Annotated in this window: 100 protein-coding genes and 1 pseudogene (1 of these 101 running past the window's edge); 59 read left to right on the top strand and 42 right to left on the bottom strand. The window is 69.0% G+C overall.

Features of this window, described 5'->3' with window-relative positions; translation table 11 throughout:
* Together E4V01_RS13110 and E4V01_RS26685 are read left to right on the top strand one after the other, a co-directional pair.
* Positions 1-421, top strand: partial view of an alpha/beta fold hydrolase gene (locus E4V01_RS13110; protein WP_245517548.1) — the end only. Its footprint begins 497 nt before the window's first position; the window shows 421 of its 918 coding nt (coding positions 498-918); its start codon lies beyond the left edge, outside the window; it ends in the stop codon at positions 419-421.
* A 254-nt stretch (positions 422-675) separates the two neighbouring features.
* Positions 676-1,109, top strand: a pseudogene (locus E4V01_RS26685) (addiction module antidote protein); the annotation flags it as partial.
* Here the strand turns inward: E4V01_RS26685 and guaA are convergent.
* Positions 1,072-2,637, bottom strand: coding sequence for a glutamine-hydrolyzing GMP synthase (gene guaA, locus E4V01_RS13120; protein WP_060770335.1), 1,566 nt, complete (start codon positions 2,635-2,637; stop codon positions 1,072-1,074). The pseudogene E4V01_RS26685 and the gene guaA sit on opposite strands and share 38 nt — an antisense overlap.
* 169 nt (positions 2,638-2,806) lie before the next feature.
* Here guaA and E4V01_RS13125 point away from each other — a divergent pair, with 169 nt between their 5' ends.
* Positions 2,807-3,034, top strand: a complete 228-nt coding sequence (locus E4V01_RS13125) for a hypothetical protein (protein ID WP_060770336.1) — start codon at positions 2,807-2,809, stop codon at positions 3,032-3,034.
* 184 nt (positions 3,035-3,218) lie between these two features.
* Here E4V01_RS13125 and E4V01_RS13130 read toward each other — a convergent pair whose 3' ends face one another.
* From E4V01_RS13130 to E4V01_RS13140, 3 genes are all read right to left on the bottom strand, one after another.
* Entirely contained in the window at positions 3,219-3,830 is a 612-nt protein-coding gene (locus tag E4V01_RS13130) for a phosphatase PAP2 family protein (RefSeq protein WP_060770337.1), read from the bottom strand.
* A 99-nt stretch (positions 3,831-3,929) separates the two neighbouring features.
* Positions 3,930-4,958, bottom strand: a complete 1,029-nt coding sequence (locus E4V01_RS13135) for an alpha/beta hydrolase (RefSeq protein ID WP_135298640.1) — start codon at positions 4,956-4,958, stop codon at positions 3,930-3,932.
* 135 nt (positions 4,959-5,093) lie between these two features.
* A complete protein-coding gene (locus tag E4V01_RS13140) occupies positions 5,094-6,443 on the bottom strand; it encodes an RsmB/NOP family class I SAM-dependent RNA methyltransferase (protein ID WP_135298706.1) in 1,350 nt (449 codons plus the stop codon).
* 95 nt (positions 6,444-6,538) lie between these two features.
* On the opposite strand from E4V01_RS13140, the gene E4V01_RS13145 reads away from it, so the two are divergent.
* On the top strand, positions 6,539-6,727 hold the full coding sequence (locus E4V01_RS13145) for a hypothetical protein (protein WP_012254268.1): 189 nt from the start codon (positions 6,539-6,541) through the stop codon (positions 6,725-6,727).
* 22 nt (positions 6,728-6,749) lie between these two features.
* Here E4V01_RS13145 and panE read toward each other — a convergent pair whose 3' ends face one another.
* On the bottom strand, positions 6,750-7,688 hold the full coding sequence (gene panE, locus E4V01_RS13150; protein WP_135298641.1) for a 2-dehydropantoate 2-reductase: 939 nt from the start codon (positions 7,686-7,688) through the stop codon (positions 6,750-6,752).
* Between the two features lie 206 nt (positions 7,689-7,894).
* On the opposite strand from panE, the gene E4V01_RS13155 reads away from it, so the two are divergent.
* Both E4V01_RS13155 and E4V01_RS13160 read left to right on the top strand, forming a co-directional pair.
* The gene (locus E4V01_RS13155) at positions 7,895-8,776 is read left to right on the top strand and encodes a hypothetical protein (protein ID WP_135298642.1); all 882 of its coding nucleotides are present in this window, start codon (positions 7,895-7,897) and stop codon (positions 8,774-8,776) included.
* Between the two features lie 218 nt (positions 8,777-8,994).
* Positions 8,995-9,840, top strand: coding sequence for a hypothetical protein (locus E4V01_RS13160; RefSeq protein ID WP_135298643.1), 846 nt, complete (start codon positions 8,995-8,997; stop codon positions 9,838-9,840).
* A 528-nt stretch (positions 9,841-10,368) separates the two neighbouring features.
* Here the strand turns inward: E4V01_RS13160 and guaB are convergent.
* The gene (gene guaB / locus E4V01_RS13165) at positions 10,369-11,859 is read right to left on the bottom strand and encodes an IMP dehydrogenase (RefSeq protein WP_135298644.1); all 1,491 of its coding nucleotides are present in this window, start codon (positions 11,857-11,859) and stop codon (positions 10,369-10,371) included.
* Positions 11,860-12,122: 263 nt separating this feature from the next.
* Here guaB and E4V01_RS13170 point away from each other — a divergent pair, with 263 nt between their 5' ends.
* The 3 genes from E4V01_RS13170 to murC all read left to right on the top strand — a co-directional run bounded on the left by E4V01_RS13170 (position 12,123) and on the right by murC (position 15,943).
* On the top strand, positions 12,123-13,289 hold the full coding sequence (locus E4V01_RS13170) for an FtsW/RodA/SpoVE family cell cycle protein (protein WP_060770344.1): 1,167 nt from the start codon (positions 12,123-12,125) through the stop codon (positions 13,287-13,289).
* Positions 13,286-14,395 (top strand): undecaprenyldiphospho-muramoylpentapeptide beta-N-acetylglucosaminyltransferase, encoded by a 1,110-nt coding sequence (murG, locus tag E4V01_RS13175; RefSeq protein WP_060770345.1) that lies wholly within the window; start codon positions 13,286-13,288, stop codon positions 14,393-14,395. Before E4V01_RS13170 ends, murG begins: the two co-directional genes overlap by 4 nt.
* A 141-nt stretch (positions 14,396-14,536) precedes the next feature.
* The gene (murC, locus tag E4V01_RS13180; protein WP_060770346.1) at positions 14,537-15,943 is read left to right on the top strand and encodes a UDP-N-acetylmuramate--L-alanine ligase; all 1,407 of its coding nucleotides are present in this window, start codon (positions 14,537-14,539) and stop codon (positions 15,941-15,943) included.
* Positions 15,944-15,959: 16 nt separating this feature from the next.
* On the opposite strand, the gene E4V01_RS13185 is transcribed toward murC, so the two are convergent.
* The gene (locus tag E4V01_RS13185) at positions 15,960-16,331 is read right to left on the bottom strand and encodes a helix-turn-helix transcriptional regulator (RefSeq protein WP_135298645.1); all 372 of its coding nucleotides are present in this window, start codon (positions 16,329-16,331) and stop codon (positions 15,960-15,962) included.
* 10 nt (positions 16,332-16,341) lie between these two features.
* Positions 16,342-16,587 carry a type II toxin-antitoxin system RelE/ParE family toxin gene (locus tag E4V01_RS13190; protein ID WP_245517550.1) on the bottom strand — a complete coding sequence of 82 codons (246 nt, stop codon included), beginning with the start codon at positions 16,585-16,587 and terminating at the stop codon, positions 16,342-16,344.
* A 56-nt stretch (positions 16,588-16,643) separates the two neighbouring features.
* Between E4V01_RS13190 and murB the strand changes: the two genes are divergently transcribed.
* The 8 genes from murB (at position 16,644) to E4V01_RS13230 (ending at position 25,398) form a co-directional block, all read left to right on the top strand.
* Positions 16,644-17,573: a UDP-N-acetylmuramate dehydrogenase gene (gene murB, locus E4V01_RS13195; protein ID WP_135298647.1), complete on the top strand. Its 930-nt coding sequence runs from the start codon at positions 16,644-16,646 to the stop codon at positions 17,571-17,573.
* A gap of 37 nt (positions 17,574-17,610) precedes the next feature.
* On the top strand, positions 17,611-17,808 hold the full coding sequence (locus E4V01_RS13200; RefSeq protein ID WP_135298648.1) for a hypothetical protein: 198 nt from the start codon (positions 17,611-17,613) through the stop codon (positions 17,806-17,808).
* 60 nt (positions 17,809-17,868) lie between these two features.
* Positions 17,869-18,792 (top strand): D-alanine--D-alanine ligase, encoded by a 924-nt coding sequence (locus E4V01_RS13205; RefSeq protein WP_135298649.1) that lies wholly within the window; start codon positions 17,869-17,871, stop codon positions 18,790-18,792.
* Positions 18,759-19,697 (top strand): cell division protein FtsQ/DivIB, encoded by a 939-nt coding sequence (locus E4V01_RS13210; protein ID WP_135298650.1) that lies wholly within the window; start codon positions 18,759-18,761, stop codon positions 19,695-19,697. The genes E4V01_RS13205 and E4V01_RS13210 overlap by 34 nt, the downstream gene beginning before the upstream one ends.
* Before the next feature lie 62 nt (positions 19,698-19,759).
* Positions 19,760-21,082, top strand: a complete 1,323-nt coding sequence (gene ftsA / locus E4V01_RS13215) for a cell division protein FtsA (protein ID WP_003602496.1) — start codon at positions 19,760-19,762, stop codon at positions 21,080-21,082.
* A 205-nt stretch (positions 21,083-21,287) separates the two neighbouring features.
* Positions 21,288-23,045 (top strand): cell division protein FtsZ, encoded by a 1,758-nt coding sequence (gene ftsZ, locus E4V01_RS13220; protein WP_135298651.1) that lies wholly within the window; start codon positions 21,288-21,290, stop codon positions 23,043-23,045.
* Between the two features lie 364 nt (positions 23,046-23,409).
* Complete coding sequence (gene lpxC, locus E4V01_RS13225; RefSeq protein WP_060770353.1) at positions 23,410-24,357, top strand: UDP-3-O-acyl-N-acetylglucosamine deacetylase; 948 nt, start codon at positions 23,410-23,412, stop codon at positions 24,355-24,357.
* 165 nt (positions 24,358-24,522) lie between these two features.
* A complete protein-coding gene (locus E4V01_RS13230) occupies positions 24,523-25,398 on the top strand; it encodes an outer membrane protein assembly factor BamD (protein ID WP_135298652.1) in 876 nt (291 codons plus the stop codon).
* Positions 25,399-25,587: 189 nt separating this feature from the next.
* On the opposite strand, the gene E4V01_RS13235 is transcribed toward E4V01_RS13230, so the two are convergent.
* A complete protein-coding gene (locus tag E4V01_RS13235; protein ID WP_135298653.1) occupies positions 25,588-26,574 on the bottom strand; it encodes a glycosyltransferase family 2 protein in 987 nt (328 codons plus the stop codon).
* Between the two features lie 165 nt (positions 26,575-26,739).
* Here E4V01_RS13235 and recN point away from each other — a divergent pair, with 165 nt between their 5' ends.
* Positions 26,740-28,440, top strand: a complete 1,701-nt coding sequence (gene recN / locus E4V01_RS13240; protein WP_135298654.1) for a DNA repair protein RecN — start codon at positions 26,740-26,742, stop codon at positions 28,438-28,440.
* A 56-nt stretch (positions 28,441-28,496) separates the two neighbouring features.
* Here recN and E4V01_RS13245 read toward each other — a convergent pair whose 3' ends face one another.
* The 4 genes from E4V01_RS13245 to E4V01_RS13260 all read right to left on the bottom strand — a co-directional run bounded on the left by E4V01_RS13245 (position 28,497) and on the right by E4V01_RS13260 (position 32,811).
* The gene (locus tag E4V01_RS13245; RefSeq protein WP_012254285.1) at positions 28,497-28,790 is read right to left on the bottom strand and encodes an RNA polymerase sigma factor region1.1 domain-containing protein; all 294 of its coding nucleotides are present in this window, start codon (positions 28,788-28,790) and stop codon (positions 28,497-28,499) included.
* A gap of 83 nt (positions 28,791-28,873) precedes the next feature.
* Entirely contained in the window at positions 28,874-29,140 is a 267-nt protein-coding gene (locus E4V01_RS13250; RefSeq protein ID WP_135298655.1) for a YiaA/YiaB family inner membrane protein, read from the bottom strand.
* A 179-nt stretch (positions 29,141-29,319) separates the two neighbouring features.
* Entirely contained in the window at positions 29,320-31,635 is a 2,316-nt protein-coding gene (locus E4V01_RS13255) for an FdhF/YdeP family oxidoreductase (protein ID WP_135298656.1), read from the bottom strand.
* A 102-nt stretch (positions 31,636-31,737) separates the two neighbouring features.
* Positions 31,738-32,811 carry a hypothetical protein gene (locus E4V01_RS13260; RefSeq protein WP_135298657.1) on the bottom strand — a complete coding sequence of 358 codons (1,074 nt, stop codon included), beginning with the start codon at positions 32,809-32,811 and terminating at the stop codon, positions 31,738-31,740.
* 334 nt (positions 32,812-33,145) lie between these two features.
* Between E4V01_RS13260 and dnaK the strand changes: the two genes are divergently transcribed.
* The 5 genes from dnaK to E4V01_RS13285 all read left to right on the top strand — a co-directional run bounded on the left by dnaK (position 33,146) and on the right by E4V01_RS13285 (position 38,205).
* A complete protein-coding gene (gene dnaK, locus E4V01_RS13265) occupies positions 33,146-35,065 on the top strand; it encodes a molecular chaperone DnaK (protein ID WP_060770361.1) in 1,920 nt (639 codons plus the stop codon).
* A 184-nt stretch (positions 35,066-35,249) separates the two neighbouring features.
* The gene (locus E4V01_RS13270) at positions 35,250-35,639 is read left to right on the top strand and encodes a hypothetical protein (RefSeq protein WP_135298658.1); all 390 of its coding nucleotides are present in this window, start codon (positions 35,250-35,252) and stop codon (positions 35,637-35,639) included.
* Position 35,640: 1 nt separating this feature from the next.
* On the top strand, positions 35,641-36,798 hold the full coding sequence (dnaJ, locus tag E4V01_RS13275; protein WP_060770362.1) for a molecular chaperone DnaJ: 1,158 nt from the start codon (positions 35,641-35,643) through the stop codon (positions 36,796-36,798).
* Between the two features lie 158 nt (positions 36,799-36,956).
* Complete coding sequence (locus E4V01_RS13280) at positions 36,957-37,613, top strand: class I SAM-dependent methyltransferase (protein WP_003603953.1); 657 nt, start codon at positions 36,957-36,959, stop codon at positions 37,611-37,613.
* Positions 37,614-37,878: 265 nt separating this feature from the next.
* Entirely contained in the window at positions 37,879-38,205 is a 327-nt protein-coding gene (locus E4V01_RS13285; RefSeq protein WP_060770363.1) for a hypothetical protein, read from the top strand.
* Positions 38,206-38,236: 31 nt separating this feature from the next.
* Here the strand turns inward: E4V01_RS13285 and deoA are convergent, their stop codons facing one another.
* The 4 genes from deoA to cdd are packed head-to-tail and all read right to left on the bottom strand — an operon-like array spanning position 38,237 to position 41,530.
* A complete protein-coding gene (gene deoA / locus E4V01_RS13290) occupies positions 38,237-39,547 on the bottom strand; it encodes a thymidine phosphorylase (RefSeq protein ID WP_135298659.1) in 1,311 nt (436 codons plus the stop codon).
* Positions 39,544-40,305 (bottom strand): deoxyribose-phosphate aldolase, encoded by a 762-nt coding sequence (deoC, locus tag E4V01_RS13295; protein WP_135298660.1) that lies wholly within the window; start codon positions 40,303-40,305, stop codon positions 39,544-39,546. Before deoC ends, deoA begins: the two co-directional genes overlap by 4 nt.
* A gap of 9 nt (positions 40,306-40,314) precedes the next feature.
* Positions 40,315-41,127, bottom strand: coding sequence for a purine-nucleoside phosphorylase (locus E4V01_RS13300; protein ID WP_135298661.1), 813 nt, complete (start codon positions 41,125-41,127; stop codon positions 40,315-40,317).
* The gene (cdd, locus tag E4V01_RS13305; protein ID WP_135298662.1) at positions 41,117-41,530 is read right to left on the bottom strand and encodes a cytidine deaminase; all 414 of its coding nucleotides are present in this window, start codon (positions 41,528-41,530) and stop codon (positions 41,117-41,119) included. The genes E4V01_RS13300 and cdd overlap by 11 nt, the downstream gene beginning before the upstream one ends.
* Positions 41,531-41,674: 144 nt before the next feature.
* Between cdd and E4V01_RS13310 the strand changes: the two genes are divergently transcribed.
* Together E4V01_RS13310 and E4V01_RS13315 are read left to right on the top strand one after the other, a co-directional pair.
* Positions 41,675-41,899 carry a DUF2093 domain-containing protein gene (locus tag E4V01_RS13310; RefSeq protein WP_060770368.1) on the top strand — a complete coding sequence of 75 codons (225 nt, stop codon included), beginning with the start codon at positions 41,675-41,677 and terminating at the stop codon, positions 41,897-41,899.
* Positions 41,896-42,321 carry a hypothetical protein gene (locus E4V01_RS13315; RefSeq protein WP_135298663.1) on the top strand — a complete coding sequence of 142 codons (426 nt, stop codon included), beginning with the start codon at positions 41,896-41,898 and terminating at the stop codon, positions 42,319-42,321. The genes E4V01_RS13310 and E4V01_RS13315 overlap by 4 nt, the downstream gene beginning before the upstream one ends.
* A 61-nt stretch (positions 42,322-42,382) precedes the next feature.
* Here E4V01_RS13315 and lpxK read toward each other — a convergent pair whose 3' ends face one another.
* From lpxK to E4V01_RS13330, 3 genes are read right to left on the bottom strand one after another with little or no spacing between them, the layout of a single operon-like run.
* Positions 42,383-43,369 carry a tetraacyldisaccharide 4'-kinase gene (lpxK, locus tag E4V01_RS13320; protein WP_135298664.1) on the bottom strand — a complete coding sequence of 329 codons (987 nt, stop codon included), beginning with the start codon at positions 43,367-43,369 and terminating at the stop codon, positions 42,383-42,385.
* 7 nt (positions 43,370-43,376) lie between these two features.
* Positions 43,377-44,681: a 3-deoxy-D-manno-octulosonic acid transferase gene (locus E4V01_RS13325; protein WP_060770371.1), complete on the bottom strand. Its 1,305-nt coding sequence runs from the start codon at positions 44,679-44,681 to the stop codon at positions 43,377-43,379.
* On the bottom strand, positions 44,678-45,427 hold the full coding sequence (locus E4V01_RS13330; protein WP_060770372.1) for a lysophospholipid acyltransferase family protein: 750 nt from the start codon (positions 45,425-45,427) through the stop codon (positions 44,678-44,680). The genes E4V01_RS13325 and E4V01_RS13330 overlap by 4 nt, the downstream gene beginning before the upstream one ends.
* Before the next feature lie 265 nt (positions 45,428-45,692).
* Between E4V01_RS13330 and E4V01_RS13335 the strand changes: the two genes are divergently transcribed.
* Positions 45,693-46,640: a metallophosphoesterase gene (locus E4V01_RS13335; RefSeq protein ID WP_135298665.1), complete on the top strand. Its 948-nt coding sequence runs from the start codon at positions 45,693-45,695 to the stop codon at positions 46,638-46,640.
* Between the two features lie 16 nt (positions 46,641-46,656).
* Here the strand turns inward: E4V01_RS13335 and E4V01_RS13340 are convergent, their stop codons facing one another.
* A complete protein-coding gene (locus E4V01_RS13340) occupies positions 46,657-47,133 on the bottom strand; it encodes a response regulator (protein ID WP_060770374.1) in 477 nt (158 codons plus the stop codon).
* Positions 47,134-47,515: 382 nt separating this feature from the next.
* Between E4V01_RS13340 and E4V01_RS26630 the strand changes: the two genes are divergently transcribed.
* Positions 47,516-48,337: a cold-shock protein gene (locus E4V01_RS26630; RefSeq protein ID WP_135298666.1), complete on the top strand. Its 822-nt coding sequence runs from the start codon at positions 47,516-47,518 to the stop codon at positions 48,335-48,337.
* 127 nt (positions 48,338-48,464) lie between these two features.
* Positions 48,465-48,707, top strand: coding sequence for a hypothetical protein (locus tag E4V01_RS13350; RefSeq protein ID WP_135298667.1), 243 nt, complete (start codon positions 48,465-48,467; stop codon positions 48,705-48,707).
* A 62-nt stretch (positions 48,708-48,769) separates the two neighbouring features.
* Here E4V01_RS13350 and E4V01_RS13355 read toward each other — a convergent pair whose 3' ends face one another.
* Positions 48,770-50,179, bottom strand: coding sequence for a M17 family metallopeptidase (locus E4V01_RS13355; protein ID WP_135298668.1), 1,410 nt, complete (start codon positions 50,177-50,179; stop codon positions 48,770-48,772).
* 97 nt (positions 50,180-50,276) lie between these two features.
* Here E4V01_RS13355 and E4V01_RS13360 point away from each other — a divergent pair, with 97 nt between their 5' ends.
* The 4 genes from E4V01_RS13360 (at position 50,277) to E4V01_RS13375 (ending at position 54,512) form a co-directional block, all read left to right on the top strand.
* Entirely contained in the window at positions 50,277-51,125 is an 849-nt protein-coding gene (locus E4V01_RS13360) for a tetratricopeptide repeat protein (RefSeq protein ID WP_060770377.1), read from the top strand.
* Between the two features lie 185 nt (positions 51,126-51,310).
* Complete coding sequence (gene rpmB / locus E4V01_RS13365; protein ID WP_060770378.1) at positions 51,311-51,616, top strand: 50S ribosomal protein L28; 306 nt, start codon at positions 51,311-51,313, stop codon at positions 51,614-51,616.
* 109 nt (positions 51,617-51,725) lie between these two features.
* Complete coding sequence (locus E4V01_RS13370; protein ID WP_135298669.1) at positions 51,726-52,655, top strand: AEC family transporter; 930 nt, start codon at positions 51,726-51,728, stop codon at positions 52,653-52,655.
* Positions 52,656-52,808: 153 nt separating this feature from the next.
* The gene (locus tag E4V01_RS13375) at positions 52,809-54,512 is read left to right on the top strand and encodes a lysine--tRNA ligase (RefSeq protein WP_135298670.1); all 1,704 of its coding nucleotides are present in this window, start codon (positions 52,809-52,811) and stop codon (positions 54,510-54,512) included.
* A gap of 146 nt (positions 54,513-54,658) precedes the next feature.
* Here the strand turns inward: E4V01_RS13375 and E4V01_RS13380 are convergent, their stop codons facing one another.
* Positions 54,659-55,153 carry a DUF2809 domain-containing protein gene (locus E4V01_RS13380; protein WP_135298671.1) on the bottom strand — a complete coding sequence of 165 codons (495 nt, stop codon included), beginning with the start codon at positions 55,151-55,153 and terminating at the stop codon, positions 54,659-54,661.
* A gap of 76 nt (positions 55,154-55,229) precedes the next feature.
* Between E4V01_RS13380 and prfB the strand changes: the two genes are divergently transcribed.
* Positions 55,230-56,358 (top strand): peptide chain release factor 2 gene (prfB, locus tag E4V01_RS13385; protein ID WP_135298672.1). Its coding sequence is split into 2 segments (ribosomal slippage): positions 55,230-55,298 and positions 55,300-56,358, totalling 1,128 coding nucleotides; the frame shifts between segments, so codons are not numbered across the junction.
* A gap of 41 nt (positions 56,359-56,399) precedes the next feature.
* Here the strand turns inward: prfB and E4V01_RS13390 are convergent.
* Positions 56,400-57,575 (bottom strand): M23 family metallopeptidase, encoded by a 1,176-nt coding sequence (locus E4V01_RS13390; protein WP_135298673.1) that lies wholly within the window; start codon positions 57,573-57,575, stop codon positions 56,400-56,402.
* A 174-nt stretch (positions 57,576-57,749) separates the two neighbouring features.
* A complete protein-coding gene (locus E4V01_RS13395) occupies positions 57,750-58,217 on the bottom strand; it encodes a peroxiredoxin (RefSeq protein WP_135298674.1) in 468 nt (155 codons plus the stop codon).
* A 150-nt stretch (positions 58,218-58,367) separates the two neighbouring features.
* Between E4V01_RS13395 and E4V01_RS13400 the strand changes: the two genes are divergently transcribed.
* Positions 58,368-61,799, top strand: a complete 3,432-nt coding sequence (locus tag E4V01_RS13400; protein ID WP_135298675.1) for an AsmA-like C-terminal region-containing protein — start codon at positions 58,368-58,370, stop codon at positions 61,797-61,799.
* Positions 61,800-62,363: 564 nt separating this feature from the next.
* The gene (locus tag E4V01_RS13405; protein WP_135298676.1) at positions 62,364-63,440 is read left to right on the top strand and encodes a fatty acid desaturase; all 1,077 of its coding nucleotides are present in this window, start codon (positions 62,364-62,366) and stop codon (positions 63,438-63,440) included.
* 60 nt (positions 63,441-63,500) lie between these two features.
* On the opposite strand, the gene tyrS is transcribed toward E4V01_RS13405, so the two are convergent.
* Positions 63,501-64,772, bottom strand: a complete 1,272-nt coding sequence (tyrS, locus tag E4V01_RS13410) for a tyrosine--tRNA ligase (RefSeq protein WP_135298677.1) — start codon at positions 64,770-64,772, stop codon at positions 63,501-63,503.
* Between the two features lie 141 nt (positions 64,773-64,913).
* Between tyrS and E4V01_RS13415 the strand changes: the two genes are divergently transcribed.
* The 5 genes from E4V01_RS13415 (at position 64,914) to E4V01_RS13435 (ending at position 69,985) form a co-directional block, all read left to right on the top strand.
* Positions 64,914-66,047, top strand: coding sequence for an anhydro-N-acetylmuramic acid kinase (locus E4V01_RS13415; protein ID WP_135298678.1), 1,134 nt, complete (start codon positions 64,914-64,916; stop codon positions 66,045-66,047).
* On the top strand, positions 66,044-66,637 hold the full coding sequence (locus E4V01_RS13420; protein ID WP_135298679.1) for a DUF3578 domain-containing protein: 594 nt from the start codon (positions 66,044-66,046) through the stop codon (positions 66,635-66,637). Before E4V01_RS13415 ends, E4V01_RS13420 begins: the two co-directional genes overlap by 4 nt.
* A 65-nt stretch (positions 66,638-66,702) precedes the next feature.
* Entirely contained in the window at positions 66,703-67,824 is a 1,122-nt protein-coding gene (gene aroC / locus E4V01_RS13425) for a chorismate synthase (protein WP_135298680.1), read from the top strand.
* Positions 67,825-68,576: 752 nt separating this feature from the next.
* The gene (gene ribB, locus E4V01_RS13430; protein ID WP_135298681.1) at positions 68,577-69,653 is read left to right on the top strand and encodes a 3,4-dihydroxy-2-butanone-4-phosphate synthase; all 1,077 of its coding nucleotides are present in this window, start codon (positions 68,577-68,579) and stop codon (positions 69,651-69,653) included.
* Positions 69,654-69,751: 98 nt separating this feature from the next.
* Entirely contained in the window at positions 69,752-69,985 is a 234-nt protein-coding gene (locus E4V01_RS13435) for a hypothetical protein (protein WP_135298682.1), read from the top strand.
* A gap of 23 nt (positions 69,986-70,008) precedes the next feature.
* On the opposite strand, the gene E4V01_RS13440 is transcribed toward E4V01_RS13435, so the two are convergent.
* The gene (locus tag E4V01_RS13440) at positions 70,009-70,938 is read right to left on the bottom strand and encodes a histone deacetylase family protein (protein WP_135298707.1); all 930 of its coding nucleotides are present in this window, start codon (positions 70,936-70,938) and stop codon (positions 70,009-70,011) included.
* A 455-nt stretch (positions 70,939-71,393) separates the two neighbouring features.
* Between E4V01_RS13440 and E4V01_RS13445 the strand changes: the two genes are divergently transcribed.
* The 7 genes from E4V01_RS13445 to E4V01_RS13480 all read left to right on the top strand — a co-directional run bounded on the left by E4V01_RS13445 (position 71,394) and on the right by E4V01_RS13480 (position 76,988).
* Entirely contained in the window at positions 71,394-71,876 is a 483-nt protein-coding gene (locus E4V01_RS13445; protein WP_371688521.1) for a L,D-transpeptidase, read from the top strand.
* 172 nt (positions 71,877-72,048) lie between these two features.
* Positions 72,049-72,507 carry a hypothetical protein gene (locus E4V01_RS13450; RefSeq protein WP_135298683.1) on the top strand — a complete coding sequence of 153 codons (459 nt, stop codon included), beginning with the start codon at positions 72,049-72,051 and terminating at the stop codon, positions 72,505-72,507.
* Positions 72,508-72,734: 227 nt separating this feature from the next.
* Positions 72,735-74,738, top strand: a complete 2,004-nt coding sequence (locus E4V01_RS13455; protein WP_135298684.1) for an acetyl/propionyl/methylcrotonyl-CoA carboxylase subunit alpha — start codon at positions 72,735-72,737, stop codon at positions 74,736-74,738.
* Positions 74,739-74,928: 190 nt separating this feature from the next.
* On the top strand, positions 74,929-75,360 hold the full coding sequence (locus E4V01_RS13460; RefSeq protein ID WP_003599285.1) for a gamma-glutamylcyclotransferase family protein: 432 nt from the start codon (positions 74,929-74,931) through the stop codon (positions 75,358-75,360).
* Between the two features lie 275 nt (positions 75,361-75,635).
* Entirely contained in the window at positions 75,636-75,920 is a 285-nt protein-coding gene (locus E4V01_RS13470) for an acylphosphatase (protein WP_135298685.1), read from the top strand.
* A 101-nt stretch (positions 75,921-76,021) separates the two neighbouring features.
* Positions 76,022-76,735, top strand: a complete 714-nt coding sequence (locus tag E4V01_RS13475) for a DUF599 domain-containing protein (protein ID WP_060770394.1) — start codon at positions 76,022-76,024, stop codon at positions 76,733-76,735.
* On the top strand, positions 76,725-76,988 hold the full coding sequence (locus E4V01_RS13480; RefSeq protein ID WP_083530858.1) for a DUF3253 domain-containing protein: 264 nt from the start codon (positions 76,725-76,727) through the stop codon (positions 76,986-76,988). Before E4V01_RS13475 ends, E4V01_RS13480 begins: the two co-directional genes overlap by 11 nt.
* Before the next feature lie 7 nt (positions 76,989-76,995).
* Here the strand turns inward: E4V01_RS13480 and E4V01_RS13485 are convergent, their stop codons facing one another.
* From E4V01_RS13485 to epmA, 4 genes are all read right to left on the bottom strand, one after another.
* Positions 76,996-77,793 carry a YdcF family protein gene (locus E4V01_RS13485; protein ID WP_060770396.1) on the bottom strand — a complete coding sequence of 266 codons (798 nt, stop codon included), beginning with the start codon at positions 77,791-77,793 and terminating at the stop codon, positions 76,996-76,998.
* Positions 77,794-77,856: 63 nt separating this feature from the next.
* A complete protein-coding gene (locus tag E4V01_RS13490) occupies positions 77,857-78,480 on the bottom strand; it encodes a glutathione S-transferase family protein (RefSeq protein WP_135298686.1) in 624 nt (207 codons plus the stop codon).
* Entirely contained in the window at positions 78,477-79,538 is a 1,062-nt protein-coding gene (locus tag E4V01_RS13495; RefSeq protein ID WP_135298687.1) for a lysine-2,3-aminomutase-like protein, read from the bottom strand. Before E4V01_RS13495 ends, E4V01_RS13490 begins: the two co-directional genes overlap by 4 nt.
* Positions 79,535-80,593, bottom strand: a complete 1,059-nt coding sequence (epmA, locus tag E4V01_RS13500; protein WP_135298688.1) for an EF-P lysine aminoacylase EpmA — start codon at positions 80,591-80,593, stop codon at positions 79,535-79,537. The genes E4V01_RS13495 and epmA overlap by 4 nt, the downstream gene beginning before the upstream one ends.
* Positions 80,594-80,716: 123 nt before the next feature.
* On the opposite strand from epmA, the gene efp reads away from it, so the two are divergent.
* The gene (gene efp, locus E4V01_RS13505) at positions 80,717-81,283 is read left to right on the top strand and encodes an elongation factor P (RefSeq protein WP_003599274.1); all 567 of its coding nucleotides are present in this window, start codon (positions 80,717-80,719) and stop codon (positions 81,281-81,283) included.
* A gap of 174 nt (positions 81,284-81,457) precedes the next feature.
* Here efp and E4V01_RS13510 read toward each other — a convergent pair whose 3' ends face one another.
* Positions 81,458-82,444 carry a heparan-alpha-glucosaminide N-acetyltransferase gene (locus E4V01_RS13510; RefSeq protein ID WP_135298689.1) on the bottom strand — a complete coding sequence of 329 codons (987 nt, stop codon included), beginning with the start codon at positions 82,442-82,444 and terminating at the stop codon, positions 81,458-81,460.
* A gap of 422 nt (positions 82,445-82,866) precedes the next feature.
* Here E4V01_RS13510 and E4V01_RS13515 point away from each other — a divergent pair, with 422 nt between their 5' ends.
* From E4V01_RS13515 to E4V01_RS13540, 6 genes are read left to right on the top strand one after another with little or no spacing between them, the layout of a single operon-like run.
* Positions 82,867-83,412, top strand: a complete 546-nt coding sequence (locus tag E4V01_RS13515; RefSeq protein ID WP_193763202.1) for a cold-shock protein — start codon at positions 82,867-82,869, stop codon at positions 83,410-83,412.
* Positions 83,409-83,918, top strand: a complete 510-nt coding sequence (locus tag E4V01_RS13520; RefSeq protein WP_135298690.1) for a DUF192 domain-containing protein — start codon at positions 83,409-83,411, stop codon at positions 83,916-83,918. Before E4V01_RS13515 ends, E4V01_RS13520 begins: the two co-directional genes overlap by 4 nt.
* A 2-nt stretch (positions 83,919-83,920) precedes the next feature.
* The gene (locus tag E4V01_RS13525; RefSeq protein WP_135298691.1) at positions 83,921-85,672 is read left to right on the top strand and encodes a magnesium chelatase subunit D; all 1,752 of its coding nucleotides are present in this window, start codon (positions 83,921-83,923) and stop codon (positions 85,670-85,672) included.
* A gap of 14 nt (positions 85,673-85,686) precedes the next feature.
* A complete protein-coding gene (gene bchO, locus E4V01_RS13530; protein WP_135298708.1) occupies positions 85,687-86,598 on the top strand; it encodes an alpha/beta fold hydrolase BchO in 912 nt (303 codons plus the stop codon).
* A gap of 44 nt (positions 86,599-86,642) precedes the next feature.
* Positions 86,643-88,169, top strand: coding sequence for a phytoene desaturase (locus E4V01_RS13535; protein WP_135298692.1), 1,527 nt, complete (start codon positions 86,643-86,645; stop codon positions 88,167-88,169).
* Positions 88,150-89,211 carry a phytoene/squalene synthase family protein gene (locus tag E4V01_RS13540; protein WP_135298693.1) on the top strand — a complete coding sequence of 354 codons (1,062 nt, stop codon included), beginning with the start codon at positions 88,150-88,152 and terminating at the stop codon, positions 89,209-89,211. The genes E4V01_RS13535 and E4V01_RS13540 overlap by 20 nt, the downstream gene beginning before the upstream one ends.
* Before the next feature lie 76 nt (positions 89,212-89,287).
* Here E4V01_RS13540 and ureG read toward each other — a convergent pair whose 3' ends face one another.
* The 5 genes from ureG to E4V01_RS13565 all read right to left on the bottom strand — a co-directional run bounded on the left by ureG (position 89,288) and on the right by E4V01_RS13565 (position 93,766).
* The gene (gene ureG, locus E4V01_RS13545; RefSeq protein WP_135298694.1) at positions 89,288-89,902 is read right to left on the bottom strand and encodes an urease accessory protein UreG; all 615 of its coding nucleotides are present in this window, start codon (positions 89,900-89,902) and stop codon (positions 89,288-89,290) included.
* 16 nt (positions 89,903-89,918) lie between these two features.
* Positions 89,919-90,653 (bottom strand): urease accessory protein UreF, encoded by a 735-nt coding sequence (locus tag E4V01_RS13550; protein WP_135298695.1) that lies wholly within the window; start codon positions 90,651-90,653, stop codon positions 89,919-89,921.
* Positions 90,586-91,077: an urease accessory protein UreE gene (locus tag E4V01_RS13555; protein ID WP_135298696.1), complete on the bottom strand. Its 492-nt coding sequence runs from the start codon at positions 91,075-91,077 to the stop codon at positions 90,586-90,588. The genes E4V01_RS13550 and E4V01_RS13555 overlap by 68 nt, the downstream gene beginning before the upstream one ends.
* Before the next feature lie 3 nt (positions 91,078-91,080).
* Positions 91,081-92,793, bottom strand: coding sequence for an urease subunit alpha (gene ureC / locus E4V01_RS13560; RefSeq protein WP_135298697.1), 1,713 nt, complete (start codon positions 92,791-92,793; stop codon positions 91,081-91,083).
* Between the two features lie 73 nt (positions 92,794-92,866).
* A complete protein-coding gene (locus E4V01_RS13565; protein WP_135298698.1) occupies positions 92,867-93,766 on the bottom strand; it encodes a DUF1003 domain-containing protein in 900 nt (299 codons plus the stop codon).
* Between the two features lie 451 nt (positions 93,767-94,217).
* On the opposite strand from E4V01_RS13565, the gene E4V01_RS13570 reads away from it, so the two are divergent.
* Complete coding sequence (locus E4V01_RS13570; protein WP_135298699.1) at positions 94,218-95,351, top strand: RNA ligase; 1,134 nt, start codon at positions 94,218-94,220, stop codon at positions 95,349-95,351.
* 144 nt (positions 95,352-95,495) lie between these two features.
* Here E4V01_RS13570 and E4V01_RS13575 read toward each other — a convergent pair whose 3' ends face one another.
* Both E4V01_RS13575 and E4V01_RS13580 read right to left on the bottom strand, forming a co-directional pair.
* Positions 95,496-96,116 carry an urease subunit gamma gene (locus tag E4V01_RS13575; protein ID WP_083530860.1) on the bottom strand — a complete coding sequence of 207 codons (621 nt, stop codon included), beginning with the start codon at positions 96,114-96,116 and terminating at the stop codon, positions 95,496-95,498.
* A 94-nt stretch (positions 96,117-96,210) separates the two neighbouring features.
* The gene (locus E4V01_RS13580; RefSeq protein WP_135298709.1) at positions 96,211-97,140 is read right to left on the bottom strand and encodes an urease accessory protein UreD; all 930 of its coding nucleotides are present in this window, start codon (positions 97,138-97,140) and stop codon (positions 96,211-96,213) included.
* Between the two features lie 209 nt (positions 97,141-97,349).
* On the opposite strand from E4V01_RS13580, the gene E4V01_RS13585 reads away from it, so the two are divergent.
* Positions 97,350-97,868 carry a flavin reductase gene (locus tag E4V01_RS13585; protein WP_135298700.1) on the top strand — a complete coding sequence of 173 codons (519 nt, stop codon included), beginning with the start codon at positions 97,350-97,352 and terminating at the stop codon, positions 97,866-97,868.
* A 171-nt stretch (positions 97,869-98,039) separates the two neighbouring features.
* Here the strand turns inward: E4V01_RS13585 and E4V01_RS13590 are convergent, their stop codons facing one another.
* Positions 98,040-98,288, bottom strand: coding sequence for a hypothetical protein (locus tag E4V01_RS13590; RefSeq protein ID WP_135298701.1), 249 nt, complete (start codon positions 98,286-98,288; stop codon positions 98,040-98,042).
* 311 nt (positions 98,289-98,599) lie between these two features.
* On the opposite strand from E4V01_RS13590, the gene E4V01_RS13595 reads away from it, so the two are divergent.
* The gene (locus E4V01_RS13595; RefSeq protein WP_245517554.1) at positions 98,600-98,917 is read left to right on the top strand and encodes a hydroxyisourate hydrolase; all 318 of its coding nucleotides are present in this window, start codon (positions 98,600-98,602) and stop codon (positions 98,915-98,917) included.
* Here E4V01_RS13595 and E4V01_RS13600 read toward each other — a convergent pair.
* A complete protein-coding gene (locus tag E4V01_RS13600; protein ID WP_135298702.1) occupies positions 98,902-100,278 on the bottom strand; it encodes an 8-oxoguanine deaminase in 1,377 nt (458 codons plus the stop codon). The two genes, E4V01_RS13595 and E4V01_RS13600, sit on opposite strands and share 16 nt — an antisense overlap.
* A 275-nt stretch (positions 100,279-100,553) precedes the next feature.
* Between E4V01_RS13600 and E4V01_RS13605 the strand changes: the two genes are divergently transcribed.
* Positions 100,554-101,174, top strand: coding sequence for a hypothetical protein (locus E4V01_RS13605; RefSeq protein ID WP_135298703.1), 621 nt, complete (start codon positions 100,554-100,556; stop codon positions 101,172-101,174).
* Between the two features lie 75 nt (positions 101,175-101,249).
* On the opposite strand, the gene E4V01_RS13610 is transcribed toward E4V01_RS13605, so the two are convergent.
* The gene (locus tag E4V01_RS13610) at positions 101,250-101,483 is read right to left on the bottom strand and encodes a hypothetical protein (RefSeq protein WP_003600212.1); all 234 of its coding nucleotides are present in this window, start codon (positions 101,481-101,483) and stop codon (positions 101,250-101,252) included.
* A gap of 530 nt (positions 101,484-102,013) precedes the next feature.
* Here E4V01_RS13610 and E4V01_RS13615 point away from each other — a divergent pair.
* Positions 102,014-103,027: an NAD-dependent epimerase/dehydratase family protein gene (locus E4V01_RS13615; protein ID WP_135298704.1), complete on the top strand. Its 1,014-nt coding sequence runs from the start codon at positions 102,014-102,016 to the stop codon at positions 103,025-103,027.
* Positions 103,028-103,257 lie beyond the last annotated feature (230 nt).

Here is a 103,257-nt window from a genome sequence, read left to right on the forward strand (position 1 = left end):
CTGGCACTACGGCTTCCACATGGCGCCCGGCATTCCGGAGATACTGACGAAGGGCCACGAGCGGGACTACATCGCGTCCCAAATCAAAGCCTGGTCGCACCGCAAGGACGCCGTGTCCGAGGAGGCCATCTCCGAATTCGCCTCGCATTACGCGAAGCCGGGCGGGATGACTGCGGGGTTCAACTACTATCGCACCTTGAAGGCCGACGCTGAGCTGGTGGCTTCGTTGAAGGATCGCCGGCTCGTCATGCCTGTGATGACCATCGGCGGGCGCCAGAGCGTCGGCAACAAGCTCGCTGATGCCGTTGCGCCGCGATGCGACCGACATGTGGGCGTCATCGTCGAGAATTGCGGCCACTTCGTCGCGGAAGAAGCCGAGAGCGAGTTCTGCGACCATCTGGTCCGGTTCTTGGCGGCGTAGGCGCCGCAATCGGACCTCCCGATAGTCTGTGTCGGGCTGCGAGCGGGCTGGGCGGCAGCGTCCGCTTCGATGCCTTGCGGCTCGGAAGCAGACCATCTGCAAACCACCCATCCCGGTCACAGGTGACAGTCAGCCGGGTTGCCCGTGAGCGGACATTCCCAGGGTCCGAGAAGGGTCGGGAGCAGTCCCCCTCATGACCGAGCTGATTGGGTTCTGACCCTATGACGATGGGCCTCTAAACGCAGCCTTACGACAACGCCGAGCCCCTGAAGACGCCCGACCACATCGCGGCCTATCTCGATGCCGTGCTGGAAGACAACGATCCGGCGCTGCTCGCCCACGCGCTCGGTGAGCTCGCGCGCGCGGAATCACACAGATCGCTCAGGACGTCGGCCGGTCGCGAGACCAACTCTATCGAACCCTGTCCGATGAAGAGAACCCGCAACTGGACACGCTCACGGGTGTGATGAAGTCGCTAAAGCATTGTCCCGAAAGGTGGTTGCCGGCTTTCGGAAAAAAGATGATGCGAAAACAAGAGCCTGGAGCCTCGTCCTGGATCCGATATCCAGGACGATGCTTTAGGATCGCGCCTCAGCGTGCATCCGATCGAGGTGGAACGGTCGGCCTGAGCAAGGGCGCCACGAACTCCCTCACTCCCACTCGATCGTGCCGGGCGGCTTCGAGGTGATGTCGTAGGTCACCCGGTTGATGCCCTTCACCTCGTTGATGATCCGCGTCGCGACGCGGCCGAGGAAGGCCATGTCGAAGGGGTAGAAGTCGGCGGTCATGCCATCGACCGAGGTGACGGCGCGTAGCGCGCAAACGTGGTCGTAGGTGCGCCCGTCGCCCATCACGCCGACGGTCTTGACCGGCAGGATCACCGCGAAGGCCTGCCAGATGGTGTCGTAGAGGCCGGCCTGCCGGATCTCGTCGAGATAGATTGCGTCGGCCTTGCGCAGGGCTTCCAGCTTCTCGCGGGTGATGACACCGGGGCAGCGGATGGCGAGGCCGGGGCCGGGGAAGGGATGGCGGCCGACGAACGCCTCGGGCAGGCCGAGTTCCTTGCCCAGCAGGCGAACCTCGTCCTTGAACAGCTCGCGCAGCGGCTCCACGAGCCGCATGTTCATCCGCTCGGGCAGGCCGCCGACATTGTGGTGGCTCTTGATCGTCACGGACGGACCGCCGGAGAACGAGACGCTCTCGATCACGTCCGGGTAGAGCGTGCCCTGCGCGAGGAAGGCGGCGCCGCCGATCTTCTTGGCTTCGGCCTCGAACACGTCGATGAAGAGCCGGCCGATGGTCTTGCGCTTTACCTCGGGGTCGTCGACGCCTTCGAGCGCACCGATGAACAGATCCTGCGCCTGAACGTGGACGAGCGGGATGTTGTAGTGGTCGCGGAACAGGCGGACCACCTCGTCGCCCTCGCCGAGGCGCATCAGGCCGTGATCGACGAAGACGCAGGTGAGCTGGTCGCCGATCGCCTCGTGGATCAGCACCGCCGCGACCGAGGAATCGACGCCGCCGGAGAGGCCGCAGATCACCTTTTCCTTGCCGACCTGCTCGCGGATCTTGGCGATCGCCTCCTCGCGGTAGGTGCCCATGGTCCAGTCGCCGGAGCAGCCGGCGATGTCGCGCACGAAATTGCGGATCAGCAGGGCGCCGTGCGGCGTGTGGTGCACTTCCGGGTGGAATTGGACGGCGTAGTAGTGGCGCCCCTCGTCCGCCACCGCGGCGAAGGGCGCGTTGCGCGACATCGCGATGGTGGCAAAGCCATCCGGCAGCTTCGTCACCCGGTCGCCGTGGCTCATCCAGACCGGGTATTTCTCGCCCGCGTGCCAGACTCCCCGAAACAGCGGCGAGTCCGAGACGATCTCGACCTCGGCGCGGCCGAACTCGGCATGGTGGCCGCCCTCGACCTCGCCGCCGAGCTGGGCCGCCATGGTCTGCTGGCCATAGCAGATGCCGAAGACCGGCACGCCGGATTCAAAGATCTTTTGGGGGGCGCGCGGCGACAGGTCCGTCGTCACCGATTCCGGGCCTCCGGAGAGGATCACGCCTTTGGGCCGGTGCGCGTCGAAGGCGGCCTCGGCCTTCGTGAACGGCACGATCTCGCAATAGACGCCCTCCTCGCGCACGCGGCGGGCGATGAGCTGCGTCACCTGGGAGCCGAAATCGACGATCAGGATCTTGTCGTGGTGGGAGGTATCGATGGTCATGCTGCCTCGGGCCTTCTGCGATACCGGTTAGACGAGGCCTCGGAACGGCGCAACGCGCCTGGGGTCAGGAGGCACATGCGCGAGCGCTGACGTCGCCGCCGTTAATCTTACGTTCACGGTTTCGGGGCGAAACGGCACGCCCCTCGAAACGGACAGGAGCCATCCGACCATGAGAGCTGCCCTCTTCGGAATCGCCGTCACGATCGCAGGTTTCGGCGCCGCCGCGCCGGCCCAGGCCCTTCCCCTTTCCGGCGCCGCTCCGCTGACGGACGGATTGTTCCAGCAAGCTCAGTACAGCCGCCGCGTCGTCCGCGGTCCGCGCTGCCGGACCGTCGTCACCAAGCGTCGTGGCCGGTTCGGCCGGGTGGTCGTCACCCGCGAGCGCCGCTGCTTCTGATCACGACGCCACACCGAGAACGATGAGCGGCCCCCGGAGACGGGGGCCGTTTTCATTTTGAGTACCGCCATCGCGCGGAGACGATGTCCGGGCATCGTCCGCATCGGATGCGAAGCTGCGGTCTCGAGCCTTCAGCCCGGTCGCCGCTGCGGAACTGGCTTTGCCTCGACAAGCCGTGGTCCCTTCAGCCGTCTCGCCGGGCCTCATCCGTGAAGGGGCGGTGGCTGACGGCTTCGGCTGCGACACCGATCACGGCACCGGCCAGGACATCGACGGGAAAATGCGCGCCGCGTACGATCTGGATGGCCGCGATGGCGGCCGCGGCGCCATAGGCCGGGGCTGCGGCGTTGGGATAGGCGCGCGCTACCGATCGAGCCACGGCAACACTCAGGGCTGCGTGCCCCGAGGGGAAGGATTGCCAGGGGCCGATGCCGGTCCCAGGCCGACCGCGCGCGTAGTGCCCCTCGTCCATGAACACGTTGGGACGGGTGCGGTGGACCGTCCGCTTGATCGTCGTCTTCACGAGGCTGGCCACAAGGCCGGCCGTGAGCATGTTGCGTCCCGCATGAGCGAGTCGGCGGTCACGGGCGACCATGCCGAGGGCCAGGGCCGTCGTCGACAACGCGAAGAGAGCCTGCCAACTGCCGATTTCGCTGGCCGATCCCATGGCCTGGATCGCCGGACGATCCTTCGCCCGCGCGAGCGAGAGACCGGATGCGACGTCGACCGCCTCGATCCCGACGGCCAATTGCGTGGCGCGGGCGCGGATCGAATGTCTCGGTGTCTTCGCAAGCATGGCCCTAAACGCCCGGGATCGGCAATGGTTCGCGGCACGTGACGCGCCCGCGAGCCGTCGCCGATGGGTGTCGGCGTGGGAGCGATCGTAAGCCGAGCGTTACGACTTCAGCAGGCCGTGGCCGCGCATCCAGGCCATGAACAGGGCAGGCCATGCCGCCGCGGGACTGCCCGGCACACCGAGCCCGAAGCCGTGCCCCCCGCGCTCGAACAGATGCATCTCGGCGGGCACCTTCGCCGCCCGCAGCGCCGCGTACATCAGAAGCGGATGGTCGGTCACCGCGATCCGGTCGTCGGAGGCCTGGACCATGAAGACCGGCGGTGTGCGCTCGTTGACCTGCACCTCCACCGAGTAGGCCCGCCGCCGCGCATCGGGCGGGTCGTCGCCGACGAGCACCCGGCGGCTCGACATGGTTCGGTCGAACGGCGCCCGCATGGTGACGATCGGGTAGATCAGCCCGGCGAAGGAGGGGCGGGCGCTGAGGCCGTCCGCCTCGTCGGTGTCATCGTAGAGATCCTGCTCGGCATCGGTCGCGGTCACGCCCATCAGGTGGCCGCCGGCGGAGAAGCCGAGCACGCCGATCCGGTCGGGATCGAGGCCGTATTCCTCCGCCCGCCAGCGCACGAGGCGCATGGCCCGCTGCGCGTCCTGCCGTGGCGCATCGGGGCCGTCGCGCCATTCCTCACTCGGCAGACGGTAGACCAGCACGAAGGCGGTGATGCCGGCGCGTGCCAGCCATTGCCCGACCGGCAGTCCCTCGTTGCCGATATCGATGCGCAGATAGCCGCCGCCCGCCGCGATCAGGATGCCGGCGCCGTTCGGGCGCTGGGGGCGGATCACGAGAAGACAGGGCCGCACCACGCCGGTGATGACGCCGGTCAGGGTCTCGTCGAATCGGTATTCCGAGCGGAACGGCCCTCCGCCGCCCGGCGGAAGGTCCGGCCACAGATCAATGATTTCGAGGTCGGAGCCGGGCGCGGATTTCGGCAGGGGCTGGACGACGTCGCCGGTCTGCGGACGCACCGGAAGACGCACGGCCGGCGGTACCTCCGCCCCCTGCGCCCGCGCCTCGGCCGCGGTCAACACCGCCGCCGTCCCCGCGAGCAGGGCTCGCCGGTGCAACGTCATGGTCTCGGCCTCGCCGTCATCGAAACCCCCGCCGCGGCAATGCGCAGGAATCTCGTCCGTGGCGGCTGCCCCGGCCTGTCCCCCGCGCGGTTCCGGTGAACAACGGGATCAGCGCGCAACCGATCCGGCCTCGGATCAGCTTTTGCGTGTCATGGTCGCGACATAGAAACCGTCGGTGCCGGTGAGGGCAGGGCTCATCTGGATGCCGCGGGCCGTCTTACGGACCTTCTCGGCGAGACCGGGAACGGGCGCGAGATCGGTCGCCACGGGCCGGACCGCCCTGCTGCGCTGGAGCAATCCGTCGACGGCGGCGTCGTTCTCCTCGGGCAGGAGCGAGCAGGTGACGTAGACGAGGGTTCCACCGGGACGCAGCAGACGGGCCGCCCGGTCGAGCACCTCGGCCTGCTCGGCGAGCCGGCCGGCAAGGCTGCCCGGCCGCAGGCGCCACTTGGCATCGGGGTTGCGGCGCCACGTGCCGGTGCCGGTGCAGGGCGCATCGACCAGAACCCGATCGACCGTGCCGTCGAGATCGGCCATCACGTCGGCGCGCGCCTTGCCGGTGCGCGGCGTGCGCACCTCGACCTGCGCACCCGAGCGGCGCAGGCGCTCGTGGATCGGGGCGAGCCGGCGCGGGTCGGCATCGGTGGCAATGATGTGGGCGGCGTTGCCGGTGATCGCAGCGAGCGCCAGCGACTTGCCGCCGCCGCCCGCGCAGAGATCGACGATGGTCTCGCCCGGCTTCGCCCCGGCGAGCAGGCTCGCGATCTGCGAGCCCTCGTCCTGAATCTCGAACCCGCCCTCCAGAAACAGCGGATCGACATGAAGCGCCGGGCCGCGCCCGTCCTCGCCGAGCGGGATGCGCAGTCCGAGGGCCGAGAGCGGCGTCGTCTCGGGCGAGAGGTCGGCCAAAGCCGCGAGGGCCTCTTCGCGGCTCTGGTTCAGGGTGTTGACGCGGATATCGAGCGGCGCCCGGCGGCCGAGCGCCCGCAGCTCGGGCAGCAGCGCCTCGCCGAGCAGCGCAGCCAGCGACGGCAGCACGAAGGCCGGCGCATCGCCCGCGACGTCCGGCGGCGCGTCGGCGAGGCTTCCCTCCGCCAGCCGCTTGCGCTCGTCCTCGGTGAGGGGCGGGGGGGCGAAGCGTGCGCCGTCGAACAGCGAGGCGATGCTGGGCTCGGCCAGACCGCGCTGAAGGCGCAGCATGCCGATCACGATGGCCCGGCCGGTCTCCGCGCCCATGACCCAGGCGGCGGAGGCCCGGCGCCGCAGCCCGTCATAGACGAGACTCGCGATGGCCGCGCGGTCGCCGGAGCCGGCGTAGCGGTGGGCGAGCCCCCAATCCTTGAGGGCGTCGGCGGCCGGGCGGCGACGCGCGGCGATGTCGTCGAGGATCTCGATGGCGGCGGAGAGGCGGGCGGAGGGGGTCAGGATCGGCTCCGGAAACGTTTCGTTAAACTTGCCGTCGTGCGGCCACGCTTGGACCCACAGCCCGACACGATAAGGCCGAGCTTCCGGCACTTTGGGCGTTCAGAACGGCACGATGGCCCTGTCCGTCAAGGACAAGTGAGAAAAGGACCCCTCGGATGCCGTCCGTAAGCCTGAGTTTGAAGCCTTTGGTGTGCGCGAGTCTGCTCGCGCTCACGCTCGCCGCCTGCTCCACCGCACCGGCCGCGCCCAGCCTCGATCCGGTGCCGCCGCCCGCCCGCCGGCCCGACGCCAAGACGCAACTCGAATACGGCAGCCCGCCCCCGCCGCCGCCCGGCCGGTACTGAGGAACGGCGCAAGCGGCGCCGATCAGGCCGCCTCGCGGGCGCGCCGGTGCTCGTAGGCCTTGAGGTGCGTCAGCACCCGGTCGAGCACCGGCGTCTCTACGCCCTTGGACCGGCCGCGCGCGATCAGGTCGCCGATGATGTGGTCGGCCTCGATGCGGGCGCCGCCCTCGATGTCGCGCAGCATCGAGGCGGTCATCGCCGAGCCCTCCGCCGTCAGCATCTTGCGGGCACCGGCAAAGACCTTCTCGCGGGCGGCGTTCCCGTTGGCGCCGGCCACCGCCTGGCACTCGTCGTGCAGCGCCTCGATGAAGGCCCGGCCGCCGGGCGCCGCGAGGATGTCGCCGAGCGCCGAGCGCATCAGCGTCGTCGATCCCGCGAGCGTCGCGAGGAAGACCCACTTCTCCCACATCTCCAGCAGGATCTTGTCGCTGGCACGCGGCTGGAACCGAACGCCTTCCATCTGCGCCTCGATGCGTTCGATCCGCTCGGAGCGCGTCCCGTCACGCTCGCCGTAGGTGAGCGTGTGCAGATCGGTCATCTGCCGGATCTCGCCGTCACCCGTCAGCGTCGCGACGATGGAGCAGCTTCCCCCCAGCACCCGGTCGGCGCCGAACGCCTGATCCAGCACGTCGAGATGGCGCAGGCCGTTGAGGATCGGAAGCGCCGCCGTCCTGGCGCCGACGGCCGGCGCCACATCCGCGACCACCGAGTCGAGGTCGTAGGCCTTGGCGGAGAGGAGGACGAGATCGAACGGTCCGGCCCCGGCGAGCGCGTCGGCCGTCACGGTCTTCGGCGCCTCGATGCGGATGTCGCCGACCGGGCTACGGACCGAGAGGCCCCGCGCCGCCAGCTTCTCGGCACGCGCCGGGCGCACCAGAAACGTCACGTCCCGCCCGGCCTCCACGAGCCGCGCCCCGAAATAGCCGCCCGTCGCGCCGGCTCCGACCACGAGAATCCGCATCGTCCTGCCTTTCCTGTTGCGTCCTCACATACGCCGAAGCCTCGCCGCCCGCACCCCGCCGGAGACGGGATGCGGCTGGTGATTTTCGAGACGGCGACGCGCCGCGCGCCACGATGGAATTGTAACGGTCCAACGGCTAAGCCTAGGTCCACCAGACGGCCCCTGCATTCCGCACCGGCGATTGCTGGCTTCCGCGGATTTCCCCCATGCGCCCCCTGCCGACCCTCGCCGCTCTGGCGGCCGGACTACTTCCCGCCCTTGTCGCCCAGCCCGTCTCGGCCGCTGAACGTCAGCCTTTCGAAGTCGTGAAGGGCTGGGAAGTCGAGCGGACAGTCGGTGATACCAGCGCCAATCCTTGCATCATGACCCATGCCTACGAGGACAAGGACGACAACAACGCTGCCAATGCCGTCGTCTTCGCCCTTCAGGGCTTCTCGGCCGCGCTTGTACTGGTCTATCAGGGCTGGGACTTCGACAAGGAGCAGGTGGTCAAGGTACCCCTCTTCCTCGACAAGAAGCCGATCAAGGTGAAGACGAGCTGGATCGGCGACGGGAAGACCTTGCGCACCCAGTTGCCGGACAGCGTCGTTCCCGATCTCCTCGCGGCCAAGACCGTGATCCTGCGCTTCGAGGACAGCGACGCGGATTTCCGGATCCCGGATTTCGCGGCGGGCTACGAGTCCCTGCGGCGCTGCGATGCCACGCCGGCCAAGTCCGCCGCGGTTGCCGCGCCGGCTGCCCCCGTCGAACCTCCTGCGCCGTCGCAGCAGCGAATCGCGGCCTACGTGATCGGGCTGTCGGTGCAGCGCGTGCTGAAGGAGTGCGACATCCCCACCACCGGCAAGCAGCGCGCCGGCGTGGAAGCCAGGATGGCCGCGCTCCAGCCGGAGATGGCACCGATCGAAGCGCAGGTGCGCAGCGAATTGAAGCGCAACGGCGAGTCCTGCCCGGCGGCTGACAGGCAGGCGGACTTCCAGGAGATCTTGCGGAAGTTCGTCGAGCTGAGCCCCGAAGACTTGGTCGCCGCCCTAGAGAAGCAGCCTGCTCCGGAAAAGAGCCCGAACGCCCCCGCCGATCCGAAGCTGTGAGGCCCCGCGACCGCGAATACGGGGCGGGGCTCAGAATGAGGGAGGGCCGATCCCGCTTCTCGGGAGAGGCTCTTCTTCGCTCCTACCCATAAAACGCTGTGAGGGACGCCCGCTTCGAGGCTGGTTGCGCCGACGGGCTGCGGCTAGGCTTACTCGGCCGGCTGGCCATCCTGCATTCCGCGGGCGGCGAGGGCCGGCCGTCCCCGCGGAGATGTCGCGTGCGCCTCTCACCCGTCACGGCAGCGATGCTGGCGACGCTCCTCGGCGGCCCGCTTGCCGCCGCGGACCGTGCGCCGGTCGAGACCGGGCGCGGATGGACGGTGGAGCGCCGTGGCGGCGAAACCAGCTCCCCCAGCTGCCGGACGACCCACACCGAGACGAATGCGCAGGGCGAACTCGCCGGCCTCGTGATCGTCGCGATCGATCGCGGCGGGCTCACGCTCGCGGTCGCCGACCGGAACTGGGATTTCGCGGCGGGCGAGAGGTTCAGCGTGCCGCTTCTGCTCGACGGGAAGCCCGCCGGCGCGACGCTGATCTGGACCGGCGATGGCCAGATCCTGCGCACGGCGCTTCCGGAGACGATCGTACCGGCCCTCTTGGAGGCGCGGGCGCTGTCCCTGCGTTTCGCGGATGGTGACAGGGCGCTCGCGGCTCCCGATCTCGCGGCCGCTGTCGCCGCCCTGCGACGCTGCGCCGCGACCCCGCCGAACGGGCCAACGATTGCGGCCGAAGCGCCGCTGCCGCCTCGGGCACGAATGGCCACCTATACGGTGGGACTCGCCCTGCAGATCGTGCTGCGGTCCTGCGGCGTGACGGCCACCGATGTGCAGCGCGCCGCCGTCGATGCGAAGATGTCCGCGCTCCAGCCCGAAATGGCGCCCTACGAGGCGGCGATGCGGGCGCAGGTCACGAAGTCCCGCGGCTTCGCCTGCCCCACCGCTGACAAGGATGCGGAGTTTCAGGAGGCGCTGCGCCGGTTCATCACTTTGAGTCCGGACGAGTTCGCGACTGTGATCGACCAGCAGGCCGAGGCCGCACCGGCCACCTCGGCCGTGAAACCGTAGCGTGTTATCGAAGCGACTTCGCGCGGTTTGATCTACATCATTGAGCGGGCAGATCCAGTCGTGAGAGGCTTCGGTTGCACCGGCCGAAATCGCCGCTCGAGTTCCGGAGCGTCGGCGGACCATCGCGGCCCGATGCATTCCTCCCAAGACTTTCTCTCCGCGGCCACCCCAGGCCTGCGGAGACTTTTTGCAGCCAGCGGGACTTTCGCGACCGAAATTGATATTTATTAAAATGCCAAACCGTGGATTGATCTACGTTTGCCGTCTCGCGGAGACCGACCATGGGGCGCATTCGTCCTCCGGACCCGACGGCAGCGCAGGACCGCGCCGTCGCAGCCACGCTCTGCGTGCTGGTTCTGCTGCAATGTCTGACGCTGATCGCGAGCCTGCTCTGGCTCTGAGTGTCTCTCGCAAACCGCCCGATACGCCGCCGTGCCCGGAACGGAGGCGATCGGTGAGCGGGAGTTTCATGAGGCACTCCGAATCCGGCGCCGCGCGATTCCCGAACGGAACCGCGCAGCCCCGTCATCAGCGGCTGGGATAGTTCGGGCTCTCGCGGGTGATCGTCACGTCGTGGACGTGGCTCTCGCGCAGACCGGCATTGGTGATGCGTACGAACTGCGCCCGCTCCTGGAAGTCCGGCACCGTCGGGGCGCCGACATAGCCCATCGCCGCGCGCAGCCCCCCGGCGAGCTGGTGCAGCACCGCCGCGACCGGGCCCTTGTAGGGCACCTGCCCCTCGATTCCCTCGGGCACGAGCTTGTGGGTATCGTTGACCTCAGCCTGAAAGTAGCGGTCGGCCGAGCCGCGCGCCATCGCGCCGACCGAGCCCATGCCGCGGTAGCTCTTGTAGGAGCGGCCCTGGTAGAGGAACACCTCGCCCGGTGCCTCGTCGGTGCCCGCGAGCAGCGAGCCGAGCATCGCCACCGAGGCACCGGCCGCGATCGCCTTGGCGAGATCGCCCGAGAACTTGATGCCGCCGTCGGCGATCACCGGCACGTCGGCGCCATGCGCCGCCTCGACCGCTTCCATGAGCGCTGTGAGCTGGGGCACGCCGACGCCGGCGACGATGCGGGTGGTGCAGATCGAGCCCGGTCCGATGCCGACCTTGATCGCGTCGGCACCTGCATCGATCAGGGCGCGGGCACCCTCGGCGGTGGCGACGTTTCCGGCGATGATCTGCACGGCGTTGGAGAGCTGCTTCACCCGGGCGACGCTGTCGAGCACCTTGCGGGAATGGCCGTGGGCGGTGTCGACCACGACCACGTCGCAGCCCGCATCGATCAGGCGCTCGGCCCGCTCGAAGCCGGCATCGCCCGTGGTGGTCGCCGCCGCGACCCGCAGCCGCCCCTGCTCGTCCTTGACGGCGTTGGGATAGGTAACCTGCTTCTCGATGTCCTTGACGGTGATGAGGCCGATGCAACGGTAGTGGTCATCGACCACGAGCAGCTTCTCGATGCGGAATTGGTGCAGCAGCCGCTTGGCCTCGTCCTGCGTCACGCCCTCGCGCACGGTGATGAGCCGGTCGCGGGTCATGAGCTCGGCCACGGGCTGACCGGCATTGGTCGCGAAGCGCACGTCGCGGTTGGTCAGGATGCCGACGAGCTTGCCGCGCGAGCCGTTGGGGCCGCGCTCGACCACCGGGATACCGGAGATCCGGTTCCTCTTCATCACCTCGAAGGCGTCGGCGAGGGTCTCGTCGGGGTGGATGGTGATCGGGTTGAGCACCATGCCGGACTCGTACTTCTTGACGAGGCGGACCTGCTCGGCCTGCTCGGCCGGCTCGAGATTGCGGTGGATGACGCCGAGACCGCCGTTCTGGGCCATGGCGATGGCCATCGGCGCCTCGGTGACGGTGTCCATCGCCGAGGCGATGATCGGCATGTTGAGCCGGATCGTGCGGGTGAGGCGGCTGGCGATATCGACCTCGCCCGGCATAACCGACGAGGCGGCGGGGCGCAGCAGCACGTCGTCGAAGGTCAGGCCCTCGATGATCGAGTCAGCGCTGATACGGGCCATGGAAACCAACTCCGGAGACGAGTGTTGCGCCGGGCCGGAAGGTCGCGGCCAGCGGGATCGGGTTGGCAGGGGCCAGTATCATGGGCGCCCGGCGCACGCAAAGCCGGCGCGTCCATTCGCGGTGCATGGCTGACCGGCAATCGGCAACGCCCGGCACGTCTCGTGGCGAACGGCAACACACCGTTAACCCTTACGTTCCAACATCCGGGCTCGCCGTCCGCGTCTCTTCGCGGGACCGGCCGGCTGGAGACGAGCCCCTCGCCATGATGTCGCGCGCCGAACGCAGCCCCCTCGCGGATTGGTGGTGGACGGTCGATCGCGGCCTTCTGGCCGGCCTCGGCTGCCTGATGGTGGCCGGTCTCGTCTTCCTGATGGGTGGCGGACCGCCGGTGGCCGAACGCATCGGCCTGCCGACCTTCTACTTCCTCAACCGGCAGGCGATGTATCTCGCCCCCACCATCCTGCTCATCATCGCCGTGTCGTTCCTGTCGGTGCGCCACATCCGGCGCTTCGCCCTGGTGACGTGGCTGCTCGGCGTGGTGCTCTGCATCCTCGCCGGCAAGTTCGGCCCCGAGATCAAGGGCGCACATCGCTGGATCCAGTTCGGCTCCTTCGGCCTCCAGCCCTCGGAATTCGTGAAGCCCGCCTTCGTGGTCGTCACCGCCTGGGCCTTCTCGGAGGGTGCCAACCGCCGCGACATGCCCGGCGTCATCTTCGCGTTCATGCTGCTGCCGATGACCATCGTGCCGCTGATCCTCCAGCCGGATTTCGGCCAGACTATGTTGATCACGATGGTGTGGTGCACCCTGTTCTTCGTCGCCGGGCTGCACTGGTTCTGGGTGGCGGGTCTCGGATTTGCCGGCATCGTCGGTGTCTTCACCGCCTACACCTTCCTCCACCACGTCCGCGAGCGCATCAACCGTTTCATGGATCCTGAATCGGGCGACAGCTTCCAAGAGGTCTGGTCGCGCGAATCGTTCAATTCCGGCGGCTGGTTCGGCACCGGCCCCGGTGAGGGCGTGGCCAAGCGCCATCTGCCCGACGCGCATACCGATTTCATCTTCTCGGTGACCGGCGAGGAATTCGGCGTGCTGGTCTGCCTGGGCCTCGTGGCACTCTTCGCCTACATCGTCATCCGCGGGCTGAAGCTCGCGCGCCGCACCGACGATACCTTCACGAGGCTCGCCATCACCGGTCTGACGACGCTCTTCGGCCTGCAGGCCTGCATCAACATGGCGGTGAACACGCAGCTCATGCCGGCCAAGGGCATGACTCTGCCGTTCGTCTCCTACGGCGGCTCCTCGCTGATCTCGCTGGCGCTCGGCATGGGCTTCCTCGTGGCGCTCACGCGCAAGCGCCCCCGCACCACGGCCGTCAACCAGCGCCCGCCCGGCACCATGCCCTCGGCCGTTCCGGGACTGATGCAGTGACCGTCTTCACCCCCCTGGTTCTCGTCTGCGCGGGTGGCACCGGCGGTCACCTGTTCCCGGCCCAGAGCCTCGCCTACGCCCTGAAGGATCGCGGGATTCGCGTCGCGCTCGCCACCGATGCCCGCGTCGATTCGATCGCGGGCGATTTCCCGGCGGAAGAGATCGTCACCATCGCCTCGGCGACACCTTCGGGCCGCTCGGTGCTGCGCCGGGCCGGCGCCGTCGTCACGCTCGGCCGAGGCTTCGGCCAGGCCGCCCGCGCCGTGCGGCGGCTCAACCCGGCGGCGGTCGTCGGCTTTGGCGGCTACCCCACCGTGCCGCCGATGCTGGCGGCGCAGCTTCTGCGGGTCCCGACCATCCTGCACGAGCAGAACGCGGTGATGGGCCGGGCCAACGGCTTCCTCGCCAAGGGCGCGCGCGTCATCGCCACCGGCTTCAAGGAGGTGCGCGGCGTCCCCGAGAAGGCGACCGCGCGCCGCGTCCATACCGGCAACCCGATCCGCCCGGCGGTGCTCGCCGTGGCCGAGACGCCCTATCCGTCCCTCGATGCGAACGCGCCGCTCCGGCTCCTCGTGTTCGGCGGCAGCCAGGGGGCCCGCGTGATGAGCGAGGTGGTGCCGGCAGCGATTGAAAAGCTGCCGCAAGACCTTCGCGCCCGCCTCCACCTCGTGCAGCAGGCGCGGCCCGAGGATCTGACCGCGACGCAGAACCGCTACCTCGCTATGGGGCTCGGCGGGATCGAGGCGGCCCCCTTCTTCAAGGATCTGCCCGGCCGCATGGCGAGCGCCCATCTCGTGGTGGCGCGCTCCGGCGCCTCGACGGTCTCCGAACTCGCCGCCATCGGCCGGCCCGCCATCCTCGTGCCGCTGCCCGGAGCGCTGGATCAGGATCAGGCGGCCAACGCCGCGACGCTGGCCCAGATCGGCGCCGCGCTCTCGATTCCGCAGAGCGCCTTCACTCCCGATCGGCTCGCCGCCGAGCTGGTGGACCTGTTCGAAGCGCCGCGGAAATTGACCCAGGCCGCCGCTGCGGCCAAAACCGCCCGCATCCTCGACGCGGCCGACCGCCTCGCCGCGCTCGTCGCCGAGACGGCGGCCGCGACCTGAAATCTGCGGCAAGCCCGAACGGCTTGCCGCGTCCGGCCGACGGCCGCCCCGCACGCGCGGAGTTCGACGATCCGTGATCGTCGGATTCCGGAACGAGACGGCTGGGGCTCGTCAGTGCCCCGGACTCAAAAGGTTTTCGATATGAAGCTGCCCGAAAAGCTCGGCCCCATCCACTTCATCGGCATCGGCGGCATCGGCATGTCCGGCATCGCCGAGGTCATGGCCAATCTCGGCTATACGGTGCAGGGCTCGGACGCGAACGACAACGCCAATGTTCGGCGGCTGGCCGAGAACGGCATCCGCACCTTCGTCGGCCACCGGGCCGAGAACGTCGAGAACGCGGCCCTCGTCGTGGTCTCCACCGCGATCCGCCGCGACAACCCGGAGCTGATCGAAGCCCGCGAGCGCCGTCTGCCGGTGGTGCGCCGCGCCGAGATGCTGGCCGAGCTGATGCGCTTCAAGTCCTGCGTCGCGGTGGCCGGCACCCACGGCAAGACCACCACGACCTCGCTCGTCGCCACCCTGCTCGACGCCGGCAACCTCGACCCCACCGTCATCAACGGCGGCATCATCAACGCCTACGGCACCAATGCCCGCATGGGTGCCGGCGACTGGATGGTGGTCGAGGCCGACGAATCCGACGGCACTTTCCTCAAGCTGCCGGCGGATGTCGCCATCGTCACCAACATCGACCCCGAGCATCTCGACCATTTCGGCTCGTTCGAGGCGATCAAAGACGCCTTCCGGCGCTTCATCGACAACATCCCGTTCTACGGCTTTGCCGTGATGTGCATCGATCACCCGATCGTGCAGGATCTGGTCGGCCACATCGAGGACCGGCGCATCATCACCTACGGCGAGAACCCGCAGGCCGACGTGCGCCTCATCGACATCGACCTGAAGGGCGGCCAGAGCCGCTTCCGGGTGATGATCCGCGACCGCCGCCCCGGCTTCCGCATGGAGATCGAGGATCTCGTCCTGCCGATGCCCGGCCGCCACAACGCGCTCAACGCCACGGCAGCGCTGGCGGTGGCCCACGAACTCGGCGTGCCGTCGGACGCGATCCGCAAGGCGCTGGCCGGCTTCGGCGGCGTCAAGCGCCGCTTCACCCGCACGGGCGAGTGGAACGGCGCGACCATCTTCGACGATTACGGCCACCACCCGGTGGAGATCCAGGCCGTGCTGCGCGCGGCCCGCGCCTCGACCGACGGCCGGGTCATCGCCATCGTGCAGCCTCACCGCTACACCCGGCTTCAGTCGCTGTTCGAGGATTTCTGCACCTGCTTCAACGACGCCGACACGGTGATCGTCGCCCCGGTCTACGCGGCGGGCGAGGCACCGATCGAGGGTATCGACCGCGATTCGCTGATTGCCGGCCTGAAGGCCCGCGGCCACCGCGACGCGGTCGCCCTGGAGCGCCCGGAGGATCTGGCCCGCCTGGTGTCCGGCCGCGCCGGCTCGAACGACTACGTCGTGTGCCTGGGCGCCGGCACGATCACCCAATGGGCCTACGCGCTGCCGGGAGAGCTGGCGGCTTTGCAGGGATGACGCGGGTACGCCCGCCTCACGCGCCGGCCGCCTCGGGTGCCAGATCCTCGACATCGACGTCGAGGGCGCGCGCGAGCCGCTGGTAGAGGGCGGGCTCGGCCGTGACTCCACCCCGCTCGATCGCAGCCAGCAGGCTCGGCTCGACCGCGCAAAGTTGCGCGAGCACGTCGGCAGCAACGCCGCGCCGGCCCCGCCAGAAGGCAAGGGGGCTCGGCGCCCGGCGCAAGGCAGCCAAGTCGTCCTCGTCAGCCGCCAGCCGGCGCTCGGAAGCGTCGAGCGTACGCGTATCGAGCATGTCCTCAGCCAACTCCCTCAGCCGCTCGAACTCGGCCTCGGGCAGGATGACGATCGCCTCGCCGGAGGGCGTGCGGGTCCGCACGATGGTCATGGTGCCTCTCCTACCCGTAGATCGAGCCCCTGGGACCGACCTCGTGGACAATGATCCGATCCGCTTCGATGGTGAAGAGCACCCTCCAATCCCCGACCCACAGGCGGTATCGGTCGTCGCCACCCTTGAGGGCTTTGACGTTGTTGGAGAGTGCGGACGGATCGTCGGCGAGTTGACGAAGTTTGCCGCGAATCCATTCCTCGGTATTCCGCGGCATCCGACTCAAGGCGCGAGCGGCGGCGCGGGTGAAAACCAAGCTCCGTCCCACCGCGGTCCTCCGCCAGAATCGACAGATACGAGCGACAGGTTAGCATGACCGCGCACTCCCTCATCGACGCGATCCGCGCCGCCGCGCCCGAACTTCGCGGCCGCCTCCTCGAAAACCAGTCGCTCGCCGACCTGACGTGGTTCCGCGTCGGCGGGCCGGCGCAGGTGCTGTTCAGCCCGGCGGACGAGGAGGATCTGTCCGCCTTCCTCACCGCCCTCGATCCGTCCGTGCCGGTGACGGTGATCGGGCTTGGCTCGAACCTGATCGTGCGCGACGGCGGCATTCCCGGCGTGACGATCCGGCTCGGCGGCAAGGCTTTCGGCTCGGTCGAGATCGACGGCGAGACGATCCGCTCCGGCACGGCCGTGCCCGACATGCGGCTCGCCAAGGCGGCGGCGGAAGCCAGCCTCGACGGGCTCGCCTTCTTCCGCGGCATCCCCGGCTCCGTCGGCGGCGCGCTTCGGATGAATGCCGGGGCGCATGGCGGCGAGACCACCGACGTGCTGGTGGAGGTCCGCGGCATCGACCGAACCGGGGAGGTCCGCCGCTTCACCCATGCCGAGATGGGGTTCCGCTATCGCCACTCCTCGGCACCGGACGACGTGATCTTCACGGGCGCGACCTTCCGCGGCCGCCCCGGCAACCGCGAAGAGATCGAAGCGGAGATGGAGCGGGTGACTGCCGCCCGCGAGGCCGCCCAGCCGATCCGCGAGCGCACCGGCGGCTCGACCTTCAAGAATCCGGAGGGCGGCAAGGCCTGGCAGCTCATCGACGCCGCCGGCTGCCGCGGGCTGATCCGGGGCGGAGCCCAGGTCTCGGAGATGCACTGCAACTTCCTGATCAACCGCGGCGGCGCCACCGCCGCCGACATCGAGGGGCTCGGCGAGGAGGTACGCCGCCGGGTGCGCGAACATTCGGGCTTCGAGCTGCACTGGGAGATCAAGCGCATCGGCGTCGCGGCTTCGCTCGCCTGACGGACAGCCCGCGTCGAGACCGGAGGACGCATCGCTCATGGCTTCGATCGACCCCATAGCATTGACCGAGCATCTCGGCAGGCTCGTCGATGACATCGCCGTCGAGGCCGACACCGCTCGGACGGGTGGCGACATCCTGCGCCTGCGCGACCGGCTCAAGCGCGAGTGGGACGGCGTCACCATCGAGGATGGCATCGCGTTGCGCGGCAGCCGGCTCCTCGGTGAGGAGGCCTGATTGTCTCGCCAACACATCGTGCGCCCGTTGCGCTCAACCAGCCCTGAAAGGCTCTAGCCGATGTCCAAGCACGTCGCCGTCCTGATGGGCGGCTGGTCTTCCGAGCGGGAAATCTCGCTTCGCTCCGGCAATGCCTGCGCCGGGGCGCTGGAAGGGGAGGGGTATCGCGTCACCCGCGTCGATGTCGGGCCCGACATCGCCACGGTGCTGACCGAGCTGCGGCCCGACGCGGCGCTCAACGCACTGCACGGCCCGGCCGGCGAGGACGGCACGATTCAGGGCCTCCTGGAGATCCTGAAGATCCCCTACACCCATTCCGGCGTGCTGGCCTCGGCGCTCGCCATGCACAAGGAGCGTGCCAAAACGGTCATGCGCGCGGCCGGTGTGAGCGTCCCGGAGGGCCGGGTCGTTAACCGTCATGATGCGGCGAAGTCACACCCGTTAACCCCTCCCTATGTCGTGAAGCCGATCGCCGAGGGCTCCTCCATGGGGGTCATCATCGTGCGCGAGGAGCGCTCGCACCCGCCCCAGATCCTGGCCTCCGACGAATGGGTCTACGGCGAGGAAGTCCTTGCGGAGACTTACGTTGCCGGCCGCGAGCTGACCTGCGCGGTGCTGGGCGACCGGGCCCTCGGAGTCACCGAGATCAAGCCCGTTTCGGGGGAGTGGTACGACTTCGATGCGAAGTACGCCGGAGGGGGGTCGATCCACGTCCTCCCCGCCGATCTTAAACTAAATATTTACCAGCGTGTCCAAGAGTTGGCGTTAACGGCGCATCAAGCACTGGGATGTCGTGGCGTCAGCCGTGCCGACCTTCGTTACGACGACACGCCGGGTGGAACCGGCGCTCTCGTCGTCCTCGAGGTCAACACGCAGCCAGGGATGACCCAGACGAGCCTTGTGCCGGAGATCGCGGCCCACGCAGGCCAGAGTTTCGGTGAACTCGTCCGATGGATGGTGGAGGACGCTTCTCTCAACCGCTGAACGCAGCCGGTAACCCCGGCAGCGGCGGGATCCTTGCGGGCTTACGGCTCCCGAAGATCCTCAGGCGGTTCTCGTCGGCGCGTCGGCTCCGGCCGGCGGTCCCGATCGAGGCACGCGTGCCGCGGCTCGCGGGCACGGCGCTGGTCGCCGGGCTTGCCGGCACCGTCGCGCTGACCGGCTTCGTCATGAGCGGACGCTACGATAGCTTCGTCGCCGAGAACGGCCGGCCGCTCGACATCCTCGCGCGGATCGCCGGCTTCGGCGTCGAACGGGTGACCATCACCGGTCTGTCGCGGATGTACGAGCGCGAGGTGCTGAGCACCGCCGGCATCGACTGGCGCTCCTCCGTTCCGTTCCTCGACGTCGATGGCGTGCGCGATCGTCTGCTCGCCGAGAAGCTGATCGCCAGCGCCTCCGTGCGGAAGCTCTACCCCAACGAGATCGTCATCAATCAGGTCGAGCGCGAGCCCGCCGCGCTCTGGCAGCAGAACGGCGAGATCCAGGTGATCGCCGCCGACGGCAAGGTGATCGATGACCTGCGCGACGAGCGTTACGTCAACCTGCCGCTCGTCGTCGGCGCGGGCGCCAACGAGCGCCTCAAGGAATATCTCGCGCTGATCGAGGCGGCCGGTCCGCTCGGATCGCGCATCCGCGCCGGCACCTACGTCTCCGGCCGGCGCTGGACGCTCAAGCTCGACGGCGTCGACATCCGCCTGCCCGAGGCCGACCCCGCCGACGCGCTCGCCCGGTTGGTGCGGCTCGAGCGGGAGAGCAAGATTCTGGAGAAGGACATCATCGCGGTGGACCTGCGCATGGCCGACCGCGTCGTGGTGCGCCTGACCGAGGAGGCTGCGGCCGCCCGGGCGGAGAGCCGCAAGAAGCCGAAGAAGGGGACCGCGACATGAGCGCGTTCCGCCCCGCCGCACTCTCCTCCGTGCCCTGTCGCGTATCCGCCGAGTAGCGTCCGATGCAGACCCATCACGGCCTCACGCCGCGCCTGAAACCGCTTTCCGCCCGTCGGAGCGCGACGATGTCGGTGCTCGACATCGGCACCAGCAAGGTCGTCTGCCTCATCGCCGAGCTGCAGCCGGCCGAGGCAATGTCGACGCTGCGCGGGCGCACCCATCTCGCCCGCATCATCGGCATCGGCCACCAGCGCTCGCTCGGGCTCAAGGGCGGCGCCATCGTCGATCTGGAGGCCGCCGAGGGCGCGATCCGTCAGGCGGTCCACGCCGCCGAGCGGATGGCCAAGGCCGAAGTCCAGTCGGTCATCGTCAACATTTCCGGCGGGCGCATCGCCTCGCAGCATTTCGAGGCGCGGGTGAACGTCCGCTCCGGCACCGTCACCGGCTCCGACGTCGAGCGGGTGCTGGAGACCGCGAGCGCCCACGGCGTCAGCCCCGGCCGGGCGGTGCTGCATGCCCTGCCGACCGGCTACGCGCTGGATGGGCAGGGCGCGGTGATCGACCCGTCCGGCATGATCGGCAACGCACTCGGCGTCGATCTTCACGTCGTCACCGCCGAAGCGGCCGCCGCGCGCAACCTGATGCTGGCGGTCGAGCACTGCCATCTCGGCGTCGATGCGGTGATCGCCACGCCCTACGCCGCCGGCCTCTCGGCGCTCGTGGACGACGAGGCCGAACTCGGCTGCGCCGTCGTGGATATGGGCGGCGGCACCACCAGCGTCGGCGTCTTCATGGGCGGCCACCTCGTCCATTGCGACGCCGTCGCGGTCGGCGGCCACCACGTCACCATGGATATCGCCCGCGGGCTCTCGACCCGCGTCTCCGTCGCCGAGCGGCTGAAGACCCTCTACGGCTCGGCCATCGCCACGGCCTCCGACGAGCGGGACATGATCGCCGTGCATGGCGTCGGCGAGGACGAGGGCGAGGCGCCCGGCCACGTGCCGCGCTCCCAGCTCGTGCGCATCGTCAAGCCGCGGGTCGAGGAGGTGCTCGAACTGGTGCGCGACCGCCTGCGCAACGCGGGCTTCGGCGCCCAGGCCGGTCGCCGGGTGGTGCTCACGGGCGGCGCGAGCCAGCTCGTCGGCATGCCGGAGACGGCCCGCCGCATCCTTCAGGGACAGGTCCGGATCGGGCGCCCGCTCGGTATCCGCGGCCTGCCGGAAGCCGCCAAGGGGCCCGCCTTCTCGGCCTCGGTCGGCCTGCTGGTCTACCCGCAGGTGGCGCATGCGGAGCATTTCGAGCCGCGGGGGCAGGGCGCCTTCGCCGGCACGGGAACGGACGGCTACTTCTCGCGGGTCGGTCGCTGGATCCGGGAAAGTTTCTAGGGCGATGTCGCGCGACGGGTTTCCGGTTCGCGTGAAGACATCGCGATAAAACAACGACTTGGAGGCGTCCCCGACCCCACCGGACGGGGAACGGCTCCAACAGAACGACCCCGCGCCGCCGCGAGGCCAGCGCGGGACAAGCAAGACAGGGCAGGCGTCACAAGGCGTCGTTCAGGCAATCGAAAGTCACGAAGGGTTCGACCACATGGCCATCTCTCTTCAGGCTCCGGACATCCGGGAACTCAAGCCCCGCATCACGGTGTTCGGCGTCGGCGGCGCGGGCGGTAACGCCGTCAACAACATGATCGAGTCGGGGCTGCTCGGCTGCGAGTTCGTCGTGGCCAACACCGACGCCCAGGCACTCACCTCCTCGAAGGCCGAGCGCGTGATCCAGATGGGCATCGGCGTGACGCAGGGCCTCGGCGCCGGCTCGCACCCCGAGGTCGGCTCGGCCGCCGCCGAGGAGGTGATCGACGAGATCCGCGATCAGCTCTCGGGCGCGCACATGGCCTTCATCACCGCCGGCATGGGCGGCGGCACCGGCACCGGCGCGGCCCCGGTCATCGCCCGCGCGGCGCGTGACATGGGCATCCTGACGGTCGGCGTCGTGACCAAGCCGTTCCAGTTCGAGGGCATGCGCCGGATGCGCACGGCCGAGGCCGGCATCCAGGAGCTTCAGGCGGCGGTCGATACCCTGATCGTCATCCCGAACCAGAACCTGTTCCGGGTCGCCAACGAGAAGACCACCTTCGCCGACGCCTTCGCCATGGCCGACCAAGTGCTCTACTCGGGTGTCGCCTGCATCACCGACCTCATGGTCAAGGAAGGCCTGATCAACCTCGACTTCGCCGACGTGCGCGCGATCATGCGCGGCATGGGCAAGGCGATGATGGGCACCGGCGAGGCCTCCGGCGAGAACCGCGCCAACCGCGCGGCGGAAGCGGCGATCGCCAACCCGCTCCTCGACGACGTGTCGATGAAGGGTGCCCGCGGCCTGCTGATCTCGATCACCGGCGGCTCCGACCTCACCCTCTACGAACTCGACGAAGCCGCCACCCGCATCCGCGAGGAGGTCGATTCCGACGCCAACATCATCCTCGGCGCCACCTTCGACGAGAGCCTCGACGGCATCATCCGCGTCTCGGTGGTCGCCACCGGCATCGAGCCGGCGCTGATCTCGGCCGATTCCCCGAACAACCCGGAAATCGCCCAGACCGAGCAGCGCATCGCCGAGGTCGCCGAGCGTCTGCGCTCCGAGGCCCGCGCCCGCGCCTCCGCCGCCCTGAGCCCCGCCTCGACGCATCAGCCGGCACAGCAGAGCGGCCATCAGCCGTCCCACCGCCCCGGCCCCGAGCCGCTGCTCGCCCCGAACGCGGGCCCGCGGGCCATGCTGTCGGAGCCGGTGGCTCCGGAGCCGATGCGCGCCGAACCCGCCCCGGCGATGCACCACCATGATGTCGTGCTGACCCAGGCGCCGGCCCGCGCCGCCGTCCCGGCCTACGAGCCGCCGGCCCCCGCCCAGGTCCAGGAGCCCGCTCAGGCCGCGAACGGCCCCTACGTGCCGCCGCGTCCGCAGCTCGCCCGCCCGCCGCGGATGCCGCAGATCTCGGACCTGCCGCCCCACACCCAGGCGCAGATCCTCAAGAGCCGCGGCGAGGAGCCCCAGCCGGAGCCGAACCAGGATTCCAAGCGCATGACCCTGCTGCGCCGGCTCGCCACGGTCGGTTTCGGCGGTCGCCGCGAGGAGGCCGAGGCTGCTCCGGTGCCGGCGCCCCGCGCCGCCGCTCCGGCTCCGGTCGCCGCGCCCCGCGTCGAGCCGGCCCTGCGGGCGCCCGCGCCCCAGGCGCCGCAGTACCGCCCCGCTCAAGGCAATCTGGACGCGCAGGGCCGTGCCCTGCCGCCGCGGATGATGGAAGACGACCAGCTCGAAATCCCGGCCTTCCTTCGCCGCCAAGCGAACTGAAACGCGACCTGAAACAACGATTGCCTGTGGATCGATGGGGGCAACGCGGCCTCCATCGACCCTCATCGGGGTAATTCGGCCACAGACCCGGAACCGCAAGGTTCCGGGTTTAGCTACTTGTTAAGACACTGATCAGAAAATGCTTTTCAAAGATCGTGGCGAAACCGTGGCTGTAACAGATCGTAAGAATCCGTGATTTGGCCGGCCCGATTGCCACAGCTATACACGCTTCCGGAACGACAGAAGGCGCGGCCGGTCGATCGACTGCCAGCGCTCGCAGGGGCTTCAAGCAGCGGACGGACTTTCTCATACCGCCCCCCCCGAAACGGGGTGCGCGGGAAGGATCCTGGCCGAGGGCTAAGGTATGCGGACGAACCAACAGACAACACTCAAAACGTCCGTGACGCTGACCGGAATCGGAGTCCACTCCGGCAACCCGGCGGAGATCACGCTCCACCCCGCCAAAGCCAACCACGGTATCGCCTTCCTCCGGACGGGCACGACCACCGGCAACGACCGGATCATCAAGGCCCACTTCGCCTGCGTCTCCGCCACCGAGCTGTGCACCGTCATCGGTGACGTCGAGACCGGTGCCGTCGCCACCATCGAGCATCTGATGTCGGCCCTCTACGGGCTCGGTGTCGACAACGCTCTGGTCGAGATCGATGGTCCCGAGATGCCGATCCTCGACGGCAGCGCCCGCCTCTTCGTCCAAGCCATCGACAGCGTCGGCCTCGCCGTCTGCGGTGCGCCGCGCCGCTGGATCAAGGTGCTCCAGCCCGTCCGCATCGAGGCCGGCCGCGCCTTCGCCGAACTCCGCCCGATCGACCGCGGCTTCCGCCTCGACGTGGAGATCGACTTCGAATCCCCGGTGATCGGCCGCTCGCGCAAGGCGATGGACCTGACCCCAGCCGCCTACCGCCGCGAGATCGCCCCCGCCCGCACCTTCGGCATGATGAAGGACGTGGAGCGCTACTGGAAAGCGGGCTTCGCGCTCGGCGCCTCCCTCGATAACACGGTCGCCGTCGGCGAGACCGCCGTCGTCAACCCGGAGGGCCTGCGCTTCTCGGACGAGTTCGTCCGTCACAAGTTCCTCGATGCGGTCGGCGACCTCGCGCTGGCCGGCCTGCCGCTCCAGGGCGCCTACCGCTCCTATTGCGGCGGCCACCGCATGAATGTCGGCATCCTCGAAGCCCTGTTCGCCGACCGCGCGAACTATGCCATCGTCGAGGGCCAGGGCACCCGCCGCGAGACCGCCCGCGCCGAATTCGGTGCCGGCCTGGGGCTCGCCGCCTTCGCCGCCGAGCTGTAACCCGGACGCAACATCGGCCCTCGATCCACGTCGCAGGCGGAATACCTTAAAGGTTCCCTACGCCCTGCCGTTTTGACGCCCGAATCGACCGCCAACCGTAAAAGCCTGCGCGTAGGCCGCGCGCCGCCCCTGAAGCGGCCGGGCCTGACAGGGAAATTGACCGCGATGCCTGTGACCTTCCCGACCCGTGGCGCGATGGCGGCCGTGCTCCTCAGCCTGGGCATCGGGCTCGGCGGCTGCGATGCCCTCGATCCGACCAACCTCTTCGCCGAAAAGTACAAGCCCGAGGCGATCCCGGATACGCCCGCGGACAAGCTCTACAGCGAGGGCTTGGCGAAGATGGAAGACAGGGATTACGAGAACGCCGCCAAGCAGTTCGATCAGCTCGACAAGCAGTACACCTATTCCGACTGGTCGCGGAAAGGGCTGCTGATGACGGCCTACGCGAACTATGAGGGCGCGAAGTACGACGACGCCATCAACGCCTCGAAGCGTTACCTCCAGCGCCACCCGGCGAGCAAGGATGCGGCCTACGCCCAGTACCTGATGGCGATGTCGCAATATAAGCAGATCCCGGACGTGACCCGCGATCAGGAGCGCTCCGAGCGCGCCCTCATCGCCCTCCAGGAACTGGTGCAGAAGTACCCGACCTCCGAATACGCCGCCGACGCCAAGGCCAAGATCCAGATCACCCGCGACCAGCTCGCCGGCAAGGAGATGGAAGTCGGCCGCTTCTATCTCGAGAAGCGCGCCTTCCCGGCGGCGATCAACCGCTTCCGCGACGTGGTCAGCAAGTACCAGACGACCCGCCACGCCGAAGAGGCGCTGGAGCGTCTGGTCGAGGCCTACATGGCGCTCGGCCTCACCGGCGAGGCGCAGACCGCGGCGGCCGTGCTCGGCCACAACTTCCCCGACAGCCCCTGGTACCAGGATGCCTACAAGCTCCTGCAGACCGGCGGCCTGGAGCCGCGCGAGGAGAAGTCCTCCTGGCTCAGCAAGATCTATCGCGGCGTGATCGGCAAGACGGCGGCTGCGGAGTAGGGCCTCCTCACAGCGCTTGCGCGACGACGCGGAGTTGACCGCGAACCGTCCGGAGATGGTGCACCGCAGGTCGCTTGGCAGACGCTCGCGATGGCGGCGTCGGACGAACCTCAGCGTCGGAGACGGAGCCCGCCCCATCACGCCGGACGGATCGGGCTTGGCCTCGGCCTTGAGCCGGGCGAGCACGCTTCAGATGAGCCGGTTGATCCGCCTCTCGATTCGCTCGGAATAGGCCCTTGCCACGGGCAGAGCGTCGGTGAGTTCGCCGTAGCGGCTGCACACCTCCGAGAGGAATCCGACGAGCGCTCGGACCGACTGCATCTCCGGATCGTTCGGGGGCGTGTAGCGAAGGGAGCCGCCGCGGTAATCCATCGGGTCGTAGATGGCGCTTCGGTCCTCGTTCTTTCTCTCGAGGAACCCGTCGGACCTCAGCAGCGTCTCAGGATGGTCTCTGAGAAGCTCGAACGGTCCGCGGTAATGGGCCGAGAAGCCCCGATCCTGACAGGCCTGCCCGGCGGTGAGAATCTTCGCCCACCCTCTCACGAATTTGGTGACGTACTGCGCCGCGTTGCGCTCGGAGAAATGTGCGATCCAGAGCCGCCGCTCGACGACCACCCTGCCGCGGCTGCCCTCCGGCAGAAGCACGTCGTGCTGTCCCTCCAGCACGAGGCCCTTCTCCTTCGCCAACCGCCAGCTCGCGATAATCTTGCCGTCGCTGGCGATCTCCGTGCGATGGGTGATGCGGCGCGGGACGAGGTTTTCTCCTGCATCATCCCGGGTCGTGCAATTGTAGTGAGCCCAGGGAATCCGGACAGCGACGACGTTCCCGCCGGCGTTTTCCAGCTCTTGGAGGTAGTGCCGAAGGCCGCCCGGCAGCTGGCGCTCGTCATAGAACTCATCGCTGTCGAGACAGGCCACCCAATCCGCGTCGTGCCGGTCAACTGCCTCGTTGTAGAGCCAGTTGTTCATGTCCCGCTCGGAGAAGCAGATCGACGGCGACTGGTAGACCGTGAGCGGAAGCCCCTCTTCGGCGAGTTTTCGGATGATCTCGATGGTTCCGTCCCGGCTGCCATTGTCGAGAATGATGTGATGATCGACGAAGGCCGCCGCGTGCCGAATGAACGCCTCGATGACATCGACCTCATCGAGCACTCGGCTCACCGCGACCACACGCATGCAATGGCTCTCCAGACGCCTCCAGCCGGATGAACGAAGCGGCCTGCTCGGAGCCGTCGCGCGGCGGATCGCCGGTCACGGGTCCCGCAGCACTTTCCGGATGAAGTCGTCTCCGCTTACGGCTAAACCCGCGCACAATCCAATAAGGGGCTCTGGCGCCGCTTCATGCTCGTCCAGCTCGCGATCCGCGACATCGTTCTGATCGACAAGCTCGAATTGACCTTCTCCGGGGGGCTCACCGTTCTCACGGGCGAGACCGGTGCGGGCAAGTCGATCCTGCTCGACGCGTTCGCCCTGGCGCTCGGCGGGCGCGGCGACGGCGGCCTCGTGCGGCAGGGCGAGGCGCAGGGCGGCGTCACCGCCGTGTTCGACGTGGCCCTCGACCACCCCGCCCGCGCCGTCGCGGCGGCGGCCGAGATCGATACCGACGGCGACCTGATCCTGCGCCGCACGCAATTCGCCGACGGGCGCACCCGCGCCTTCGTCAACGACCAGCCGGTCGGCGTGCAGACCATGCGGGCGATCGGTACGGCCCTCGTCGAGATCCACGGTCAGCACGACGACCGGGCGCTGGCCGACCCCACCACCCACCGCAGCATCCTCGACGCGTTCGGCGGGCTTCAGGGCCCGCTCGCGCTGGTGGCATCGGCCGCCAAACGCGTGCGCGCCGCCCGCTCGACGCTCGCGGAGCAGCGCGAACGCGTCGAGGCCGCGCAGAAGGAAGCCGATTTTCTCCGCCACGCGGTGGAGGAACTGGGCCTCCTCGATCCGCAGGCGGGCGAGGAGGCCCAGCTCGCCGAGCGCCGCACGCTGATGCAGCAGGGCGAGAAGGTCGCCCGCGAGTTGAACGAAGCGCTCGACCTCGTCGGCGGCTCCGGCTCGCTCGTGCCGCACCTCTCCTCCGCCGTGCGCCGTCTGGAGCGGCGCAGCGCCACGGTGCCGACCCTGGTCGATCCGAGCATCGCCGCCCTCGATGCCGCTCTCGTCGCGCTGGACGAGGCGCGCGCCGCCCTCGATGCCGCGGTGCTCGCCGCCGAGTTCGATCCGCGCGAGTTGGAGCGTGTCGAGGAACGATTGTTCGCCCTGCGCGCGGCCTCGCGAAAATATTCGGTCCCGGCCGACGACCTTTCCGACCTGCGCAGCCGCTACGATGCGGATGTGGCCGCCCTCGATGCCGGCGAACAGGCGCTTGCCGGGCTCGAGGCCGAACTCGCGGCGGCGGAAACGGCCTATGCCCAGGCCGCCAAACGGCTCGGCGACGGGCGCCGCAAGGCGGCCAAGGCGCTCGATGCGGCGGTGCAGGCCGAGTTGCCGCCGCTGAAACTGGAGGGCGCCCGCTTCATCACGCAGATCACCGTGGACGAAGCCTCGCGCGACGCCGCCGGCACCGAGCGAGTCGAGTTCTGGGCGCAGACCAATCCCGGCACCCGCGCCGGCCCGATGATGAAGGTCGCCTCCGGCGGCGAGCTCTCCCGCTTCATGCTGGCGCTCAAGGTCGTGCTCGCCGGCAAGGGGTCGGCGCCGACCCTGATCTTCGACGAGATCGACACCGGCCTCGGCGGCGCGGTGGCCGACGCCATCGGCGCGCGGCTCGGCCGTCTCTCGGAGCAGGTTCAGGTCGTGGCCGTGACCCACGCGCCGCAGGTCGCCGCCCGCGCGGTGACGCATTTCCGCATCGCCAAGGACAGCGTGAAGGGGAAGGCGGCCAAGGGCGCGGAGAAGAGCGCCGAGCGGGTGACGACCCGGGTGGTCGGGCTCGCGGCGGATGCGCGCCGGGAAGAGATCGCCCGCATGCTGGCTGGCGCCACCGTCACCGACGAGGCGCGCGCGGCGGCGGCACGGCTGCTGTTGGGGGCCGAAGGCTGAGCCTCCGGCGCATCGTCTCATTCCAAAAGCCGGCGACCGCCTTTTGGGACGATGCGCTAATCGCCCTCGTCGAGTTCGATCCCATATTCCGCCAGCACCCAGAAGATCGCTTCCAGATCGTCGGCGGTGACGTCGCGCGGCGGCAACGCCTCTTCTAGGTCGTCGTAGGTCAGCGAGCGGCGGCGCTCCGCATCCGCCTTGGCGAGCAGGCGATCGACCGTCATGCGGATGTCGGCCGGCAGGGCATCGTGGCTCGGCAGCACGATCCCGCCGGCCGGGCGCAGGGCGTCGCTGAGCAGGCGATCGATGATCGCCTGCCGTCGCGCGTGAGCTCCGTCCGAACTGTCCATGCCACGGAATATGGACCGTCGTCGGCGCGCGTCGAGTCTCCCAATGCCGCCGTCTTGAATGACTCCGTGCATGGCTCCGCGCGTCACTCCTTGCCGACCGACATCAGCAGGCGCTCGGTGCCGGCATCCTCCAGGCGGTTGACCATGCGGCGGCCCTCGTGGACGTCGCGGAGCGTCTTGGTGGCGGTGATGCAGGACTGGACCAGCATCACCGTGCCCATGGCGAGATAGCCCTTCATCCAGAAGTCGAGGGGCATGAACAGGATGCCGAAGCCGACGAGGGCGGCGGAGGCGACGAATGAGGCTTGGGCGGCAGCGCCGCGGGCGAGGGTTCGCAACAGCGTCAACATGGCATCACTTCGAGGGCGTGACCGCGTCGTCACGCCCTCATGGATGAGCCTGTTTGCACAGCGTGCAAGTGATGATTTGCACATCGTACAATGTGGATGATCGTCCAGGACCGAGCCGTCCGAGCCGAACTCAAGCATCGTCCTGGATGCCTGATTCGGGACGATGCTCTAGCCCCGGCTCAATCCCTCACGGTCAATGTCGCCGCCTTGGCGATCCGCACGGGAATCGCCTTGGCTGCCGGCACCTTGGCCTGGGCATCGTGGTGCCAGAGCGGGATCAGCACGTTCAGTTCCGGGTAATACCCGGCGCAATTGCCGGCGGGGATGTCGTATTTGGCGATCCTCAGGCCCTTCACCTCGCGGGCAAACTCGTCGGCGGCCTCGGTCACGACATCGACGGTCTCGCCATCGGCGAGTTGCAGCCGCTCGATATCGTTCTCGTTCATGAACAGCACTTGGCGGGTGCCTTTCACCCCGCGGAAGCGGTCGTGATAGCCGTAGATCGTGGTGTTGAACTGGTCGTTCGAGCGCAGCGTGATGAGGTCGAGCACGTCGCGCCGGTCGCTCTTCATGTCCGGGTCCATGTCGAGCCCGTCCGGCGGCACGACGAAGTTCGCCTTGCCGGTGGGTGTCTCCCATTTGCGCTCACGCGCGGCGATCGGCTTGTGCTGGCCGCCGGGCTCGAACAGGCGCGCGTTGAAGTCCTTGAACTTCTCGGGATACGTCGCCTCGATGGCGTCGCGCACCCGCGCGTAATCGCCGACCCAGGCGTTCCAATCGACCTTGGGGTTGGCCGGCAGCGTCGCCTTGGCCAGTTGCGCCACGATCCAGGGCTCCGAGCGCACGTGGTCGCTCACGGGCCGGGCGACGCCGCGCGAGCCGTGGAAGCAGGAGGTCGAGTCCTCCATCGACACGGCCTGCGGCCCGCTCGCCTGCTCGTCCACCTCGATCCGGCCGAGGCACGGCAGGATATAGGCGACCTCGCCGTGCACGAGGTGCGAGCGGTTGAGCTTGGTCGAGACCTGAACGGTAAGACGCAGCGAGCGCCACGCCTCCTCCATCCGCTTCGTGTCGGGGATCGCACGGATGAAGTTGCCGCCGAGCCCGACAAAGGCCTTCACCTTGCCGGAGAGAACGCCTTCGCAGGTCTCGATCGTGTTCATCCCCTTCTCGCGGGGCGGCTCGAAACCGTACATCTCCTTGAGTTTATCGAGCGGTACCAGCGACGGCTCGTCGGCGATGCCGACGGTGCGCTGGCCCTGCACGTTCGAGTGTCCGCGCACGGGGCAGATGCCGGCGCCGGGCCGCCCGATATTGCCGCGCAGGAGCAGCAGGTTGACGAACATCTGCACCGTCTCGGTGCCGCGGCGGTGCTGGGTCAGACCCATGCCGTAGATGCCGATCACGGCCCGCGCACGGGCGTAGACGGCGGCGGCCGCCTCCATCCCCTCGCGCCTCAGGCCGGACTTGGTCTCCAGCGCCGGCCATTCGAGCCGGTCGCAAAACTTTTCGAAGTTCTCGAAGCCGTGGGTGTGCTCATCTAGGAAATCGATATCGAGGATGCGCGGGCGCCCTTCCGCCTGCGCCTCTCGATCCATGGCGAAGAGCGCCTTGCAGATGCCGCCGAGCGCCGCGATGTCGCCACCGGCCTTCACCTGGTGGTACTGGGTCGAGATCTGCGTCGAGGAATGGGTCAGCATCTCGACGGGCGATTGCGGGTTGGTGAACCGCTCCAGCCCGCGCTCCCGAAGCGGGTTGAAGGTGATGATCGGCACGCCCCGGCGGCGGGCGTCCTGCAACGGGTGAAGCATCCGCGGCGCGTTCGAGCCGACATTCTGCCCGAAGAACAGGATCAGGTCGGTGGTCTCGAAATCCTCCAGCACCGTCGTGCCGACGGGGACGCCGATCGATTGCGGCAGCGCCTTCGAGGTCGATTCGTGGCACATGTTGGAGGAGTCGGGCAGGTTGTTGTTGCCGTACATGCGCGCGAACAGGGCGTACATGTAGCTCGTCTCCAGCGAAGCGCGGCCCGACGAGTAGAACACCGCCGAGTTCGGGTCCGTCTCGCGCAGAGCCTTCAGCTCTTGACCGATCTCCGCGAAAGCCTCTTCCCACGAGACGGGAAGGTAGCGGTCGCGCCGCGGATCATAGCGCAGCGGGTGTGTGAGGCGGCCCTTCTCCTCGAGGTCGTAATCCGGCCAAGTCAGCAATTCGGTGACCGAATGGCGCTCGAAGAAGTCGGGGCCGATCCGCTTGCGGGTCTGCTCCCAGGCGGTCGCCTTGGCGCCGTTCTCGCAATATTCGAACGTGGCCGGCTTGGCCGGCTTCGACCATGCGCAGGACACGCACATGAAGCCGCCCGGCTTGTTCTGCTTCATCAGCATCGCCGCGCCGGAAGCCGGGATCTCCTCGCGGGTCAGGATCTCAACGAGCGACCGGGCCGACCCCCATCCGCCGGCCGGGTCGGTATAGGCTTCGATCTTCTCGTCGGGCATGGCCGGGCTCGCTTCGCGTGAACCTCCGGCCAACATCCGCGCCAAACGTAGAGTTCCGCCCGTGCGACGATGCCTACGGCGCTTTGGAAAGCGCCACGCGGCCTATTGGTCGGCGAACGGTTCCGCCCCCTGGGCATCGGGGTTCATTCCCTCCACCGGCGCGCGGCTGCGGCGGGGGCGCGCCGGAGCGTTCGCCGCCGTCGGCGTCGCGGTGTTGGCGCCGAGGCGCGTCGCGAGCGCGATCGCCCGCGCTTCGGTGAAGCGCAGGTGGCAATAGCCGTGCGCGCCCTCGCGGGCATAGGTCCGGCAGGCCTGCTCGCGATCCGAGGAGAACGCTGCCTGCTCCTGCACGATCGGGCGGATGTCGCCGCCCCGCGCCCGCTGGGTCATGATCTTGTAATTGTCCCGCACCGCCTTGTCGGCGACGCCGCGGGCGGTGTCGAACTCGCCCGCCTGCGGGAGCAGACTCGCCGCGCCGGGCCCCCACAGGCCCGACGGCTTGGTCTCGCAATCCGCCGCCGTGAAGGTGCAGGCCGAGCCCGAGCCGAGCGGCGTGGCAAGCACGCTGCCGTCGAGGATCTCGAAGCGCAGCGGGCATTCGGCGCTCGCCGTCGAGAAGCGGGAGACGCCCTGCGCGCGGCCCTCGGCGCTCAGCGGCATCGGCTTGCCGCCGTCGAGCTTGACCGTGCAGTTCTCGGTTGGCTGCGAGATCTTGGTGCCCGGCAGCGTCATCTGGGCGGTATAGGCCGACCCGCTCCGCTCGATCTTCAGCGATCCGTTCAGCCCGTTCAGCAGCAGGTCCTGACCCGCGACGTTGTCCTCGGCCGGTACCCGCAGCACAACGGGCTGGCGGGGCTGGGCCGGCACGCTCGGGCGCGTCTCGGCGCCTTCGCCCGGTGCCGGAGCGCCCGGCTCCACCGGTTGCGGCGGCTGGACGGGCACGTTGCGCGGCGGCTGCGGCGGACGGGCCGCCCGCCCGATGCCGAACAGCTCCTCGAAGAAGTTCTGCGCCCGCGCCGGGGTGGCCGGGACCACGGCCAAGCCGGCGAGTACGAGCAACGCCCCCGTCGCGACGCGGAGCGGGCGAGGCTTCTTCGCGAAAACCCTTTCGGACACGGGCAGCAACATCAGGCGGTCGGCCTCCCGGTTTGCCGCCACGTCACGGACGGTATGCATAAGCCATATGCCGGTGTCCTAGCACGTCACCCGTGGCGCGGACGTGGCAGCATGGCAACAAACAAGCCTTCCTCTCGGTGTCGCGCCTCGGAAAGCAGCCCCGGCGCGGCGAAGGATGACGCTCGCCGCTCAACCGTCGGACGCGCGTTCTTGCGGCGGCGTAGCCGTCTTCTTATATGCGGCGGGACACGGGACGAAGCCTTGGGAGCGCATCCCGCAAGGGCCACGCGCTTCGGACCATCCCGTTCTCAAACCAGACGTTTTCAACCGCCATGGGTCGAGCTGCTTCGGGGCTCGGCGGTCTGCTTGAAAAATCCAACAGAGGGATCCCACCATGGGTAAAGTGATCGGTATCGACCTCGGCACCACCAATTCCTGCGTGGCCGTCATGGAAGGCACGCAGCCGCGGGTCATCGAGAATGCGGAAGGCGCCCGCACCACCCCGTCCATCGTCGCCTTCACCGACGACGGCGAGCGCCTCGTCGGCCAGCCCGCCAAGCGGCAGGCCGTGACCAATCCGGAACGCACGTTCTTCGCGATCAAGCGTCTGATCGGCCGGACCTACGACGATCCGCTGACGCAGAAGGACAAGGGCCTCGTGCCCTACAAGATCGCCCGCGGCGACAACGGCGATGCCTGGGTCGAGGCCGACGGCAAGAAGTACTCGCCCTCGCAGATCTCCGCCTTCACCCTTCAGAAGATGAAGGAGACGGCCGAGTCGCATCTCGGCCAGCCGGTGACGCAGGCCGTCATCACGGTGCCCGCCTACTTCAACGACGCCCAGCGTCAGGCCACCAAGGATGCCGGCAAGATCGCCGGCCTCGAAGTGCTGCGCATCATCAACGAGCCGACGGCGGCGGCGCTCGCCTACGGCCTCGACAAGAAGAAGGCCGGCACGATCGCGGTCTACGACCTCGGCGGCGGCACCTTCGACGTGTCGATCCTCGAGATCGGCGACGGCGTGTTCGAGGTGAAGTCGACGAACGGCGACACCTTCCTCGGCGGCGAGGACTTCGACAACCGCGTGGTCGAGTACCTGACCGCCGAGTTCAAGAAGGAGCAGGGCATCGACCTGACCAAGGACAAGCTCGCCCTCCAGCGCCTCAAGGAGGCCGCCGAGAAGGCCAAGATCGAGCTGTCCTCGGCGACCCAGACCGAGATCAACCTGCCCTACATCACCGCCGACGCCTCAGGCCCGAAGCACCTCGCGCTCAAGCTCAGCCGCGCGAAGTTCGAATCGCTCGTCGACGATCTCGTGCAGCGCACGATCGAGCCGTGCCGCAAGGCGCTCAAGGATGCCGGCGTCTCGGCCTCCGAGATCGACGAGGTCGTGCTCGTCGGCGGCCAGACCCGCATGCCCAAGGTGCAGGAGGTCGTGAAAGCGTTCTTCGGCAAGGAGCCCCACAAGGGCGTCAACCCGGACGAGGTCGTCGCCATCGGCGCTGCGGTCCAGGCCGGCGTGCTCCAGGGCGACGTGAAGGACGTGCTGCTGCTCGACGTGACCCCGCTCTCGCTCGGCATCGAGACGCTGGGCGGCGTGTTCACGCGGCTCATCGACCGCAACACCACGATCCCGACCAAGAAGTCCCAGGTCTTCTCCACGGCCGAGGACAACCAGAACGCGGTCACCATCCGGGTCTTCCAGGGTGAGCGCGAAATGGCAGCGGACAACAAGCTGCTCGGCCAGTTCGATCTCGTCGGCATCCCGCCGGCGCCCCGCGGCATGCCGCAGATCGAGGTGACCTTCGACATCGACGCCAACGGCATCGTCAACGTGACGGCCAAGGACAAGGCGACGAACAAGGAGCACCAGATCCGCATCCAGGCCTCCGGCGGCCTGTCGGACGCCGACATCGAGAAGATGGTCAAGGATGCCGAGGCCAATGCCGAGGCGGACAAGAAGCGGCGTGAGCTGGTCGAGGTGAAGAACCAGGGCGAGAGCCTGATCCACGCCACCGAGAAGTCGGTCGCGGAGTACGGCGACAAGGTCTCGGCCGCCGACAAGGGTGCCATCGAGTCCGCCATCACCGCGCTGCGCTCCGCGCTCGAGGGTGAAGACGCCGAGGGCATCAAGGCCAAGACAAACGACCTGATGCAGGCCTCGATGAAGCTCGGCGAGGCGATGTACGCCGCCTCGCAGACCGAGGGTGCGCCCGGCGCCGAGGGGGCCGCGGCCTCGGGCGAGAAGAAGGACGACGTCATCGACGCCGACTTCCAGGAAGTGGACGAGAACGAGCGCAAGAAGCGCGCGTAAGGCTATCGTGATTCGTTTGCGAACGAGGAACATCGGCACGGCTGGGCTTGCTCCAGCCGTGCCCCTCTTCGTTTCTCGTACCGTTGGTGCTGCGTTCGTGATTCTGCTATGCGCATCAGCAGCGACGCACGGCGAATCAAGGCTGGATCCTCAATTGCGAGAAGAGTTGAGGATCCGGAGTGAGATGCGCAATCTCCACCAAAACATGATACTGGCTGAGCACAATCTCTCTGAAGCGATAAAACAGCGGGACAATTCAAGGCTTCTTCTTGTCAGCCTATTTCTTGGCTTCATGACATCCAAACCTGCCGCATTCCATCATTCGTGCACGGAAGCGGAAAAGGGGCTCAATGAAGCCGTCGCTGGGGCAGCCTATGCACTCAACCCGAATTCTATGAGTGTCAAAATCGATGACGAGAAATCAATAAACCTCCTTCCGGAGCAAGACGCCCTCCTTAAATGGTACGAGGATGGGCGCTCGAAATACGCGGGCAATCTTTCGGATTGCGAAGAGCAAGTAGGCATCAAGAAGACTGAGCGCTCGATGCCTGAACGACTTCCCTGGGCGAACTGATATGTCGAAACGGGACTACTACGAGGTCTTGGGCGTCGCGAAGACGGCCTCGGAGAGCGAGCTGAAGGTTGCCTTCCGCAAGCTGGCCATGGTGCATCACCCGGACCGCAATCCCGGCGACAAGGAAGCCGAGATCAAGTTCAAGGAAGTCAACGAGGCCTATCAGTGCCTCTCCGACGGCCAGAAGCGTGCGGCCTACGATCGGTTCGGTCACGCGGCCTTCAGCCAAGGCGGCGCGGGCGGTCCCGGATTCGGCAACGAGTTCGGCGACTTCATGTCGGACATCTTCGAGAACTTCTTCGGGGACGGACGCGCCGCACCGGGCGGCGGGGCAGGCCGCGGGCGCGGCGGCGCACCGGGCCGTGAGCGCGGCTCGGACCTGCGCTACAACCTCGAAATCAGCCTCGAAGAGGCCTTCGCGGGCAAGACCGAAACCATCCGCATCCCGACCTCGATCGCCTGCGAGACCTGCTCGGGAACGGGCGCCAAGGCGGGCTCGAAGCCGCGCACCTGCTCGACCTGCGGCGGCTACGGCCGGGTGCGGGCGGCGCAAGGCTTCTTTGCCATCGAGCGGACCTGCCCGAACTGCCACGGCCGCGGCGAGGTGGTGGACGATCCCTGCACGGCCTGCTCCGGCGCGGGCCGGGTGAACCGCGAGCGCACGCTGTCGATCAACGTGCCGGCGGGCGTCGATGACGGCCTGCGCATCCGTCTTGCGGGCGAGGGCGAGAGCGGCATGCGCGGCGGGCCGGCGGGCGATCTCTACGTCTTCCTCTCGATCAAGCCGCACCCGTTCTTCCAGCGCGATGGGGCCGACCTGTTCTGCCGCGTGCCGATCTCGATGGTGACGGCCGCACTGTCGGGCGAAATCACCGTGCCGGTGATCGACGGCTCGCAGACGCAAGTGCGGATCCCGGCCGGCACGCAGACGGGCAAGCAGTTCCGCATCAAGAGCAAGGGCATGCCGGTGCTGCGATCCCGCGAGGTCGGCGACCTCTACATCCAGGTCTCGGTGGAGACGCCGCAGAACCTCACCAAGCGCCAGCGCGAGCTATTGCAGGAGTTCGACCAGAGCGCCTCGGACGAGAACCACCCGGAGAGCGCCGGGTTTTTCTCGAAAGTGCGTGACTTCTTCGTGAGCGGCTCGACACGGGCGTGATCGCCCACGGCGCACGGGATCAAACCCCCTGTTCCACCAGTTATGACCGCGGCTTGCCGCTGCGGTCACACGCCCAGCCCCTTACGGCGAAGCTTGACTGCTTACGGGTTTTCGTCGTCTAGCCTGTTCGATCCATGATGAGCCGAGGACCTTCGGACGTGCCGCCGCTTCGCCGTTCCAGTGCCCGCGCCGTCTCCGCCGCACGCACCGTCCGTGAACGCAAGGATCCCTTGGAGGACGAGGCGCGCTTTCTGCGCTCCTGGTTCGAGCGCCCGCTCGTCACCGGCGCGGTGACACCCTCGGGACGGATGCTGGCGCGCACCATGGCCGCCTATGCCGACCCGAACGTCAGTGGCCCCGTGATCGAGCTTGGGCCGGGCACCGGCCCCGTGACCGAAGCCCTGATCCGCCGCGGCTTCGATCAGGACCGGCTCGTCCTCGTCGAATTCAATCCCGATTTCTGCACCCTGCTGCGCCGACGTTTCCCCGGCGTAACCGTGATCTGCGGCGACGCCTACCGGATCCGCGAGACTTTGCGCGACCGTCTCGGCAGCCTCTGCGCCGCCACGATCTCCAGCCTGCCGCTGTTCACCAAGCCGCTGGAGCAGCGCTTCGAACTGCTGCAAGGCGCCCACGACCTGATGCATCCGGGCGCGCCCTTCGTGCAGTTCACCTACGCCGTCGTGCCGCCGATCCCGGCGAAGTGTGAGGCGGGCAGCTACACGGCGAGCCGCTCCAACCGCGTCTGGCTCAACCTGCCCCCGGCCCGCGTCTGGGTTTATCGGCGCCCGGAGCCGAAGGCCGGCACGGTCTGATCCTGGACACCTCGCGAGGCCGAGCCGCGAAGAGCAGGCTCGACCGCACCAGAATATCTTTGAAAAGCCGCTGACCTTCTCCGGATGTTTTCGGGCGTTTCCCCGGTTCAATCCGGACGATCCGGCCTGGCTTTCCAAGTGTGTCCGCCGGGCTCGAACGGACTTGTTTCCGATTGTTCGGATCGTGCTCAGTGCGCGTTCATCCGTCGGCTCCTAGCTTCGTCGTCAAGGCTGTTGGGACAGCCCGATGAACGGAGGTCACACGATGTCGGATACATCCTTGGGGCGTCGAACCCGCTTTGCTTTCGCCGCACTCGCCCTGATGGCTGGCGGCCTGTTCGGCGCGAGCACCGCCAACGCTGCTCCGCTCGCGCCGGCTCCGGAAGCGACTCTCGCCTCGGAGGCGACGGTCGAGACGGTGCAATGGCAGCACCACCATTTCGGCCACCGTCACCATCCCCGCCATTGGGGCCACCGCCACCACCATCACGGCCATTGGGGGCACCACCGCCGCCACTGGGGCCACCGCCATCACCATCACGGCCACTGGGGCCATCATCGCCGGCACTGGGGCCATCGCCACCACTGGTAGGGCATGAGGAGGCGGGCTCAAACCCGCTCGCTCAGCCCAAGCGCTCCATCACGGCCTCACACGGCTCCGGCTCCGTTGCACCGATCCGATAGGCTGCCCGAAGCGATGCCGCTGCCCGCTCGGCGGCGGCCTCGTCCGAAGCGTGGACGATGCCGATCGGATCGTTCGGTGCCAACCGATCTCCCGGCCGCGCGAGGCCGGTGAAACCGACGCGGGCGTCGATGGCATCCTGCGGCCGGGTGCGCCCGCCCCCGAGGCCGATCACCGCGAGGCCGATGGCGCGGGTCTCCACCGACGCCACCACGCCCGCTTCCAGCGCCGGCACGGGCCGCACGACCGGCGCCCGGGGCAGGTGTCGGTCTGCCGCCTCGACGAAGTCGCCGGGGCCGCCCAGCGCCGCCACCATCCGCGCGAAGGCCTCGCAGGCCCGACCCGATTCGAGCGCCGCCGTCAGCCGCCCCTCCGCCTCCGCGACATCCGCGGCGAGGCCCCCGATCAGCAGCATCTCGGCGGCCAGTGCCAGGGTCACGGCGTGGAAGCGCGGTTCGCGGGCGCGACCGGTGAGGTAATCGACGGCATAGGCCACCTCGACCGCGTTGCCGGCGCAGGAGGCCAGCGGGGCATCCATGTCGGTGATGAGCGCGCGTGTGCGAAGTCCCGCCGCGTTGGCGACCGTCACGATGCTCTCGGCGAGCGCCTGCGCATCGGCGCGGCTTGCCATGAAGGCGCCGGAGCCGGTCTTCACATCCATGACGAGCCCTTGAAGCCCCGCCGCGAACTTCTTCGACAGGATCGATGCGGTGATGAGATCGAGCGATTCCACCGTCCCGGTGACGTCGCGGATCGCGTAGAGGCGCCGGTCGGCCGGCGCGAGGTCGGCGGTCTGGCCGATGATGGCGCAGCCGGCCTCGGCCGTAACCGTGCGGAAGCGGTCGAGGCCCGGCATCACGTCGTAGCCCGGAATGCTCGCGAGCTTGTCCAGCGTGCCGCCGGTATGCCCGAGGCCGCGCCCGGAGATCATCGGCACGTAGCCGGCGCAGGCGGCGACCATCGCGGCGAGCGGAAGGCTCACGGTGTCGCCGACGCCGCCCGTGGAGTGCTTGTCGAGGACGGGGCCAGGTAGATCCCACGCGAGCACCGTGCCCGAATGCGTCATGGCGCGGGTCAGCGCCACGCGCTCGTCGAGCGAAAGGCCGCGAAAGAACACAGCCATGGCAAAGGCGGCGGCCTGCCCCTCGGTGACCTGATCCCGCGTCAGCCCCTCGATGAAGCCGGCGATGTCGGCCTCCGACAGGGCGCGTCCGTCGCGCTTGTCGCGAATGATCTCCTGGGGGAGCCTCATCGGGCGGTCTCCCCGGCGCGGACGAGCTCGGCGCGGAGCGCGCTGGCGCCGATGCGGAAGGTGTTCGGGCTCACCCAATCCGGCCCCATCATCCGGTCGGCGAGCGCGAGATACGCGGCGGCATCCTCGACCCGGCGAAGGCCGCCCGAGACCTTGAGCCCCGCAGGCCGGTCGCCGCCGCGCGCGCGGATCGCGTCCAGCATGATCTCGGCTGCCGGCAGCGTCGCCGAGACCGCCGTCTTGCCGGTGGAGGTCTTGATGAAATCGGCACCGGCTTCGAGCGACAGGCGGCTCGCCTGCGCGATCAGGTCCGGGTCTTCGAGTTCGCCGGTCTCCAGGATCACCTTGAGAAGTCGGCCTGCACAGGCCGCGCGCACGGCCCCCACCATCGCAAGAGCGCTCTGCGCGTCGCCGCGCATCAAGGCGCGATAGGGCAGGACGAGGTCGATCTCGTCGGCGCCGTCCGCGAGCGTGGCCCGGGTCTCCGCAACCGTGCGCTCCACCGCCTCGCCGCCTTCCGGGAAATTGACGACAGCGGCGACCCGGACGCCGCTTCCGCGAAGCCTACGGACCGATTCGGCAACGAAACGGGGCCAGACGCAGACGGCGGCGACCCCGCTCGCGCGGGCCTTGCCGCACAGCTCTTCGACGGCAGCGGCAGTGCAGGCGTCGCTGAGATCGGTGAGATCGAGCAGCGGGAGGGCGCGCCGTGCCGCGCGGGCCGCATCCTGCGGGGGGAGGGGGGCTGAAGCGGTCATCCGGGTTCCCTACACTTCGGGCAGCCGGCCGACGAAGCCGGCGGCGAGCCGGGCCAGATCGGCCCCGGCGCGGGCGGCGACCGCCTTGGTCTCGGCATGGTGCGGGTCGCCGCCCGCGATCCCCGCCGCGAGGTTCGTCACCACGGAGATCGCCGCCACGGGCATACCGAGGAAACGGGCGAGGATCGTCTCCGGCACGGTGGACATGCCGACGAGGTCGGCGCCGAGAATCCCGGCCATGCGCACCTCGGCCGGCGTCTCGAAACTCGGGCCCGAGAACCATGCGTAAACGCCGGCATGCAGCGGCAGTCCGATTGCCTCGGCTGCCGCACCGAGGTGAGCGCGCAGGCCGGGATCGTAGGCCGCCGTCATCGGCACGAAGCGGGCGTCGCTCGGCTCCCCGATCAGGGGATTGAGGCCGGACAGGTTGATGTGGTCGGCCAGCATCACGAGGCGCCCGGGGCCGGTCTCCGGGCGCAGCGAACCGGCGGCGTTGGTGAGCAGAAGCCGCGCCGCGCCGAGCGCCCGCGCGGCGGCCAGCGGCACCCGCATGGCGGCAGCGTCACCGGTCTCGTAGGCGTGGGTCCGCCCCTCGAACACGAGCACAGGCCGCCCCGACAGGCGACCGCGATGCAGCCGCCCGCCATGGCCGCTGACGCCGGGGGCGGGAAAGCCGGGAATCGCCTCGTAATCGAGGCTGACGCGATCCTCGACCGCCTCGACCAAGGCGCCGAGCCCGGTCCCCGTGACGATCGCTAGGGCATAGGGGCCGGAGAAGTTTTCCGCGCGCAGATGGGCGATGGCCGCGTCTTCAGGCGCCATGGACGAAATGCTCCGGGCCGAAGGAGGCGGGCAACAATTGCTCCAGCGTGTAGCGCGCCCGCACGCCGTCGGGACCGGCCGAGAGGATCGGCGTGTCGGGACGCGCGAATTCGCGGATGCGCTGGCGGCAGGCGCCGCAGGGCGTCACCGGGGCGGGACTGTCGGCCAGGACGAGGATCGCCCGGATATGCCGGCCGCCGGCCGCAATCATCGCGGCGACGGCGCCGGCCTCGGCGCAGGTGCCGACGGGGTAGGCGGCGTTCTCGACGTTGCAGCCGGCATGGACGCGGCCGGCTTCGTCCACCAAGGCGGCGCCGACGGCGAAGCCCGAATAGGGCGCATGGGCCCGTCCGCGCACGGCGGCGGCGGCCGCGAACAGGGCATCGAAATCGGGCTCGGTCACGGATGAGGCCTGAGCGGTTCGCGGTGCATCCTGCGGTTTGGCCCGAGGAAAGGGGCCGTGTCGAGGGGGCAACGGTCGACAGAGACGCGCACGGCTTCTAAGGCAGGCCCATCGCGCGCGGGCGCGGCACCGGGAGCCCACACAATGCTCGGACGCTACGATCGGGGATCGACCGGCGGCGAAGCCAAGGTCGAGTACGGCGACGGCACCATGCGGGTGGTCAAGCCCGGCACCTACGTCCGCTGCGCCGTGACCGGCGAGCCGATCGCCCTCGACGCCCTGCGCTACTGGAACGTCGATCGCCAGGAGGCCTATGCCACCCCCGAGGCGGCGATGCAGCGCCTCAAGGAGATCGGCGCGGCGCGTTGACGGCAGGACGGGCCTTCCGTCGTCCGACCTCGACCGACTTTGTCGGGCTCGGCTTCCTCGCCGGGGCCGCGGGCCTCTTCTTCATCGCCGTCAGCGACTTCGGCGCGATAATCACCGGTCTTTCGGCGGGCGACGAGCTGATCGAGGTCTCGAGTCACGCGCCCGCGGCACTGCCGGGGGCTGTCGGGCTCAGTGCCTTCGCGGCCATGCTTCTGCGGCGGAAGGGGACGCCGCGCGGTGACACGCGTCTCATGGCGGCGGCGCTCACCTGCATTCCGCTGATGCTTCTGCTGCCGATCCCGTACCTGATGACATGGCGGGCCATCCTGACCGATCACGGCTACGCGCCGTGCGAGACGACTGTCGCCGGCCGGCGCACGGTGTACCGCTGGCGTCGGACCGAGTTCGGTCCGTGCCGCTGAACGGCGCCCGCGTCATCCCAAATCCGATCGATCCCTCCGGGATGGCGGATTGGAACCTCGCTCAGGCGCCACGCGGGAACGCCGCCGCGAGCTGCTGGCGGAGCCGCGCTTCATCGGCAAAAGCGAGGGCGACCCGTAGCACCTCCACCGCCGGGCGCGCCTCGGCCGGCAGCCGCACCGCATCCTTCTCCGTCGTGACGAGGCGGGCGCCCTCGCGCGCGGCGAGCGCCGACAATGCCGCCCAATCCCCCGGCCGATAGGGATGATGGTCGGCGAAGGCCCGCTCCGCCACGATCTCGGCGCCCAGGCCCCTCAGCGTCTCGAAGAACTTCTGCGGACGGCCGATCCCGGCAAAGGCGACAACGCGGCGACCGGACCAGTCCGGCCCGGCTTCAGGCACGAGATGGGCGCGGTAGACCGGCAGGTCGCGGCTTTCCGCCGCCGTCGCCGTCGCCTCGCCGGGGGCGCCCTCGCCGACCAGCACGAGGCCGGCGACATGGGGCCATTGCCGGGCCAGCGGCGCGCGCAGCGGCCCGGCGGGGAAGGGAAGGCCGTTGCCGAGGCCAGCACCGCCATCGACCACCGCGAGCGCGAGTGTCTTGGTCAGGCTCGGATTCTGAAGGCCGTCATCCATGACGATCACGTCGGCCCCGGACGCGGCGCAGAGGCGGGCGCCGGCCGGACGGTCGCGGGCGACGATGGTGGGCGCCGCCCGCGCCAGAAGCAGCGGTTCGTCGCCGACCTCCGCCGCCGCGTGCCGAACGGGGTCGACAACGAGCGGCCCGGCGAGCCGGCCGCCATAGCCCCGGCTGAGGAGGGCGGGCGTTCGGCCGAGATCGCGCAGCAGGCGGACGAGAGCGAGGGCCGTCGGCGTCTTGCCGGCGCCGCCGAGGGTGAAGTTGCCGACGCACAGGACGGGGCAGGGCGGTGCCGCGCCGGGCCGGTCCATCCGGTTCGCGGTCAGGCCGCCGTAGACCCGGCCCGCGGGGGCCAGCAGCCGGGCGAACGGATGCGTGGGCGGTCGGGACCAGAAGCCGGGCGGGCGCATCGCAGCCTCAGTCGCGCTCGCGGGCGGAGAGCTTCATCTGCGCGACGTAGGGTTCGAGCACCGCGAAGGTGCGCGCCACCGCGCCCTCGAAGGGCAAGAGCGCGGCCTGGCCCTCGGCCCACATCGCCGCCAGCGCGCGCGGGTCGGCGACCAGTTCGCCGACGGCCTTCTGTAGCTCCGCCTCGTCCGCGACCCGACGCGCGCCGCCCCTGGTGTCGAGCGCGCCATAGGGTTCGTGGAAGTTCTGGACATACGGCCCATGCAGGATCGCGCTGTCCAGGCGCACCGGCTCGATGGGGTTCTGGCCTCCGTGCGGCACCAGCGAGCCGCCGAGGAAGACCAGTGGGCAGAGCCGGTAGAACAGGCCGAGTTCGCCGATCGTGTCGGCGACATAGAGGTCGATCGAGGGCAGCGGGCGCCCGCCCTTGGCGCGCCGGCTCACCCGCAGACCGGCGGCGGCGGCGATCCGCGCCACCTCCTCGCCCCGGCGCGGATGGCGCGGCACGATCACCGTCAGCAGGCGCGGGAAGCGCTGCTTCAAGCCGGCATGGACACGGGCGACGACCTCGTCCTCGCCGGAATGGGTGCTGGCCGCGACCCAGACGGGCCGATCCCCGATCATGTCGCCGAGATAGGCGAGTTGCTGGGAATCGGCCGGCGGCACCGCCGAATCGTACTTGAGATTGCCGACGACATTGATGCGCGGCGCACCGAGCCGGGCGAAGCGCTCTCCGTCCTCGCGGGTCTGGACGAGACAGACCGCGATCCGCGCCAGCAATGCCCGAGCGGTGTCGGGCGAGCGCGTCCAGGCCTTGAACGAGCGCTCCGACATCCGGCCGTTGACCAGCACGAGCGGGATGCCCCGGCGGTGCAGCGACACGATGGTGTTGGGCCAGATCTCGGATTCGGCGACGATGGCGAGATCGGGCTGCCAATGCGCGAGGAAGCGCTCGATCCAGCGCGGCGCGTCGAGCGGCATGTACTGATGCACGGCGCCGGGGGGCAGGCGCTTGCTCAGCAGGTCCGCGGCGCTGCGTGTGCCGGTGGTGACGAGAACCGAGCAGCCGCGGGCGATCATGCCCTCGATCAGCCCGACGAGGGAGAGCGCCTCGCCGATGCTCGCCCCGTGCATCCAGACGAGATGGCCCACCGGCCGGGCCCGGCCGGGCAGGCCGCGGCGCTCGGACAGCCGGACCGGATCCTCCTTGCCCCGTCGCGAGCGCCACGCCAGCAGCCCGGCCACGGCGGGCTCGCCGAGATAGAGTCCGTAGCGGTAGGCGCGAAGCGCGACAGGAAGCTTCGGTACCCTCACGCCGGGCTGCCCTGCGATGCGGGAGCGGACACGCCGCCGACCCGGTCCGGCCGGCCGACGAGGGTGTAGGCCCGGTCGTGGACGCGGTTCAGCTCCGCCTGCACCCGCTGGCGCAGGGCATCGACCTCCTCGGGCGTGACCTCGCGGGGGACGAAGGTCGCCTCGCCGAACACCATGGCACCGCGGCCGAAGGGAAGGCCGAGGCAGGCCCGATCCCAGGAGTTGAAACGGATGTGCCGGCTCGTCACCACCGCCACCGGAACGATGGGCGCGCCGGAAAAGCGCGCGAGCAGGATGATGCCGGCATCGCACACACGGGAGACCTTGGGCACATCGGCCGAAAACGCGACGGTCTCACCGCCCTTCAGCGCCTTGACCATGGCCCGCAGGCCCTCGGCGCCGCCCTTGGCGCGGGCGTCCTTGACCGCGCGACCGCGGGCGCCGGAGGCGCGCATCACGCGCACCCCCATCCGCGTCAGGGCCATGGTGTTGATGTTGCCGTCGGGGGAGCGGGAGATGATCGTGGCGACCCGGTCCTGCGGACGGCTCATGAACGAGATCATGATGTGCTGGCCATGCCACATGGCCGCGATGAACGGGCCGAACGCATCGAGCCGCGCATAGGCGTCTGCCGGCTCCAGGGTGAAGCGGTTGGTGCGCCGGACGAGCCGGAGATAGCCCGAGGCCAGATGGCTGAGCACCCACTGGACGCTCGGCTTGCGGCCGATGGTCTTGATCAGGCCCATGGGTTCTGACCGCTCTGTCCCGATTCGCTTCTCGACCGACCATCGGCCTCCCGCGCCGACATGCGGGGTCGGCGGCTGTCTAGACCCGACCGTACGACGGATGCAACGGAGCCACCCTCCGATCTTAACCTGTGTAATACGAAGCCAAGGACACGAAGCCAAGGAAACGAAGCCAGGAAAACGAAGCGAAGTCAGCGCCGGGGGGCGATGCGGCGGGATGCCCGATATTGACGCCGGCCCGCGTTGCCGCGATGCGGGGTGGCGTATGTTCCGTCTTGCTCATCTCACCGATCCCCATATCGGGCCGCTGCCGCGGCCGCGCCTGCGCCAGCTTCTCAGCAAGCGGGCGGCCGGCTACGTGAACTGGCGCCGGGGCCGCAGCCGCCACCACGACATGGACCTGCTCGGCGCCCTCATCGCCGACCTGCACGGCCAGGGCGTCGACCATGTCGCCTGCACCGGTGACCTGTGCAATCTCGGTCTTCCGGACGAATGGGAGAGCGCCCGGGTGTTTCTCGAAGCGCTGGGTCCGGCGGACCGCGTGAGCTTCGTGCCGGGCAATCACGACGCTTATGTCCGCGGCTCGCTGGAGGGACTGCTCGTCGCCTGCGGCGGCTGGACCGCGGCCGATGACGGGCAGAGCCGTCTGTTCCCCTATCTGCGGCGGCGTGGGCCGCTGGCCCTGGTGGGGCTGTCCTCGGCGATCCCGACCAAGCCGTTCGTCGCGAGCGGCCGGCTCGGGCCGGCGCAGATCGAGGCGGCCGAGCGCGTGCTGCGCGACCTCGCCCTGGCGCCGGAGCGGCCCTGCCGCGTGGTGATGATCCACCATCCGCCCCATCCGGGCGGGGCGGCCTCGGGACGCGAGTTGAAGGATGCGGTCGCCTTCGCGGCGATGATCGGCCGGGCCGGGGCGGACCTGATCCTGCACGGGCACAACCATGTCGGCACCGTGGCCCAGATCACCGGGCCGGACGGGCGGCCGGTGCCGGTGGTCGGCGCGCCCTCGGCCTCGGCGCGCACGCTGCTGACCAACCGGCGCGCCTCCTACTACCTCTACACGGTCACGCCGGGCGAGAACGGCTTCCGGATCGCGGTGACCGAGCGCGGTCTCGACGAGGCGGGCGGCATCGGCGAGTTGTCCGGCTTCGACATCGAGACGCCGCCCGCGGACCGGATCGGACTGATCCATCGGCGGCGCCAGCGCCACACCTGAGCCGACCCGGTCGGGTTCAGAGCACGCCCGTCTTCGACAGGCCGTTGGCCCGGGGCAGGGGACGCAGCAGGCTCTTCACCTGCGAGAACGGCCGCGGCCGGTTGATCACCTCGTCGAGGCGAGACCACAGAGTCTTGGGCGAGAACGGCTTGGAGATGATCTCGTTGACGCCCAGCGCGATCGCCCGGTCGACCACGTTGCGGCGCGGCTGGGCCAGCATGAGGATGATCGGCACGGTCGGCGAGGGCGAGGTGGCCGGGGTTCTGGCGAGCCGGATGAACTCCTCGCCCGACAGGATCGCCAAATCCCAATCGATGATCGTGAGATCGGGCTTGCTCTCGGCGAGCACGCCGAGCGCCTCCGCGCCGTCGGGTGCCTCCAGCACGCGCTTGATGCCGACGCGCATCAGCATGTCGCGCACGATGCGGCGGATGTAGAGGCTCTCGTCCACGACGAGGGCAGAGAGATCCGGGAAGGTCGGAGTTGCGATCATCGGCAGCCGGCGCCCGGTTCGAATCCGGGGCGTTTCGCGGCAAGACTAGCCCCGTTGGGTTTGCATTTTCCTAAAGCGCGGCCGGGAGCGCGGGAATCACAGGCGAGAAACGTCCCCCCTCTACTTCCCCTGCGTGCAAGCGGGATTCGGAACGGACGGGATCCCAAAGGGGGTACGTACGCAGTTTCACCGCGAAAATACGGAGCCCGCAGCACGGATCGGTTAGAAGAACCTTGCGGTATGGGCGGGATTGCGTCAGACCTGAGGCATCGCTCCCGGTAGCCGCAGCCGGGGGGATGATAGTGCGGCGCGTCGGCTGTCTCGAGATAGCGCGCACGCGGTATTCGAGACTTGGCGGGCGGACGGTTTTTGCGAGCTTTCAATGGGACGTGGTCGTGATTTCAGGGGGCCGCAGAAGCGCGGCTTCGACGAGGGTGGTTCCGAGCCGCGGTGGCCCGACGAACTGCCCCCGAGCGGCGGTGACCGCTTCGGCGGCGCGAGCGCCGGCGGCAACCGCTTCGGCGGCGGCGGTGGTTACGGTGGCGGCGGTGGCGGCGGCTTCGACCGCGGCCCGGCCCGCGCGGCGGCTGCACCGACGGGACCGGAGCGTGATGCGACGGTCAAGTGGTTCAACAAGGAGAAGGGCTTCGGCTTCGTGGAGCTCGGCGACGGCTCCGGCGATGCCTTTCTCCACATCCGCGCGGTCGAGGCCGCCGGTCACGACGACCTCCTTCCCGGCACACGCCTGACGGTCCAGACCGCCCAGGGCCAGAAGGGCCCGCAGGTCACCGCCGTGAACAGCGTCGATACCTCCACGGCCGAGGCGGCTCCGCCCCGGCGCGAAGCCCCGCGCTTCGGCGGCGGCGGTGATCGCTTCGGTGGTGGCGACCGCTTCGGCGGCGGTGGCGGCGACCGTTTCGGCGGCGGCAGCCGTGATCGCTTCGGCGGCGCGGGTGCTGGCGGCGGCGGTGGGCGCTTCGCCTCCGGCCCGTCGGTCGAGATGACCGGCACCGTGAAGTGGTACGACCCGGCCAAGGGCTTCGGTTTCGTCTCGGTGAACGACGGCGGCAAGGACGTGTTCGTGCACCGTTCGGCACTCTCCCGCGCCGGCCTCGACTCGCTGGCCGAAGGCCAGCAGGTCACCCTCGGCGTCGTCGAGGGCCAGAAGGGCCGCGAGGCCTCGAGCATCACCGTCGAATATTGATCGACGCGGGCCGCGTGCCGGCCCGAACGACAGCTTACGAAGCGGCGGCCTCAGGGCCGCCGTTTTCGTTTGTCGGGTTGGCGGTCACGACGGGCTTCGGCCAGCGACGACGATGAGGGAGAACGCGATGCGTCGGAGTGCCAGCGCACTCAGCCTGCTCCTCCTGTGCGCGGCACCCGCCGCAGCGGAGGATTTCTCCGGCTTCTACGCCGGTGTGAATGCGGGTTGGGCGTTCGAACGCGGCGACCGGGCTCCGTCCGTAGCGGGGGCACCGGGTGCGGCCAAGCCGGAGGAGGAGCTTCCGCAGAGCGTAGCGCGGGTTCAGGAGCGACGATTGCCGGCGCCCCCGCATCCGGGCGGGCGCCGCTGATCAGCGAGCGCCCGCAATCGCGGAACAGGGCCGAACCGGCGATCGCCGTCGCGTGAAGGCCGTCAGACGTCGCGGCCGTACCGCTCGGCCACCAGGGCGTAGGCGAGGCGGGCGGTCTGGACCTCCCCGCCCTCCGGCCGACCGGGCTTGGTCGAGGGGTTCCAGCCGTAGAGGTCGAAATGCACGTGCGCCTTGGTCCGGCGCACGAAGCGGCGCAGGAACAGGGCGGCGGTGATCGCCCCGGCAAACCCGCCGCCCGGCGCGTTGTTGAGGTCGGCGACCTTCGAATCGAGCAGGCTCGCATAGGGTGGGTGCAGCGGCAGGCGCCACACCGGATCGTTGACGCGCAGGCCCGCTTCCGCGACCGCATTCGCCAGCCCCTCGTCCTCGGTGAAGAAGGCCGGCAGATCGGGGCCCAGCGCCACGCGGGCGGCGCCAGTCAGCGTCGCGAAATCCAGGATGAGGTCCGGCTCCTCGACATCGGCCAGCGCCAGCGCGTCGGCGAGGATCAGGCGTCCCTCCGCGTCGGTGTTGCCGATCTCGACGGTAAGGCCGGCACGGGAGCGGATCACGTCGCCGGGCCGGAAGGCATCGCCGGCAATGGCGTTCTCGACGCTCGGCACGATCAGCCGCAGCCGCACGGGCAGGCCGGCGCCCATGATCATCTCGGCCGCCGCCAGGGCCACGGCGGCGCCGCCCATATCCTTCTTCATCAGCAGCATGTTGGAGGACGGCTTGATGTCGAGCCCGCCGGTGTCGAACACGACGCCCTTGCCCACCAGCGTCACCCGCGGCGCGTCCTCGGCCCCCCAGGTCAGATCGATGAGGCGGGGCGCCCGCGGCGAGGCGACGCCGACGGCGTGGACGAGAGGAAATTCTTTCTCGAGATCCGCGCCGACGGTCACGCAGACCGCCGCGCCGAACCGCTCGCCCAGAGCCCGCACGGCGGCCTCGACTTCGGCCGGTCCGAGATCGTTCGCCGGGGTGTTGACGAGGTCGCGCCCGGCCGCGACCGCAGCCGCGAGCCGCTCGATCGCCGCCGCGTCGATTCCGTCCGGGGCAACGAGGCGCGGGCGCGGCTCGCCCGGCTTGCGGTAGCGCTCGAACCGGTAGCTGCCGAGCCGCCACGCCAGCGCCGCCTCCCTTTGATCGAGATCGTCGCACGGCTCGAAGCGGTAATCGCCGGGGGGCAGGGCGCCCGGTAGCTTGCCGGCGAGAAAGCGGTCGCGACCGCCTGCTTTCGCATCGCCCAGGCCGAAAAGCACGCGGCCGAGTCCGCCGTTCTCTCCGGGCAGGAGGGCGACGCGGCCGGCCTTGGGGGCAAAGCCGGTGGCGTCTGCGAAGCTGCGCTGGAGCGGCGGCAATCCCGCCGCGACGGCGCCCCATCCGGCCTCCGTCACGCAGAGAATCGGGACTGCATCCGCGCCTGCATCGAGAAGGGATGGGCCGTGCTGCGACAGAGGTGAGGTCATGGAAAATAAGCTTAACCGGCCATTAGGGTTAACGCTCTATCACCCCGCCATCGGTACGGCGCAAGCGCCCGCCGTGGCATTGGGAGGAGAGGACACCATGACCGGCATTTGCAGCGCGGCTCCGAGCCAGCCTGGAATGGTCCGGACACGCCGTGTGCTCGCCCTGGCCCTCGTCGGCCTCGGGCTGGCCGGGTGCCAGAGCCGCTCGCCCGAGACGACCGGCTCGATCGGCGGCCTCAGCCTGCTGGGCGCGAACCGTGCCGAACGCTCGCCCCGCGCCGAAATCGATGCCCTGGCCGCGCGCTACAACGCGGACCCGAACGACGTGCGCGCCGCCATGCGCTACGCCGCGGCCCTGCGGGCGACCGACCAGAAATCACAAGCCGTCGCGGTGCTGCAGCAGGTCGCCCTGCGCAACCCGAAGGACAAGGTCGTGCTCGCCGCCTACGGCAAGAGCCTCGCCGATGCCGGCCGCTACCAGGAGGCCAACGAAGTCCTTCAGAACGCCCACAGCCCGGCCCAGCCCGATTGGCGTGTGCTCTCGGCGCAGGGGATGGTGGCCGACGAGACCGGCGATCACGCCCGGGCTCAGAACCTCTACGACACCGCCCTCAAGATCGCGCCAAACGAGCCGCGGATCCTGTCGAATCTCGGCCTGTCCTACGCACTCTCCCGCCGCCTCGACGAGGCCGAGACGACCCTGCGCCTCGCCGTGGCCCAGCCGAAGGCCGATGCCCGCGTGCGCCAGAACCTCGCCCTGGTGCTCGGCCTCAAAGGCCGCTACGACGAGGCGGAGCAAGTGCTGGCCCAGGATCTCGGCCCAGCGGAAGCGGCGGCCAACATGCGTGAGATGCGCGCCATGGCAGCCCGCCGCGCGGCACCGAAGACGGCCCAGGCCGGCAATGCGGCTCCGGGCCGGCAGCTCGCACGGACGGCGATCCAGTAAAGCCGGGATCTTGGCCCGTCGACCTTGACGAAACCGGCTCATCTCCCCTATAGGCTCGCCACTTCCATAGGACTCCGCCGGTATCGATTGTCGCGAGGGTTCGACGCCCTCGGCGCAAGAGCCGTGTGGCATTGCCGAAACGCTTCAGCGCCGAGACCCGGCCTAACGTTGACAGGACTGTAACGATGTCGCGTCGCTGCGAACTCACGGGCAAGGCCGTTCAGGTCGGTCACCTCGTGAGCCACTCGAACCGGAAGACCAAGTGCCGGTTCCTGCCGAACCTCTGCAATGTCACGCTGCAGTCGGACACCCTCAACCGCCGCGTCCGCTTGCGGGTGACCGCCCACGCGCTCCGCTCGGTCGAGCATCGTGGCGGCCTCGACGCCTTCCTCGTGAAGGCCCGCGAAATCGAGCTGTCGCAGACGGCCCGCCTGCTGAAGCGCGACATCGAGAAGAAGATCGCCGAGACCGCGACGCCCGCCGCCGCGTAATGCCCTCTGGCCCGAGGGGCCTGAGCTTCTTCTCAAGTGAATCGGGAGGCCACCGGATGCGCAGCGCGCGCCCGGTGGCCTTTTCCGTTCGACAAGGCACACGCTGCCGATGACGGCGCTCACCCTCATCATCCCGATCTTCGGCCTCGTGCTGGTCGGCTGGCTGGCCTCGCTCTCCAAGATCATCTCGGAGCGCGTCGGCGACGGACTGTCCGAATACGTCTTCGCCCTGGCGGTGCCGGCCCTCATCGTCTCGACGCTGACGCGGCCGGGCCTATCGGGCGAGATCGCCTGGGGCTACTGGGCGAGCTATTTCGGCGGGGCCGCCATCGCCTGGGCCACCGGCTCGCTGATCGGGCGCCGCACCGAGGGCGTGGACCGGCGCGGGGCCGTGCTGCACGGCTTTGCCGCAAGCCAATCGAACACCGTCTTCGTCGGCGTGCCGATGATTCTCCAGGCCTACGGCGAATCGGGCGCTTTCCCGCTCTTCATGCTGCTCGCCGTCCACCTACCCTTGATGATGGGCGCGGCGACCTTCCTGATCGAATCGGAGGGCGGGCGCCCCCTGGGCCAGCGGCTGAAGGCGCTCGGCCTCGCGCTCGGCAAGAATCCAATCTTCGTGGCGCTCGCCGTCGGCATGGCGATGAAGGCGGCCGGCCTCTCCTTTTCGGGCATCCCCAAGGCGCTGGTCGATTCGCTGGCCGGCACCGCCTCGACCTGCGCGCTGATCGCGCTGGGAGCCGGCCTCACCCGCTACAAGGTGCTGCACGACCTGCGCGGCGCGAGCATTGTCGCCGCCTTGAAGCTCGGCCTGCACCCGTTCGCGGTCTACGTGCTCGCCTTCCACGTCTTCACCATGCCGCCGGCCTATGCCGGCGTCGCCGTGCTGTTCGCGGCGATGCCGGTGGGCATCAACGCCTACCTGCTGGCCGTGCGCTACAAGAGCGAGCAGGGCTTGGTCGCCGCCGCCGAGCTGGTCTCGACGCTGGCCGCCACCGCGACCACGGTCGGCTGGCTGCTACTGCTCGGGCGCGGATAGTTTTTCGGACTTCGTTCTCAAGCGGGATCTCGGGTCGTCGCATAGGATGGCTGCGTTGACCCCGGCCCCCTCGCTCCATAGGTTGCCCGCTCTTGCGCCCCGGCCCGAACGGCCGGCGCGGCGCTTGTCCAGACCCCGAAAAGCTTGCTTGTGATGTCCGCGCCCCTCCGCCTCGACCCCGACATTCTGGAGGCTGCCGCCTCCGCCGCCGCCTGGCCGTTCGAGGAGGCGCGCAAGCTCGTGGCCCGGTTGGAGCGCAAGCCCAAGAGCGAGGTTCTGTTCGAGACCGGCTATGGCCCCTCGGGCCTGCCGCATATCGGCACCTTCGGCGAGGTCGCCCGCACCTCCATGGTACGCCACGCCTTCCGGGTGCTGACCAAGGACGCGGTGCCGACCCGGCTGATCGCCTTCTCCGACGACATGGACGGCCTGCGCAAGGTTCCGGACAACGTGCCGAACCGCGAGCGGCTGGCCGAGGCCCTGAATCTCCCGCTGACCCAGGTCCCCGATCCATTCGGCACGCATGACAGCTTCGGCGCCCACAACAACGCGGAACTCCGCCGCTTCCTCGACGCCTTCGGCTTCGACTACGAGTTCCGCTCCGCCACCGCGTGCTACAAGGCCGGCCTCTTCGACGACACGCTCCGCCTCGTCCTGGAGCGCTACGAGGCGGTGATGGCGATCATGCTGCCGTCGCTGCGGGCCGAGCGCTCGGCGAGCTACTCGCCGTTCCTGCCGATCCACCCCGTCACCGGCCACGTGATGCAGGTGGCCATCGACGAGGTACGCCCAAGCGCCGGCACCATCGTCTGGCGCGATCCGGCAACGAACGAGGCCTACGAGACGCCGGTGACCGGCGGTCACGTCAAGCTGCAATGGAAGCCCGACTGGGCGATGCGCTGGGTGGCGCTGGGCGTCGATTACGAGATGGCCGGCAAGGACCTGATCGATTCGGTCAAGCTCTCGGGCCAGATCGCGCGCGCCCTCGGCGCCGAGCCGCCGGAGGGGTTCAACTACGAACTCTTCCTCGACGAGAAGGGCCAGAAGATCTCGAAGTCGAAGGGCAACGGCCTGACCATCGACGAGTGGCTGACCTACGCCACGCCTGAGTCGCTCGCGTTGTTCATGTACAACAAGCCGCGCGAGGCCAAGCGGCTGTTCTTCGACGTGATCCCGCGCCACGTCGACGAGTACGACAACTTTCTCGGCCGTTTCGCCGGCCAGGAGGCGAAGCACCGGCTCGGCAACCCGGTCTGGCACCTGCACGCGGGCGCGCCGCCGGCCGTCGAGACCATCGACGAGGCCGGCACCACGCTCTCCTTCGGCATGCTCCTCAACCTCGTGGCGGTGGCCAATGCCGAGAACGAGGCGGTGCTGTGGGGCTTCATCCGCCGCTACGCGCCGAATGTCGGGCCGGAGACGCATCCGCGGCTCGCCGGCCTCGTGACGCGCGCGCTCGCCTATTACCGGGACTTCGTGCGCCCGCAGAAGCAGTACCGCGCGCCCACCGAAGAAGAGGCCGCGGCCCTGCGCGACCTCGCGGACACGCTCAAGGAGCACGAGGGCTCGACCGATCCGGAGGCGCTGCAGGCGATCGTCTACGAGGTCGGCCGGCGCCACTTCCCCGACCTGTCGGGCAAGGCCAAGAGCCCGGACGGGCGGCCCGGCGTCTCGAAGACGTGGTTCGCCTCGATCTACAACGTGCTGTTCGGCGAGGCGCAGGGGCCGCGCTTCGGCTCGTTCATCGCGCTCTACGGCGTGGCGGGCACCCGGGCGCTGATCGAGAAAGCGCTGAGCGGCGCGCTGGTGGCCGAGCACGCGGCCTTCCTCGAGAGCCGCAAGGCTGCGGCGGCCTGAGCCGGGGCGGGGCCGATGCGGAGGATGGGGGCGTTGGCAGGCATCCTCGGCGTTCTCGCTGCCCTGATCGCGCCGAACCGGCCGGTGGTGCGGACCTTGTCAGGGGGCTGAACCACGCCGGCCGGTTCATCGCTGGCCACTTCACATCACGAGAAATCGGCCGGCCGGCGACCGAACTTCGCGCCAGGCGGCTCAAAATCGATCTCCGCGGCGCCCGGCATCGCCAGCGCATCGGCAACCTTCCGCCGCCCGTCGAGCCGCCGTGTGCTCCGATCAAGCGCCGCCCCAAGCCCGATGCCGGCGGCATAGGCCGCGACGTTCCATGGTGAGAAGAGGCGGCCGAGCAGCAACTGCCCCGCCAGCGTCAAGCGAAACGCGTCGAGCCCCGGCGTATGGACGAGGCGGAACAGCTCGACCAGCACGGCGACGATCAGGGCGACCGCCGCCAGCCGCAGGACCGGGGCGGAGGGCCGGCCGAGGGCGACGAGCCCGTAGACCATCGCGCCCCACAGGACCGAGCCTCCGTACTTCACGATCTCCCGAGGCAGGCCGAGCGGCAGATAGCGCACGCCGACGCCCGCCGCGATCACGAGCAGGACGGCGGCGAAGAGGAGAGGGCGGCGGGATCGGAGGCTCGGCATCGCGGTCCGGCGGTTTACAGCGCGGAACGCGCCCGGTATCACCCCAGGCCACACCGATAGTCGAGTTTCACACCAGATGCGCGCCGAGATCGAACAGGCCTCGGATGCCGCCAAGCAGTCTATAGGGCTGCTGAGGAGGCATCTTTGACTGGGACACCGTCGATAAACGTCTCGCGGAGCTGAACGCAGCTTCCGAGAATCCCGACCTCTGGAACGATCCGGAGGCCGCACAGAAGGTCATGCGCGAGCGCCAGGAGCTCGACGAGGCCGTCACCGCGATCAAGAAGCTCGAACGCGATCTCGAGGACGGCGCGACGCTGATCGAACTCGGCGAGATGGAGGGCGACCAAGCCTCCATCAGCGAGGGCGAGGCCACGATCAAGGCGGTCGAGAAGGAAGCCGCGAGCCGGCAGGTCGAGACCCTGCTCTCGGGCGAGGCCGACGGCTTCGACACCTATCTCGAAGTCCATGCGGGCGCGGGCGGCACCGAGAGCCAGGATTGGGCCAACATGCTCCAGCGCATGTATGCCCGCTGGGCCGAGCGCCGGAAGTTCAAGGTCGAGATCGTCGAGATGACCGACGGCGAAGAGGCCGGGATCAAGGGCGCCACGCTCCTGATCAAGGGCCACAACGCCTATGGCTGGCTCAAGACCGAGTCCGGCGTGCACCGGCTCGTGCGGATCTCGCCCTACGATTCCAACGCGCGGCGGCACACCAGCTTCGCGAGCGTCTGGGTCTATCCGGTCGTCGATGACCGGATCGAGATCGAGATCAAGGAATCGGACTGCCGCATCGACACCTACCGGTCGTCGGGCGCGGGCGGCCAGCACGTCAACACGACCGATTCGGCGGTGCGCATCACGCACAACCCGACCGGCATCGTCGTGGCCTGTCAGCAGGAGCGCTCTCAGCACAAGAACCGGGCCACCGCCTGGAACATGCTGCGCGCCCGGCTCTACGAAGCCGAGCTGAAGAAGCGCGAGGAGAAGGCCAACGCCGAGGCGGCCTCGAAGACGGAGATCGGCTGGGGCCACCAGATCCGATCCTACGTGCTTCAGCCGTACCAGCTCGTGAAGGATCTGCGCACGGGCACGCAATCGACCGATCCGGACGAGGTGCTCGACGGCGACCTCGACCCGTTCATGGAAGCCTCGCTGGCCCAACGCGTGTTCGGCGGCAGCGAAGACGTCGCGGATATCGACTGACTCCCCTGTCTCCTCCCCTCGCGGGGAGGGGACATCCGGCTTCAATCCGCGAAGACGAATTGTGCCCCGGCCTTCAGGAACCGCTGCGGATCGACCGGATCGCCGTCGATGCGGGTCTCGTAATGCAAGTGGCTGCCGGTGGAGCGGCCGGTCGAGCCCGCGAATCCCACGACACTCCCCGCCTCGATCCGCTGGCCGACCGAGACCGCGGTGCCGGACAGGTGCGCGTAGCGTGTGACGAGGCCGCGGCCGTGATCGACCTCGACCATGTTGCCGTAGCCGCCGGCATATTCGGCCGCCGTGATCCGCCCGGCGGCGGTGGCCCGGACGGGGGCGCCGGTCTCGGCGCGCATGTCCACCCCCGTATGGAGCGCGTAGCCGCGGGTGAAAGGGTCGAGCCGGGCCCCGAAGCTGCTGGTGAGGGCGATCGCGCCCGGAAGCGGCTGGCGGAAGGGGAGGGCGGCGGTCACCCGGCGCAGATGCGTCTCCTCCTCGATCTGGCGCCGGGCCTCGGCCAGCGCCTGTGCGAAGGCATCGGGCCCAAGGGAAACGAGAGGGCCGCCGACGCCGCCCGGAGGCGGATCGAACCGGGCCGGTGACAGACCCGTGCGGGCGATCAGGTCGCGGAAGCGTTCGGCGCTGCGCCCGGCCTGAAGGGCGATGCCGGCTGCAGCCCGCGACTGCGCCTCGGCGACACGATGGAGCGCATCCTCCAGGCGCGACAGGCGCGCGGACGAGACGCGGCCGGCGGCCTCGGCCCGGTCCTCGCCGCCCATGCGCAATTCCGGTGTCGGGAACGGCTTCTGGACACGCGCCGCGGGCTCCGCGACCGGGATCGGCGCGGGCGGCGGCAAATCGATGGGTGCTGCGGCCCCACCCAGACCGGAGAGCAGCCCCTGGCGCTTCTCGATCAGGGCCTGCCGCTCGGTCAGGGCGGAAAGCCGGCTCTCGACGCTGCCGCGCTCCGCGTTGCGCTCGGCCGCCGCGCGGTCGAGGGCGCGTTGAAGGGTGCCGATCCGTTCCTCGTAGGTGAACTGCATCGCGCTCTGGCGCGAGACGAAGCGGGCCAGCATCTCGTCGTGGAAGACGAGGTAATAGCTCGCGGCAGCCGCCCAGAGCGTCGAGACGGCGAGACCGAGGCCGAGCGCCAGGACGAGACGGCGCTGGGAGAGAGGGGAAAGGCCAGCGCTGCGGCGGGCCTGAGCAGTCGATGGCATGGCACGTCGGACGTTCGGAGACGGGCCCGATCACAGACGATTAAGGTTAAGGAAGCCTCGCATTTGTTAGCGATCGGCTGCCCGCATCGAGACACGAGACGCCGGTTCAGGAGATTGCATCATCCCGAAAGCCGCAGACCGTCTTTCGGGATGATGCCAGCGTGCGATCCGTCGTCAGGCCAGGGCTTTGACGGCTTCCAGAACCTCCTCGACATGGCCCGGCACCTTCACCTTGTGCCAGATCCGCGCGATCCGTCCCTCGCGGTCGATGAGCACGGTCGTGCGCTCCACGCCCATGTATTTGCGGCCGTACATGCTCTTCTCGACCCAGACACCGTAAGTCTCCAGCATCGATTTCGCTTCGTCGGAGGCGAGCGGGAAGGTCAGGCCATACTTCGCCCTGAACTTATCGTGGCTCTTGACGGAATCCGGCGAGACACCGACCACCTTGGCACCGGCTGCCGCGAAGGCCTCGCTCTGGGCGTTGAAGTTCTGCGCCTCGAGGGTGCAACCGCTCGTATCGTCCTTGGGGTAGAAATAAAGCACGATCTTGTGACCGCGCAGGCTCTCAAGAGAGATGGTCTCGCCGCCCGCCCCGGGTAACGAGAACAGGGGCGCGGCATTGCCGGTCTCTAGCGGCATCTCGCCTTCCTTTCGGCCGATTGATGGTGTGCCTGATCCCATGCACGCAGACCTACCGGGACGCCATGCCGGAATGGCTTGAATCCTGAGGAAAGCCGCCGCGGCAAACGGACCTTCGCCCGAACCTACGGGTGTAGCAGCGAACGAGTGATGGATCAGGAAACGGCCAGGACCCTGCTCCAGGAGGCGGTCGAGGCGCCGCGCAAAGCGCGCCGTCGGCGGCGGCCGGTGCTGTGGTGCGCGCTGCTTCTCGTCTTCCTGGTCGGGCTCGGCGGCGGGCTCGTTGCCCTGCGGCTGTCGCAGGGTCCGCTGCGCATCGACGGATTGACGCATCAGGTCGCCGAGGCGGTCGCGAGCCGGTTCGGTCCGGGCTGGCGCGTGGCGTTGCGCGACAGCGCGCTCGAGCTCGACAGCGAATCCTCGTTGGCACTCCGAGTCGGCGGGCTCGACATCTTCAACCCGGAGGGCGCGCTCGTGGTGCGCGCCCCGCTCGCGGTGGTCAGCCTCGATACGTGGAGCCTGCTGCGCCTCTCGGTCCAGCCGCGCTCCATCGAATTCCGCGACATCGAGATGACCGCCCTCGTCCATGATGACGGGTCCATCGCCTTCGCCGCCTCGTCACCGTCGCAAGGCGAGGCGGCCAAGCCCCATACCCTGCCGAGCGTGGACGCCGCCCGCGGCACCGTCTCGCCGGTCTCGGCGGCGGTCGCCTCGATCTTCGGCGTCGTGCTCGATCCGGCCGGCGTTATCGGCGCCCTTGACCGGGCGCGGATCACCAACGGGCGCCTGACCCTCGTCGACGACGCCCGGCACCAGGCCACCTTTGAGCGGGTGAACGGCCTGTTCCGCCGCGGCACCAGCGACGATTCGCGGGTGTTCGAGCTGCGCATCGACGGACCCCACGGCGAGTGGCGCTTCGGCGGGCGCGTCCACGAGGCGGGGGAGGGGCGGCGCGCGGGCGTCATCACCCTGGACGACCTGCCCATCACCGATCTGCTGCTGCTGTCCGGCCACTCGAAGATGCCGGTGGAGACCGACCTCAAGCTCTCGGCCAGGGCCGACGTGGCGCTGTCGGGCGGCCGCATCGAGACGATGAAGGCCGAGGTGAAGACCGGCGGCGGTACCCTCCTCATCGACGAGAAGGACTTCAACCCCGTCGTCGTCGACGAGCTGCGCACCGAGGCGAGCTGGGACGAGACGCAGCGCGCGCTCGCGATCTCCGCCATCGACTACAAGGGCGGCGGCAACGACGCGCACCTGACCGGCGCCTTCGCCATCGGCCCGCCCGGTGCCGAGGATGCGTGGACCCTGGACTTCGCCGGCAAGGACGCGCTTCTGCGCGGCGCCGCCCGCAGCGACCCGTCCTTCCGCATCGGCGAGATCAGCGGGCGGATCACCGGACGGGCCGGAGGTGTGAACATCGAGTCGATCGCGCTTACGGGCGAGGGCCTGAACGGACGCCTGAGCGGGACGGTCGGCACGCGAGCCGACGACGAGGGCATCACGCTGCACATCGTCGCCAACGACACCGATGGCCGCAAGGCCATGCGGCTCTGGCCTGAGAACATCGCGCCCGGCGTGCGCAACTACCTCGTGGACGAACTGCGCGGCGGACGGCTCGATCAGGCGGACATCCAGATCGACATGAGCGGACCGGAACTCGCTGCCGCGACCCGTGGCGACCCGATGCCGGATGCCGCGCTCAACGTGACCTTCGCGGTCTCGGATGCCGGCCTGACCATCTCTCCGGACGCGCCACCCCTGAGCCACGGCCGGGTCACCGGTACGATCACCGGCCGCAGCACGACGATCCAGAACGCCACCGCCGAGATCCGCCTCTCCGACACGCGGGCCCTGACGATCTCGAACGCCTCCTTCCTGATCCGCGATCCGCAGCCGGACAAGATCATCGCCCAGCTCGGCCTGCGGCTGTCCGGCTCCGTCGATTCGCTGGCCGCGCTCCTCGAAACCCCGATGTTCAAGGGATTTACGGGCGTCGACATCGACCCGGCCACGCTGAAGGGCAAGGCGGACCTGCGCCTCGACGTGCCGATCAACCTCAAGCACGTGCCCGATCTCGCCGAGATGCCGGTGACGCTCACCGGCTCGGTCACCGAATTCAGCATGGACAAGGCGGTCGGCAAGGATCGCTTCGAGGCGGGCCGCTTCACGCTCTCCTTCGACCGCAGCGGCTTCACCCTCAAGGGCGATGGGCGGCTGCTCGGCACCGCCGTCGCCATCGACCTGAAGCAGCCCAAGCCCGGCACACCCGGCGAGGCGGTGGTGAGCCTGAACCTCGACGACGCCTTCCGCGCCAAGCGCGGCCTGCCGACCGCGCCGCAGCTCGGCGGCATCATCCCGGCCCGCGTCGTGGTGCCGGTCGGGCGTCCCGCCTCCGCCGGCAAGCCACCGGCCCGGGTCGAGGCGGACCTGACCCGCGCCTCGATCAACGGTCTGATGCCCGGCTGGAGCAAACCCGCGGGCAAGGCCGGGCGCCTCGGCTTCACCCTGGTGGAGGCGGCCGGCGGCGGGATGGAGCTGCGCGACATCACCCTCGACGCCGCCCCCGCGCTCGCCCGAGGCAGCGCCACGATCTCGGCCGAGGGCACTCTCGAACGGGCGGACCTGACGGCGCTCAAGCTCTCGCCGGGCGACGATATGCGCGTCAGCCTCGACCGGGCCGGCTCGACCTACAAGGTCGCGGTGAAGGGCGCCGTCCTCGATGCACGGCCCTTCCTCAAGGGCCTGACGGATGACGGCAAAGGCAGCAAGGATCCCGGCAAGGACATCGAGGCGGATGTCGCCGCCAACATCGTCTCCGGCTTCAACGGCGAGTCGCTTACCAACGCCACGCTGAAGGCAAGCTTCAAGGGCGGCGATCTGCGCGCCGCCCAGTTCAAGGGCCGTTTCGGCGGTTCCCCGCTCAGCGCCGTGGTTCGGAGCGAGCGCGGCGCACCGCTGCTGACCCTCGACTCCGCCGATTCCGGCGCGACGCTCCGCTTCCTCGACATCTACAAGCGGATGTATGGCGGGCGGCTCGCGCTCAACGTCTATCTCAATGACGGTCCGCAGGCCGGCGTGGTCCAGATCAAGGATTTTGCCCTGCGCAATGAGCCCGCCCTGTCGAGCATCGTCGCCCAGGCCCCGCTGCCCTCGGACGGACGGCGCGCGGCCCCGAACGCCAACGATGTCGGCTTCGACAAGATGCGCGCGAACTTCACCCGCAGCGGCCCGCGGGTGAGCTTCTCCGACGCGGCGATCTCGAACGCGGCGATGGGCTTCACCGCAACCGGCTGGCTCGACACGGCCAAGGAGCGCACGCAGATCGACGGCACCTTCGTGCCGCTCTACGGGCTCAACAACGTGGTGGCGCAGGTGCCGTTGTTCGGGCCATTGCTGGCCGGCGGCAGCAACGAGGGCCTGTTCGCGGTGAACTTCAACGTCTCGGGGCCCATCGCCAAGCCGACGGTCAACGTGAACCCGCTCTCGGCGGTGGCCCCCGGCTTCCTGCGCAAGCTGTTCGGCGCCGGCAGCGGCGATACCTTCGCCAATGGGGCCGGGCAGGGCGGACCGGAGCAGTAGGGATCAGGACGCCGCTGTCCTGACCCCATCGAGAGAACGGCCGGGGCTGGGATCGGATGGTCGAGCGGACCACATCCGGACGGGGCCGGAGGTCAGCTTCGATCTGACGCGACGCGGCACAACAGCGCTGTGTGGCGCACCGTCACTGGGCGCGTTGAGCCTCATGACGGAGGCGCAAGAGCTTACGAAGAGCCCGTAACGCAAACCCGCGCGGGGCGGATCGGCGGCGGGACGGTGCTTCAAGTCGCGCCTTTCCAAGGATCGGCCTTTCGCATACGGCGTTGAGGCCAACCGGTTCGAACGACCTGACCGGTGACGGCTCCCGCGTCCAAGTCCGGCGCTCATTGCAGCGACATCGAAGGGCGCGGACAGTCCTCCTTCCAACGCAATCCCCGTGAGGTCACGGCTCGGCGGGTCGCACCCCGGACCGGCTTGGCCAGGACCTCAATGTCGGACCGTGGAAGCGGGACCGACCGCAGCGGTACGGTCGCATCAAGCGAGTCGCTTCCTTTGCACGCCTATCCCGCCTCGCAAGGCGCTCGACGAACAGGATTGCCGGCCACTGTGATCGCCCAACCATCGAACCCGACCGCGACAGGCCGGCTCGCGGACGAGGACTCCCGAACCGACGACGCGAAGCTCGCGCGGGAGGTGGCCCGACACTGCGCCGCGTTCCGCGAACCAATTCCCCGGATGGCCCTTCGGCAGGTGGCCGATACGCTGCTGCCCTATCTGATCCTCTGCGCCGTGATGCTCGGCGCGGCGGCGAACGGCTACGCGCTTCTCGCCCTGCCGCTGGCCGTGCCGGCGGGCGGCCTGCTGGTGAGGCTCTTCATCATCCAGCACGATTGCGGGCATGGCTCGTTCCTGCCGTCACGCCGCGGCAACGATGGGCTCGGCCGCGCCCTGAGCCTGCTGACGGTGACGCCCTACGACAGCTGGAAGCGCGCGCATGCCCTGCATCACGCCACGACCGGCGATCTCAGCCGCCGCGGCACGGGCGACGTTCATACCTTGACCGTGCGCGAGTATCTCGCGCTGTCGCGCTGGGGCCGGCTGCGCTACCGGCTCTACCGCAATCCGTTCATCCTGATCGTGCTCGGCTCGCCGATCAACTTCCTCGTCCTGCAGCGCCTGCCCTTCGGCGTGGGGCTCCCGTGGCGGACGGCGTGGCGCGACGTGCTGGCGCTCGACGCCGTGCTCCTCGTGGCTCTGGCGGTGCTGGCGCTCGCGGCTGGCGGCATCGGACCGGTGCTCTGGACATTCGTGCCGGTGATCGCCGTCGCCGCCTGGATCGGCGGCTGGCTGTTCTATGTCCAGCACCAGTACGAGGAGACCGTCTGGGAGGAAGCCGACGCCTGGGACTTCCACCGCGTGGCGCTCGGCGGCAGTTCCTACTACGCGCTGCCGCGGGTTCTTCAGTGGTTCACCGGCAATGTCGGCCTGCACCACGTCCACCACCTCAACAGCCGCATCCCGAATTACCGCCTGCAGGAATGCCTCGACGGCCACGAGGTTCTCGGGCGGGTGGGCCGCCTGACCCTGCGCGACAGCCTGCGCTGCCTGAAGCTGGCGCTCTGGGACGAGGAGGCCCGCAAGATGGTCGGCTTCGCCCGTGTGCGCGGGCTTCAGGCCGCCTGAGGCGCGGGGACGCGGAGCGATCAGGGGCCCGTGGTGCGGACCCCTGGCCGGGCGGATCGGCTATTCCGGCCGCAGCAGGACGTGCTTCTTGCGTCCGAACGAGAGCTTGATCACCCCCTCCGCCGTCAGGTCTTCCGTTCGTAGCACCGCCTTCTCGTCGCTCACCTGCACGTCGTTGACCCGCAGGCCGCCGCCCTTGATCTGGCGGCGCGCCTCGCTGGTCGAAGGGACGAGCTTGGCGTAGTCCGGGCCGAAGGCGGTGAGCACGCCGAGGCCCGTCTCGAGCAATGCGGACGGCACGGGAATCGTCGGCAGGGACTGCGCCAGCGACCCCTCGACGAAGGTTTTCCGGGCGGTCTCGGCGGCGGCGGCGGCGGCCTCCGCGCCATGCATCAGCGCCGTCGCCTCGGTGGCGAGGATCGTCTTGGCCTCGTTGATCTCGGCGCCCTGAAGCGCGGCGAGGCGCTCGATCTCGGGGAGCGGCAGCAGCGTGAACAGCTTGAGGAAGCGGCCGACATCGGCGTCCTCGGTGTTCCGCCAGAACTGCCAGTAATCGTAAGGACTGAGCATCCCGGCATCGAGCCAGACGGCGCCGGCCGCGGTCTTGCCCATCTTGGCGCCCGACGACGTGGTCAGGAGCGGACAGGTCAGGGCGTAGAGCTGCGGCGTGCCCATGCGGCGGCCGAGATCGATGCCGTTGACGATGTTGCCCCACTGGTCCGAGCCGCCCATCTGCAGGCGGGTGCCGAAGCGGCGGTTCAGCTCCACGAAGTCGTACGACTGCAGGATCATGTAGTTGAACTCGAGGAACGACAGCTCCTGGTCGCGCTCCAGCCGCATCCGCACGCTGTCCATCGACATCATACGGTTGACGGAGAAGTGCCGGCCGATGTCGCGCAGCATCTCGATGTAATTGAGCTTCGTCAGCCACTCGGCGTTGTCGACCATGATCGCGCCGTTTCCGCTCTCTCCGAAGGAGAGGAAGCGCGAAAAGGTCTGCTTGATGCCTTCCTTGTTGGCCTCGATCTGCTCCAGCGTCAGGATCTTGCGCGTCTCGTCGCGGCCGGACGGGTCGCCGACGCGCGTGGTGCCGCCGCCCATCAGCACGACCGGCTTGCCGCCTGTCGTCTGCAGCCAGTGCAGCATCATGATCGAGAGCAGGTGGCCGACATGGAGCGAGGCGGCCGTGCAATCGTAGCCGGTATAGGTGGTCAGCCCCCCTTCCGCCGCCAGCGCGTCGATGCCGGCGAGGTCGGAGGCCTGATGGATGTAGCCGCGCTCCTGCAGCACCCGGATGAAGTCGGATTTCGGCGCGAAGCTCTCGGCGGTCATGGTGATCGGTCTCGGATGGTTTGGCGGCGCGACAGGGGCGCGGCCGCAATGCTATCCCGCGAGGGGAAGCGCTCGCGCGCGCTCTTAGCAGGGCAGGCCGCGAAAGGCACGAGCCCGGATTTTGGGGGGACAGGGGCGGCCATGGCGATGAAGCGCGCAATCGGCCTGATGAGCGGCACATCTCTCGACGGGATCGACGTGGCGCTGATCGAGAGCGACGGCGAGCGTATCCGCCTCGTCAAATCCGCCAACGGCCTGGTCGCGCCGCTCGGCCCGACGGGCTATCGCGGCTATGCCGAGGCCGAGCAGGCGCTGCTGCGCGAGGCGACCCGCGACGCGGAAGGGCTGCGGGCGCGCACCGACCGGCCGGGACGTCTCGCGGAGGCGGAAGACTTCGTCACCCGCGCCCATGCCGAGGCCATCGAAGCGTTCCTGGCGGAGCACGACCTTCGGCCCGAGGATATCGACGTCGTCGGCTTCCATGGCCAGACGGTGATCCACCGGCCGAAGCTCGGCCTCACGGTCCAGATCGGCGACGGTGCGGCCCTGGCCGAGCGTCTCGGCATCCGCGTCGTGTCCGATATGCGCGCCAACGATGTGGCGCAGGGCGGGCAGGGCGCGCCGCTGGTGCCGGTGTTCCACAAGGCGCTGGCCGAGGCCGCAGGCTTTGCCGGGCCGCTCGGCATCCTCAATATCGGCGGCCTCGCCAACGCCACCCTGATCGATTCCGGCGGCAACATGCTTGCCTTCGATACCGGGCCGGGCAACGGGCCGATCAACGACTGGATGAAGGAGCGCACGGGCCGGGATTTCGATGAGAACGGCGCCACCGCCGCCCGCGGTACGGTGGACGAAAACCTGCTCGAGAACCTGCTCGGCCATCCGCTGATCCTGCGCACGCCGCCGAAATCGCTGGACCGCAACTGGTTCTCGCATCGTCTCGCCGGCTATCTCACGGTCGAGGACGGCGCGGCGACGCTCACCGCCTTCACGGCTCACGCCGTCGCCCGCAGCCTCGCCTTCGCCGGAGAGCGCCCGACCCGCTGGATCGTCGGGGGCGGGGGCGCGAGGAACCGGACGCTGATGGCGATGCTGGAACGGCTCCTCGCGGCGGAAGTGCTGAACGCCGACGCGATCGGCTGGTCCTCCGACTTTCTCGAAGCCCAGGCCTTCGCCTATCTCGCCCTGCGGGCGCTGGAAGGCCTGCCGCTCACCTATCCGACGACCACGGGCGTCAGCGAACCGGTCACCGGTGGGATCGTCTCCGAGCCGTGAGCCTCGGCTACGCCCTGCGCCGCATCATCGAGGAATACCCGCTCGCCCGGCTCGACCCGCCCGCGAGGCATCCGCTCGCGCACGTGATTCGAAAAGCCGCGCCGGACGAGCTGCGCCGGGTCCTCGCACCCCTCGACGGGCCGTTCCTCGTCAAGGGTAGCCCCGGCCGCGGCAGCCATTGGGCCGCGGTGCCATGGCTTGCGGTGTTCGACCCCGCCGTGACGACGAGCGCCACCCGCGGCTACTACCTCGTCTACCTGTTCCCGGCGCATCGCGAGGCGGTGCATCTCTCGCTGGCGCAGGGGACCGTGGCGGCGATCCGCGAGCACGGACCGCGCTCGGGCGAGCACCTGCGCGCCGGCGGGGCCCGGCTGCGGGAACGGCTCTCGGATTTCTCAGATGTCCTGCCGGTCCCGACGATCACGCTCGGCAGCGCGGGCGAGTTGCCCGAGGGCTACGAGGCGGCCCACATCCTCGGGCTGACCTACGATCTCCATGAACTCGGTGACGAGCGGCGGCTGCGCGCGGATCTCGCCAGCGGCATCGCCGCCTACCGGGCGCTGAAGGCGCGGGGCGGGCTCCGACTCTGAAGCAGGGGAGGCGCCGCAGCCAAAAGCTGGCCCTTCGCGGCATCCCGCGCTAAGGCACGCGCGCCATGTCGCACAACACCTTCGGCCACCTGTTCCGCGTCACCACCTTCGGCGAGAGCCACGGGGTGGCGCTCGGCTGCGTGGTGGACGGGTGCCCGCCCGGCCTGGCGCTGGAAGCCGAGGAGATCCAGGCGGAACTCGACCGGCGCAAGCCCGGCCAGTCGCGCTTCACCACGCAGCGGCGCGAGCCGGATCAGGTGAAGATCCTGTCCGGCGTGTTCAGCGACGACCGCACCGGCGGGCGACAGCTCACCACCGGCACGCCGATCGCGCTGATGATCGAGAACACCGATCAGCGCTCGAAAGACTACTCCGAAATCCGCGACAGCTACCGCCCCGGCCACGCCGACTTCACCTACGACGCCAAGTACGGCATCCGCGACTATCGCGGGGGCGGGCGCTCCTCCGCCCGCGAGACCGCCGCGCGGGTCGCAGCCGGCGCCGTCGCCCGCAAGGTCATCCCCGGAATCACCATCCGCGCCGCCCTGGTACAGATGGGGCCGCACGCGATCGACCGCGCGAACTGGGATTGGGAGCAGGTCGGCCAAAATCCGTTCTTCTGCCCCGACGCGAAGGCGGCAGCGCTCTACGAGACCTATCTCGACGAAATCCGCAAAAGCGGCTCCTCGGTCGGCGCGGTGATCGAAGTCGTGGCCGAGGGCGTGCCGCCCGGCCTCGGCGCACCGATCTACGGCAAGCTCGACGCGGATCTCGCCGCTGCGATGATGTCGATCAACGCAGTCAAGGGCGTCGAGATCGGCGACGGCTTCGCCGCCGCAGCACTCCGCGGCGAGGAGAACGCCGACGAGATGCGCGCCGGCAATGATGGCCGCCCGCGCTTCCTCGCCAACCATGCCGGCGGCATCCTGGGCGGCATCTCGTCGGGCGAGCCGGTGGTTGTCCGGTTTGCGGTGAAGCCGACCTCCTCGATCCTGACCCCGCGCCAGAGCGTGAACCGCGACGGGGCCGAGATCGATCTCATCACCAAGGGCCGCCACGACCCCTGCGTCGGCATCCGCGCCGTCCCCGTCGCCGAGGCGATGATGGCCTGCGTGCTGGCCGATCACCATCTGCGCCAACGCGGGCAGATTGGGCTAACTCGCACGACCGCATCCTCAAATTTTTAGATTGAAGGCTTCTTCTGTGCCGAGACTGGGAGACTTCAGCATTAGTAGAAACCTGTCGGCAGGAATTTATGTTGACAAAGAAAAAATCGTAAATCTCTACAAAGCAATGAAGCGCGCTTGCAAAGAGGATGTTGAAATTTCGATCAAATTCACAGATGGGTTTGTTGCGACCAGCAAAAATGTTGATGAGATATTCGAAGATACCTATCTTAGCTCAGTAAAGATCAAGGAAATTTCCCTTGCATCATATAATTTCAAAGATAAGATTTTGTCTAGAGTTGATTTTAGTAATAATTTCTTCTGGGTCGTCAGTTATGACTGTGAAGGCACAAAGGCGTTTTGCCTTGAAATGAAACAAGACATAGAGAATATTATTAATAATATGAAGACATGGTATTCTTGGATATACCGGCTCGAGCCTTATGTTTGGATTTTTCCGATCATTGTCATAGGGACACCCTTATTTATTGCATTAAACCAAAAAAATACCAATGAACTTCTGGTCATATTGAATTTTTTCTCGAGCGCGTCCATCTCACTTTTCGTAGCAAATTTTTTGTCAAAATTGTTTCTGCCAAGAATCATATTCAATATTGGAAGAGGTTTAGGTACCCATCTCTGGCGCAAGAAGATATCGTCGTTCATATTCACTACAATAATAGCATCAATTATAATCGGAATTTTTGTAAATTATCTCAGCAGCAGGTTTTTACAGTAATACCCGCCATGCTCTCCGACAGGTAATACATCAGATGACACAAAGCAGCGTCACCGAGGCCATCGAAGCCTTCGCCCGCGGCGAGATCGTGGTCGTCACCGACGACGACGACCGCGAGAACGAGGGCGACCTCGTCGTCGCCGCCTCGCTCTGCACGCCGGAGAAGATGGCGTTCATCATCCGCAACACCTGCGGCATCGTCTGCGCGCCGATCACTCTGGCCGAGGCGCGCCGTCTCCATCTCGACCCGATGGTGGCGTCGAACGACGCGCCGCTCGGCACCGCCTTCACTGTGACGGTGGATGTGCGCCACGGGCTCACGACCGGCATCTCGGCCGAGCAGCGTTGCAACACGGTGCGCGCGCTCGCCAACGGCAATATGGGTGCGGGCGACTTCGTGCGGCCGGGTCACGTCTTCCCGCTTATCGCCCGCGACGGCGGGGTTCTGATGCGCTCCGGGCATACGGAGGCGGCGGTCGATCTGTGCAAGCTGGCGAGTCTGCCGCCGGTCGGCGTGATCTGCGAACTCGCCAACGACGACGGCACCGTGATGAAGGGGCCGCAGATCGACACGTTTTCCGAGCAGCACAGCCTCAAGCGGGTCTCGGTGGCCGATCTCATCGCCTACCGGCAGGCCCGCGACCGGCTGGTCGAGCGGGTCGGCACCTTCCCGGTGAAGACCGAGTTCGGAGCGATGACCGGCTACGCCTATGTCACGCCGTTCGAGCCAATCCAGCAATTCGCCTTCGTTCACGGCGCCATCGGCGACGGACGCAACATGCCGGTGCGCCTGCACCGCTCGAACGTCGTCGCCGACGTGATCGAGGGCGGGCGGCAGATCGATTCGGTGATGCGCCGCTTCGCCAAGGAGGGCCGGGGCATCCTCGTCTATCTGCGCGACGGCACCGCGGGCGTGCCGCTCAACCGCTACGCCGAGGAGGGCGCCGAGGCCCAGCGCGTGCGCCAGTGGCGCGAGGTGGGCCTGGGCGCGCAGATCCTGCGCGACCTCGGCGTCGTCTCGATCCGCAACCTGTCCTCCTCGACGCGGTCCTATGTCGGCCTGTCGGGCTTTGGCATCGAACTGGTCAGCGAGGAGCCGCTGGAGGGCTGAAGGCCGGCGGCCCCGCGGCCCCTTGCGGGCAAGCGTGGCCGTTCCCAGTTCCTTTTCGAGGCGGCTCCCTCGCCGCCGGTGGCGGAAAAGGAGCGTGCATGGTCCTCGTCCCCTGTCCCGCCTGCGATCGCCGCGTCTCGGAGAAGGCGTTGGCCAGCCCGTCCTGCGGGCATCCCGGCCGTGCCTCCGAGCGGCACGGGGTCGTGCCCGCGCTGAGCCGCGTCGCCGGAACCTATGTGTCCGCGAATGCCGTGACCGGGGCGATCCTCGGCAGCGTGATGTTTCTCAGCGTCGCCGCCGTGCTCATCACCCTGATCCTGGCGCACCGGTAGGCAAAACAGCGGGGGCGGTCCCGTCACCGCCCCATCAGCGCATCCATGTGGGCGGCGACCGAGCGGGCGAGGCCGTCGAGGCTGTAGCCGCCCTCCAGGATCGACACGACGCGACCGCCGGCATGGCGGTCGGCCACCTCCATCAGCCGCCGCGTCGCCCAGCCGAAATCCGCCTCGTCGAGCTGGATGTTGGCCAGCGGGTCGAGCTTGTGCGCGTCGAACCCCGCCGAGATCACGATCAGGTCGGGCTCGAAGGCCTCGAGCCGCGGCAGGATGCGCGCCTCGAACGCTTCGCGAAACAATTCGCTGCCGTCGAACGCCTTGAGCGGCGCGTTGACGATGGTGTCGTGGTCGCCCCGCTCACCCGTGGCGCCGGAGCCCGGAAACAGCGGCATCTGGTGGGTCGAGGCGTACATCACGGTCTTGTCGGCCCAGAAGATATCCTGCGAGCCGTTGCCGTGGTGGACGTCCCAATCCACCAGCGCGACGCGGACGGCACCGAACGCCGTCTGAGCGTGGCGGACGGCGATCGCTGCGTGGTTGAACAGGCAGAAGCCCATGGCGCGGTCGCGTTCGGCGTGGTGGCCGGGCGGGCGCATGGCGACGAAGGCGTTGGCGCACTCACCCTTCATCACCGCATCGACGGCGTGGTTCGACCCGCCGATGGCGTGCAGGCAGGTGTTGAGCGAGCCCGGCGACATCAGCGTGTCGCCGTCGATCTGAAAGAAGCCCTCGTCGGGCGAGGCCGCGACGAGGGTCTCGACGTAGGACGCGGGGTGGACGAGTTCGGCGACCGAAGCCTCCGCCTTCGGGGCGTGGCAGCGCACGAGGGCGGCAAAGCGCTCATTCTCGAGGGCGCGCTCGACCGCCTGCATGCGGGCCGGCCGCTCCGGATGGCCGGTCGGGACCACGTGTTCGACCGCGCTCGGATGGGTGACGTACAGGGTGCTCAGGGCCGTTTCTCCCGGTGCCCAAGACGGTGATGCCCTTCGGGCGCCCGCCTCGTCACGTGCCGCCCTGCGAAAGCGGGGCGAGCGTGTTGTTGCCGATGCGGTGCGCCCGATCTTGCGCCGGACCTGCCACCGCCCTTGTTTTCTCGAACTTGTCGATCTTGTCGCCCGTGCGCAATAACGCAAACCGGGACAGGGGCCCGGATCGATCTCGTCCACAACCGGCCGTATCGCGGTCCAAGCTTGGCCACAAACGCGCCTTCAACCTGCGGTGGCTTCCTTCGAACGACCGGCCACCCGCCATGCGCCCTTCGCCCGCCCTCGCTCTTCTCGTGGGCCTCATACCCCTGGCAGCCTGCCAGTCGCAGACGGCGCAGGTCGCATAACCCGTCCCCATCGTCGCCGAACGGCCCGCCGTTCCGCCGCTGCCTCCGGGGCCGGAGCGGGATGCCGCCTGGATGAAGCTCGCGCCGAAAGCGCCCCTCGATCCGGCTCTGGCCCGCACCACCGTCGATTTCGCGACTCGGGAGCCCGTCGGCACCCTCGTCGTCGAGACGGCCGAGCGGCGGCTCTACCTCGTGCAGCCCGGCGGCAAGGCGATGCGCTATCCCGTCTCGGTGGGGCGGGCGGGGCTCGCATGGACCGGGAGGGCCGAGATCGACCGCAAGCTCGAATGGCCGGACTGGAACCCGGCCCCGGAGATGATCGGCCGCCACCCGGATCTGCCGCCGCGCCTGGAGGGCGGCCCGTTCAGCCCGATCGGCGCCCGCGCGCTCTATCTCGCGCAGAACCGGCGGGACACGCTCTACCGCATCCACGGCACCAACGAGCCGGAGACGATCGGGCAGGCGGTCTCCTCCGGCTGCATCCGCATGCTCAACGAGGACGTGATGGACCTCTACGGGCGCGTGCCGGTCGGGACGAAGGTCGTGGTTCGCTGAAGAGAGTCTTACTTCGAACAAGCAAGCTTTTCGAAAGGCTCAATCGTGAGCAGCCGTTTACCTGAACACGGGTTCAGATTTGGCCATTAACCTCTTCGAGCGCTGTCGGTCCGTAATGTCAGCACAGACACGGACGAACACCGGCGACAACGAGCTCGAGAGGAACCAGACCATGACCAACACTGCGCTTGAACTGTTCTGCACCCGCATCGTCGATGCCGGCAGCCTGAACCAGGACGATGTTCGCGAACTCGCCCGCGACATCCTCCCCGACGGCATCATGGGCCGCGAAGAGGCCGACCTGCTGCTGGCGCTGGACCGCGCCGTCGCCGACACCCACGAAGGCTTCTCCGCCTTCGTCACGGCGGAAGTCGTGAACTTCGCCGTCTACGGCGAGCGCCCCACCGGCATCATCACCCGCGAGATGTCCGCGTGGCTCGCCGCCTCCATCGCCGGCCGCAAGGGCCCGACGGCGCTCGGCAGCCGCATCGCCATGGAGATCGTGCGCGAGGCCGAGACCAGCGACGAGACGCTGATCGCCTTCGCCCTCAAGGCCAAGAGCGCGACCGCCAAAAGCGCAACGGCCAAGGCCGTCGCCTGCCCCACCGGTCGTATGCCCTGCGCTGCATGATGAATTCAGTTTTGAGCCCAGATGCACCCACGGCATCGGCCCCGCGGCCAGCATCCGAGCACCATCGAAATTCGAATTGACGGCCCCTCAATCGGATTTCACCGAAGCTGGCCTTTTGGGGAGTGCAGCACAGCTTCCGTCTCCCGCGTAAGTGCTTTATCGGGATGCGTTCGGGCTTGCCTTCGGGAGGGGCAGGTCGGGACAGTCTCCCTCAAGAAGCGGCTGCGATGTTCGATAAGATCCTGATTGCCAACCGGGGCGAAATCGCCTGCCGCATCATCAAGACGGCCCGGAAGATGGGCATCAAGACGGTGGCGGTCTATTCGGACGCCGATCGCGATGCGGTCCACGTCGCGATGGCCGACGAGGCGGTGCATATCGGCCCGGCGCCCGCCGCGCAGTCCTACCTTCTGATCGAAAAGATCATCGACGCCTGCAAGCAGACCGGCGCCCAGGCGGTCCATCCGGGTTACGGCTTCCTCTCCGAGCGCGAGGCGTTCCCGAAGGCGCTGGCGGAAGCCGGCATCGTCTTCATCGGTCCCAATCCCGGCGCCATCGCCGCCATGGGCGACAAGATCGAGTCGAAGAAGGCCGCAGCGGCTGCGCAGGTCTCGACGGTGCCGGGCTTCCTCGGCGTGATCGAGAGCCCTGAGCACGCCGTGACCATCGCCGACGAGATCGGCTATCCCGTGATGATCAAGGCGTCGGCGGGCGGCGGCGGCAAGGGCATGCGCATCGCCGAATCGGCCGACGAGGTCGCCGAGGGCTTCGCCCGCGCCAAGTCCGAGGCCTCGTCCTCCTTCGGCGACGACCGCGTCTTCGTGGAAAAATTCATCACCGACCCGCGCCACATCGAGATCCAGGTGATCGGCGATAAGCACGGCAACGTGATCTATCTCGGCGAGCGCGAGTGCTCGATCCAGCGCCGGAACCAGAAGGTCATCGAGGAGGCGCCGTCGCCGCTCCTCGACGAAGAGACCCGCCGCAAGATGGGCGAGCAGGCGGTCGCGCTGGCCAAGGCCGTGAATTACGACTCCGCCGGCACCGTCGAGTTCGTCGCCGGCCAGGACAAGTCGTTCTACTTCCTCGAAATGAACACCCGCCTGCAGGTGGAGCACCCGGTCACCGAGATGATCACCGGGCTCGACCTCGTCGAACTGATGATCCGGGTGGCCGCCGGCGAGAAGCTGCCGCTGACGCAGGATCAGGTGAAGCTCGACGGCTGGGCGGTCGAGAGCCGCGTCTATGCCGAGGATCCGACCCGCAACTTCCTGCCCTCGATCGGCCGGCTGACCACCTACCAGCCGCCGGAGGAGGGCCCGCTCGGCGGGGCGACCGTGCGCAACGATACCGGCGTGGAGGAGGGCGGCGAGATCGCGATCCACTACGATCCGATGATCGCCAAGCTCGTGACCTGGGCGCCGACCCGCCTGGAGGCCATCGACGCGCAGGCGACCGCGCTCGACGCCTTCGCCATCGAGGGCATCCGCCACAACATCCCCTTCCTCGCCACCCTGATGGCCCATCCCCGCTGGCGCGACGGCCGGCTCTCGACGGGCTTCATCAAGGAGGAGTTCCCGGACGGCTTCATCGCACCCGAGCCCGAGGGGCCGGTGGCTCATCGGCTCGCGGCGGTGGCGGCGGCGATCGACCACAAGCTCAACATCCGCAAGCGCGGCATCTCCGGCCAGATGCGCGACCCGAGCCTGCTGACCTTCCAGCGCGAGCGCGTGGTGGTGCTCTCCGGCCAGCGCTTCAACGTCACCGTCGATACGCAAGGCGACGACCTCCTCGTCACCTTCGACGACGGCACGACAGCCGCGGTGCGCAGCGCGTGGCGCCCCGGGGCGCCGGTCTGGAGCGGTACGGTCGGCGATCAGTCGGTCGCGATCCAGGTGCGCCCGCTCCTCAACGGCGTGTTCCTGCAGCATGCGGGCGCGGCGGCAGAAGCGCGGGTCTTCACCCGCCGCGAGGCCGAACTCGCCGACCTGATGCCGGTCAAGGAGAATGCCGGCTCCGGCAAGCAGCTCCTTTGCCCGATGCCCGGCCTGGTCAAGCAGATCATGGTCAGCGAGGGCCAGGAGGTGAAGAACGGCGAGCCGCTGGCCATCGTCGAGGCGATGAAGATGGAGAACGTGCTGCGCGCCGAGCGCGACGGCACCATCTCCAAGATCGCCGCGAAAGAAGGTGACAGCCTCGCGGTCGATGCGGTGATCCTGGAATTCGCCTGATCGGCAGAACACGCCTGCCATCGTGAGCGAAGCGGTCCGGCGGCGCGACGATTTCGCGATCTGCCCGACCGCTCTCCCTCGGCCGAACGTCCGGACTGACGACGCACGACGAGGATCGGGGGCGGATCGCCTCGGTCTTCGACCGCATCCGCCGGAGAGCGGGCACGCCCCTCCATCCGCCCTCAAGGATATGCCGCTCTATTTCGCCTACGGCGCCAACATGGACGCCGCCGCCATGGCCCAGCGCTGCCCGGCCTCGCAGCTGATCGGGCGCGGGCGCTTGCCGCGGCACCGCTTCATCATCATGCGGGAGGGCTGGGCCTCCGTGGTGCGCGCGCCGGGCGCCACGGTGTGGGGCGTGCTGTGGGAACTGGCGCTCTCCGACGTGCCGGCCCTCGACCGCTACGAGGGTGTGGCCGGCGGCCTCTACGTGAAGGCCTATCAGCCGATCGTCACCGATGGCGGCACGAAGCGCGCCCTGATCTATCTCGGCCGCAGCGGAGCCGGCGGCCTGCCGCGGCCGGGCTATCTCGAAGCCGTGCTCGCGGCGGGGCAGGCGGCTCAACTGCCGGGGCCCTACCTCCAGGAGATCCGCGGCTGGCAGCGCCGAACTCCGGCCTGACCCGCGCATCGCGCACGGCTCGAAGCGACCCCTGGTACTTGCACTGCGCGACTTTCGGCTGGAAGCTCCTCGGCAGCCCGCTATCCGCCGTGCTGCTTCGGCATATTTCGTCGGCAGCGTGCTCTTCGTCTCGCTGGCGTGGTATCTCACCGGCCGTCCGCAGGCGGCAGCCGCGCGCCGCACCGAGGCCGCGCCGGCCTCCGCCGCCATGGCCACCCGCTAGCCGGAAGCGCGAGGCTCTCGGCTCCGGCACGGAACCGGGAGTCCCCTCCATCGTGAGCACCGACGACAAGACCATCCGTGTCGTGATCCGCGGCCGCGTGCAGGGCGTGTCCTACCGCGCCTGGACAAAGAAGCAGGCGGACCGGCACGGCGTCGCGGGCTGGGTCCGCAACTTGCCCGACCGCACCGTCGAGGCGCTGTTCTCGGGCCCCACCGAGGCGGTCGATGCGCTGCTCGCCGCGTGCCGGCGCGGTCCGTTCGCGGCGCGCGTCGACGGCATCGAGGTAAGCGAGGAGGCCGAGGCCGCTCCGAGCGCGGGTTTCAACATCCGCGCCTAGACAGGTCGAGGGCTTGCCCACCGAGCCGCCGGCCTGTAGCCGCCGGGGCAGCACGCCCACCCGGACCGGCGAGACGAAACCGCGATGACGACGCCCTGACCATGTGGGACCTCCACGCCTTTTCTCCGCTCGACTTCGCGGCGCTCGTCTTCTTCGTGGCGTCCTGGGCCGGCTACAGCTTTGCCGTGCAGCGGCGACGGGGCGACCGGCTGAGCCTCAGCCAGATCATGAACCGGCAGCGGCACAAATGGGCCGTCCAGATGATCACCCGCGACAACCGCGTGGTGGATACGACGATCAACGCCTCGCTTCAGAACGGCACCGCCTTCTTCGCCTCGACCGCGCTGATCGCACTCGGTTCGGTGCTGACACTCTCGCGCTCGGGCGACGACGTGCTCAACCTGTTCTCCGCGCTGCCCTTCGGCGCGGGAACGACCCGGCAGACCTGGGAGATCAAGGTCGCCGGGCTCGCCGTCGTGTTCGTCTACGCCTTCTTCAAGTTCGCCTGGGCCTACCGGCTGTTCAATTACGGCGCGATCCTGATCGGCGCGGTGCCGCCCAAGGGCTCGGGCGCCTCCGAGGCGGTGATGCTCCGGGCGGCCGAGCGGGCCGGCGCGATGAACGTGGCGGCGGGCTCGCATTTCGCCAAAGGCCAGCGTGCTTTCCTGTTCGCGCTGGCTTATCTCGGCTGGTTCGTGAGCGCACCGGTGATGATGCTCGCCACCGCCAGCGTGGTCTGGGTGATGTGGCGGCGCCAGTTCTCCTCGCGGATCCGCGCCTTTCTGCTCGCCGAGGATGACCCACATGGCCGATGAAGCCGCGATCGAAGAGACGATGCTGCGGCTCGTGAGCGAGCGCGGGGCGGACAAGACCTGCTGCCCCTCCGAGATCGCCCGTGCCCTCGGCGGCCCGCATCCGGATGGCTGGAGCCCGCTGATGCAGCCGGTCCGCCGCGTCGCCGTGCGGCTGACGAAGGAAGGCCGGGTGCAGATCATGCGCAAGGGCAAGCCGGTGGAGGATCCGGACGATTTTCGCGGGATCTATCGCTTGAGTCTGCCGCGGGGGTGACGGCGTTTCACGGCGCCGGCAGCACCGCGTCGGTGTAGCCGGTGAGCCGGTAGGCGATCATCCCGATCCACTCCTTTACGCCGATATCGAGTTCCCCCAGACCGGTGGAGGCGAAGCTGGCGAGGCGGTAGGCGTCGCGCGGCCAGTTGGTGCGGTAATCGACCGGATAGGCGGTGACGTCGAACCCGGCCTTGCGGAAGCAGCCCATCGAGCGCGGCATGTGCCAGGCGGAGGTGACGAGGAGCCAGCGCTCGCCGGGCTTCGGTTGCACCATGCGCGCGGAGAACACTGCGTTCTCGTGGGTGTTGCGCGATTGCTGCTCCAGGATCAGGCGGTTGCGTGGCACGCCGAGCGTGTCGGCGTAGCGGCTGACGATCTCGGCCTCCGAGACCGCGTCCTCGCGATTGCTGCCCGAGCCACCCGAGAAGACGAGACGCGCCTGCGGGTAGCGTCGGGCGAGGTCGGCCAGCGCAATGGCCCGCTCGCCCGCTTCGTTGACGGTGATCTGGTCACGGCCGATCGAGGTATCGGCCTCGACCGTCCCGCCGAGCACGACGATGCCGGTGATCGGCGTGCCGTCATCGGTGAAGCTCGGAAACCGGTTCTCCAGCGGCGCCAGCGTCCAGGCCGAGAGCGGCGAGAGCCCGGCGACGAGGAGCCCGACGAAGCCGGCGATCGTGAGCACCCGCCCGACCCCTCGGCCGGCCTCAGTGAAGAGCAGGAGACAGCCGAGGAGCCCGAGCAGGATCAGGAAGTTCGATGGCGTGAGGACGAAGAAGATCAGCTTCGAGAGCGGGAAGAACATCGTCTTCTTTCGTCCGGGGTTCGACACGGCATCCGACACGGGCTGACCTTCGCCGGAAACAGTTCAGGTGAGCGGCAGCGACAGAACGGCCGAGGCGGCGGGCCGTTGCGCGAGCGTGCCCAGCCAGCGGCGGATGTTCGGGCGCTCCTCCCGCTCCAGCGGCAGTTGGAACCAGCGATTCGCCGCGAGCCCCACGGCGATGTCGGCGATGGAGAAAAGCTCGCCCGCCACGTGGGGCGTGTCCGCGAGATGCCGGTCGAGCAGGGCGGCACAGCGCTCGGAGCCGGCGCGCGACGCCTCGATCATCCGCGCGTCCCGCTTGTCGGGGGCCACGCGCACGAGTTGGAGGAAGGCGTCGCGCATCGCCGGGGTGAAGGCGGTGGCCTGCCAATCGAGCCACTGGTCGATGAGCGCGCGGGCACGCGGCGCCTCCGGCAGGGCCAGCGGGCCGCCATGGGCGTAAGCGAGATAGCGCAGGATCGCGTTCGACTCCCAGAGGACGAAGCCATCCTCTTCCAGCGTCGGCACGAGGCCGTTGGGATTCATCGCGCGGTAGCGGGCATCATGGACGATGCCGTGTGCGCCGCCCGCCTCGATATGTTCGTAGGCCAGACCCAGTTCGTCGAGCGCCCAGAGCGCCTTCTGAACGTTTCCGGAGCTGGCCCGCCCCCACAGCTTCAGCATCATCGCACGTCCTCGTCGTCGCTCTCGGGGGGATAGGCGTGAACGGCCCCGCCCGGATCGGTCACCCGCCAGGACTCGCCCGCCTCGTCAAGATAGCCCGGCCCCACCGGCACCTTGCCGTGGCCGCCGGGAATGTCGAGCACGTAGAGCGGCTGGGCGAGACCGGAGAGGCGACCGCGCAAGCTTCGCATCAGCGCCTGCCCCTCCGGCAGCGCCGTGCGCAGATGGCCGGTGCCCGGCGCGAGATCGCCGTGGTGGAGGTAGTAGGGCTTGATCCGGTTCTCGACGAAGCGGCGCATCAGGGCTTCGAGCGTTTCCGCATCGTCGTTGACGCCGCGCAAGAGCACGCTCTGGCTCACCATCGGGATGCCGGCATCGACCAGCCGGGCCATGGCCCCGCGCGCGGCCGGCGTGAATTCGCGTGGATGGTTGGCGTGGAGCGCCACGAACACCGCGCCGGAAAACCCCTTGAGGGCGGCGACCAGGGCCGCATCGACGCGGGCGGGCTCGACCACCGGCACGCGGGTGTGGAAGCGCAGCACCCGCACATGCGGGATCGCGCCGAGCGCCTCGGTGATCGCCGCGAGCCGCCGGGGCGAGAGGGCGAAGGGGTCGCCTCCCGTCACCACCACCTCCCAGATCTCCGGATGCGCGGCGATGTAGCGGTAGGCACCCGCCAATTCCGCCTCGCTGAGCGAACCCTGGCCTTGGGGGCCGACGCGCTCGCGGCGGAAGCAGAAACGGCAATAGACCGGGCAGATGTGGAGCGGCTTCAGCAGCACCCGGTCGGGATAACGGTGGACGATGCCGGGCACCGCCTCATGCGCGTCGTCGCCGATCGGGTCGGCGCGCTCCTCGGGCCGCGTCTCAATCTCCTCCGCGCGAGGGATGAACTGTCGGGCAATCGGGTCGTCGGGATCGTTCGCGTCGATCAGTTCGGCCATGTCGGCGGTCACCGAGACGGCGTAGCGCGCCGCGACCCGCTCCAGGGCGGGGAGGGCAGCCGCGTCCACCAGCCCGGCGCGGGCCAGCGCGGTGACACTCTTCAGGGCGAGGCTCACCGCGACCGATTCCGGGGGACCGGTGTCCAGATCACGTCGTCGATGCGCGGCGCGCCGGTGGCCAGCATCACCAGGCGGTCGAAGCCGAGCGCGATGCCGCTGGCCTCGGGCATGATCGCCAGCGCGTCCAGGAACTCCTCGTCGATCGGGTAGCGCTCGCCGTAGATGCGGGCTTTCTCCGCCATCTCCGCCTCGAAGCGGCGGCGCTGCTCGGCGGGATCGGTGAGTTCGCCGAAGGCGTTGGCGAGTTCGACGCCGCAGGCATAGAGTTCGAAGCGCTCGGCGACCCGCGGGTCGCGCGGGCTCGGCCGGGCGAGCGCCGCCTCGCTCACCGGATACTCGCACAGGATGGTCGGGCGCCCCTGGCCGAGATGCGGCTCGATCAGCCCGACGAGGACGCGGCTGAACAGGTCGGCCCAGCTGTCGTCGGGCGCCACGCGCAGGCCGCGGGTCATCACCGCATCGGCGAGGGCGTCGCGGTCGGTTCCGCCGTCGGGCGAGACCGTGGCGAGGAGATCGATGGCAGCAAAGCGCTGGAAGGCCTCCGCCAGGGTCAGCCGCTCGAAGGGTGCGAACGGATCGGCCTCGCGCCCGCGAAAGGTCAGGCGCTTCACGCCCGCGGTTTCGGCGGCGAGGGCCAAAAGCGCGGCACCGTCCTGCATCAGCGCGTCGTAGCGCTCGCCCGCCCGGTACCATTCGAGCATCGTGAATTCGGGATGGTGCAACGCGCCGCGTTCGCGGTTGCGGAAGACGTGGGCGAGGCTGAACAGGCGCGGTTCACCCGCGGCCAGCAGCTTCTTGCAGGCGAATTCCGGCGAGGTGTGGAGATAGAGCGGCTCGCGCGCACCATCGGGCAGGATCGCTTCCGTGGCGAAGGCCGAGAGATGCGCCTCGTTGCCGGGAGAGACTTGCAGCGCGGCGGCTTCGACCTCGACGAAATCGCGCTCCGCGAACCACGCGCGAAACCCCGCGAGGATGCGGTTGCGGGTGAGCAGCAGCGGCCGGCGGTCCGCATGGAGGCCGGGATGCCACCAGGGCGAAGACTCGTGACTCACGCGAAAACAGCCTCCGGCTGGCAACCGAGCCACGGATAGGGTAGGGCCTCGCGGATGATTCCGCTCATCCGGCCGAGACGCCGGTGAAGAGCCGCCGTTCTCGTCAAGCCAAGGTCCACGCTCGTGAAAGTGATCGCCAGTACCCTTCGTAAGGGCAACGTCGTCGATAAGGACGGCAAGCTCTACGTCATCCTGACGGCGGAGAACATCCACCCCGGCAAGGGCACTCCGGTGACGCAGCTCGATATGCGCCGCATCACCGACGGCGTGAAGATCTCCGAGCGCTACCGCACCACCGAGCAGGTCGAGCGGGCCTTCGTCGAGGACCGCGACCACACCTTCCTGTACCAGGACGGCGAGGGGTATCACTTCATGAACCCCGAGAGCTACGAGCAGATCGCCGTCCCCGCGGACGTGGTCGGCGACGCCGCCCCCTACCTGCAGGAGGGCATGACGGTGACCCTCTCGACCCATAACGGCGTGCCGCTGACCATCGAGCTGCCGCAGCGCATGACCTTCGAGATCGTCGAGACCGAGCCGGTCACCAAGGGCCAGACCGCCTCCTCTTCCTACAAGCCGGCGCTGCTTTCGAACGGCGTGAAGACCTCGGTGCCGCCGCATGTCAGCACCGGCACCCGCGTCGTCATCATGACGGCGGACGGCTCCTACGTGGAGCGCGCCAAGGACTGATTTTCTCTCGGTCGCGGCTCCCTATCCACTCCTCATCCTGAGGTGCCCGCGATAGCGGGCCTCGACGGGTGCTCCAGATCCCGCGCGGCTTCTGGAACACCCTTCGAGGCCTCCGCTTCGCGCCGGCACCTCAGGATGAGGGAGAGGCTTGGGGTTTTTGATCGAAAGATCCGCTCACGGCGGGGCCGCGGTGCCTTCCGCGGCCTCGTAGCAGAGCTGCGAGAGCCCCTGCGCCTTGGCCCGCTCTTCCACGGAATAGGGCTTGCCCGAACCCCAGAGCCCCTCCCGCCGCAGGGCATCGGCGGTGCAGCGGGCGGCGATCCGGCAGGCCTGCGCCTCGCCGCCGGTGCGGGTGCAATTGCCCACGTAATCCTTGCGGAAGCTCGCGAGCCCCGCCTTGGGATGCGGCCCGGTCAGCGTGACGAGGCCGGTGAACAGGGCGAGCAGAGCCGGCTGGTGGACGAGATAGACGGCGAGGCTGTGCCGGCCGGCGAAGGCCGTCCCGCGTGCCACGGCGCTCCGGGCCTGCCAGCGGGCGAGCCACGACCCGGCCAAAGCCGGCCGCGCGATCCGGGCGAGCGCAATCCCGGCCAGCACCATCCCGAACCAGGGAAACAGCGGTACCCAATCGTTGGTGTCCGGCAGCCCCCGGCCGAGGCCGAGGAAGTAGAGTTCCGGCGCGTCGAGCAGGGGATGGGCCACGGCGTGCGGCGCCACCAGCACGGCAGCGGCCGCGAGCGCCGTGACCGGGGCCGGCAGGAACACGAAGGGCAAGCCGAGCACGCTCGAGACGGCGATGCAGTGCAGGATGCCGAAGAAGATATAGCTCTGTGGAAACGCGATCCGCGTCGCCAGGGTGATGAGGAGCGCCGCCCCGCCGATCCGCGCGAGCCGCATGGCGAAGGGCCGCCAGCGTACGCCGTCGCCATTGGCGAGCACGAGGCCGACGCCCACCAGCAGCAGGAACGCGCCGGCGATACCGTGGGCCGCCAGCCGCCCCGACGGAGTCAGCGCGAAATTCTGCGGCGTGAGCTGCAGGAATCCGAGATCCCACAGCCCATGGTAGGCCGCCATCGCCGCGAGCGCCGTGCCTCGGGCGAGGTCGAGGGCATCGATCCGCCGGCTCGAATGGGGGGGCGTGGACGCGGGGGAGGCAGGCATGGCCGCGCCCTATCACCGATCTCCGGTCGAGGCGAAGGGCAGGCGCAACGAGACACGCCCTGTCGCTCAGGCGGCCTTGCGGCCAATCGAATCAGTCCGGCAGGAGACCGCGACCGAGCCGAATTCGGCGCGGGTGATCCTAACCTGTTGTCCGGCCACGCTCTCGCGTCCCGGAACGGCATTCAAATCAATTGAGAGGACGGGCAACCCGGCGCATGCGAGATGCGACATTGGCGCCATGCTTCTGAAAAATGATCATTTGAAGTGTCCCGTTGCCGACCAAACGGGCTTTCCGCGTAATCTGACTTTGTTAACGTAGGCTCGGGATTGCGCCGCGCGATTCGGCACGGGTTGCTTATATGTCGAACGACCACGAACTGAGTGCCGTCGGGCTTCGTATGCCGGAGACGCGAGACCGCGCGATGGAGCGGGAGACCGAGGAGGAACGTCCGGCCGAACTCTTGGAGGTCGCCGGGCGCATCAAGTGGTTCGACGTGTCGAAGGGCTTCGGCTTCATCGTGCCGGATGACGGCTCGGCGGACGTGCTGCTGCACATCACCTGCCTGCGCCGGGACGGGCATCAGGCCGCGAGCGAAGGCGCGCGGATCGTGGTCGAGGCGGTGCAGCGCGCCCGCGGCTGGCAGGCCTTCCGGGTGCTCTCGCTGGATCAGTCAACGGCGCTCCACCCCTCCGAACTGCCGATGGCGCGCACCCACGAAGTCGTCACGCCGACGAGCGGCCTGGAGCGCGCGGTGGTGAAGTGGTTCAACCGCCTGCGTGGCTTCGGCTTCCTCAGCCGCGGCGACGACACGCCGGACATCTTCGTCCACATGGAGACCCTGCGCCGCTACGGCATCGCCGAGTTGAAGCCCGGCGAGGAGGTGCTGGTGCGCTACGGCGACGGCTCGAAGGGTGCTATGGCGGCGGAAGTCCGCCTCGTCGACGGGGCGCTTCCGGCTTCCCATTGACGGTGATCCGCGTGCCCGTGTCTCCCCTCGCGACAAAGCTCCTGCGCATCGCCGCCTGCCTCGCCGCGCTGTCGGCCTTGCCGGTGCTTCCACTCCGCGCGCAAGAGTCGGCGCCCGCCGCCCAGACCGCGACCGAGCCGCTGGGCATCGTCGCCAAGAACGGCCGCCACGCCTTCCAGGTCGAGGTGATGCGCACCGACGCGCAGCGCGCCAAGGGGCTCATGTACCGCCGCTCCATGGCCGCCGACCACGGCATGCTGTTCGATTTCGAGCGGCCGGCGCCGGTCACGATGTGGATGAAGAACACCTACCTCTCGCTCGACATGGTGTTCATCCGTTCCGACGGCTCGATCGCCCGGATCGCCCCGGATACCGAGCCGCTCTCGACCAAGGTGATCCCGTCGGGCGAGCCGGTTCTCGCAGTGCTCGAACTCAACGCCGGGACCGCCGCCAAGCTCGGCATCCGCGCGGGCGACCGGGTCGAGCACCCGATGTTCAAGCGCTAGCCGTGACGGCCCCGGAGCCCGACGATCCGGCCGGGGTCTGGGATGATGCGCTGCGCGCCGCCGCCCTGTTCGCCGCCGACCCGCATGGCCTCGGCGGGATCGTGGTGCGTGCAGGGGCCGGTCCGGTGCGCGACCTTTGGCTCGATCATCTTCGCGCCCTGCTCACGGGCCCGGTGCGACGGATGCCGCCGGGCATCGCCGACGACCGTCTGATCGGTGGACTCGACCTGCCCGCCACTCTCCGGGCCGGCCGCCCGGTGATCCAGCGCGGCCTGCTGGCGGAGGCCGATGGCGGTGTCGTCGTGGTGCCGATGGCCGAACGCCTGGAGCGCGGCGCCGTGGCCCGGCTCACGGGCGCCCTCGACACGGGCATGGTGGCGCTGGAACGCGATGGCCTCGCCGCACGGCTCCCGGCCCGCTTCGGCCTCGTGCTGCTCGACGAGGGGCAGGAGGACGAGACCGTCACTGCGGCGCTTGCCGACCGACTGGCACTCCGCATCGACCTGTCCGGCGTGAGCCTGCGGGACGCGAGAACGCCCCCTTCCCGGGCCGCTGGCGAAGCGGACGCAGCAGCAGGCCCATCCGCGCCCGACCCGACCGCGACCCTCTGCGCCGTCGCGGAGGCCTTCGGCATCGCCTCGCTGCGGGCGCCGCTTCTCGCCCTGCGGATCGCCCGGCTCATCGCCCGGAATGCCGGGCGCGACGAACCGAGCGAGGCCGACCTGATCGACGCCGCACGTCTCGTCCTGGCGGCGCGGGCGACGCGTCTGCCCGCGCCGCCGCAGCCGGCCGAGCAGGAACCGGCGGACCCGCCCCCACCGGAGCCGCAGCCCCCACAGGACGCCGATCGAACCCCCGAGGACGCGCCCGAGCAGGCGGATGCCACGCCAACAGAAGCCGGCGAGACGGTGCTCGACGCGGTCCGTGCCGCCCTCCCGAAGGACTTGCTCGCCCGGCTCCTTGCCGGCGGCCCGCCGCTGCGCGCCGGCGCGGCCGGGCGGATGGGGGCGGCCTCCGCCTCGCCGCTCACGGGCCGCCCGGTCGGCAGCCGTCCCGGCGATCCGCGCCGGGGGCGGCTCGACCTGATCGCGACCCTGCGCGCCGCCGCCCCGTGGCAGCGCCTGCGCCGGGGCGAGGCCGATCCACGCCGCGTCCTCGTCACCCCGGAGGATTTCCGGATTCGCCGGTTGAAGCGGCGCAGCGAGACGACGACGATCTTCTGCGTCGATGCCTCCGGCTCGGCGGCGCTCGAACGGCTGGCGGAGGCGAAGGGCGCCGTCGAATTGCTCCTCGCCGAGGCTTACGTCCGGCGCGACCGCATCGCCCTCGTCGCCTTCCGCGGCGCGCGGGCCGAGACCGTGCTGCCGCCGACGCGCTCCCTGGTCAGAGCCAAGCGCGTGCTCGCGGGCCTGGCCGGCGGAGGCGGCACGCCGCTCGCCGCCGGGCTCGACACCGCCGCCGCCCTGGCCCTCGGCATCCGGCGCGCGGGCGGAAGCCCCGTCATCGTCCTGCTCACCGACGGGCGCGCCAACGTCGCCCGCTCCGGCCTCGGCGGCCGGGCGCTGGCCGGCGAGGAGGCTTTGGCGGCCGCCCGCGTGCTTCGGGTGCAGGCGCTGCCCATCCTCGTGATCGATACCGGCGCCCGGCCCGACGGCGCGCGTGGCCTCGCCGAGGCGGCGCGGGGGCGTTACTGTCCGCTGCCCCATGCCGATGCGGGCAGCGTCAGCGCGGCGGTGCGCGCCGCCACAGCCTGAGGCCCGCTTTGCCCTTGTCCTCCCCCTCGCCCTCCAAAGACGACCGGCCGGATTGGGAGCGCGATGGCCGCGATTGGCCGCACCGGGCGGCGAGCCGCTTCGTGGAGGCCGCAGGCCTGCGCTGGCACGTGCAGGAATTCGGGGAGCCGGATGCACCCGGCCTCCTGCTCCTGCACGGCACCGGCGCCGCGACCCATTCCTGGCGCGGGCTGGCCCCGCTTCTCGCGGAACGGTTCAGGGTCGTCGGGCCCGATCTGCCGGGCCACGGCTTCACCGATCCGCTGCCCCCCCGCCGGCTCTCCCTGCCGGGCATGGCCGAGGCCGTGGGCGACCTCGTCACCGGTCTCGGCCTGAACCCGCGGCTCGCGATCGGCCATTCGGCCGGTGCGGCGGTGCTCGCGCGGATGTGCCTCGACCGGCGCATCGATCCCGACCTGCTGGTCGCGCTCAACGGTGCGCTGACCCCGTTTCCCGGCGTTGCCAGCGTCCTCTTCCCCGGCATCGCCCGGATGCTGTTCCTGAACCCCGTGACGCCGAAAGTCTTCGCCTGGAGCGCCGACCGGGCGGCGGTGCGCCGCCTCATCGACGGCACCGGCTCGCGCCTGGACCCGCAGGGGCTCGACCTCTACCGGCGGCTGTTCACCCGCCCCGGCCATGTCTCGGGCGCCCTCGGCATGATGGCAAACTGGGATCTTCCGGCGCTCGCTCGCGACCTGCCGCGGCTCGAAACCCGCACGCTGCTGGTCGTCGGCGGGGACGACAAGGCGATCAAGCCGGACGATTCCTTCGCCTTGCGTGAGCGGTTGCGGAGCGCGCGCGTCGAATTGCTGCGCGGCCTCGGCCACCTCGCCCACGAGGAGGCGCCGGAGCGGGTTGCGGAGATCATTCTGGCGGAAGCGGAGGCCATTCGCGCCCCGGCACCCTGAGACGCCTCTTGCGTTGACGAAAATCCCAGCCATAGTGTCAACCTATGTTGACACTCGCCGTCAAACCGATTGTCGCGTCCGGCCCCGACGCCCGGCCGCATGCGGTCGTGATCGGGGCCGGCTTCGGTGGGCTGGCCGCGGCGGTTCGGCTCGGGGCGCGCGGCTATCGCGTGACCGTTCTGGAACGGCTCGACCAGCCGGGCGGTCGCGCCCGCGTCCACCGCCAGGACGGCTTCACCTTCGATGCGGGGCCGACCATCGTCACCGCGCCGTTCCTGTTCGAGGAGCTGTGGCGGCTGTGCGGGCGGGACATGCGCGAGGACGTGACCCTCGTGCCGATGCAGCCATTCTACCGCATCCGCTTCGAGGACGGGCAGAGCTTCGCCTATAGCGGCGACCGGGCGGCGATGCGGGCCGAGGTCGCCCGCTTCTCGCCGGACGACGTGCCGGGCTACGAGCGCTTCATGGCCCATAGCGAGGCCGTGTGCCGGATGGGCTTCGAGGAACTCGGGCACGTTCCGTTCGGCAGCCTCGGCTCGATGCTGCGGATCGCGCCGGACCTCTTGCGCCTGTCGGGCCACCGCAGCGTCTACGACGTGGTGTCCCGCTTCATCCGCGACGAGCGGCTGCGCACCATCTTCAGCTTCCATCCCCTGCTCATCGGCGGCAACCCGTTTCGCGCCAGCGGCATCTACTGCCTGATCGCCCATCTGGAGCGGCAATGGGGCGTCCACTTCGCCATGGGCGGCACCGGGCGGCTGGTGGACGGGCTCTGCGGGCTGATCCGGGGGCAGGGCGGCAGCGTCCGCTGCGGCGAGGACGTTTCGCGCATCCACGTCGAGGACGCGCGGGCGACCGGGGTGGTGCTGGCGGGCGGCGAGGTCATCCCCGCCGACATCGTCATCTCGAACGCCGATTCCGCCTTCACCTACGGCACGCTGCTCGGCGGCCGGACCCGGCGCTGGAGCGCGCGGCGTCTGGCGCGCGTCTCGTCCTCCATGGGGCTGTTCGTCTGGTATTTCGGCACCCGGAAGAAGTACCCGGAGGTCGATCACCACATGATCCTGATGGGCCCGCGCTATCGCGGCCTGTTGCAGGACATCTTCGACCGCAAGCACTTGGCGGACGATTTCAGCCTCTACCTCCACCGCCCGACCGCGACCGACCCGCTGCTCGCCCCGCCAGGGCACGACGCGTTCTACGTGCTCGCCCCGGTGCCGAACCTCGATGGCGGCCAGGATTGGGCGCAGCTTGCCGAGCCCTACCGCCAGCGGATCGCCCGCTTCCTCGAAGGCTCGGTGCTGCCGGGGCTGTCGGACGCCCTCGTCACCTCGCGGGTGACGACGCCGCAGGACTTTTCCGACGACTTCCTGAGCTTCCGCGGCTCCGGGTTCGGGCTGGAGCCGGTGCTGACGCAATCGGCTTGGTTCCGCCCGCACAACCGCTCGGAAGACGTGGCGAACCTCTTCCTCGTCGGCGCGGGGACGCATCCCGGCGCCGGCCTGCCGGGCGTGCTGTCCTCGGCGCGTGTCCTCGATTCCGTGGTGCCGGATGCCCGTGTTTGCGCCTGACCCTTCCGCCGCCAGCGCGGCGGACCGTTCCGCCTGCCGGGCCGCGATCCGCGCCGGCTCCAAGAGCTTCTTCGCGGCCTCGCTGCTGCTGCCGCCCTCGGTGCGGGTCTCGGCCTACGGCCTCTACGCCTTCTGCCGCCTCTCCGACGACGCGGTGGACGAGGCAGGAGGCAACCGCGCCGCAGCGCTTGCCCGCCTGGAGCGACGGCTGACGGCGGCCTGTGCCGGCCGGCCCGACAACCACCCGGCCGACCGGGCCCTCGCCGAGGTGCTCGCCCGCCACGCCATCCCGGACGCGCTGCCGCGGGCGCTGCTCGAAGGGCTGGCCTGGGATACGCAAGGCCGGCGCTACGACACCCTGCCGGAGCTGGCCGCCTACGCCGCCCGGGTCGCGGGCGCGGTCGGGGCGATGATGACGCTGGTGATGGGGGTGCGCGACGGCCCCGCGCTCGCCCGCGCCTGCGACCTCGGCGTCGCCATGCAATTCACCAACATCGCCCGCGACGTCGGGGAGGATGCCCGCGCCGGGCGTCTCTACCTGCCGCGCGCGTGGCTCGACGCGGCGGGCATCGACGCGAACGCCTTCCTCGCCGAGCCTCGGCTCGGCCCCGGGCTGCAACGGGTGGTGGCCGATCTGCTGGCGGCGGCCGACGAACTCTACGCCCGCGCCGAGCCCGGCATCGCCGCGCTCCCCTTGAGCTGCCGCCCGGCGATCCGCGCCGCCGGCCTGATCTACGCGGAGATCGGCCGTGCCGTGGAGGCGAACGGGCTCGATTCGGTCACGCGGCGCGCCCGCGTCACCGGTGCGCGCAAGGCCGGGCTTCTGGCCACCGCCATCCTGCCCGCGGGCGGCGGCCGGGGGTTGTCGGCGCCGCCTTTGCCCGAGACCGCCTTCCTCGTGGAGGCCGTGTCGCACCATCCGGTCCCGGCCGCGCGCCGCCTGCCGCCGTGGTGGAACGTGTCGGGGCAAGTCGTGCGGGTGCTCGACCTGATCGAGGCGCTGGAAGAGCGCGACGCCTTCCGCCGCTCGGCCGCGTCGTAAGGAAAACGAGCAGGATCCCCTCTCCCTGCGCGGGGAGAGGGCATGCACTCACTCGATCAGGTCTTCGGAAGCATCCTCAACCCAGCCCCCCGGCCTCCACGATGAAGCGAGCGACCGTATCCGCCCCGTGCCCTTCGCGCAGGGAGGCGAACACGTAGGGCCGCGGGCCGCGCATCCGCTGCGTGTCGGATTCCATCACCGAGAGGTCGGCGCCGACGAGCGGGGCGAGATCGGTCTTGTTGACGATGAGCAGGTCGGAGCGGGTGATGCCGGGCCCGCCCTTCCGCGGGATCTTCTCGCCGCCCGCCACGTCGATGACGTAGAGGGTGAGGTCGGCCAGTTCCGGCGAGAAGGTCGCCGCGAGGTTGTCGCCGCCGGATTCGATCAGCACGAGGTCGAGCTTCGGGAAACGGCGGCGCATCTCCGCCACCGCCGCGAGGTTGATCGAGGCATCCTCGCGGATCGCCGTATGCGGGCAGCCGCCGGTCTCGACACCGAGGATGCGCTCCTCCGGCAGGGCGCCGGCCACCGTGAGGATGCGCGCATCCTCCTTGGTGTAGATGTCGTTGGTGATCGCGCAGATCTCGTAGGTGTCGCGGAAGCGGCGGCAGAGTTGCTCCATCAGCGCGGTCTTGCCGGAGCCGACGGGTCCGCCGATGCCGACGCGCAGGGGTCCGTTCACGGATGCCATGGGTCTGAAAAAATCCTCAGGAGCGGAAGATGCGGGAATACTGCGTCTCGTGCCGGAAGGAGCCGAGATCGAGCCGCAGGGTCGCGCTGCCGAGCGCGTCGAGTCCGGCCTCGTGCAGCGACTCGGCCAGTGCGGCGACGCGAGGGGTCAGCGCGGCGAGAATCGTCGTGCCCCCGCTCTGGCCGACCGGCGCCACCCGTAGCGCCGCCGAGACGAGGTTCTGGACGAAGGCGAGGCCGTAGGCCGCCACCGTCGCCTCCCGCGCGACGCCGTGCGCGCCCGCCGCCGCGCCGATGGCGACGGGATAGGCAACCTCGGCGGTGAGCCGGTCGGCGACCGTCGAGAGGGCAGGGCAGGGCCAGGCCCGCAGCGTCGCATCCAGGAAGCTGCGCCCCTGCTGGCTCGTCTCCAAGTGAAGCTCGCGGGAGGGGGCGAGCGCCAAAGCAAGGTCGTTGATCTCGGCAAGTCCCGCATCGTCTCCGGCCTCGGTGGCGCGATGCGCGGCGGCGCAGAGGATCATGTCGTTGCGCCCCGCGCCCCGCTCCAGCACGTCGGCGAGCCAATCGGCGAGGGTGGCTGCGTCGCGGACGTCGCCGCACTCCACCGCCCATTCGAGCCCGTGCGAATAGGCGAAGGCGCCGACCGGATAGGTCGGCGAGAGCCACGCCATCAGCCGAAGGGCGTCAATCATGGGCGTGCAGGTGGGCGTGCGAATGCCCGCGACCGTGGTCATGAGCATGACCGTCGGCATAGGCGCCGCCCTCGGGCCGGAACGGCCGCGTCACCGGCTCGGCGCTGCCGCCCAAACCCCGCACCATCTCGGCGAGCACGTGGTCGTGACCGATCCAAACCGCCTCCTCGCCGATCTCGGCGGGGATGTGACGGTTGCCGATATGCCAGATCAGCCGCTTGAGGGCGTGCGGGGTGGGCGCGCGGATTTCCAGCAGAGCCTCGGGCGCCGCCTCGACCCAGACGAGCCGTCCGTCCTCCAGCGCGAGGGCGTCGCCGTCATCGAGCACGGTGGCCTCGGCGAGGTCGAGCAGGAAGGCGGTGCCACCGACGCCGCGCATCGCCATGCGGCGGCGATGCCGGTCATTCGAGTCGAGCACGATGCGATCGACGATCTCGCCGGAGCCGAGACGGTCGCGGCGGATGACGTGGGTGGCGCGGATCATGATTCAGAACAGGAAATAGCGCTGCGCCATCGGCAGGATCTCCGCCGGCTCGCAGACCAGCAATTCGCCGTCGGCGCGCACGTCGTAGGTCTCGGGGTCGATCTCGATCACCGGGGTCGCGTCGTTGAGGATCATGCTCTTCTTCGAGATGCCGCCGCGCACGTTCTCGACCGCCACCAGCTCCTTGGAGACGCGCAGCTTCTCCTTCACGCCGTCCTCGAGCGCCGCCTGCGAGACGAAGGTGAGCGCGGTGGCGTAGGGTGCGCGGCCATAGGCGCCGAACATCGGCCGGTAATGCACCGGCTGCGGTGTGGGGATCGAGGCGTTGGGGTTGCCCATCGGCGCCGTGGCGATCATGCCGCCCTTGAGGACGAGGTCCGGCTTCACGCCGAAGAAGGCCGGCGTCCACAGCACGAGGTCGGCGAGCTTGCCCGGCTCCACCGAGCCGACATGGCGCGACACGCCATGCGCGATGGCCGGGTTGATCGTGTATTTCGCCACGTAGCGCCGGGCACGCAGGTTGTCGTTGCCCGAAGCATCGCCGGGTAAAGCGCCGCGCTGGCGCTTCATCTTGTCCGCCGTCTGCCACGTGCGGATCACGACCTCGCCGACCCGGCCCATGGCCTGACTGTCGGACGACATCATCGAGAGCGCGCCGATATCGTGCAGGATGTCCTCGGCCGCGATGGTTTCCTTACGGATGCGGCTCTCGGCGAAGGCGAGATCCTCGGGAATCGACGGGTCGAGGTGGTGGCACACCATCAGCATGTCGAGATGCTCGTCGATGGTGTTCTTGGTGAAGGGGCGCGTCGGGTTCGTCGACGACGGGAGTACGTTCGGCAGGCCGGCGACCCGCATGATGTCCGGCGCGTGGCCGCCGCCCGCGCCCTCGGTGTGGAAGGCGTGGATGGTGCGGCCCTTGAACGCGGCGATCGTGTCCTCGACGAAGCCCGATTCGTTGAGCGTGTCGGTGTGGATCATGACCTGCACGTCGAAGGCATCGGCCACCGAGAGGCAGGTGTCGATCGCGGCCGGCGTCGTCCCCCAATCCTCGTGCAGCTTCATCGCGCAGGCGCCGGCGCGGATCATCTCCTCCAGCGCACCGGGCACCGAGGCGTTGCCCTTGCCGGCAAAGGCGAGGTTCATCGGGAAGGCGTCCGCCGCCTCGATCATCCGGGCGATGTGCCAGGGGCCGGGCGTGCAGGTGGTGGCGAAGGTGCCGTGCGCCGGCCCGGTGCCGCCGCCGAGCATCGTCGTGACGCCGGAGCAGAGCGCCTCCTCGATCTGCTGCGGGCAGATGAAGTGGATGTGGCTGTCGAAGCCGCCGGCCGTGAGGATCTTTCCTTCACCCGCGATCACCTCGGTGCCGGGGCCGACGACGATGTCGACACCGGCCTGAACGTCCGGATTGCCGGCCTTGCCGAGCTTGACGATACGGCCGCGCACGATGCCGACATCGCACTTCACCACGCCCCAATGGTCGAGCACGACCGCGTTGGTGATGACGGTATCGACGGCGCCCGCGGCGTTGGTCGCCTGGGATTGCCCCATCCCGTCGCGGATCACCTTGCCGCCGCCGAACTTCACCTCCTCGCCGTAGGTGGTGAGATCGCGCTCGACCTCGATCTCCAGGCTCGTGTCGGCGAGGCGAATGCGGTCGCCGGTGGTCGGTCCGAACATGGCGGCATAGGCCGCGCGGGGCAAACGGGCAGACATGGGGGACGCTCGATCTCAGGGTCGCGGGATGGGGCAAGCAGGGTTGATGCCGAGAGGCCAGGGCGCGGGTCGTTCAGCCCGCCGGCCCGGAGGAAGGCGGCCCGGAAGACGGCGCGCGCCCGCCCGCGGGCGGGGCCGCATCGGCCCCCCCCGGCTTCGCGCGCTTCTTGCGCACGACCTTCTTGATCTTCACGACGGGCTTGCGTGTCAGGCGGGTGCGCATCTCCTGCAGCGTTTCGAGTTGGATTTGCTGGATCTCCGCCAGTCGCTGCCACTGCTTGGTGACGAGGTGATCCATCTTCTCGTGCAGGTGCCGGATTTCCAACTCCGCCTTCAGGTTGACGCGGTAGTCGTTGTTCGAGCGCAGCCGATCCTTCTTGTCCTGCCGGCTCTGGCTCATCATGATGATCGGCGCCTGGATCGCCGCGATGCAGGACAGGACGAGGTTGAGCAGGATGAACGGGTAGGGGTCGAACGCCCGCATCTCGCCCATGGTGACGTTCACCGCCATCCACGCCACCAGCACCAGCGCGAAGCTGATGAGGAAGGCCCAGGATCCGCCGAAGCTGGCGAGACCGTCGGAGACGCGTTCGCCGAAGCTGCGGTGCTCGTCGTAATCTTCCTCGACATTCTCGGCGATCGTGTCCTGGGCGGCGATGCTCTCGGCCACCTGCCGGTCGAGATCGGAATACTCGCCGTGCTCCTCGGCCAGCAGTTCGGCGACGTAGCGCGTCCGGTAGGTGGCGAGTTCCTTGGCGCTGATGAGCGCGTCGTCGGCCAAACCGGGATAGTCGGCCCGGATATGTCCGGCCAGAGCCGGGCGCAGGCTCGCGATCGGAACGAGATTGCGGCGGGACATCTCGACGCCGGAGATGGCACAGACGCTCCGCTTCTTCGTCGGAACCGAATGGGCTTCCGGATCGAGGGCGATCATCCCCCGCGCGCGCTCGTGCAGCTCGTCGGTCAGGCTCACGGTCTGCCCACCCTGTTGCTGAGAAACCGGTCGCCCGCCCGCTGCGACGCGCATCGGACCCGGTCGCCTCGGCTCCGCGTCGTCCGCTTCCCGCATTCGCGCCGTCCCTCGACGAACCGCCCCGCGCTTCAACGGAACGCCCTCTAGCCGAGAGCGGCGACGGCGTCACGTCTCGGAGGTGCAGGGTTCGAAGCGCATCCCCGAGCCGGGCGCGCTTCCTGCTGCCGCTCTCAGCATCGTTCGCGCCTCGGCGACCGCGAGCAGCGAGCCGGGAAATGGCGATCCGTCATACTACCAGCCCTTGCTCGGCAAGGCCCGCGAGCCCCATAAACATCCCGCCGACAGACTTGATTGGCCAGGAGAGAACCATGTCGAACCGACTTAACTGCCGATGTTCAGGATACTCAAAAGATTTCTTTGAGCAGCATTTCCATCGAAAAAGGATACGGACGTGAAATTCCCGACTATCGAACATCTCGCAAACGTTACCCCATACGTGTCCTTCGATCAGGGTTTCGTCGTCTCCCGGCGCCCCGACCACACCGTAATCGATTATGTCTACACAGTCCCCGAGACGTTCAGCTCCGCCATGGCACTTGAATGCCGCGGTCTGAAATTCGACCGCGACGGACGAATCATCGGTCGGCCGTTTCATAAATTCTTCAATCTTGGAGAGCGCCAGCGCACCGAGGACATCGACTGGTCCATCCCTCATCACGTGCTCGACAAGCTCGACGGTTCGATGGTGCACCCGGTCCTGCTCGACGGGGCGACGGTGTTCATGACCCGGATGGGCGCCTCGATGCAGGCTGCGGCCGCGCAACGGCATGCCGGAACGGGCGTCCTCGAACTCGCACGCCACCTGCTCGACGGTGGCATCACGCCGATCTTCGAGTTCACCTCACCGGACAACCGGATCGTAATCGCCTATGATCAGCCGGCCCTGACGCTTCTCGCGGCACGCGAGATGATCTCGGGCGCTTATCTGCCGTTGGCCGATCTGGTCGGTTTAGGCGAACGCTTCGACGTTCCAGTTGTGCGAGCCAAAGGCGCGATCGCCGACGCGAAGGGCTTCGTTGCCAGCGCTCGCCGGGAAGCCGGCATCGAGGGCTACGTGCTGGCCTTCGAGGACGGCCATCGCCTCAAGCTCAAGACCGACGGCTACGTGTTGCGCCATCGCGCTCTTTCAGACGTACGCCTGGAGAAGAACGTACTCGGCTGGGTCGCGGCCGGTGCGGTCGACGACGTGGTGCCGATCTTGCCGGAGACGGTCGCCGCGCGCCTCCTGGCCTATCAGGCAGTCGTCGAAGGCCGGGCCTCAGCCCACGCGGCCGACATCCTCGCCTTCGCGGCCGAGCATCGGGGCGTGCCGCGCAAGGATTTTGCGGTCCTCGCATTCCGTCGTTTCGACAAGCGGCTGACACATGCCGCTTTCGCGGCGTTCGACGGGCGCGATCCTCGGGCCGTGATCGGAGCGATGCTGGTTCACGCATCGGGCAGTGAGGGACGAGTCGAAGCCGTGCGCGACCTTTTCGGCATGACCTGGATCGCGGAGGATCTCGATCTGCCGGCGATCGAGGCGTGAGGCCGATCCACTACGGCCGTCAAGGCTGACCGAGCACCAACCACGCGGCTCGCCGCCTCAGCTCCTTTCGAGCCAGCGGCGAGCCGAGCGCGGCACATGTTTCGGCCGCGTTTCACCGCGTCGTCGGCGATGCTGGGCGTGGGTTCACAGCGGCCCCATCACGTCGCCGCGAAAGCCGTAGACCTTGCGGTCACCCGAGAGCGGCACCAGTGCCACCTCGCGGGTCGAGCCCGGCTCGAAGCGCACCGCCGTACCGGGCGCGATGTCGAGGCGCTGGCCGCGGGCCTTGTCGCGGTCGAAGACGAGGCCGGGATTCGCCTCGAAGAAGTGGTAGTGCGAGCCGACCTGGATCGGGCGGTCCCCGGTATTGGCGACCTCGATCACCGTGCGCGGCGCGCCGGCATTGAAGACGATCTCGCCGGGAAGCGTCGTCACCGTGCCCGGGACCTCCGCCGAGGGTGCGCCGCGGATCGGGTGGTGGACCGTGACGAGCTTGGTGCCATCGGGGAAGGTCGCTTCGACCTGAATGTCGTGGATCATCTCGGGCACCCCCTCCATCACCTGGGAGGCATCGAGAACGCGGGCGCCGGCCTGCATCAACTCGGCGACGGAGCGCCCGTCGCGGGCGCCCTCGACCACGAAGTCGGTGATGAGGGCGATCGCCTCCGGATGGTTGAGCTTCACCCCCCGCGCCAACCGGTTGCGGGCGACCTGCGCGGCCATGGCGACGAGGAGCTTGTCTTTCTCGCGGGGCGTGAGGAGCAAGGCGTGCGTCCTGAGGTGAGATTCGGCCGGGCCTGAAGGTCCGCCGAGCAAGGATCATGCTCGGCCCAAGGTCAAGCTGGTCAGGCCAAGCTAGTTACGTCTGCCACACGCGCGGCATCGGCTGCCCGCGCCATGCGGCGAGGAAGCGGGCGGCGCCGTCGCGCAAGGGAGCGACGGTGGGGGCCAGCATCCGCACGGCGAGATGGCCGTTCCAGGCGCTCGCCCCGGCCTCGACATGCGCCGGCAGGGCGTCGAGGAGGGTGCGGGCCTCGTCGAGCCGCCCTTCCGCGCGCGGTGAAAGGTCGAGGATCGTCGCCAGCGCGCGGGCCCCGCCGCCAATCGCCCGGCGGTCCATCAGGGCCGTGACCGCCCCTTCGAGGTGCAGGCTGTCGGCGTAGACGAGGCGGCCGTCGCGGCGGATGCGCCAGCGATCCTCGAACAGGGCCTCCTCCAGGCTCTCGCCGCGGGCGGCACGGCCGAGCACCGCGATTTCGGCGACAAGCAGCGACGCGTCCGGGGCAAGATCCGCCTCGAAGCGGCGCACCAGCCGGGCGCGGTCGAACAGGATCGTCTCCTGCGGCAGCCAATCGAGCCGCCCGCCCGCGCCGACGCTCACCCGGTTGACGATCTCCGCGCAGGGCCCGTCCGAGCGGTAGATCTTCTCCGCCGCCGTGGTGGTCAGCACGCAGGCCCCACTCGGCTCGACCGTCACCGAGACCGCGAACACATCGCCGCAGGCGATGCCGCCGCCGGTATTGACCAGCACGCCCTCCAGCATCCGCTCGGCCCCCTGGCGGGGAAAGCGCAGGCGCAAAGGGCCGCTCTCGGCGAGATCGACGATCCGCGTCGGTGCGTCCGCGGCCGTTCCGGCCGGGGCGACGCGCAGATGCACCGCGCCCTGCGAGCGCTGGCGGGACAAGGCGGGACGGAGCGGTTCGGCGGCAGGGATCGGACGGCCTCCGGCGGAACGGGTGCGGGCTTCATCGGCCACCAGAGCCCTGGTCCGCAAGGTGGCGGGCACCACCGGTCCGGTGCCATCCCGCACCGATCTTCGGCAGCGGAGGCGCAGGATGCGGGCAGCGACGACCGTTCTCGACCTTGAGATGGTCACTCTTCCCCTTGACCGCAGCGGCCGGAACGCCCACCGCGTCATCGTTTCAAGGGCGTTCGACCGAGCCTTGCGACGTCCTGCTCAACGATCGGGACCTCATCCGGCCCCGAAAGGCGACCGTCATGATCTCATCCGACCCCGAGGCCGTGTCCGCCTCGGCTTACCGCGAAGCGATGGCTCAGATCGCGAGTGCGGTGCATCTCGTGACCACGGACGGGCCCGGCGGCCGTGCGGGCCTCACGGCGACGTCGGTGTGCAGCGTCAGCGACAGCCCGCCGACGCTGCTGGTCTGCCTCAACCGCGGCTCATCCGCCTATCCGGCCTTCCTGCGCAACGGCGTGCTCTGCATCAATACGCTCACGGTGGCGCATGAAGACCTCGCCACCGATTTCGCCGGCCGCGTGCCGCAGGCCGAGCGCTTCGCGGGACCGGCCTGGGGCCGGTTGCAGACCGGCGCTCCGGTGCTCGCGGGTGCCCTCGTCGCCTTCGATTGCCGGATCGTCGATCGCCACGAGGTGGGCACGCATGACGTGCTGATCTGCGCCGTCGAGGCACTCGCCGAGATCAGCGGCGCCGAGAGCCTGCTCTATGCCGGGCGGCACTATCGCGTCCTGCCGCGCCCGGATTCCAAGGGCGACTGACCGCCCTTGCGGAGGCGCAAAGCCAGCAGCCTCGAAGCCCGCCGAGACGCCTCTCCCGGCAGATCGGTGCCGGGGGATCGACGGTTCGGGCGTGCTTCGAGGCCAAGCTTTCGCCCCGCCGCTCGGCATGGAGCGGCCGGGCCTACCGAAGCAACGTCGCCGGACAGACGCTCAGCGCTCGTAGTGGCGCGCGCGGGCGGTGTTGGCGTTGAAGGTACTGCGGGTCTGACGCTGCGGCGCGAACAAGCTGGGATCGCGATCCGGGACGCCGAACAGGTTCAGCGGCTCGGCCGAGCGGGCAACGCTGCCGGTCGTCTCCGGCTGCTGCGCCCCGGCGATCCGGCCCCGATCGCCAGCCAAAGCGCCACCCGCCGAGACAGCGAGCGCGATGAGTGCGGCGGAGAAGATGCGTACGGACATTTTCGTGTCTCCCGAACGAGTTGTTTCGGTCAGGGAGTTAAGCACGGCGCGAGCGTAATGCTCACATAATTTGTGCAGCTAAGCCCGCCGAATAGCCATCAATTGCATGCAATGTGAGCAACAAGAGAGTGCCGGAGAGCCCCTAGCCGAGGAGCGACACCCCGGCACTAGAATATATTGTATATTTTTCAGATACTTACCGAGATAATTCGAGAATCTGCCTGCTTGCTTAGCATCTGGCACGATCCTTTCCCGTCAAGTGCGCGCGGACACGGCGCGCGTTTCTGCCGGGACTAAACGAGGGGCATCGCGTGGAGAACCACCGAGGCCGCCGCGACCACCCCTCACGGGCGATCGTCGGGGGCGAATCGGTGATGGTCGCCCGCGCCGCGACCGCTGTGGATGGGCGTACCGATCCCCCGCTGATCAGCGGTCGTCCGGTGCCGATCGCCACCGACGAACTTCGCTTCCACATCGGCGAGCATTTCCGCCGCGCCGGGCTCACCCTGACCGAGCCCGCCTTCCTCGACGGGGTGCCGATCCCTTTCGGCGTGGCCGAGCCGGAGGAGCCGTATCGCGCCCCCCTCGTCGCCAGCCCCTGGAGCAACCAGACCTATCGCGCCAGCTGAGTGTCGCCGAACAGGTGCCGGGCGAGCCGCGAATGCTCCTCGCGCAGGCGCCCCGTCTCGATACCGAGGGGCTGCCCGTCGATCACCCGCCAGCGCCCCGCCACCATCACCCGGTCCGCCCGGTGGGCGCCGCAGAGCACCAAAGCCGCGAGCGGATCGTGGGCGCCGGAGAAGCGGAGTTCGTCGAGGGTGAACAAGGCCAGATCCGCCTCGCGGCCGGGCTCGATCCGGCCGATGTCACTGCGACCGAGGCAGGCGGCGGAGCCCTTCGTCGCCCAGCGCAGGGCGTCGAGATGGGTCACCGCCTCGGCGCCGTAGGTCAGGCGGTTGATCATCAGGGCGTGGCGCACGCCCTCCATCAGGTTCGAGCTGTCGTTCGAGGCCGAGCCATCGACACCGAGGCCGACCGGGGAACCCGCCGCCTCCAGCTCGCAGGTTCGGCAATGGCCCGAGGCGAGCACCATATTCGAGGTCGGGCAATGGCACACGCCGACGCCCGCCGCGCCGAGGCGACGCACCTCGTCGTCCTCGAAATGGATGCCGTGGGCGAGCCAGGCCCGCCGGGTCATCCAGCCGACCTCTTCGAGATAATCGACCGGGCGCTGCCCGAACACCTCCAGGCAAAAGGCGTTCTCATCACGGGTCTCGCCGAGATGGGTGTGAAGCGGGCAATCGTAGCGCTCGGCCAGGGCCGCGCTCTCGCGCATGAGCCGCTTGGTGACGGCGAAGGGCGAGCAGGGAGCGAGCCCGATCCGTACCATCGCGCCGGGCGCGGGATCGTGGAACAGGCGCAGTACCCGTTCGCTATCGGCGAGGATGGTGTCGTCGTCCTGCACCAGCGTCTCGGGCGGCAGGCCGCCGTCCTTTTCCGACAGGCTCATCGAGCCGCGGGTGACGACGGCGCGGATGCCCAAGCGGCGCGCCTCCTCGACCTGGATGTCGACGGCCGCCTCAAGCCCTCGCGGGAACAGGTAGTGGTGGTCGCCGGCCGTGGTGCAGCCGGACAGGAGCAGCTCGGTGTAGGCGAGCCGCGTCGCGAGCCGGAACGCCTCCGGCGTCAGCCGCCCCCAGATCCCGTAGAGCGCCTGAAGCCAGGGAAAGAGCGGCTTGTTGATCGCGATCGGGTGCGCGCGGGTGAGCGTCTGGAAGAAGTGGTGATGCGTGTTGACGAGGCCGGGGATGACGACGTGGCGCGAGGCGTCGAACGTCTCGTCCACCGGCGCGGAGGGCTGCCCGCCAGCCGGCACCCGTTCGGCGATGCGGCTGCCCTCGACGACGAGGCCGGCGCCGGCTCCGTCCGCCAGGATCGCGAGGGGATCGCGTATCCAGAGCCGCCGCGCGACCGTGCCATCCGCTACCATGCCGACTCCTGAGATCTTCGAAGGTGAGACCGGACCCATTGCCGCTCCGGTTGTATCGGACAGCGAAGATAGGGGTGGAGCCGCCGAGGAAAAAGCGTGTTGCCAGAGACTTGTGGTGGAATATTCGCAGAGCTTCGCGTTTTGATACATCGATCTATGGACGCCACGCGCAGGCGCCCCTATCTTTGCTGAAAGCTTCCGCAACGGGTGCCGGTGCACGCGATGTGAAAGCCCACAGCCGGCGTTGTCCTTCTCCGACCCCGAGAGGATTTTCCATGTCGCGCGGCAGCCGCTTTTCGACTTTTCTCCTCCTGCTCGGCACCATCCTGGCGGCGTCCTCTGCAGACGCCGAGGATAAGTCCGCCGGCCAATGGACCGATCCACCGGCCAAAGTGAACACCCCGGCGATGAACGCCACCGCGGCGAAATCGGCCGCGACCCCAGCGAAGGTCGACGAGCCCAAGGTCTCGACCCGCTCCGAAACCCGGCCGACCCGACGCGCGACCAGGGTTCGCCCAAAGCGGATTCGAACGGCCGCGAGCCGCGCCCGGCCGATACGCCAGGTACGGGTGGCAATGTCGCGGAAGGCAGAGAGTCGACTGAGCCGGCGTGTCGTGGCCCGGATGATTTCGCCACCAAGGACGGCCAGGGCGACGGGACGGAGCCTGAGCCCGGTCTACGGGTACATCGCCGCCGATGCCCCGGCCGAGGCCTATTACGAACAGCGCCGGATCGGGGCCGTCGGAAATAGGCCGGGCGATCTCGGACTACCCTCGGAAGGCGGACCGGCCTATCGCACCGTCGGGACACGAGGGGACGGCCACCTCGTCATGCGCTGGCGAGGGCCAAGCGTGCCGACCGGCCTCGTGATCGACCGCCCGTCACCGTTCGACTGACACGGCGCGGACAACAGAGGCGACTCCACCCTTCGAGAAGGCGGGGCCGTCAGATACCGGAAACGTGAGGGGCGCTCAGCGAGCGCGGCCGGGACGAGCCGGCTCGAACACGATACGGCGGTGATAGGCGCACCAGCTCTTGCCATCGGCGACCGGAGCCCCGCAGCACACGGCCTGGTCGCTCGGCTCACCGATAATGAACTTGCAGACGAAAGTGCCGGATTGCGCGAAGGGGACACGAAGATCGGCGGAAGGTTCGGCAATCGCATCGGCCTCGCCGACTTGCGGCAGGCGGAAAAGTTGGTTCATCGTGCGGACACTCGGTGTTCGGACTCGCTGGACCCAAGCGAGGAGCGGCACAGCGCCCTGGGCCTGGACGGATGTTTCGGCCGGCCTACTCATCTCACGCGATCCGTACGGCAACGGCCAGTCCCGGCGGAGTGCGGGACCGGCGTCGCGAGCGGGCGCGAAACGAAGGTCGGCAGATAGTCTGCTGTAAGTATACCTGATTCCCCGACAAACAACCCCTGCGCCGGCGCGACAGCTGCGCGCTGGAAGCAGGGTTACATCGTTCACCCGACGAAAGGCAGGCGGACACCTGCCTTAAAAACCCTGTGAAAACGATAATCGAAGTCGAGACACAACGTTCCCGACCCGGCTGCGACCCTCCTCACGACGGGTCACCGCGTTCCTTGCGACGCGGACGGGCGGCAGCTATCCCGTTTCGGCGTGCCTCATGACAATCCCCGCCATCAATCGCCTCTCCTTTTGGCACGGCGGCGCAGCGGGAATGGAGTGAGAGACACGGATCCTCTGGAAGACGGCGCACCGGGCCTCGCATGCATGCTCTCGTCACGGGCTCGGCCGGCTTCATCGGCCACGCGCTGAGCCGCCGTCTGCTGGCGGCGGGCTTGGGCGTGACGGGCTTCGACGGCCTCTCACCCTACTACGATGTCGGGCTGAAGCGAGCCCGGCACGCGGATCTCGCCCGATCTCCCGGCTTCGAGGCGGTGGAGGCGCGGCTCGAGACGCCCGGCGCGCTCCTCGACGTGATGGCGCGGGTCAAGCCGGACCTCGTCTTCCATCTCGCGGCGCAGGCGGGGGTTCGCTACAGCCTCATCGACCCCGGCGCCTATGTCGAAGCCAACCTCGTCGGCTTCGCCAACCTGCTGGAGGCGGTGCGCGCCCATCCCGTCAAGCACCTGCTCGTCGCCTCGACCAGTTCGGCCTATGGCGGCAATGCGAGCGTCCCGTTCCGCGAGACCGACCGTGCGGTCTCGCCGCTCACCCTCTACGCCGCCTCGAAGCTCGCCAACGAGGCGATGGCGCATTCCTACGCTCACCTGTTCCGCGTGCCGACGACCGCATTCCGCTTCTTCACGGTCTACGGACCTTGGGGGCGGCCGGACATGGCCCTGTTCCTGTTCACCCGGAAGATCCTGGCGGGCGAACCGATCGAGGTGTTCGGCGAGGGGGCGGCGGAACGGGATTTCACCTTCATCGACGATCTCATCGATGCGATCGTCGCGCTGTCGGAGCGCCTGCCGCCGATGCCTGCCGAGGGCGGGCCGGTCTCGGCGGCCGACACCCTGAGCGCGGTCGCGCCCTATCGTCTGGTCAATATCGGCGGCGGCCGCCCGGTCCGGCTCGATGCCATGATCGGCGCCCTGGAGGCGGCCCTGGGGCGCAAGGCCGAGCGCGTGCTGAAGCCGCTCCCGCCCGGCGACGTGATCCGGACCCATGCGAGCCCCGACCTGCTGCGCGACCTCGTCGGCCGCTTGCCCGAGACGCCGCTGGAGACCGGCATCCCCGCCTTCGTGAGGTGGTATCTCGACTATTACGGGGACCAATAGAGCCCTTGCGGGACAGCGCATTCAGGAGAAGAGATGCCGGAGGGCGCCTCGCTCGATCCTCGGTCCCGAAAACGGATCACAGCCTTTCGGGACCTCACCGTCCCCCGGATGCGCCCGCGCCGGCCACGCTGAGCGAATTGCCCGAACCGGAAAATATGCCGAACCTCGTGACGGGCGGTCTCCTCGACGGTTTTTGAGGATCGAAGGTCCGCCGCTTCAGGGAGACGGAC

Source organism: Methylorubrum sp. Q1, from assembly GCF_004683995.1.
GTDB lineage: Bacteria > Pseudomonadota > Alphaproteobacteria > Rhizobiales > Beijerinckiaceae > Methylobacterium.

Bases quoted from the DNA above. Each gene is read 5' to 3' on its own strand.
- murB (WP_135298647.1), top strand. From the start codon at position 16,644: ATGACCGCGCACTCCCTCATCGACGCGATCCGCGCCGCCGCGCCCGAA.
- E4V01_RS13250 (WP_135298655.1), bottom strand. From the start codon at position 29,140: ATGTTGACGCTGTTGCGAACCCTCGCCCGCGGCGCTGCCGCCCAAGCC.
- E4V01_RS13605 (WP_135298703.1), top strand. From the start codon at position 100,554: ATGTCGCGCGGCAGCCGCTTTTCGACTTTTCTCCTCCTGCTCGGCACC.
- E4V01_RS13450 (WP_135298683.1), top strand. From the start codon at position 72,049: ATGACCAACACTGCGCTTGAACTGTTCTGCACCCGCATCGTCGATGCC.
- E4V01_RS13435 (WP_135298682.1), top strand. From the start codon at position 69,752: ATGGTCCTCGTCCCCTGTCCCGCCTGCGATCGCCGCGTCTCGGAGAAG.
- E4V01_RS13540 (WP_135298693.1), top strand. From the start codon at position 88,150: ATGCCCGTGTTTGCGCCTGACCCTTCCGCCGCCAGCGCGGCGGACCGT.
- E4V01_RS13270 (WP_135298658.1), top strand. From the start codon at position 35,250: ATGCGCAATCTCCACCAAAACATGATACTGGCTGAGCACAATCTCTCT.
- E4V01_RS13610 (WP_003600212.1), bottom strand. From the start codon at position 101,483: ATGAACCAACTTTTCCGCCTGCCGCAAGTCGGCGAGGCCGATGCGATT.
- E4V01_RS13585 (WP_135298700.1), top strand. From the start codon at position 97,350: ATGATCTCATCCGACCCCGAGGCCGTGTCCGCCTCGGCTTACCGCGAA.
- E4V01_RS13300 (WP_135298661.1), bottom strand. From the start codon at position 41,127: ATGGCGCCTGAAGACGCGGCCATCGCCCATCTGCGCGCGGAAAACTTC.
- lpxC (WP_060770353.1), top strand. From the start codon at position 23,410: ATGCGGACGAACCAACAGACAACACTCAAAACGTCCGTGACGCTGACC.
- E4V01_RS13555 (WP_135298696.1), bottom strand. From the start codon at position 91,077: ATGATCCGCGCCACCCACGTCATCCGCCGCGACCGTCTCGGCTCCGGC.
- E4V01_RS13375 (WP_135298670.1), top strand. From the start codon at position 52,809: ATGTCCGCGCCCCTCCGCCTCGACCCCGACATTCTGGAGGCTGCCGCC.
- deoC (WP_135298660.1), bottom strand. From the start codon at position 40,305: ATGACCGCTTCAGCCCCCCTCCCCCCGCAGGATGCGGCCCGCGCGGCA.
- E4V01_RS13485 (WP_060770396.1), bottom strand. From the start codon at position 77,793: ATGTTCTTCCCGCTCTCGAAGCTGATCTTCTTCGTCCTCACGCCATCG.
- E4V01_RS13480 (WP_083530858.1), top strand. From the start codon at position 76,725: ATGGCCGATGAAGCCGCGATCGAAGAGACGATGCTGCGGCTCGTGAGC.
- guaA (WP_060770335.1), bottom strand. From the start codon at position 2,637: ATGACCATCGATACCTCCCACCACGACAAGATCCTGATCGTCGATTTC.
- E4V01_RS13390 (WP_135298673.1), bottom strand. From the start codon at position 57,575: ATGCCATCGACTGCTCAGGCCCGCCGCAGCGCTGGCCTTTCCCCTCTC.
- dnaK (WP_060770361.1), top strand. From the start codon at position 33,146: ATGGGTAAAGTGATCGGTATCGACCTCGGCACCACCAATTCCTGCGTG.
- E4V01_RS13550 (WP_135298695.1), bottom strand. From the start codon at position 90,653: ATGCCGACGGTCATGCTCATGACCACGGTCGCGGGCATTCGCACGCCC.
- E4V01_RS13285 (WP_060770363.1), top strand. From the start codon at position 37,879: ATGTCGGATACATCCTTGGGGCGTCGAACCCGCTTTGCTTTCGCCGCA.
- E4V01_RS13615 (WP_135298704.1), top strand. From the start codon at position 102,014: ATGCATGCTCTCGTCACGGGCTCGGCCGGCTTCATCGGCCACGCGCTG.
- recN (WP_135298654.1), top strand. From the start codon at position 26,740: ATGCTCGTCCAGCTCGCGATCCGCGACATCGTTCTGATCGACAAGCTC.
- E4V01_RS13330 (WP_060770372.1), bottom strand. From the start codon at position 45,427: ATGGGCCTGATCAAGACCATCGGCCGCAAGCCGAGCGTCCAGTGGGTG.
- E4V01_RS13475 (WP_060770394.1), top strand. From the start codon at position 76,022: ATGTGGGACCTCCACGCCTTTTCTCCGCTCGACTTCGCGGCGCTCGTC.
- E4V01_RS13380 (WP_135298671.1), bottom strand. From the start codon at position 55,153: ATGCCGAGCCTCCGATCCCGCCGCCCTCTCCTCTTCGCCGCCGTCCTG.
- E4V01_RS13135 (WP_135298640.1), bottom strand. From the start codon at position 4,958: ATGACGTTGCACCGGCGAGCCCTGCTCGCGGGGACGGCGGCGGTGTTG.
- E4V01_RS26630 (WP_135298666.1), top strand. From the start codon at position 47,516: ATGGGACGTGGTCGTGATTTCAGGGGGCCGCAGAAGCGCGGCTTCGAC.
- E4V01_RS13200 (WP_135298648.1), top strand. From the start codon at position 17,611: ATGGCTTCGATCGACCCCATAGCATTGACCGAGCATCTCGGCAGGCTC.
- ribB (WP_135298681.1), top strand. From the start codon at position 68,577: ATGACACAAAGCAGCGTCACCGAGGCCATCGAAGCCTTCGCCCGCGGC.
- E4V01_RS13445 (WP_371688521.1), top strand. From the start codon at position 71,394: ATGAAGCTCGCGCCGAAAGCGCCCCTCGATCCGGCTCTGGCCCGCACC.
- E4V01_RS13600 (WP_135298702.1), bottom strand. From the start codon at position 100,278: ATGGTAGCGGATGGCACGGTCGCGCGGCGGCTCTGGATACGCGATCCC.
- tyrS (WP_135298677.1), bottom strand. From the start codon at position 64,772: ATGACCGCCGAGAGCTTCGCGCCGAAATCCGACTTCATCCGGGTGCTG.
- E4V01_RS13170 (WP_060770344.1), top strand. From the start codon at position 12,123: ATGATGTCGCGCGCCGAACGCAGCCCCCTCGCGGATTGGTGGTGGACG.
- E4V01_RS13235 (WP_135298653.1), bottom strand. From the start codon at position 26,574: ATGCGTGTGGTCGCGGTGAGCCGAGTGCTCGATGAGGTCGATGTCATC.
- E4V01_RS13370 (WP_135298669.1), top strand. From the start codon at position 51,726: ATGACGGCGCTCACCCTCATCATCCCGATCTTCGGCCTCGTGCTGGTC.
- E4V01_RS13230 (WP_135298652.1), top strand. From the start codon at position 24,523: ATGCCTGTGACCTTCCCGACCCGTGGCGCGATGGCGGCCGTGCTCCTC.
- E4V01_RS13185 (WP_135298645.1), bottom strand. From the start codon at position 16,331: ATGACCATCGTGCGGACCCGCACGCCCTCCGGCGAGGCGATCGTCATC.
- E4V01_RS13335 (WP_135298665.1), top strand. From the start codon at position 45,693: ATGTTCCGTCTTGCTCATCTCACCGATCCCCATATCGGGCCGCTGCCG.
- panE (WP_135298641.1), bottom strand. From the start codon at position 7,688: ATGCGGATTCTCGTGGTCGGAGCCGGCGCGACGGGCGGCTATTTCGGG.
- lpxK (WP_135298664.1), bottom strand. From the start codon at position 43,369: ATGCGCCCGCCCGGCTTCTGGTCCCGACCGCCCACGCATCCGTTCGCC.
- E4V01_RS13510 (WP_135298689.1), bottom strand. From the start codon at position 82,444: ATGCCTGCCTCCCCCGCGTCCACGCCCCCCCATTCGAGCCGGCGGATC.
- ftsA (WP_003602496.1), top strand. From the start codon at position 19,760: ATGCAGACCCATCACGGCCTCACGCCGCGCCTGAAACCGCTTTCCGCC.
- E4V01_RS13400 (WP_135298675.1), top strand. From the start codon at position 58,368: ATGGATCAGGAAACGGCCAGGACCCTGCTCCAGGAGGCGGTCGAGGCG.
- E4V01_RS13460 (WP_003599285.1), top strand. From the start codon at position 74,929: ATGCCGCTCTATTTCGCCTACGGCGCCAACATGGACGCCGCCGCCATG.
- E4V01_RS13130 (WP_060770337.1), bottom strand. From the start codon at position 3,830: ATGCTTGCGAAGACACCGAGACATTCGATCCGCGCCCGCGCCACGCAA.
- E4V01_RS13455 (WP_135298684.1), top strand. From the start codon at position 72,735: ATGTTCGATAAGATCCTGATTGCCAACCGGGGCGAAATCGCCTGCCGC.
- E4V01_RS13350 (WP_135298667.1), top strand. From the start codon at position 48,465: ATGCGTCGGAGTGCCAGCGCACTCAGCCTGCTCCTCCTGTGCGCGGCA.
- E4V01_RS13245 (WP_012254285.1), bottom strand. From the start codon at position 28,790: ATGGACAGTTCGGACGGAGCTCACGCGCGACGGCAGGCGATCATCGAT.
- E4V01_RS13360 (WP_060770377.1), top strand. From the start codon at position 50,277: ATGACCGGCATTTGCAGCGCGGCTCCGAGCCAGCCTGGAATGGTCCGG.
- E4V01_RS13210 (WP_135298650.1), top strand. From the start codon at position 18,759: ATGGATGGTGGAGGACGCTTCTCTCAACCGCTGAACGCAGCCGGTAAC.
- ureC (WP_135298697.1), bottom strand. From the start codon at position 92,793: ATGTCTGCCCGTTTGCCCCGCGCGGCCTATGCCGCCATGTTCGGACCG.
- rpmB (WP_060770378.1), top strand. From the start codon at position 51,311: ATGTCGCGTCGCTGCGAACTCACGGGCAAGGCCGTTCAGGTCGGTCAC.
- deoA (WP_135298659.1), bottom strand. From the start codon at position 39,547: ATGAGGCTCCCCCAGGAGATCATTCGCGACAAGCGCGACGGACGCGCC.
- E4V01_RS13145 (WP_012254268.1), top strand. From the start codon at position 6,539: ATGCCGTCCGTAAGCCTGAGTTTGAAGCCTTTGGTGTGCGCGAGTCTG.
- aroC (WP_135298680.1), top strand. From the start codon at position 66,703: ATGTCGCACAACACCTTCGGCCACCTGTTCCGCGTCACCACCTTCGGC.
- E4V01_RS13490 (WP_135298686.1), bottom strand. From the start codon at position 78,480: ATGATGCTGAAGCTGTGGGGGCGGGCCAGCTCCGGAAACGTTCAGAAG.
- ftsZ (WP_135298651.1), top strand. From the start codon at position 21,288: ATGGCCATCTCTCTTCAGGCTCCGGACATCCGGGAACTCAAGCCCCGC.
- murC (WP_060770346.1), top strand. From the start codon at position 14,537: ATGAAGCTGCCCGAAAAGCTCGGCCCCATCCACTTCATCGGCATCGGC.
- E4V01_RS13535 (WP_135298692.1), top strand. From the start codon at position 86,643: ATGTTGACACTCGCCGTCAAACCGATTGTCGCGTCCGGCCCCGACGCC.
- E4V01_RS13205 (WP_135298649.1), top strand. From the start codon at position 17,869: ATGTCCAAGCACGTCGCCGTCCTGATGGGCGGCTGGTCTTCCGAGCGG.
- E4V01_RS13395 (WP_135298674.1), bottom strand. From the start codon at position 58,217: ATGCCGCTAGAGACCGGCAATGCCGCGCCCCTGTTCTCGTTACCCGGG.
- E4V01_RS13415 (WP_135298678.1), top strand. From the start codon at position 64,914: ATGGCGATGAAGCGCGCAATCGGCCTGATGAGCGGCACATCTCTCGAC.
- E4V01_RS13340 (WP_060770374.1), bottom strand. From the start codon at position 47,133: ATGATCGCAACTCCGACCTTCCCGGATCTCTCTGCCCTCGTCGTGGAC.
- E4V01_RS13155 (WP_135298642.1), top strand. From the start codon at position 7,895: ATGCGCCCCCTGCCGACCCTCGCCGCTCTGGCGGCCGGACTACTTCCC.
- E4V01_RS13310 (WP_060770368.1), top strand. From the start codon at position 41,675: ATGCTCGGACGCTACGATCGGGGATCGACCGGCGGCGAAGCCAAGGTC.
- E4V01_RS13355 (WP_135298668.1), bottom strand. From the start codon at position 50,179: ATGACCTCACCTCTGTCGCAGCACGGCCCATCCCTTCTCGATGCAGGC.
- guaB (WP_135298644.1), bottom strand. From the start codon at position 11,859: ATGGCCCGTATCAGCGCTGACTCGATCATCGAGGGCCTGACCTTCGAC.
- ureG (WP_135298694.1), bottom strand. From the start codon at position 89,902: ATGGCATCCGTGAACGGACCCCTGCGCGTCGGCATCGGCGGACCCGTC.
- E4V01_RS13255 (WP_135298656.1), bottom strand. From the start codon at position 31,635: ATGCCCGACGAGAAGATCGAAGCCTATACCGACCCGGCCGGCGGATGG.
- E4V01_RS13125 (WP_060770336.1), top strand. From the start codon at position 2,807: ATGAGAGCTGCCCTCTTCGGAATCGCCGTCACGATCGCAGGTTTCGGC.
- E4V01_RS13590 (WP_135298701.1), bottom strand. From the start codon at position 98,288: ATGTCCGTACGCATCTTCTCCGCCGCACTCATCGCGCTCGCTGTCTCG.
- E4V01_RS13515 (WP_193763202.1), top strand. From the start codon at position 82,867: ATGGAGCGGGAGACCGAGGAGGAACGTCCGGCCGAACTCTTGGAGGTC.
- dnaJ (WP_060770362.1), top strand. From the start codon at position 35,641: ATGTCGAAACGGGACTACTACGAGGTCTTGGGCGTCGCGAAGACGGCC.
- E4V01_RS13260 (WP_135298657.1), bottom strand. From the start codon at position 32,811: ATGCATACCGTCCGTGACGTGGCGGCAAACCGGGAGGCCGACCGCCTG.